The following is a 113,877-nucleotide window of genomic DNA, read 5'->3' as shown; positions in this document are numbered from 1 at the left end:
CCCGGTGACATCGGCCGCCCCCGCGAACGGCGCGCGCGGAGGGCGCCGACCGCGTCGGGCGGTACGTCCCGCGCCGCACGCACCGCATCGCGACGACGTGCCGGACGCGCCCGCGCCGCCGTGGCGGTGGGCGCGCGGCCCGACCGCGGACACCGTGCGGGACTCGACGGTCCGGGCGACCCGATTCCGGTGCGGGTCGCCCGGATCCGACTCAGCTGAACGTGTCGCTGACCGCGTTGACGCCGGCCGTCACGAAGTGGTCGACCAGCTCGGAGAGCGAGGACGCGACCTGCGTACCCGACAACATCACACCGGCCACGAACGCCAGGATCAGGCCCAGGAGTTTGTAGCCCTTGTGCGTGACCATGTAGAAGAGGATGAAGATGATCAGGATCGGGACCCCGACGGTCACCCCACGACCGACACTGCTCGTCTCGGTCGTCACCGCCTGGAAGTTGGCGATGTGTTCGGGCGCGGCAGCGGCCACGGCGCTCAGCGACATGTGCATGATTCCCCTCCGGTCCTGCGGTCGTCCGCCGGTCCCTGTTTGCCTTGGCGTACCCGTGATATGACGGTTCGTAAGCTACTCACGTCGCACGCACCGTCACCCGCCACCGATGGGGATGGTCGCCCCGGCCATCAGGCCGGCCAACACCCAGGCCCAGCGCATGAGTCGCACCAGGGGCCATTTGGCGCTGATGATCACGATCCAGAAGCCGGCCATCAGCCACAGGCAGAAGGCCGCCATGAAACCCGCCTCATGGGAGCAGTTCACCAGGAGACCGGCGCCGTAGTAGGCGGCCAGGCCGGTGGGAACCAGCATGACCAGGTCGGTACCGCTGAACGGCCGGGAGGGTCCGATCATGCCGCCGGGGCCGCCCGTGAACGGCGGCGGCACTCCGGGCTTGTCCGAAGTCCCGCCCTGTGTGCCGGAATCGGCCGATCCACCGGCTTCGTCCCCGGCCGCCGAGCCGCGGCGGACGAAGCGGGCCAGGCCGGACGCCGGACCACTCGCGGCGGCGGGTGCCGCGTCGCCGGCGCCGAGCGCCCCGGCCGCGCCCGCCGCGCCCGTTGCGGTCGCTTTGGCGGTGCGGCGCCACGGCGGCTTGCGTGTGGGTGGAGCCGAAGTCGCGGGTGCCGCAGGAGCGTTGTTCCGCCCCGGGTCGCGGGGTTTCATCACATGCCGCACCGTGGGGCGCGGGGAAGGGCCGGCGGGGTCGGTGCCACGCTCGGCCGGATACGCCCGCGTGCTCTCCGAGTACCGGGCCGAGTCGGGGCGTTCGCCGGAACCGTCCCGCCCGGGGCGCGCGCCGGGAGCGCTCTTGCGCTCCGTCGTACGCCGGGACTCGGGCGCGGCCGCCGCGTCCCGCTCGCGCTTCCGACGCTCCCGCAAGTCGCGCCGCCAGGAGGGCTCTTCGTCCTCGTGTCGAGCGCTGCGCGACGCGCGAGCGGATCCGCGCGCGGGTTCGTCCCGGGGCGCGGGGAAAGCCGGTTCCTCGTCCTCGGGATCCGAAAGGTGGCGCCATCGCCGCAGGTCGCCGAGCCGAAGTCCGCGTGCTTCGGGGGGCGGTGGCGGTTCGTAGCCGCTCATCGCCTATCCACCTCCCGACTGACGTGGGCACGGCTTGCAGGACCGGCTGTGCCGGTATGCCGCCAGTATCCACGGCACCGCGATCGCGATGGCGAAGAACTCGCCGTCTCGTGCCCGGCCGCGGATATGCAGAACGACCGCGAACACCGCGGCGGTGCCCAGGATGAGCATGGTCAGCGCGTTGGAGTGCACGATGCGCAGTGCCAGCCAGTTCGCGGACGAGGCCCGGGTCTTGACCGTGCGTTCCTTGAACTTCTTGCGCCAGTCGTCGGCCATCAGGGCCTCCGGGACCCGGCGCCGGCGGTCCAGGAAAGAGTCGCGAAAGCGCCGGTGGGCGAGCCGAGCGGGAACGGACCGGTTCCGATCGGTCGATCGACGAAATACGAGGCGTGGGGCGGCCGTCGGTCACCGTCGCCGATGCCGTGTGCCACCCGGGAGGGCCGGGACATACGCGGACTCCTCTCGTCCGGTGTCACATCGCGCCCGTCGACCGGAGCCTCGGCGACCCGGCGGCGGAGCTCACGGTGGTGAGGTGACGGCTCCACTCCTGTTTCCGCAGGCCGCGCCCACGGCGCGGCAAACCGTTACGTTCCATTTGACCTTGTTCAGTGTGGCCAGTGGGCGGGACAGCGTCAAGGGGCGACCGGTCGGCTGCATTGCGTAGCCCACGCGCCCGCCCCTTTGAGGCATTCCCTTGCACTCTAAGGGCTCTGACGATGTGTCAGATCCCCCGCCGATGATCTTCGGCCACTGTTGAGACGTCGTCAGATCCGGTCCGCCGGGATCCGGCCCATGCGACCGGCCTTGAAGTCGTCGAACGCCTGCGCCAGTTCCGCGTGAGTGTTCATCACGAACGGGCCATACCAGGCCACTTCCTCCCCGATCGGCTGCCCGCCGAGAACGATCACCTCGAGGTTGGGCTTGTTCGAATCCTGGCGGGTGTCCGCCTGGAGGTCGATCGTGTCGCCGGCGCCCAGGACCGCGAGCCGGCCGGTTTCGATCGGTCGCCGATCGGTTCCGACGCTCCCGGAACCGGAAAGGACGTACACCAGCGCGTTGTAGTCCTTGCGCCACGGCAGCGAAAGTCGCGCGCCCGGGTTGACCGAGGCGTGCAGCAGGGTGATCGGGGTGTGCGTGATACCCGGACCGTCGAAGCCGCCGACGGAGCCGGCGATCAGCCGGACCAGGGCGCCGCCGTCGTCCGAGGCGAGCAGCTTGACGTCGCCCGCGCGGATGTCCTGGTAGCGCGGGTCGCTCATCTTCTGCACGGACGGCAGGTTGACCCACAGCTGGATGCCGTGGAAGAGCCCGCCACTGGTCACCAGCGCCTCCGGCGGCGCCTCGATGTGCAGCAGACCGGAGCCCGCGGTCATCCACTGGGTGTCGCCGTCGGTGATCACGCCACCGCCGCCGGCCGAGTCCTGGTGGACGAACTCGCCGTCGAGGAGATAGGTGACCGTCTCGAAGCCCCGGTGCGGGTGCCACGGGGTGCCCTTGGGCTCGCCCGGCGCGTACTCCACCTCGCCCATCTGATCCATCATGATGAACGGGTCGAGGTAGGTCTGGTTGACGCCCGCGAAGGCGCGCCGCACGGGGAAGCCCTCACCCTCGACGCCGCTCGGGGCGGTGGTGACGGCGAGTACGGGGCGCGGGCGGGCGTCGAGTGCGGGCTCCGGCAGACGCGGCAGAGCCAGCGGGTTGGCAACGGTGACGGCGGGCATGGCCTGCTCCTCGGGACGAGTACGGTCCGGCTTTCCCGGTCCTTGCACGCCTCAACAGTAGTTGCTCGCTCAACATTCCCCGCGCGGAGGGTTCGGTTTGGCGGGTGGTTCCGGGCGGGGCGAGGGGGTCGCGCTGTCGTGGCGACGAGCGGGGGCGCATTGGGGTACACGTCCGCTCCGCGGCGGGGATCGGTCGCCGCGCTGCGCCGTGGTGCGCGTCCGCTCCGCGGTCGAGGAGCGCGTCGAGGTCGCCGCGAGCGGGGCGGTGCGCGTCCGCTACGCGGCCGAGGAGCGGGTCTGGGTCGCCGCGAGCGGGGCGGTACGCCGGAGTGTGGCGGCCCGCAGGACGTGGCACAGCCACCGCGCCGAGCTACGGTTCACCACCGCTGCGCGGCCGGGCGGGACCAGGCGGTCCGGCTCGGGTTCAGGCCGGGAGGGCTCGGTTCACGCTGGGGAGGGCTCGGCCGCCGGCGAGGCGGGCGAGGGTGGTGTCCACCGAGTCCGGGGACAGGATCTGGTCCAGGGCCATGAACGCGCAGCCCGTCAGGCCCGCGGCCTCGCCCAGCACGCTCGGCACGATGCGCAGTTCGCGCGTGGCCACCGCCGTGGACCGCCGATAGACCACCTCGCGTACGCCGGCCAGCAGCGGATCACCCGCGTCGGCGAGGTCTCCGCCCAACACGACCACCGCCGGATTCAGCACGTTGACCACGCTCGCCAGCACCTCGCCGAGCATCCGCCCCGACTCGCGCACCAACCGCACCGCCTCGGGCTGACCGGCCGCCGCGAGCGCCACCACGTCGCGCACGCTGGAGACCTCGCGGCCGTCCGGGAAGCGTGCCCCGTGGGCGGCCAGCGTCTCGATCAAGTGCCGCCCGCTGGCCAGGACTTCGAGGCAGTCCACGTTGCCGCACCAGCAGCGCACCCCGGTACCGCCGGCGACCGGGATGTGGCCGATCTCGCCCGCCGCGCCGAGCGCGCCCCGGTAGACCTTGCCGTCGGCGACTATCCCCGCGCCGATGCCCGTGGACGCCTTGACGAAGACCAGGTCGCCCGCGTCGGCCCGGGCCCGATACTCGCCCAGCGCCATCACGTTCACGTCGTTGTCCACGTACACCGGTACCGGCAACCGGCGTTGCAGGGTCGGCGCTATCGCCACCCCGTCCCACCCCGGCAGCGTCGGCGCACCCGCGGCGCGCCCGGTGTCCAGCTCGACCGGCCCGGGCACGGCGACCCCGACCCCGCGTACGCGCGCCGGGTCGAAGCCCTCCTCGGCGAGCATCGTGTCGATCCAGTCCGGCAGTCCGGTGAGCACCGCGTCGGGGCCGCCCTGCGCGGCCATCCGGGTCTCCCGGCTGGCCAGCACCCGGCCGGTCAGATCGCAGACCGCGAGTTGGCCTCGGCTGCTGCCGAGCGAGGCGGCCAGTACCAGGCCGCCCTCGGGGTTGAGTTCGAGGCGGATCGGGGGCCGGCCGCCGGTGGACACCCCGTCGGCGCGTTCGGCGAGCAGTCCGGCGTCCACCAGTTCGTCGATCCGGGCCGCCACGGCGGATCGGGACAGCCCGGTGAGCCGGGCGACGTCCGCCCGGGTCTCGGCATCACCTTCACGCACCAGGCGAAGTACCTCGCCTGCACTGCTGTGCGGGATGGGATTCGCGCGTCGGGCCATGTCGTCCAGTGAACCAGGGCGGCTTTCCCTCGGTCAAAGCCCTAAGTTCACTACTTCGACACCCGAGCGTCACTCTTTTGCTTGCCAAGAAGCAAAAGTACCCCTAGTTTGGTACCCGAACCGGCAGAGCCAGCCGAAGACAGCAGGGGCACGAAGATCGTGAGCGAGCAGAGGATCCACCCGACGGTGGCCGCAGTGACGGAGCGCATCGCGCGCCGCAGTGCCGCCACGCGTTCCGCGTACCTGGAGCGGATCCGAGCGGCGGCCTCCGAGAAGCCCGCGCGCGGTCAGCTCGGCTGCGCCAACTTCGCCCACGGCTTCGCCGCGTGCTCGCCGAGCGAGAAGCTGGGCCTGCGCGGCACCGGCCCGCAGGGCCCGGTCAAGCCGAACGTCGCGATCGTCTCCTCCTACAACGACATGCTCTCCGCGCACCAGCCGCTGCGGACCTACCCCGAGCAGCTCAAGGCCGCGGTCGCCGCGGCCGGCGGCGTGGCCCAGTTCGCCGGCGGCGTACCCGCCATGTGCGACGGGATCACCCAGGGCCGCGCGGGCATGGAGCTGTCCCTGTTCAGCCGCGACGTGGTCGCGATGGCCGCCGCGGTGGCGCTCGCGCACGACATGTTCGACGGTGCGCTGATGCTCGGCGTGTGCGACAAGATCGTCCCCGGCCTGGTGATCGGGGCGCTGTCGTTCGGACATCTGCCGACCATCTTCGTGCCCGCCGGTCCGATGTCCTCGGGCCTGCCGAACAAGGAGAAGGCCCGGGTCCGGCAGCGCTTCGCCGAGGGCAAGGTCTCCCGCGAGGAACTGCTCGACGCCGAGGCCGGCGCCTACCACGGCATCGGCACCTGCACCTTCTACGGCACCGCGAACACGAACCAGCTGGTGATGGAGGTGCTCGGGCTGCACCTGCCGGGCGCCAGCTTCGTGCACCCCGACCAGCCGCTGCGCAAGGCGCTGACCGACGAGGCGGGCCGCCGGGTCGCGGCCACCACCTCGCTCGGCGACCCGACCTCGCTGGTCCGCGACTACACGCCGATCGGCGAGGTGCTGGACGAGAAGGCCTGGGTCAACGCGGTCGTCGCGCTGCTCGCCACCGGCGGCTCCACCAACCACACGCTGCACCTGGTCGCGATGGCCGCCGCCGCCGGGATCACGCTCACCTGGGACGACTTCGCCGAGTTGTCCACGGCGGTGCCGCTGCTGACCCGGATGTACCCGAACGGTCCGGCGGACATCAACCACTTCCACGCCGCGGGCGGCACCGCGTTCCTGATCGGCACGCTGCTCGACGGCGGGCTGCTCAACGAGGACGTGCGCACCGTGGCCGGCGACGGGCTCGCTCGCTACCGCCGCGAGCCGCAGCTCACCGAGGACGGCTCGATCGTGTGGGTGGACGGCCCGACGGAGAGCCTGGACCTGGACGTACTGCGGCCCTACGACAAGCCGTTCGCGCCCGATGGCGGACTGCGGATGTTGCACGGCGACCTCGGTCGCGCGGTGATCAAGGTGTCCGCGGTCGACCCGTCGCACCACGTGGTGAGCGCGCCCGCGCGGGTGTTCGACGGACAGGCCGACTTCCTGGCCGCGTTCGAGCGCGACGAGTTGAACCACGACCTGATCGCGGTGCTGCGCTACCAGGGTCCGCGCGCCAACGGCATGCCGGAGCTGCACAAGCTGATCCCCGCGCTCGGCGTGCTCCAGGACCGGGGCCACCACGTGGCGCTGGTCACCGACGGCCGGCTCTCCGGCGCTTCCGGCAAGATCCCGGCGGCGATCCACTGCACGCCCGAGGCGGCGGTCGGCGGCCCGATAGCGCTGATCCGCAACGGCGACATCGTGACCGTGGACGCGGTCGCGGGGACGCTGACCACCGAGGCCGACCTGAGCGGGCGGCAGCCCGAGGGCGCGGCCCCGAGCGACGCGGAATGGGTCGGCACCGGGCGCGAGTTGTTCACCGCGCTGCGCGCCGGGGTGGGCCCCGCCGACCTGGGCGCGGGTGTGTTCGGCGCGGTCGCGACCGCGGCTTTCGACGGAGCGAGCGCGTGAACCCGACCGTGGCCCCACCGACCCCCGACCGCCCGTGGCTGGTCGCCGACATCGGCGGCACCAACGCCCGCTTCGCCGTGCTCACCGAGCCCGGCGGCCGACCCGAGCACGTGCTCGGGCTGCGCAGCGAGGACCACGTGGACCTGGCCGCGGCGATCGAGGACTACCTGGACCGCTCCGGCGCGGCCCGGCCGAGCGCGATCTGCGCGGCGGTCGCGGGCCCGGTGCACGGCGACCGGTTCCGGCTGACCAACGGCGCGTGGGTGTTGTCCATCGCGGAGACCCGGGTCAAGCTCGGCGTGCCGGACCTGTACCTGATCAACGATTTCGAGGCGCTGGCCCTGTCGCTGCCGCACCTGGCGGGCGAGGACCTGATCGTGGTCGGCGACCGACTCCCCGACCCGACGCTGCCGATGGCCGTACTCGGCCCCGGCACCGGACTCGGCGTGGCCGGCCTGGTGCCGATCCCGGGCGGCGGCTGGGTGCCGCTGCCGGGCGAGGGCGGGCACGTGCTGCTGCGCCCGGCACACGGCCCCGACGCCGCGGCCCTGGAGGTGCTGCGCGACGAGCGCGGCGGCCTGGGCACGGTGACCGCCGAACACGTGCTGTCCGGCCCGGGACTGTGCCGACTGCACCGCTGCACGGCGGCGGTACACGGAGTCGTGGCCGAGGCGCTGAGCCCGGCCGACATCTCGGCCCGCGCGCTCGACGGCTCCGACAAGGTGTGCGTCGCAACGGTCGAGACCTTCTGCCGACTGCTCGGCACGTTCGCCGGTGGGGTGGCCCTGACGATGGGCGCTCGCGGCGGTGTCTTCCTGGCCGGGGGCATCCTGCCCCGGATCACCGAGATGCTGCTGGAGAGCGAGTTCCGGATGGGCTTCGAGACCAATCCGACGATGGCGCCGTACCTGCACCGCATCTCCACCGCGCTCGTGGTGGCCCCACATCCGGCTCTGCGCGGCGCGTCCGCGTGGCTGGAAGCGCGCAGCACTCGACCCGTGGAGGTGGCGGCGTGAGCACGTCCGCTCTTGACCTGGCACCGGTGATCCCGGTGGTGATCGTGGACGACGTGGAGTCGGCCGTACCCCTGGCGCGCGCGCTGGTGGCGGGCGGGCTGCCGGCAGTCGAGGTCACCCTGCGCACGCCGGCCGCACTCGGCGCGATCGAGCGGATCGCGGCGGAGGTCGAGGGCGCGTTCGTGGGCGCCGGTACGGTCCTGACGCCGGACCAGGCGAAGGCGGCGGCCGACGCCGGCGCACGCTTCCTGGTGACGCCGGGCTGCACCGAGACCCTGTACGGGGCCCTGGTCGACACCGGCCTTGCCTTCCTGCCCGGCACGTCGACCGTGTCCGAGGTGCTGGCGCTGCGCGAACGCGGGGTCCGGGAGATGAAGTTCTTCCCGGCCGAGGCCGCGGGCGGCGCGCCGTTCCTGAAGTCGCTGGCCTCGCCGGTGCCGGACGTGCGCTTTTGCCCGACGGGCGGGATCACCCCGGCCTCGGCCCCGACCTACCTGGCGCTGCCCAACGTGGCCTGCGTCGGCGGGTCCTGGATGCTTCCCGCGGACGCGGTCGCCTCGCGCGACTGGTCCCGGGTGGAACAGCTCGCCCGCGAAGCCTCGGGGCTGCGCGGGTAGCAAAAACGTCCCCTGGCGCGCTCTGCCCTGAGGTGCGCCAGGGGCACGGACCGCGGATGGTGGGTCGTATGAGGGTTCGACCCACGAACGAGCAGGTCGTATGAGGGTTCGACCTGCGGAGACCGCGAATAGGGACCCGCTCTTCGGCGAGGAGAGCGGGTCTCTTCTTTTGTCCGGATTTCCCGAGGTCGGGAGGCGCACTCCTGACCTCGGGAAACCTGGTTTGACCTGCGATTTCACTCGATCTGAAGACTCACCGCCGGAGATACCCCGAAAGCCTGGCTTGTCTCACTCTGTCTCACCCTGATTCGCGTCCTGACCAGCGATTGTGGGCCATGCGTGGGCCACGTCAGGATTTCGGCGTCTTCCACGCCTGCAAGGTCGCCGAGATGCGGTCGTTGTCCTGCTTCACCGTGCCGTCGATGCACTTGGCATAGACCTTCAGCAGCACGTCGACACTCTGTCCGGCCCGCCGGGCAACCTCGGTCGGCGCGACACCCGAGTTGAGCCAGAGGGACACACACGCGTGCCGCAGGTCGTAAGGCCGCTTCGCGAGCGGTGAGGCCACCTGTGCGGGCGTCAACACCTGCTCCCGGGCTTTGGCCCACTCCAGGCGGTACGCCTTGTCCTGGACAAGGCCACCGACGGCGCTGCGGAACAGCCGGCCATCGGGCGCCGTCCGGTAGCGGTAGACGTGCCACCGGAGCATGGCGACGAGTTCCGGCGGGATCGGGATCGAGCGCGACGCCGACCGGGCGCGGGACTTCAGCCCGCGGTCGTCGTGTGCGTCGCCGCTGTCGGTCCACGCGGTGCCGACGCGCGGACCGGACTTGGAGGGACGCAGTTCGCCCCATCCGCGCTTCGGGAGCGTGCATTGGTCGGTGCGGAGCTTGACGACCTCAGCGCATCGCATGCCCGCGAAGTAGATACAGCCGAAGAACGCGGCCAAGTGCCGTCCGCGCTTGCCCTGTGCGTAGACCCGCGCCAAGAGGGCGTGCGCCTGGGTGGGATTGACCACACAGGCCGGTTCAACCTGGTTGTCGTCGTCGTCCCGTTCCCACGAGACCTTGTCGAGCGGATTGCGGTCCAGGCGCTCTTTCTCGATCGCGTAGCCGACCGCCGTGCGGAAGACCGCCCGCTTGTTGATGAACGTGGACGCGGCGGCGCGCTTGCCGTCCAGCCGCACCGACATCGCGCCGAGCACCGCGCGCACGGAGTCGGCCTTTTCGAGGCTGCGGACCGGCAGCGAGTTGGCCTCGATCCACGCGAGCATTTCGCGGGCCTCTGCGGGCGGCTCCTCCTTCCACCGGTGCACGTTGAACCCCCACAGGTAGAGCACCTGGTAGAGCTGCTTCGGGTCGGGCGCACGAGCATCCTTGGCGGTCAAGGCAGCGGTTGCCGTCGACAGGCCGACAACGAGCCCCATGCGCCTCTTGGCAGAGCTGCGCGGCCACTTCATCTCGATGAACTCGCGAGCGTGGGCGTACCAGGTCACCTCGGTGCGTGCGGCTTCGATGGCACGAACCTCGGACATGGGCAGCCCGGATTCGGCATCGAACGGCTCACCGCGGTTGAGGGCCGCGATGAGGTTCGCGCGACGTCCATCGGCCATGGTCTTGTTGGCGTGCGTCGATTCGAACCTTTCGACGCCGACCCGCCACCGGACCTCGGCAGTCTTGCGCCCGTTGCGATTGCGGACCGCCCAAATTCGAACGTCGAACGAGGGGGTGGGCATGGTGTGTTCTCCCCGAGATTGGCGCCGGGGACGCGGCGAGTATCCGCGCCCCCGGCGGGGCTATGCGGTGGTGGTGTCGAGAGTGGCGAGCCAGGCGTCTACGTCGCACTGGCGGAAGCGCAGGTGACCGTTGGGCAGCCTCTTGGCCTTGGGGCCCTGCCCCTTGGCGCACATGCGGTAGAACGCGGCGCGGGACATGTCGAGTTCGGCGAGGACTTCGGGCAGCCGAAGCAGCTTGGCGCGGGCCACGGCGGGCCTCCTTGTCACGGTGTGGTCCGGTGGGCGGTGTGGCAGGCGTCGCAGAGCTTCGTGTCGGGCTGGTCGGGGTGAGTGAAGAGCAAGGTGACTTCGGCGTCGCAGCGCGAGCACGGGCCGAACGCGACGGGAACGCCAAGGGCCTTGTTTTCTGTCAGACCCCGGATTTCTTCGTCCGCGTCGTCCGCGTCGTCCGCGCGGGGGTATCCGTGCTGGTCACAGGGCAAATGGCTGCGGACGGCGGAGGGCGCGGCACCGTCCACGCGTTCGTCCGCGTCGTCCGCACGGTTCGCCCCTGCGGACGATGCGGACAACGAGCGGACCGACGGCTCGCCCGCGTTGTCCGCACGTTCCCGCAGGTCAGAGGCGGTTGCGGACGACGCGGACGACGCGGACGAAGAAAATGGCCCACTGACGAAATCGGTGTCGGTCAGGACGACCAGCCGGGTCCGGTTGCGGTCGGTCGCCCGTTGGTCGAGGTCGACCTCGATCCCGTACGAGCGCAGGGCGGGCAGGTCGCGCTTGACCTGTTCGCGCATGCGCCGCAGCACGGGCCATCCCTTGGGCGGGCGCGGGTCGCCGTTGGAGTCCTTCGGGGTGAGGGCGCCCCACAGGTCGGCCGGGGTGCCCTGCCACCGCCCGCAGTAGGCCCGCTGGGCGAAGTCCCGCAGGGCCTCCCCGAACGCCGACAGCGACTCGGCTTCGGTCTGGGAGGACAGGCGAAGGTAGCGGTCGAGGCTCTTCCAGCCGGTGATGTGGTCGAGGGCGACGAGCACGCGGGCGAAGTCGGCCATGCGGGCGTTGCCCGGTTCCGGGAGGGTGTGACGGAGGGCCTGGACGCGGGCCGTCAGGTCGAGGAGTGCGCCGAGTGCGGTCGGGTGGGCGCGGTGGTAGTCGGCCCACAGGTCGTGTTCGCTGCGGTGGTGGGTGATCGGCAGCAACTCCAGCGGGAGCATGCGGTTGGCCAGGTCGCCCTGTCCGCCCGCGAATTCGATCCCGTTGAGGATGATCGGGCGCCGGAAGCTGATGATCGACACGTCGGAGTCGGTGTACAGGGCCCGATCGACCATGCCCTCACCGGTCGAGGCCCGGCACAGCCAGTCCGAGAACTCGTCCGACACCAACGAGACATTGTCGATCCCGGAGATCCACCCGGCGTAGGCGCCGATGATCCAGGACTTGACGTCGCGCGGCGTGGATCGGGTCGGGACCGGCGACGGGCTGACCATCCGCGTGACCATGCGCGTGGTGTTCGACTTCGCCGTTCCCCGCAGACCGCGCAGCCCCAGGATCGGGTAGGGCAGATCGGGCAGCAGCGCGCCGATCATCCAACCCACGATCAACGGCCAGTCGACGTCGGAGACGTTCACCAGGGCGCGCAGCCCGGACAGGTCCCCGCCCCGGACCGGGTCGGGCAGGGGCCCGATCAGCTTGGTCCGGCGGAACAGCACGGGCGATGTGGCCTCGATCGACCACGCGCCGCCGTCCAGCACCACGCATCGGCCGTCCGCCGTGCCGAGGTCAAGCACGACTGCCGTTCCGTGCCCGGCGACGCGCAGGTGGATGGGCTCCGGGTCGCAGGTCAGGGCGTGCCCGGCGAACGCGTTCAGCGCGTCCGTCAGGGCCGCCCCGCCGGGAACACTGCCGTCGTGCTCCTCCGCGAACGCTCGGGCCAGCACCTGACGCAGGCCGCCGCCGCCGTTGAGCGGCAGGGCGATGCTGGGCCCGTCGTGGCGGACGGCGTACGGGTTCCCGTCGTCACCCGTCAGGGGCCGGTAGCGGTCCCGGATCATGGCGAGCAGCACGCTCGCCTGGGTCGGCTTCTTCGACTCGCTCACGCGGACTCCTCGCGGATGTCGGTGTGGATGGGCGGTCCGCCGGGCGCCGCAGCCGGAAGCAAGAGTCCACCCCGCCCCGGGGCCGGGTGGACTCTTGCCGTCAACCGCCCGAGACCGCAGGGGACTTCACGGCGGGCGGGAACGGGCTCCGGCGTAACGAAACGCGTGACGAAACCCGGGTCGAGGCCGGGCCGGAACCGGCCCTGCAACAACGGGCGCAGGTACGCCAGGACTTCGACGGCCGGAGCCTGGAAGAGCCACGTACGGACCGGCGGCGGGCAAGGGTGGCCGAGGGCCCGGACGAGCTTGGACGGCACCGTGCGGCCCTTGGCACGGTTGCAGGGCAGGCAGGCCAAGACGAGTGCGTTCGGGGAGTCGGTCGGGCGGATCGCCCGGGGCCACAGGTGGTCCAGCGTGGCGGGGCGGTCGCCACCGAGTTCGGTCGCGCAGTAGAAGCAGGCCCGGCCGTCGCGTTCGACAACGCGGGCGCGAAGGTACGGCTTCGAGGTGCGCCACGTGTTTCCGGGACGCGTTCTCGGCGTCGGGAGCAGTGCGGCCGACAGGCCACACAGGCGGATGGGAGGAGTGACGTTCACGTGGGTGTCTCCTGTTGAGGGAGCAGTGCGCGGAAGCGGTCTGGAAGCGCGTCCGGAACGCGTTCACGGGCGCGTTCACGGCGTTCACGACCCGCCCGCCGGGCGTGGTCGGCGATCCGTGCCGGACGCGGGGGTGAAGCGCTTACGGGCGCAATCCGGGGAACGCCCCGAGGACCGTGTTCACGGGTGCGTTCGGGCTGTTCAGGGCCGCGTTCACGGTGTTCACGACCTGCCCGCCGGGAAGCACTCGGCGGGCGGCGCGGAACACTCGGGAACAGGCGCGGAAGCGTTCCCGGTGCGCGCGTTCAGGCGTGTTCAGGAACGGGGCGCGTCGGCGTACGCAGCGCCGATCGCGGCGGTCCAGGCGGCGCGGTTGTCGGTCACCGGGAAACGCTCCTCGGCAGGCCCGTGCTGCCTGCGCCACAGTGCTTCCGGGGCGCGAAAGGTCGCGGATGCACCGTGCATCCCGACGTACGTCGCCACCAGTTCACGAACCTTGTCGGCGGACAGCGTGGCCGGGTCGTCGTGAACGCCGTTGAGCACCATGAACGCGGCGAGTTCGGTCACCGCGATCAAGGGCGCAACCGCAACCGTAATGGTCGCCGGACCGCCGACGGCCACGCTCGGCGTGAACGTCGAGGCCGGCGGTTCGGGCGCCGGGCGGGTCGGCAACGAGGCGCTGAGCGGCCCGGCGGTCGGCGTGAACGCGGCGGCCCGGTTGCGGGTCTTCGGCGCGGTGATCGAGTCGGCGTGGGCGGTCAGGCAGGCGCCGCAGCGGTCGTTGTCGTTGTAGCGGCTGAGCGCGGTACCGCACGCGCAGCTGCGCGCGGCCCGGGTGAGCGTGGCCGTGGCGGTCATCGGGCCACCGCCAACGCGAACGAGGCGGAGGAACCGGCGGACCGCTCGGCAACGGCCCCGTCGCCGAAGACGTCCAGGACGCGGGCCCGGCACAGGTCCACCCACTCGGCGCCGCCGTTGTCCGCGTCGAAGTCGGCCGGGGCCTGCTTCTCCATCCGGCCGACCATGAGCTGAATCGGGGTGTAGCCGTTCAGCGTGAGGGAGGACGCGATCTCGAACCGGACCTGCTCCTCCGTGGCGATGTCCTCCGGCGTGATGAACTCCGACACCAACAGGGCCGCGACCATCTCCGCAATGGACAGGTGGATGCTCACCCGGCAGACCGGAAGCCTCGGAAAGGCGTGCCGTTCGGCGGGGAAAAGCGCCGCGGTGAGGTCGGGCAGGCGGTCGAGCGTCGGGAGCGTGCTGCGAGACATACTGGTCACGTCCTTCGGTCAACTTGCTGACTGAGGTTCGAACCCGGCGGGACGTCGACACTTGGCGGTAGAGGCGTCCCGTCGGAGCTGTGCGCAGGCCAAAGAAGGCCCTTCTTGCACCGTCCTGGACTTCACTGGACCGGCATGAACAACATAGACAACCTGCCTAGGCAGGTCAACAGTGTCTCCCACTTACCTACCTTGACCATGTCACCTAGCATGGCTGTCATGAGTCTTGACCCGGACGACCCTCGCGCGCCGTACCAGCAGGTGAGCAGCGCGCTGCGTGCTCAGATCCTCACGAAGAAGTTCCAGCCGGGGGAGCAACTGCCATCAGGCCCGGAGCTTGCGAAGCACTATGGCGTTGCCCGAATGACGGTCAGCAAGGCCCTGAAGATCCTTCAGGATGAAGGGCTGATCGTCACCAGGCAGGGAAGCGGGTCGTTCGTGCGCGAGCGCACCGAGCGGCCGGTGGGCCTCCGCCCGCACTTGGAACAGGCGTTCACTGAACAGCAGGTGACGATCGACTTTGCGGGCTTCTCCAGCGAAACGCTGCACAACGCCATGCAAGAACCGTTGGACAAGGTCCGCTCCGGCCGACTCACACCCGAGTCGATTTCTGTCCGGCTGCTGCTTCCGGATACTTCGGCGTCCATGGCTGTCCCGGTCCTCGTGGACGAGTTGGAGGACGATCCGGCCTTGCGCAACCGAGCGCGGGACATCGCCCTGACCAACGCCGGAGGCATCCTTCACTCCGTCGAGGTGCTTGCCGAGCTGGGTCTCATTCAGACGGCTAGTGTCCAGGTCAAAGTGCACCGTGCGTCTTCACTGTTCAAGCTCTACATCCTGAACAGGACGGAAGCCTTCTTCGGCTTCTATCCACTGCGGGAGAAGTCCGTCCCGATCGACGGTGAGTCGAAAACGTTCTACGACGTCACAGGGAAAGACACGACGCTGTTTCGTCACACTGCCGGCCCGGATGACGCCTCAATGGGTTCCCAGTACGTCCAACAAGCGCAGATGTGGTTCGACAGCGTGTGGCAGACGATCGCCTACGAGCGTGCGAAGTGACTCGGGAGTCACAGCCTCTCGCGGAAGTACTGCGGTCAGTCACCCATGTGCTTCTGGACTTCGACGGCCCCGTTTGCTCAATCTTCGCGGGCCTGCCCGCGACCGAGGTTGCTGCGCGCATGGTGACCGACCTTCAGACCGCTGGCGAAGTGACGCCCGACGAATGGTCCGGGGAACGCGATCCGTTGGCCCTGCTCCGCCGCATCGCCGACGCACGCGCAGACCTTGTTCCACGAGCCGATGGGCTACTCGAACGAGCCGAAAACGAGGCTGCGAAGACGGCTTTGCCAACGGCGGGAGCCAGCGAAATGCTGCGGGCGTGTGCAGACGGGGGACGATCAGTCTGGGTGGTTAGCAACAACGCCGGGAGCGCGATTCGCACCTACCTGCATGACCACAACCTGACACCCTTCGTCGCCGGCGTCTTTGGCAGAATCCCCGGCGACCCTTCGTCCCTGAAGCCAAACCCGCGTTTGCTCAACGACGCAATCGCGATGGCCATGGCCAAGCCGTCAGAGTGCGTGTTCATCGGCGATGCCGCGCGCGATGTGGAAGCAGGCACCGCCGCGGGCATCGCCACGATCGGCTACGCGAACAAGCCCGGGAAAGCCGAATCGCTCGCCAACGCTGGCGCGGTCTCCGTGATCGAGTCGATGTCGAGTATCGCCGACGCCTTGTTGTGAGAGAGGACGCAGACCCCCGACTGCGGCAGGTGGATCCGCATGCGAAGCGTGATGACCGAGCATCCACCGTGCGCACGGTGCGAGGTGTGCGCACGGCCGAGAGTGGGCCCTACGCGCGCGCGTGCGCGCGAGGCGCACGCGGTGTGCGCACGGTCCGCACGCGTGCGCACACCTGGACGCACGGTTACCCGGTGTTACTGGGTAGTGGGTACTGGGGCGCCCCCAGCAACCGCCGAGGAGCCCGCGCACCCTGTGGTCGGCGGGTTGCCACCTGCGATGCCCCAGTACCCCAGTAGCCGGCACCCCAGTACCCACTACCCAGTAGCGACCGCCCGCCGTGACGGCGCGTGCTCGCGCGTGTGGGCCCACACGGTTCACGTCCCAGACCTCCGCGAGAGGCCCGCAACCCCTCTTGAGGGGGAGTTCCAGGGGTGGGCCGTGTGGGCCCACACGGCCCACACAAGCAGGTCAGGGGCCCACACGGGGGCCCACACAGAGCGTGTGGGCCCACACAGGCGTGTGGGCCCCCTTGTGTGGGCCCACACAAGGTTCGGTGAAGCGCCAAGACCTTCGCGTAACCGGCGGGAGAAGGGCAGAGCGGAGCGGCCGTTGGCCGCCGGTTGTTGGCGTTCGCTGCGCTCACGCGTCGGCTCGCGCGCTCCCAGCGCTGGCCGGTTCCGTGACGTTGCGTGTGTTCCCGTAGGGGCCTCTACATCTGCCGGTTCGGCGCGGTGCAGAGCGTGCGGGGCGCACACCCCCTCTTAAGAGGGGGTTGGGGGGAGCGCCGCCCGTAGTGGCTCCTACGGGCATACAGGCAGGTCAGAAGCCATACAAGGGCCTCTACGCGCCCGTAGAGGCCCATACGGTCGTGCCGGAGGACCCGTAGGGGCCTCTACAGGACTCGTTGCCACGTCCGACACCTGCGGATGGCTTCTGCAAGGATCTCGGCACAAGAGCCGACGCGTGAGCGCAGCGAACGCCAACAACCGGCGGCTAACGGCCTCTCCGCTTTCTTCTCCCCCAGTCAGCTCGGCCCGGGGAAAGGGCAAGAGTCCACGCGCCGCGCCGGGGTGGACTCTTCTCCATGATCATGGGCCATGCGTGGGCCGCTGGGCTGCCCGTCGCGCCGTCGATCCCGTTGCCGCAGGTCAGAACCGCTTTCGGGGCGTCCTAGCCTCTGTTCGGCGAGGAGAGCGGGTCTCTTCTTTTTTGGGCGCTCTGCACCGGATCACGCGGGTTACGCCGACTGGTGGGTCGGCTCCAGGGCGCGGGCCGGCTTGACCACCTTCAGCAGCGGGCCGGTCAGGGTCACCGCCAGCATCGCCGCGTCGTCCTCCAGCTTGCCGCCCACGTGGGCGATCAGGGCCTGCTCGACCGCGTCCAGCATCCCGGCGGCGTCGTTGTGCGCGTAGGTCGCCAGATGTCGGCCCAGCGGGTAGAACACACCGGACGTGTCCCGGGCCTCCGTCACCCCGTCCGTATGCATCAGCAGCACGTCGCCCGGCCGGAACGGGACCGCCTCCACCACGCGCGCCGTGGCCGCCGGCAACAGGCCCATGCCCAGCGGCAGACCCGCCTCGCCGATCACCTCGCCCACCGTGCCGCCGCGCACCAGCAGCGGCGACGGATGGCCACACGCCAGCACCTGCATCGTGCCCTCGCCGGGACACAGCTCGACCATCACGGCGGTCACGAAGTCCTCGGTGCCCAGTTGCCGGTTCAGGCTGCGATCCACCCGGGCACCGACCTCCGCCAGGGTCGGCGCGTCGTAGGCCGCCTCGCGGAACGCGCCGAGCGTACGGGCCGCCATGTCGACCGCCTCGAGCCCCTTGCCGCGCACGTCGCCGAGCAGCACCCGCACCCCGTACGGGGTTTCCAGCACCTCGTACAGATCGCCGCCGATCGATGCCTCCTCGGCCGCCGCCCGATAGCGCACCGCGAAGCCGAACCGGCCGATCGTCCGGGGCACCGGCCGCAGCAGCGCCCGCTGGGCCACCTCCGCCACCGACTGCACACGATGCAGCCGGGCGTCCTGGCGCCGCCGCTCCCAGCCGACCCAGCACCCGAACAGCGTCACGATCAGGATGGCGGCCGAGACGCCGGTGGTGGACTTGTCCCCGCCGCCGTACGCGTGCGGGTTCAGCAGGAGCCGGGTCGCCAGCGCCACCGCCCCGGCCGTCGCGGTCAACCACGGGCGGTAGGCCATCGCCACCACCGCCGGAACCGCGATCAGCACCGCGTGCATGTCCAGGTAGTCCGGGGCGAACGCCCGACTCACCAGGACCGCCACGTAGAGGCCCACTGCCACCGGAACTGCTCGACGAGCGGGAAGCGCCAGGGCAGGCATGTATCGGGACCTTTCGTTGTCGCACAGGAGGGGACGGGCCGACGACCAACGCGATCCATGGTCACCCGTACCGAGGTACGCGGACAGGGGCGAAGGTCCCATTAGGTTCAAAACGTATCGAAACCTGGCCAAACAGGCACTTGACAGTGCCGCCATTCGGGTCGGGGGCCAGGCCCCGACCAGGCCCTATGCTGCGCCCATGCCCCGTGACTCCGGCCCCACCAGGCGCCGCATCGTCGAGGCCGCCGAGATCCTGTTCGCGCGGCACGGTCTCGACGTGCCGTTGCAGGACATCACCCGCGCGGCGGGGCAGCGCAACGCCGGCGCGATCCACTACCACTTCGGCGGACGCGAGGGTTTGTTGCGGGCGATCGTCGAGCAGCACGTGCCGGTCGTGTACGCCCGCCGCCAGGCGCTGCTTGCCGCGGCCCGCGAGCGGCCGGAGCGACTGTCCGGGTTCGCCCGCGCGATCGTGCTGCCGATCACCGAGCTGCTGAACGGCTCACCGGCCGACCGGGCCTACCTCCAGATCTCGGTGGAACTGCTGCGCGACGCGACCTCGCCGGTGACCCCGCTGCTCGGCGGCGAGGACGTGCAGGACGTGGTGGACGCGGTGGCCGCGGCCCGCCCCGATCTGCCCGCGACCGCGCTCCAGGCCCGCGCCTTCCTGGTCACCCAGATGGTCGGCATGTTGTGCGCGGCGCGCGCCGCCCGGCACAACAGCCCGCCGCGCCCGGACGGCATCGCGCCGACCGGCCTGCTCGGCCCGGAGGCGTTGGACGTCCACCTCACGGCGATCGTCGCCGGCGCCCTCGCCGGCGACTGAGCCGACCCCGGCCCGGAATGCCTTGACTCCTTGCCCCTCTCGTATTAAACACTGCCTTTAATTAACGAGAGAGGGACGCCATGGCGAACCACGACCTGGTCATCAAGGGCGGCATCGTCGTCGACGGTTCCGGCAACCCGCGGGTTCGCGCGGACGTCGCGATCACCGACGGCGTGATCACCGCGATCGGGCGCGTCCCCGCCGAGGACGCGGATCGGGTGATCGACGCGACCGGACTGATCGTCGCGCCCGGCTTCATCGACCTGCACACGCACTACGACGGCCAGGTCTTCTGGGACCCGTACCTGACCACGTCCGGCCCGCACGGGGTGACCTCCGTGGTCACCGGCAACTGCGGCTTCGGCTTCGCCCCGGTACGCGAGGACATGCGCGATCGCGCGATGTTGTCGATGACCGCCGTCGAGGACATCCCCACCGAGACCCTGCGCGAGGGCATGCCCTGGGACTGGGTCACCTTCCCCGAATACCTGGACAGCGTCGAGCGCACCCCCAAGGCGGTCAACGTATTGCCCTACGTTCCGGTGAACCCGCTGCTGATCTGGGTACTCGGCCTGGAGCGGGCGAAGGCGGGTGCGCTGCCCACCGACGCCGAACACGCGGAACTGGCACGCCTGTTGACCGAGGCGATGGACGCCGGCGCGGGCGGCTGGTCGGCGCAGTGCCTGGGCGAGCCGGGCAACCCGAACGGCCGGCTGATGCAGGGCGACTTCGACGGTACGCCGATGCCCACCGACATCATGTGGCCGCAGACCCGGCTGGCCCTGGCCGAGGCGCTGGCCGGACAGGGCCGCGGCTTCATGCAGGTGTCCGGCACGCAGATCACCGAGGAGGAGTACGAACACCTCGTCGAGGTCGGCGGCCGGCCGCTGATCTGGAACGCGGTGATCGCCAACTCGCGCAGCGGCGGCCTGTACCGGCGCAAGATCGAGTGGCTGCGCAGCTGCCAGGAGCGCGGCATCCCGATCTACGGCCAGGCGATGACCACCGACGTCCCGGTGCCGTTCAGCTTCCTGTACGGCGGCGTGTCCACCCGCCCGCCGGTGGCCACGATCTTCGAGGCCGAGACCGTGGAGGCCAAGATCGCGCTGCTGAACGACCCGGCGATCCGCGCCGAACTGCGGGAATTCGACCCGCTGTTCTACCACCTGTACCCGGACATGAAGCTGCACCGCACCTTCACCGAGGAGTACAAGCAGTACGAGGGCCTGTCGTTCAAGGAGATCGGCGCGCGGCTCGACCGGCACCCGGTGGACGTGCTGTGCGACGTCACCATCGCCGACGGGCTGACCACCGAGGTGCACACCGGCCAGTTCAACGCCACGCTGGAGGGCCTGAAGGAACTCGTGGACTACGAATACCTGTTGCCCGGCCTGTCCGACGGCGGCGCGCACCTCAAGACGCTCAGCGCGGGCATGTACGGCACCGAGTACATCGTCGAGTACGTCCGCAAGCACGCCTGGACCTCACTGGAGCAGGCCCACTGGCGGTTGTCCGGACTGCCCGCCCGGTGTGCGGGCTTCACCGACCGCGGCGTGCTGAGCGTCGGCGCCGCGGCCGACATCATCGTCTACGACTACGACGAACTGGCCTACGGCGACCCGAAGTTCGTCCACGACCTGCCCGGCGGCCAACTGCGCACGGTGATCGACGCGAAGGGCTACCGGCACATCCTGGTCAACGGGCGGGTGACGGTCGAGAACGACGAGCCCACCGGCGTACACAGCGGCGAACTGCTGCGCCACGGAAGGGCGAACCCCCGCTGACCCGAACGCCCCCGCCGACTCGTACGCATGGATCCGGTCCGCACCCGGGTAGGCATGCGACACCGCGAACACGGACGAGCAAGGGGGCGCGATGTCGAAGAAGACCCGCAAGCGCAAGTCCCGTCGCAAGCACCGGGCCAACCACGGACACCGCCCGGCCTGATCGCACCACCGACCCGGATGCGCCGGCCGTCATCGTCGATGACCGCCGGCGCGTCCGGCCGTTGCGGGGCCGCCGTCAGCCGTACATCCGCCGCATCGCGAAGGCGATCATCTGCTCTATGGCCTTGGCGTCGAACATCACCCGGTGCTCGCCGTCGAGGTCGAGCACGAAGCCGTAGCCGTTGGGGAGCAGGTCGAGCACCTCGGCGCCGGTGACGGTGAAGTGTCTGGACTCCTCGCCGGCGTACTTCTTGAGTTCGGCGAGGGAGCTGAACATCGGGATCACCGGCTCGGGGGTGTTGTGCAGGGCCAAAAAGCCCGGGCGATCCCCCCTCGGGCAGAAGACCTTCGACGCGATGAAGATGGACTGGAAGTCCTCGCCGTTCATGACGCCCGTGGCGAACGCGCGCACGGCGTCGGTGAGCGCCGGCGCCTCCGCCCGGGCCTGGGGTTCCTCGGTTGCGTAGCCGTACACACCACGAGGCTAGCGGGTCCGCGGCCGGGGTTTGAGCCCTCGGCCGAGACGGTCATGAGTACCTGGTGGTAACCCGATGGGAACCTCTCGGGGATTGAAAAAGTTACCCATGGGTACGATCATTATGTTACCGACCAGTACACTGGTTTTCGGATCGCTTCGGTCGCTCGCTCGATTCTTCGGGTCGAGCCGTCGAGTGTCGAGCAGTTTCAGTCAGCGCAGTACACCGGACGCAACCACGGGCGGAGCCTGTCATGGGTCACTACAAGTCGAATCTCCGCGACCTGGAGTTCAACCTGTTCGAGGTCTTCGGGCGCGAGCAGGTCTATGGCACGGGTCCGTTCGCGGACATGGACGTCGAGACGGCCAGGTCGATCCTGTCCGAGGTCGAGCGCCTCGCCGTGAACGACCTCGCCGATTCCTTCGCGGAGGGCGACCGCAACCCACCCGTGTTCGATCCGGCGACGCACTCGGCCACGCTGCCCGAGGCGTTCAAGAAGTCGTACAAGGCCTACATGGACTCCGAGTGGTGGCGCCTCGCGCTCCCGGAGAGCATGGGCGGCACCAACTGCCCGCGCTCGCTGCGCTGGTCGGTGGCCGAACTGGTGCTCGGCGCCAACCCGGCGCTGTGGATGTACGCGGCGGGCCCCGACTTCGCCCAGGTGCTGCACACGCTCGGCACCGAGGAGCAGCGCAAGGTCGCCGGCTTCATGGTCGACCGCCAGTGGGGCTCCACGATGGTGCTGACCGAGCCCGATGCCGGTTCCGACGTCGGCGCGGGTCGGACCAAGGCGGTGCGGCAGGAGGACGGCACCTGGCACATCCAGGGCGTCAAGCGCTTCATCACCTCCGGTGACCAGGACATGACCGAGAACATCATCCACCTGGTGCTCGCGCGCCCGGAGGGTGCGGGCCCCGGTACCAAGGGCCTGTCGCTGTTCGTGGTGCCGAAGTTCCACTTCGACCCGGAGACCGGCGAGCTCGGCGAGCGCAACGGCGCCTTCGTCACCAACGTCGAGCACAAGATGGGCCTCAAGGTCTCCACGACCTGCGAGCTCACCTTCGGCGAGCACGGCGTCCCGGCCGTCGGCACCCTGGTCGGCGAGGTGCACAGCGGCATCGCGCAGATGTTCAAGATCATCGAGTACGCCCGGATGATGGTCGGCACGAAGGCCATCGCCACGCTGTCCACCGGCTACCTCAACGCGCTCGAGTACGCCAAGGAGCGCTTCCAGGGCGCCGACCTCGCGCAGATGACGAACAAGGCTGCGCCGCGCGTGTCCATCACGCACCACCCGGACATGCGCCGCTCGCTGCTCACCCAGAAGGCGTACGTCGAGGGCATGCGCGCGCTGGTGATGTACACGTCCTCGTGGCAGGACCGGATCGAGGGCGCCGCGCTGGCCGGCGGCACGGACGAGACCGCGGATCGGGTCAACGACCTGCTGCTGCCGATCGTCAAGGGCTATGGCTCGGAGAAGTCCTACGAGCAGCTCGCCCAGTCGCTGCAGACCTTCGGCGGGTCGGGCTTCCTGCAGGAATACCCGATCGAGCAGTACATCCGCGACGCCAAGATCGACACCCTCTACGAGGGCACCACCGCGATCCAGGGTCAGGACTTCTTCTTCCGGAAGATCGTCCGCGACCAGGGCAAGGCGCTGACCGTGGTGGCCGGCGAGATCCAGGAGTTCATCGCCGCGCACGCCGAGGGCGAGCTGGCCGCCGAGGTCAAGCTGCTCGCGACCGCCGCCGAGGACGTCCAGGGCATGGTCGCCGCGATGATCAACCAGCTGATGGCGTCCGAGCAGGAGATCGACTCGATCTACAAGGTCGGCCAGAACACCACCCGCCTGCTGCTCGCCGCCGGCGACCTGGTGGTCTCGTGGCTGCTGCTGCGCCAGGCCTCGGTGGCGCTGGCCAAGCTGGCCGGCACGCCCGGTCGCGACGAGGCGTTCTACCAGGGCAAGGTCGCCGCCGCGAAGCACTTCGCGCGGGAGATCCTGCCGCTGCTCACCCCGCAGCGGCTGATGGTCGAGCAGATCGACAACGCCCTGATGGACCTCCCGGAGGCGGCCTTCTAGTTCGGGCCGCTCGCACTCCACGAGGCGCCGCCTCCCGCTCCCGGGCGAGAGGCGGCGCCTCGCCGTGTCGGGGCCTCGTCAGCTCCCCCGAGGGGGTTGCCACCGGTCCCGACGATTGCCTCGGGCCTCTACCGTGAGGCCATGACTTCGCTGAGCCACGACCGCCACTGCGCCGAGATCGTCGCGCAGACCGATCTGCTTCGGGCCACGATCGAGGGGGCCGACCCGACCGTGCCCGTGCCGTCCTGTCCCGGGTGGAACGTCGGACAGTTGGTGCGGCATCTGGGCGGCGGGCAGCGCTGGGCGGCGAAGACGGTCCGGAGCCGGGCCGCCGAGCCGGTCGCCGATCAGGATTTCCGCGACCTGGCCGCGTACACCCACGAGGATCCCGCCGTGCTCGGGCCGTGGCTGGCCGAGGGGGCCGCGGCGTTGGCGGAGGCGTTGCGCGAGGCCGGGCCCGACGCGGCGCTGTGGACGCCGGTCACCGGCGGCACCGCCGCGTTCTACGCCCGGCGCTTCACCCACGAGACCGCGCTGCACCGGGCCGACGCGACGCTCGCGCTCGGCGCGGACTACGTCCTGGACCACGAGGTCGCGGCGGACGCGCTCGACGAATGGATGGAACTCGGCGCGCTGCCCATGCACTTCGAGGTCCACCCCCGGATGCGCGAACTGCTCGGCCCGGGCCGCACCGTGCACCTGCACGCCACCGACGTCGCGGACGCGGAGTGGGTGCTCGACCTCACCGGCGACGCGATCACCTGGCGGCGGGCGCACGAGAAGTCCGCGGTGGCGCTGCGCGGGCCGCTGGTCGAGTTGTTGCTGGTCGCCTACAAGCGGCGCACCCCCGCCGAGGCGGACGTCGAGATCCTCGGCGACGCCGACCTGCTCGCGTTCTGGCTCGACCGGGTGAGCTTCGGCTGAACCACGCCCACCGGGTCGCCGCTCCGGGCCGCGCCGGGGGCGGGGCGTAGGCTCGTCGGCGGACAACCGCCACGATCCTCGCGGCCGAGCGGGCCGCGCACCTTGGAGTATGCATGCCCTCGCCGCGCTTCGACCGGAGTCACACCGATGATCTGATCGCGTTCATCGGCGCCAGCCCGTCCCCCTACCACGCGGCCGCGAACGTGGCCGCGCGGCTGGAGGAGGCGGGCTTTCGGCGGCTCGAGGAGACGGCCGCGTGGGACGGCGAGGCGGGCGGGCGCTACGTGCTGCGCGGCGGCGCGATCGTGGCCTGGTACGTGCCGGAGGGCGCGGAGAGCACCCGCGGCTTCCGGATCGTCGGCGCGCACACCGACTCGCCGACGCTGCGGGTCAAGCCGCTGCCCGACACGGGCGCGGCCGGCTGGCGGCAGATCGCCGTCGAGGTGTACGGCGGCCCGCTGCTGAACTCCTGGCTGGACCGCGACCTCGGCCTGTCCGGTCGGATCGTGCTGCGCGACGGCCGCGAGCGCCTGGTCTTCGTCGACCGACCGCTGCTGCGGGTGCCGCAGTTGGCGATCCACCTGGACCGCGCGGTCAACGAGGCCGGGCTGCAACTGGACAAGCAGCAGCACATGACCCCGATCTGGGGGCTCGGCCCGGTCGACGAGGGCGCGCTGATTCGATTCGTGGCCCAGGAGGCAGGGGTGCCCGCCGGCGACGTCACCGGGTGGGACCTGATGGTCCACGACGTCCAGAAGCCGAGCTACCTCGGCCGCGATCGCGAACTGCTCGCCGCGCCGCGCCTGGACAACCTGCTGTCGGTGCACGCGGGGCTGGCCGCGCTGCTCGCCGCCGCGCACGACGGGGCGGCGCACATCCCGGTGCTCGGCGCGTTCGACCACGAGGAGACCGGCAGCGACTCCACCACCGGCGCGGGCGGCCCGCTCCTGGAGACGGTGCTGACCCGGATCGTCAGCGGGCGCGGCGGCTCGCTCGACGACCGCGCGCGGGCGTTCGCCGACTCGTTCCACCTCTCCAGCGACGTTGGGCACGCGGTACACCCGAACTACGTCGGTCGGCACGAGCCGGGCCATCACCCCGTACCCAACGGCGGCCCGATCCTCAAGGTCAACGCCAATCAGCGCTACGCCACCGACGCGCGCGGTCGGGCCGTGTGGACCGCCGCGTGCGAGCGTGCAGGGGTGCCCGCGCAGGTCTTCGTGGGGATCAACTCCCTTCCCTGCGGCACCACGATCGGCCCGATCACCGCGACCCGCCTCGGCATCGAGACCGTGGACGTCGGCGCGGCGTGCCTGTCGATGCACTCCTCGCGCGAACTCTGCGGTGCCGACGACCCGTTCCTGCTCGCCTCGGCCGCCGCGGCTTTCCTGGAGGGCTGAGCACGAGCGTCCGGGGGGCGACCGCGATGCGCGGCCGCTCCCCCGGGCCCGGGGCTACGTGTGCGGGAGGCGGAATTTGCGGACCCGGTGGGCCGAGGACTCGACCACGGTCAGGTACAGGTCCTCGTCCAGGTCGGCCACCACCGCCACCGCGGCCGGCTCCTCCAGACCGGTGAGCAGGGTCGACACGAACCCGTCCGAGGGGTCGTAGCGCCGCACCGCGCCGTTGTAGGTGTCCGCGACCACCACCGAGCCGTCCGGCAACGTGTCCACACCCAGCGGGTGTTGGAACAGCGCGTGCTCGGCCGGGCCGTCGCGCAGGCCGAAGTCGAACAGGCCGCGCCCGACCACCGTCTCGATGCCGCCGTCCACGAGCCGGCGCAGCGCCGAGCTCTCCGCATCCACCAGCCACAACGTGTGGCCGTCGGGGGAGACCGCCAGGCCCGAGGGCTGGGCGAGGCAGGCGGTGTCCACCGGGCCGTCCTCCATGCCCTCGTCGGTGGTGCCGGCCAGCACCCCGACCCCCTCGCCCACCGGGTCGAACTCCCAGAGCTGGTGGACCCCGGCCATCGCCACGATGATCCGGCCGCCGAACCACGCCACGTCCCACGGGCTGGAGAGATCGATCGTGCGGGCCGCGCCGTGGTCCTCCGCGCCGCGGCGGCGCTGCCGGCCGGTGCCCGCGACGGTCCGGATCGACCCGGTGGCCAGCGAGACGCCGCGCAGCGCGTGGTTGGCGGTGTCGGCGACCACCACGTCGTAGCGCACGTGTGCGGCCACCTCGGGCGGCAGCAGCGCCATGCCGTGCGGCTCGGCCAGCATCGCGTGCCGGGGCCCGCCGTCGAGCAGTCCGCGCCGCCCGGTCCCGATCCGGCGCAGCACCGTGCGCCCGTCGTCGGAGAGTTCGGCGAGCGAGTGGTGGCCGGTGTCGGCGACCAGGAGCGCCCCCGACGGCAACCGGAGCACCTGGCCCGGGAAGCGCAGGTCGGTGCGCGGGGTCTCGGGCCGGTCGACCTCCTCGGCGGACCGGCGCAGCGTGCCCTTGCCGTCGTGCTCGGCGACCAGGTCGGCGATCAGCGACTCGATCTCGCCCACGTGGCCCTCGCCGGACAGTTGCGCGACCACGTAGCCCTCGGGATCGACGACCACCAGGGTCGGCCACGCGTGCACCGCGTACTGCTTCCAGGTGCTCAGCTCCGGGTCGTCCAGGACCGGGTGGCACACCTCGTGCCGCTGTACCGCGCACACCACCGTGCCGTGTTCCGCCTCGTGTTCGAACTTGGGCGAGTGCACGCCGATCACGGTCAGCACGTCGCGGTGACGCTCCTCCAGGCCGCGCAACTCGGCCAGCACGTGGTGGCAGTTCACGCAGGCGGAGGTCCAAAAGTCCAGCAGCACGATCCGCCCGCGCAACCCGGCCAGCGTCGGTCCCGGTCCGGCGGTGTTGATCCAGCCTCCGGAACCGGACCACTCGGGGGCCCGGACCCTGGTTCGACGCGCGGTGCTGCTCATGATGCGAAGTGAACCATCCGCCTCGGCCGCGAGCCGTCGGCCCGCGCGGGTACGGGCCGCACCCCACCCAACCGGGTGTATCCGTACCGCCGCACGCCGGCGTGCCGAAGACGACTGAACGCCGCCATATCGGGCAGTCTGCCGACAAGGCGAGGCGACCGTGGAGGCACCAGTGTTCGGGGACGAGTACGACGGCGGCACCCAGCTCTACCCGGGGATTCCGCCCGGCCGCTATCTCGTGCGGGAGAAGATGTTCGCGATCGGCGACGACTTCTGGGTCACCACCGAGGACGGCGAGAAGGTCTATCTGGTCGACGGCAAGGCACTGACCCTGCACGACCGGCTGGAGCTCAAGGATTCCGCCGGCACCGTGTTGGCGACCGTGAAGAAGAAGATCGTCAGCATCCATCATGCGATGAAGGTGCAGGACGCGACCGGCGAGACGGTCGCCACGGTGCGCAAGAAGATGTTCACCCCGCTGCACGAGGCGTTCACGGTGGAACTCGCGGTCGGGACCGAACTCACGGTGCGCGGCGACATGTTCCACCACGAGTACGGGATCTCCGGACCGAACGGGCCGGTCGCCCAGATCACCCGCAAGTGGCTGCGGGTGCGGGACACCTACGGCATCGACATCGCGCCCGGCTGGGATCATGCGCTGATCATCGCGACCGCGGTGTGCGTGGACCGGTTGAGCGACGACGAGGACTGAGCCCGCGCCGAGCCCGCCGAACCGTCGACGGTTCGGCGGGTTCGGCATAGAACCGTCCACCCCCACACGTCTGTTCGGGTGAAAGGGGGCACGGTTGAGATCCCAACGGGAAGAGGACGAGTTCCGCGTCTTCGTCGAGGCCCGGCGGACGGCTCTGGTGCGCACCGCGTACCTGCTGTGCGGCGATCGCGACGAAGCCGAGGACCTGGCTCAGGCCACGCTGACCAAGGCGTATACCTCCTGGGCCCGCGTGTTCGCGGCGCAGAGCCCCGACGCCTACGTGCGGCGGATCATGGTGAACACCCATCTGTCCCGGGTCCGGGTCCGCCGGGTGACGCACTTCCTCACCGACCGGCTGCCGGATCGGGCCGGGCCCGACTCGACCGGCGCGGTGGCCGAACGCAGCGTGCTGATGGCCGCGTTGGGCCGGTTGCCGGCCGGTCGACGGGCGGCGGTCGTGCTGCGCTACTGGGAGGACCGTCCGGAGTCCGAGGTCGCGCAGATCCTCGGGTGTGCGGTCGGTACGGTGCGAAGCCAGACGTTCAAGGGACTCGCCCAACTTCGCAAGGATCCTCAACTCGCCGATCTGATCCCATATCAGACGGAAACCCCCTCGACTTCGGATACGGAGGTGCGGCCATGGCCGACGACGGCACCGCACTGAGGGAGGCGTTCATGGCAGAGATCGAGGCGGCGCGGTTGACCCCGCCGACGGCCGACGCGGCGATCCGCGGCTCGCGCAGGCGCCGGTGGCGCGGGTTCACGTTCGGTGCGGCGACGGTGACCGCGCTGGTGCTGGGCGGTGGCGGCGCGGTGATCGCGGGGGGTGTGCTGGACGCGGAGGGCAGGTCCAACGACATCGTCTCGGTCGACCAGGGCACCCGGCCGCCCGGCGCCACTCCCGACATCGTGGGCACGGGTGTGGTGGCCGGGAAGACGTGGACGTACCGCGCCTGGGCGGAGGGTCCCGAGCGCACCTGCTTCGAGGAGGTCCGGAAGCAGTTCGACAGCGGGTTCGGGAAGGCGTGCGACGTGCGCCCGGGACGAACCGCGCGGGACAAGGCCAACGACCGCAACCGGTTCGGCGGCGGCGGCTCCTTCGGCCGACTCGACGGCGAGAAGAATCTGTACGTGGCGGCGATCCAGGCCGAGGTCTCCCCCGATGTGGCCTACCTGGAGGTCACCTGGCAGGGACACAAGGACCCCGTGGTGATCCACCCCGTGCGGGTCGACCCCGAGACGCGGGTCTACGTCCTGGTGGTGACCGCGCGCAAGGCGGCCCCCGCGTACAAGCTCAAGGCGTACGACGCGGCGGGCAAAGAGGTGAAGAACATCCACCTGTGAGCCGGTCCCGCGGCACGGCGCCGCGGGGCCGGCCCCGACGAGACACGCGGCTCAGAACACCCGGTTCTGCAGGACCGGGAAGTCCTCGCGGGTCTTGGCGACCAGCGCGGGGTCGATCTCGGCGGTCAGCACGGTCTGTTCGGTCCCCGCCTCGGCGACGATCTCGCCCCACGGGTCGATCACCATGCTGTGCCCGCCCATCGCCTGGCCACCCTGCTCGCCGGTGACGTTGCAGGCGAGCACGAACATCTGGTTTTCGATCGCGCGGGCGCGGGACAACACGCGCCAGTGCTCGACCCGCCGCGCCGGCCACGCGGCGGGCAGCACCAGCACCTCCGCGCCCGCGTCCAGGATGCGCCGGAACAGCTCCGGGAAGCGCAGGTCGTAGCACGTCGCCAGGCCCACCTCGGCCCACGGCATGCGAACCTGCGCGGTCTCGGTGCCGCGCGAGATCAGCGCGGCCTCGCCGCCGGTGAAGCCGAAGCGGTGGATCTTGCGGTAGGTGCCGCGCAGCGCGCCGTCGGGGTCGAAGACCAGCGACGTGTTGTAGAGGTTGTCGTCCGGGCCGCGTTCGATGATGCTGCCGGCATGCAGCCAGACGCCGGCGTCGCGAGCCGCGCGGCCCATGGCCTGGGCCGCCGGACCGCGTACCCCCTCGGCGTCCGTCTCCCAGTCGTCGTAGACCCAACCCGTGTGCAGCCACAGCTCGGGCAGCACCACGAGGTGGTCGCCGCGTCGGGCGCGGACCAGGGCGGTCACCTCGGCCAGGCGCTCGCGGGCGGGCACCGCCGGGTCGACGTCGAGTTGTACGAGCGAAACGCGCACTTTCCCCTCACCTACACCGCTTGCTTCCCGCGAACGGGCTGACCGCAGGATCTTTGGCAGCGTAACGTGCCTGCCAGGATCCCGGACCACGTCAAAGCAACGGTCGCTCCCCTCCATTCGACCGGTGACGCAGCGACGAGAGGTAGTACGTGACCATCGACCTGAAAACGCACGTCGACGCCTGGGAGCACTCGGTGCGCTCCCTCAAAGATCTGGTCTCCACCCTGACCGAGGGCCGGTGGAGCAGCCCGACCGAGTGCCCGGGCTGGTCGGTCCGGGACGTGGTGTCCCACGTGATCGGCATCGAGCTGGAACTGCTCGGCGATCCGCGGCCGATCCACACGCTGCCGCGCGATCTACGGCATGTGCACGACGAGTTCAGCCGCTACACCGAGATACCGGTGGACGTGCGGCGCTGCCACACCTCGCCGGAGATGACCGGCGAATTGGAATACGTGATCCTGCGCCGGCGCCGGATGCTCGACGAGTGCGAGCGGGCTCCGGACGACGAGGTGCGCGGCATCATGGGCCGCAGCGTCCCGTACCGCTTCCTGCTCACCCAGCGGGTGTTCGACGTGTGGGTGCACGAGCAGGACGTGCGGCGCGCGATCGGGGAGCCCGGCAACCTGGACTCGCCCGCCGCGCTGATCACCCGCGACTTCCTGCTCGCCGGGCTGGCCCGGGTGGTGGCCAAGGACGCCAAGGCGCCGGCGGGCGCGTCCGTGGTGTTCGACGTGACCGGGCCGGTGGAGTTCATGCGCACGGTCACGGTGGACGAGAACGGCCGGGGCCGGCTCGACGGCCGGGTCCCGCTGGGGCCGCTGGTGTCGATCGGCACCGACTGGGAGACGTTCGTGCGGTTGATGTGCGGTCGGGTCGCGCCGAACCGGGCCGAGGTGCGGATCGAAGGCGACCCCGACCTCGCGCAGCGCATCCTGGGCAGCATGGCCGTCACACCCTGAACCGTCGCCCGCGCGCCGAGGGTGCCCGGAGTGCGGTGGGGCGATCGGGCGCGGCCTCAGCCCGCGTCGGACACACTCTCGCGCTCGGGTATACGCCGGGCCACCACGCACACCGGTTCGGGCCGCCGTTCGCGGCCCGCGGCCTTGCGGGCGTAGCGCAACACCTGTACGACGCCCAGGAGCAGCGGCACGGCCTGCACCGCCATCGCCACGCGGTACGCGTTCAGGCCGTGCTCGCCGCCGCCGGGCTCGACCAGGTCCAGGACTAGGCCGATGGCGAACAGGCACAGGGTGGCGGCGGCGAATCCGCCGACGTTGACGATGCCGGACACGGTGCCCAGGCGCTGCGGCGGATTGCCCGCCCGGGCGAACTCCATGCCGACCAGGGACAACGCGCCGCCGGGCCCGATCACCAGGGCCAGCAGGACCAGGAGCCACAGCGGCGAGGGCTCGCTCGGGATCAGTACCGCCGCCCAGGCCGCGACGGCGAGCACGGGCTGTCCCACGCACAACACGAGCCGGCTGCCCGGCCGGCGGGTCACCAGCGGGCCGACCACCAGGCACGCGAGCATGTTGATCACGATCGCGACGGTGAGCAGCGCGCTCGCGGCGCCCTTGGACAGGCCCTGGCCCTCGACCAGGAACGGGAAGCCCCACAGCATCAGGAATACCTGCGGCAGGCAGCCGCACGCCCAGTGCGCCCACAGGCCGAGCCGGGTGCCGGGCTCCGCCCACGCGGCGCGGACCTGGGACCACATGCCGGGACCGCCCGCCGGCCGGGTGCGCGCCGGGGCACCGGGGTTGTCGCGCAGTACGAGCAGGAGCACCACCAGGACCAGGACGCCGACCCCGGCCGAGACGGCGAAGGTGCGACTCCAGCCGAACGCGTGCAGCGCCCCGGCGAGCGGGGTGGCGCCGGCCAGGTTGCCGGCCATCCCGAGCAGTGCGGTCAACTGGGTCAGCACCGCCACCCGGTTCGGCGGGAACCACACCGCCACCACGCGCAACACGCTCACGAAGGTCATCGCGTCGCCCATGCCGACCAGGACCCGGGCGAGCACCGCCCCCGGGAAACCGTGCGCGAAGGCGAAGGTGAACTGTCCCGCCGTCATCAGCACCAGACCGCACCCGAGCACCCGCTTGGCGCCGAACCGGTCGGTGAGCGCGCCGACGGGTATCTGCAGGCCCGCGTAGACGAGCAGCTGCAACATCGGGAAGAGGGAGAGCTGCGACGCGGAGACGTGGAAGCGCTCCTGGGCCTCGATCCCGGCGACCCCGAGGCTGCTGCGATGGAACACCGCGACGACGTACACCGAGGCCGCCACCGCCCACATGATCCAGGCGATTCGGCCGCCGAGCCGGGTGGGCACTGGGTCCGCAGTTGGCTTCACAGTACACATACATTATCGGACGCCGTCGGACATACGTCCGGCCGGGCCCCGAACAGGGCCCGGCCGGACGAAGTCCGCAACCCGGGGATCAGCCGCGCACGAACAGCAACTTCGGCCGCTCCAGCATCTGCGCCACGTCGGCCAGCACGCGCGAGCCCAACTCGCCGTCCACCATGCGGTGGTCGAACGACAACGACAGCGTGGTCACCTGCCGGGGCTTGACCTTGCCCTTGTGCACCCACGGCTGCTCCCGGATCGCGCCCACCGCCAGGATCGCGGCCTCGCCCGGGTTGAGGATCGGTGTGCCGCCGTCCACCCCGAACACGCCCACGTTGGTGATGGTGACCGTGCCGCGGGCCAGGTCGGCGGGCGAGGTGCGGCCCTCCCGCGCGGTGGCCACCAGCTCGGTGAGCGCGCCGGCGAGCGCGGTCAGGCTCTTGCCGCCCGCGTCCTTGATGTTCGGCACGATCAGGCCGCGCGGGGTGGCCGCGGCAATGCCCAGGTTGATCCGGTCCCGGACGACGATCTCCTGGTTCGCCTCGTCCCAGGAGGCGTTGATCTCCGGGTGCCGGGCGATCGCCACCAGCAGCGCCCGGGCGACCAGGAGCAGCGGGCTCACCTTGGCGCCCGCGAAGTCGGGCAGCTCGCGCAGCTTGCGCACGAGTTTGACGGAGCGGGTCACGTCCACCGTCACCCACTCGGTGACGTGCGGCGCGGAGAACGCGCTGGCCACCATCGCCTGCGCGGTCGCCTTGCGCACTCCCTTGACCGGGATGCGCCGCTCGCCGGCGATCGTCTCGCCCGGTCCGGTCGCCTGGAACGGCTGCGCCGCAGGCGCCGGCGCCGGCGCCGGGCGGGCGGCGGCGTGCACGTCCTCGCGGGTGACGGTGCCGCCGGGGCCGGAGGGCTGTACCGACGCGAGGTCCACGCCCAGGTCCCGGGCCAGCTTGCGAACCGGCGGCTTGGCGAGGGCGAGGGAGCCGCCGGCCGGGGCGGGGCGGGCCGCTCCGTTCGTCGGCGCCGTGGCGTCGGCCCTGCGGGGTCGCCGTTTGCCGCTGCTGGTGCGTACGCCGTAGCCGACGAGTACCGCCGTGCGGGTCTCCTTGCCCTTCTCCTTGCCCGCCTCCTCGGTCGGGGCCGGCGCGGCGCTCGGGGCCGGCGCCTCGGCGACCGGCGCGGCGACCGGCTCCGGGACGAGGTCGGCCGCGAGGGCCTGCTCCCGCTCCGGCTCGGCCGCGGCCACGGCGGTGCCCGCGGGCGCGACCGCGATGATCGGCGCGCCGACCGCGACCGTGTCGCCCTCGGCGGCCAGCAGTTCGGTCACCACCCCGTCGTACGGACACGGCAGTTCGACCAGCGCCTTGGCCGTCTCCACCTCGACCATGATCTGGCCGTCGTGCACCTCGTCGCCGGCCTTGACGTGCCAGACGACGATGTCGGCCTCCTCCAGGCCCTCGCCGACGTCGGGCATCAGGAACTTCTTCACCTCGGACACGGGGTTCCTCACCAGGCCAGGGAGCGGTCGACGGCATCGAGCACACGGTCGAGGTCGGGGAGGTACTCCTCCTCGACCCGGGACGGCGGGTACGGCGTGTGATAGCCGCCGACCCGCAACACCGGTGCCTGAAGGTGGTAGAAGCAGCGCTCGGTGATGGTCGCGGCCACCTCCGCGCCGATGCCCAGGAACGACGGGGCCTCGTGGACGACCACCAGGTGTCCGGTGCGCTTGACCGACTCCTCGATCGCGTCGAAGTCCAGCGGGGACACCGAGCGCAGGTCGATCACCTCCAGCTCGCGCCCCTCCTCGGCGGCCGCGGCGGCGGCCTCCAGGCACGTGGCCACCATCGGGCCGTAGGCGACCACGGTGCACGCGTCGCCGGAGCGCACCACGCGCGAGTCGTACAGCGATCCCGGGGTCGCGGCGGTGTCCACCTCGGCCTTGGTCCAGTAGCGCCGCTTGGGCTCCAGGAAGATCACCGGGTCGTCGGAGGCGATCGCCTGCTGGATCATCCAGTAGGCGTCGACGGGGTTCGAGCACGCCACCACGCGCAGGCCCGCGGTGTGCGCGAAGTACGCCTCGGGCGACTCGCTGTGGTGCTCGACCGCGCCGATGCCGCCGCCGAAGGGGATGCGGATGACGATCGGCAGCCGCACGTAGCCCAGGGAGCGGGCGTGCATCTTGGCGAGCTGGGTGACGATCTGGTCGTAGGCGGGGAAGACGAAACCGTCGAACTGGATCTCCACGACCGGCCGGTAGCCCGCGAGGGCGAGGCCGATCGCGGTGCCCACGATGCCGGACTCGGCCAGCGGGGTGTCCACCACCCGGTCCTCGCCGAAGTCCTTCTGCAGCCCGTCGGTGACCCGGAAGACACCGCCGAGCTTGCCGATGTCCTCGCCCATGATCAAAACCTTGGGGTCGCTCTCCAGGGACCTGCGCAGTCCCGTGTTGAGCGCCTGCACCATCGACATCTGACGGGTCGTGCCCGTCGACTGTGCGGGAGCCATCAGTGCCCGTCCTCCCCGGCGTCGACGAAGGACGCGTGATAAGCCTCGAACTCGGCCCGTTCCCGTTCCACGAGCGGGTGCGGCTCGGCGTAGACATTCGCGAACATGATGGAGGCCGGATCCGGGTCCGGCATGGTGCGTACGCCATTGCGCACGCGCTTGCCCAATTCCTCGCTCTCCGCCTCCAGATCGGCGAAGAAGGCGGCATCGCCGATGCCCTGCTTGTGCAGGAACGCCTTGAGGCGTTCGATCGGGTCCTTGAGCTTCCACTCCTCGAGCTCCGCGCTCAACCGATATCGGGTCGGGTCGTCGGAGGTGGTGTGCGCGCCCATGCGGTAGGTGAACGCCTCGATCAGCATCGGGCCCTCGCCGCGCCGGGCCCGGTCCAGGGCCGCCCTGGTCACCGCAAGGCACGCGAGCACGTCGTTACCGTCGACCCGAACTCCGGGAAATCCGAATCCGGCGGCGCGCCGATACAGCGGCACCTTCATCTGGCGTTCGGTGGGTTCGGAGATCGCCCACTGATTGTTCTGGCAGAAGAACACCACGGGGGCGTTGAACACGGCCGCGAAGGTGAATGCCTCGTTGACGTCGCCCTGGCTGGAGGCGCCGTCGCCGAAATAGGTGACGACCGCGCCATCGGTTCCGTCACGCTGCACACCCATCGCGTATCCGACGCCGTGCAGACTCTGTGCGCCGATGACGATCGTGTAGAGATGGAAATTGTTCTCGCGTGGATCCCAACCGCCGTTGTTGACGCCGCGGAACATCCCGAGCAGATTCAGCGGATCGACACCGCGACACCATGCGACGCCGTGTTCACGGTACGTGGGAAACACATAGTCGTTCGAACGCAGCGCGCGCCCCGAACCGATCTGCGCGGCCTCCTGGCCGAGCAGGGAGGCCCACAGGCCCAACTCGCCCTGCCGCTGGAGGGCGGTGGCCTCGGCGTCGAAGCGGCGCACCAGCACCAGGTCGCGGTACAGCGCCAGGTATTCGTCGTCCGAGAGGTCGACCGCGTAATCCGGATGCTCGACCCGCTCGCCCTCCGGGGTGAGCAACTGGATCAGCTCGGGACCGGCTCCGGAATCGGGCGGAAACAAAGTCCCGTCCGTACTGTCCACTGCCACGTTCTCTCCTCCGTCTGTCCGGTCCGCGGGGTCGCCGTGGACCGGGTCCGGATCGCCGGGCCCGGTTCCGCGCGGGGTGTGCGCGGCTACCTTGATGTGCAGACACGGCGATTGGTGGCTGTACTTCCTAGGATTTCCTAGGAATTCCCGAGTGAATCCGGGAGGCGCCTGCGCACAGGCATGCGGTTCGGAAACCGCACACCGCAACGTTACCCACCAGTCCGGCCGGGACGTAGTGGCGACCGGCCCGAACGTGGCGGCCCCCTTTGTGGTTCTCCGACAAATGGCCGGCGTGTCGGACCCGAACCGCCCATGCGGCGGCATCACAGAGCGACCACCGAGAGCGCGTGGGAACCTGTACAAGTGACTGATCAGGGAAGCATTCGGGTATTTCTCCTCGATGATCACGAAGTGGTACGCCGGGGCGTCCACGAGTTGTTGTCGATCGAGGCGGACATCGACGTGGTCGGCGAGGCGGGCACCGCCGCCGAGGCGCTGGTACGCATCCCGGCGACCCGGCCGCAGGTCGCGGTGCTCGACGTCCGGCTGCCGGACGGCAGCGGGGTCGAGGTGTGCCGCGAGATCCGCTCGCAACTGCCCGACGTGCGCTGTCTGATGCTCACCTCGTTCTCCGACGACGAGGCGCTGTTCGACGCGATCATGGCGGGCGCGTCCGGCTACGTGCTCAAGGACATCCGCGGCTCGGACCTGGTCGGCGCGGTCCGCGACGTGGCCGCGGGCAGGTCCCTGCTCGACCCGGCGGCCACCACCCGCGTGCTGGAACGGCTGCGCGGCGGCGATCGCGGCGACGAACGCCTGGCCGCGCTCAGCGACCAGGAGCGCCGGATCCTGGACCTGATCGGCGAGGGCATGACCAACCGCCAGATCGGCGCCGAGATGCACCTGGCCGAGAAGACGGTCAAGAACTACGTCTCCGCCCTCCTGGCCAAACTCGGCATGGAACGCCGCACCCAGGCCGCCGCGTACGTGGCCCGCCAAAAGGCCGAGAAGCGCAGGTAGTCGGCGGCGCCCCGGGTCGGGCCCGGAACACGGGTGGGGGCCGACGGCCGGGCCCCGATCGTGGGGTCCGGCCGTGTGGGCGTGCGGGTCAGGTTTCCGAGGACTTGGTGAGCGGTTCGGGGGTGGGGGGCTCGTCGATTTCGACCTCGATGCGGACCGAGTCGGTCGGGAGCGGGTCGGGCTTGGGGGCGGTGCCGTTGGTGCCGTTCGTGTTGGACAGGAGTTGGCGGGCTATGCCGAGGCCGGTGCCGCCCATGGTGAGGGCCTTGGCGAAGAGGTCGCCGAGCCCGTCGCCGCCGTTGAGCAGGACCATGTGGTCGACGTTGCCGAATGCCTCGGCGCCGGCGCGAACGATCTCCGGCCAGTTCTCGGCGAGTTGTTGGGCGACCACGGCCTCCTGGTTCTCCGCGAGCGCCGCCGCGCGGGCCGCGATGGCCGCCGCCTCGGCGAGGCCCTTGGCCTTGGCCGCCTCGGCCTGCGCCTTGCCGGTGGCCAGCGTGGCCTCGGCGGCGGCCAGACCGCGTACCTTGGTCGCCTCCGCGTCGGCGATCGCGGCCAGTTCGGTCTCACGGGCGTTCGCCTCGGCCGCCGAGATCCGCGCGTCGCGCTCGGCCTGGGCCCGGGTGCGGATCTCGTACGCCTTCGCGTCGGCCGGCTTGCGTACGTCCGCCTGGAGCTGTTGCTCGCGCCGCATGGCCTCCAGCTCGGCGACCCGGGTCTCCTGGACCACCACCTCCTGCTTGGCGGCGGCGTCGGCCAGTGGGCCCGCCTGCGCCGCGCGCGCGCCGGCCTCGTCCCGCTCGGCCTGGTAGCCGGCCTGCTGGATCTCGCTGTCCCGGGTGGCCTGGGCCATCCGCGCCTTGGCCTCCTGCTCGGCTTCGGTGGCCTTGCGGGTGGCCAGCGCCTCGGCGATCCGCGCGTCGCGGACCACCGCCGCGGTGTGCGGCGCGGCCATGTTCTTGATGTAGCCCGTCGGGTCCTCGATCTCCTGGATCTGCAGGCTGTCCACGATCAGCCCGAGCTTTTCCATGTCCGACCCCGACGCCGCGCGCACATGCGCGGTGAGCTTCTCCCGGTCCCGGATCATGTCCTCGACGGTCAGCCCGCCGACGATCGAGCGCAGATGGCCGGCCAGCACCTTGCGGACCCGGGACTCCATTTGCTTCTGCTGGTCCAAAAAGCGCCTGGCCGCGTTGGCGATCGAGACGTAGTCGTCGCCGATCTTGAAGATGACCACGCTCTGCACCCGCAGCGGGATGCCCTGCGTGGTCACACATTCGACGCTGAGCTCGGCCTCGTTCAGGTCGAGCGAGAGCTTGCGTACGGCCTGCACGAACGGCAGGACGAGCGTGCCGCGCCCGGTGACGATGCGAAACCCCATGCCCTCGCCGAGTCCCTCGGTGTGATGCCGGGAACCGGAGATGACCAGCGCCTCGTTGGGCTCGGCGACGCGCCACATGAGCTTGAAGACAACGACCAGGACGATGAGCAGACCGAGCACGATGAGCACGGTGTAGAGCACGGAGCATTCCCCCTTCGGCCTGACTCGGAGTGTCCTCGCCGGGCACAAAGCCGCCAAGAGGGAGCTCCCCAGGGGCAGTTGCCGCCCGTCGCGAAGCCGGGCCGGGCCGATCCGCGGGTCAGCCGAAGGCCGACGCCACGTACACCGTGCGCGGCGGCAGATACTCCACGATCACCACCAGCTCCCCCACGGCGTGCTCCTCCCCGGGCAGCGCGGAGTACGCGAGGAACGCCTCCACCCCACCGCGTACCTCGATCATGACCTCGCCCACCAGACCGGGGCCGATTCCCCCGGTGACCTTGCCGCGTTTGCCGACCATGTCGCCCATTGTGTGGCCCGGTCGCCCGACTCGGTGCCGCCGGCGCGATCCGACCCGCCCACCCGGGGCGGGTGGGCGGGCGGATCGGTGCCGGCGGGGTCAGCCCAGGAGCGTGGTGCCCTCGTCCGAGGCCTCGCGCAGGCGCGAGCGCATGAACGGCAGAATGCCGCGGTGCAGGATCGCCCGGCGCCATTCCTCGCGCGCCAGGTACACCTCGACCTCCCCGGTCGGCCGCGCCCGGTTGCGCGCGGCCACCGCGAGCATGGCGAGTCCCCCGATCGCCGCCGCCCCGAGCGAGATGCCGATCGCCGCGATCGAGGCGAGTTGCATCGTGTGCTGCATGCCCGGGTCGTCCATCGTGAGCGGCAACAGCACGTAGCCCACGATCAGGAAGACGACCGCCGAGATGCCGGCCACGATCACCGCCATCGCCGTGGCGAGGGCGAACCAGCCGAAGCTCTCGCCCGCCTCGATCATCGAGGCGCCGAAGTCCGGTCGGATGCCCGACTCGAAGCGCTGCTCCGTACGTTCGTACCGGTCGTATTCGTCGCGCGCCGTCTCGGCGATCGACGGGGTCGCGTCCAACGTGGCCGTCCGCAGTTGCTCGACGTTCAGGTTGGGTACCGCCGCGAGACCGGAGAGGGTTTCCTCCAGGTGCAGTGCGTCGTCGACGAACTGCTCGTACTGGCGGCGGTGCTCGTCACTTCCAAACCAGTGTTGCATCGGATCCCCCGAATGAGGCCGCGCGGGCGTTTCCCGCGTCCGCCGGGCCCGTCAGGGGACCCGTGCAAGCTGTCGGTGGATCAACGACCCGCAAAAGCACCTGACGGTGTCGAGGCGGATACCTATTGATGATAGGGTGCACCTCCGCCTTTTGGGCAGGGAGTTCCCTACGACGGTCACTCGTCCCCGGGGTCGGCGGCCAGATCGCCCAGGTCGTACACCCGACCCTGCGTCTCCTCCAACGCGCTGGGCAGCACGCCCGGTTCGGGGGCGGTCAGCGGCAACCGCGCGACCAGGCACGGGCCGCCGAGGTAGATGCCGCCGTCCAGGTTGACCACCTGACCGTCCGCGTACACGCGCGGTCCGGCGATCGTCGAGGGGTCCTCGCCCGTCTGGTACGGGATCGGGGTGTGGCCGTGCACGATCCGCCGCCCGCCCAGTTCGCTGAGCAGATCGGCCGCCGCGTACGGGCCGACCTCGCCCATGAACGCGCCGCGCCGGGTCAGGTTGCGGAACAGGTCCCACCACGAGAGCGGGTCCGGCTCGCGCAGTATGTCCGCGACGGCGCCGTCCACCTCCTCGATGGTGTCGCCGTATTCGAGGTAGGCGTTGCTGTCGGAGTGGATCAGCAGGTGCCCGTCGACCACCGCGGCCACCGGCTGCCCGGCCAGCCAGTCGGCCTGTTCGTCGGTGAAGCGCTCCAGGTCGGACTGCATGCCGCCGTTGCGCAGCCAGATCTCGCGGAAGGTGGTCGAGCCGCCCGCGACCGGCACCGGGTGATCGCCGAAGCGGAACACGCCCAGGAGCAGGATCTCGTGGTTGCCGAGCAACATCCGGGTGCTGCCGCCGGCCTCGGCCGACTCGCGGGCCAGCGACATGGCCAGTTCGACCACGCCGATGCCGTCGGGGCCGCGGTCGGTGAAGTCGCCGAGGAACCACAGGCGCGAGCGTCCGCCGCTCCAGTGCGCGTCCTCGTCGATCAGGTCCCGGGCGCGCAGGGCGGCCTTGAGCTCCTCCAGATGACCGTGGACGTCGCCGACCACGTACAGCGGGGCGTCCTGCTCCGCCGCGGCGCCCGTGGGGGCCGGTGTAGCCGAGACGTTGCTCACCAGAAGGGTCCTTTCTTCAGATCGGCACCACCGTACGGCGGCGGTTCCGACACCCGTTGTGAACCAAGACGCACAACAGCCGGGTTCGGCTGCGGCTCACCCGGTCCGATTCGGATGATTCCTGGACCGTATCTCTCGTGCGGGCACGGTGGAACGGACCACGCTCAATTGTGCGTGGACCCGCGACCGTGTACCCCGGCGCCCCCACCCCCGGGTGTGGCCGGGCACCGGGCGGCGGATCGGGGCGAACACACCGGTCAGCGGCGCGTGGAGGAATCCCGGACGGAGAGCCGGGTGGGCACGGTGCGCTGGGCGGGCAGCAGCGGCCCGGCCCCGGCATCCTCGATCACCCCGACGAGCAGTTCCACCGCCCAGGCGCCGGCCAGGGCCGGTTGCAGGCTCAGCGAGGTCACCGACGGGTCGGCCCCCTCGCCGCAGCAGGCCAGGAGCAGGTCGTCGGGCACCCGCAGGGCACGCTCGCGGGCCGCGTCCAACAGCTCGGCCGCGCAGCCCTCGTGCAGACCGAACACCGCGTCGGGCCCCCGGTCGAGCAGGCGGGCGGCGGCGGCCCGGCCCGCGCCGGGGGTGCGGGCCTCGTACTCCTCGGTGATCGCCGGCACACCCCGGTCCGCGCACCACGCCCGATAGCCCGCGACCCCCTTGTCGGCGCCGGGTCCGTCGGCGGCGGCGAGCAGGCCGATCCGCTCGGCGCCCGCGTCGGCGAGGTGGTCGAGCACCGAACGCACGGCAGCCACGTGGTCGTTGTCCACCCAGCCGTAGACCGGGGTGGAGCCGGGGTGGCCGCCGCTGACCACGGGCACGCCCCGACGCAGCAGCTCGTGCACGAGCGGATCGTCGTCGGCGGGGTCGACGACGATGGTGCCGTCGAGCGCGACGTTGCCCCAGACGTCGTGCGGGGAGGACGCGGGCAGCACGACGAGCGCGTAGCCCAGGTCGAGCGCGGTCGCGGTGGCCGAGCGCACCAGCTCGGCGAACCAGGCGAACTCGGTGAGCGCGAACGGCTCCGTCGAGCGCATGGTCGTGGTCAGCCCGAGCAACCCCGACCGGCCGGTGCGCAGGGTGCGCGCGGCGGCCGACGGGCGGTAGCCCAGCCGGTCGGCGACCTCGCGCACGTGCACACGGGTCGTGTCGGGCAGTCGGCCCTTGCCGTTGAGCGCGTCGGAGACGGTCGTGATCGACACCCCGGCAGCCGCTGCGACGTCCCGGATGCCCACCCGGATCCGCCGCCCCACACGCGGTACATCTGGCGCTGTCATCGTCACGACACTAGGGCGAATGGGCCGCCCTGGCCGGGTTCATGTCATTGCTTTACGAAGAAACGTATCGCCCCATACCTGCCCCTGAACGTTCGGCGAAGGGCGCCCTCCGTCCGGGAACCCCCTCCGGGGCCGGCGGATCATAGAGTGAGACGACCGGGACGTGCGCCCAGGCACCCCGACCAGTATGCGAGGAGGACGGGCGTGACCGAGCACAACGCCCCAGGCAGCGACGACGGCACCACCCCGCGGTTCCGGGCCGCCCTGGCGGCGGTGCCCGCCTACAAGGCGGGTCGACCGCCCGCACCGGCCGAGGGTCTACCGGCGTACAAGCTCTCGTCCAACGAGAACCCGTACCCGCCGCTGCCCAGCGTGCACAAGGTGGTGGCGGACGCCGTCGGCGAGATAAATCGCTACCCGGACCCCGCGAACGCGGAGCTGGCCGAGACGCTGGCCGAGCGGTTCGGGGTGCCCGCGTCGCACATCGTGGTGGGCAACGGTTCGGTGACCGTGGCCCAGCAGTTGGTCAACGCGACGACCGGCGAGGGCGACGAGGTCGTCTTCGCGTGGCGCTCGTTCGAGGCGTACCCGATGCTCGTGCTGCTCGCCGGGGCGACGCCGGTGATGGTCCCGCTGCTCGCCGACGAGAGCCACGACCTGGACGCGATGGCCGCCGCGATCACCGACCGGACCCGGCTGGTCTTCGTGTGCAACCCGAACAACCCGACCGGCACGGTGATCCACCGCGCCGAGCTGGAGCGGTTCCTGGACCGGGTACCGCGCCACGTGGTGGTCGTGCTGGACGAGGCGTACCGCGAGTTCATCCGGGACGAGCGGGTGCCGGACGGGGTCGAGCTGTACCGCGAGCGGCCGAACGTGGTGGTGCTGCGCACGTTCTCCAAGGCGTACGGGCTGGCCGGCCTGCGGGTGGGCTTCGCCATCGCGCACGAGGCGGCGGCCGACGAGCTGCGCAAGACCGGGATGCCGTTCGCGGTGAACCGGCTCGCCCAGGTGGCGGCGATCGCCTCGGTCGGCGCCGAGGCCGAACTCCTGGAGCGGGTCGAGGCGTTGGTCCAGGAGCGGACCCGGGTGCTGGAGACGCTGATCGGCCAGGGCTGGACGGTGTTCGACTCGCAGGCCAACTTCGTCTGGCTGCGGCTCGGCGAGCGCACCGGCGAATTCGCCGCGATGTGCGAGGCGGCCGGGGTGTCGGTGCGCCCGTTCGAGGGCGAGGGCTGCCGGATCACGATCGGTGAGACCGAGGCCAACACGATCTTCCTGGAGCAGGCGGCACGATTCATGGAGAAGTAGCGCCAGAGCGCCGAAATGAGCCCCTTCGGGCACCCCCCTCCAGGGTGCCCGGAGGGGCTCGCTAGTGTTTGTGAACGGATGCACAAGCTCGACTTTGTGAACCCATTCACAAAGTCGTGCCCGTTGAACCCGCGCATCCATCCCGGTTCATCCGGGTTCGTCCGGCGGAGTGTCGGGCGAGGAGCGCGGGGCGGCGTGTGCATCGTGAACCAAACGTGCCTCGCGCGCTCGCGGGCGGGACACGACCGGCGATCAGGAGGAATGAGGGGCCCATGGACCTCGCCGTCGAAACACTCGACGTAGCCCGGTGGCAGTTCGGCATCACGACCGTCTACCACTTCCTCTTCGTGCCACTGACGATGGGTTTGTCCATCCTCGTCGCCTGCCTGCAGACCGCGTGGGTGCGTACCGGCAAGGAGCACTACCTCCGGGCCACCAAGTTCTGGGGCAAGCTCTTCCTGATCAACTTCGCGCTCGGCCTGGTGACCGGCATCGTGCAGGAGTTCCAGTTCGGGATGAACTGGTCCGACTACTCGCGCTTCGTCGGCGACATCTTCGGCGCCCCACTGGCAATCGAGGCGCTGGTCGCGTTCTTCCTGGAGTCGACCTTCCTGGGGTTGTGGATCTTCGGCTGGGACCGCCTGCCGAAGAAGATCCACCTGGCCACCATCTGGGCCGCCGCGATCGGCACGATCCTGTCGGCCTACTTCATCCTGGCCGCCAACTCGTGGATGCAGCACCCGGTCGGGTACAAGATCAACCCGGAGACCGGCCGCGCCGAGCTGACCGACTTCGTGGCGGTGCTCACCAACAACACCGCGATCGCCGCGTTCCTGCACATCCTCCCGGCCGCGTTCCTGGTCGCCGGCGGCTTCCTGATCGGGATCAGCTGCTGGCACCTGCGCAAGCGCAACGAGGTCGCGGTCTTTCGTCCCTCGCTCCGGCTGGGCCTGTGGGTGTCGGTACTCGCCGGCGTCGGCCTCGCGCTCACCGGTGACATGCAGGGCAAGCTGATGTACGACCAGCAGCCGATGAAGATGGCCTCGGCCGAGGCGCTGTGGGAGACCTCCAAGCCCGCGCCGTTCTCGATCTTTTCCTACGGCGACGTGCAAAAGGGTCACAACAAGGTCGCCATAGAGGTCCCCGGCGCGTTGTCCTTCCTGGCCAAGAACGACTTCGACGCCGAGTTGCCGGGGATCAACGACCTCCAGGAGCAGTCGGTGGTCAAGTACGGCCCCGGCGACTACCGGCCCAACATCTTCGTCACCTACTGGTCGTTCCGACTGATGATCGGCGTGGGCATGGTCACCGCGGGCATCGGCCTGGTCGGGCTGTGGTTGACCCGGCGCAAGCGGGAGTTGCCGAGCAATCCGTGGGTGTACCGGGTCGGCCTGTGGACCATCGCGTTCCCGTTCGCGGCCAACTCGTTCGGCTGGATCTTCACCGAGATGGGTCGCCAGCCGTGGCTGGTGTTCGGGGTGCTCAAGACCGAGGCCGGAGTGTCGCCGAGCGTGTCCACGGGTGAGGTGCTCACCTCGCTGATCGTGTTCACCCTGCTCTACGGCGCGCTCGCGGTGGTCGAACTCGGCCTGATCCGGCGCTATGTCAAGGCCGGCCCCGAGCCGATCAAGCCGGCCGCGGACAAGCACCCCGACGATCCGTCGGGCGGGGGCGAGGACGCCGACCGGCCGCTCGCCTTCGCGTACTAGGGGAGAGGGAGAGGGTCATGGGACTCAACGAATTCTGGTTCCTGCTGATCGCCGTGCTCTGGATCGGCTACTTCTTCCTCGAGGGCTTCGACTTCGGCGTCGGCATCCTGACGAAGGTGCTGGCCCGGAACGAGACCGAGCGCCGGGTGCTGATCAACACCATCGGTCCGGTCTGGGACGGCAACGAGGTGTGGCTGATCACCGCGGGCGGGGCGACCTTCGCGGCGTTCCCCGAGTGGTACGCGACCCTGTTCAGCGGCTTCTACCTGCCGCTGCTGCTGATCCTGGTGGCGCTGATCCTGCGTGGGGTGGCGTTCGAGTACCGGGCCAAGCGCGACGAGGACCGCTGGAAGCGCGGCTGGGAGCAGGCGATCTTCTGGGGTTCCCTGGTGCCGGCGTTCCTGTGGGGCGTGGCGTTCGCGAACATCACGCGCGGGGTGAAAATCGACGGGAACAAGGAGTACGTCGGCGACCTGTTCGACCTGCTCAACCCGTACGCCCTGCTCGGCGGCGTGGTCACCACGGTGCTGTTCACCTTCCACGGCGCGGTGTTCGTCGCGCTCAAGACCGACGGCGACATCCGGGGACGGGCGCGCGCGCTGGCCGCACGCCTCGGCCTGGGCACCGCGGTGCTCGCGGCGGCGTTCCTGATCTGGACCCAGGCCGCGCACGGCAACGGCCGTACCCTGGTCGCGCTGATCGTCGCGGTCGCGGCCCTGGTCGGCGCGCTGGCGATGAACCGGATCGGGCGCGAGGGCTGGGCGTTCGCGATGTCGGGCCTGACGGTGATCGCGGCGGTGGCGATGTTGTTCCTGTCGCTGTTCCCGAGCGTGATGCCCTCCAGCCTGGACTCGGCGTGGGATCTGACCATCCACAACGCGTCCTCGACGCCCTACACGCTGAAGATCATGACCTGGGTCGCCGCCTTCATGACCCCGATCGTGCTCTGCTACCAGGCGTGGACGTACTGGGTGTTCCGCAAGCGGATCAGCACGAAGAGCATCCCGCCCAAGCCGGCGTTCGGGGCGGCGGCGGCCGATCTGGTGGGGAAGTAGGGGTTCGGCGGTGGGGCCGGTGGGCCGCCGGCCCCGACGCGGCGACCCGAAGACGCAACGACGTACCGAAGAGAGCGGATCGTGAAGCCTGTTGACCCGCGCCTGCTGACCCACGCCCGAGCCACCCGGGGCTTTTTGGCCCTGACGGTGGTGCTGGGCACGGCGGGCGCGGGTCTCGTGCTCGTCCAGGCGGCACTGCTCGCCCGGGTGATCGTGGCGGCCTTCGAGGAGGGCGCCGGGGTCGGCGACCTGTGGCCGGAGCTGGGCCTGCTGGCCGGTGTGATCGCGGCCCGCTCGGCGATCTCCTGGCTCACCGAGGTGGTCGCGCACCGCACCTCGGCGGCGGTGAAGTCGCAGTTGCGCTCGCGGCTGCTCGCGCACGTGGTTCGGCTCGGTCCGGCCTGGCTGAACCGGGAGCGGTCGGGTGAGCTGACCACGCTCGCCACCCGGGGTGTGGACGCGCTGGACGGCTACTTCGCGCGTTATCTGCCGCAGTTGGTGCTGTCCGTCACGGTGCCGGTGGCGGTGCTCGCGCGCGTGGTGTTCGGCGACTGGATCTCGGCCGCCACGATCGTGGTCACCCTCCCGCTGATCCCGCTGTTCATGGCGTTGATCGGGATGGCCACGCAGAAGTACATGGACCGGCAATGGAGCGTGCTGAACCGGCTGGCCGGGCACTTCCTGGACGTGGTCGCCGGGCTGCCGACGCTGAAGGTGTTCGGGCGGGCCAAGGCCCAGGCCGCGTCGATCCGGGCGATCACCGACGACTACCGCCGGGCCACCCTCAAGACCCTGCGAATCGCATTCCTGTCCTCGTTCGCCCTGGAACTGCTCGCCACCATCTCGGTCGCGCTCGTCGCGGTCGGCGTGGGCCTGCGCCTCGTCGACGGGGACCTGGGTCTGGAGACCGCGCTCGTGGTGCTGATCCTGGCGCCCGAGGCATATCTGCCGCTGCGACAGGTCGGCGCCGAGTATCACGCGAGCGTCGAGGGAGTCAGCGCCGCGGAACGGGTGTTCGAGGTGCTGGAGACCGCGCCGGACGCTCCGGCCGGGACCGCGCCGGTGCCGGATCCGCGCTCGGCCGACGTGGCGCTGCACGGGGTGACGGTGCGGTACGAGGGACGCGCGGACGCCGCGCCGGCGGACGTGGACCTGACGGTGCGGCCCGGCGAGACGGTGGCGCTGACCGGTCCGAGCGGGTGCGGGAAGTCGACCCTGCTCGCGGTGCTGCTCGGCTTCGTGCGGCCGACGTCGGGGCGGGTCACGGTGGGCGGGGTGGACCTGGCCGATCTCGATCCGCGGGCGTGGCGGGCGCACATCGCGTGGGTGCCGCAGCGGCCCTACCTGTTCGCGGGCACGATCGGGGCGAATGTACGGCTGGCCCGGCCGGACGCGAGCGACGCCGAGGTGGACCGGGCGCTGGCCGACGCGGGGGCGGCCGACTTCGTGGCGCGCGCGGGGGGCCTCGACGCGCCGCTGGGCGAGGACGGGGCGGGCCTGTCCGCCGGGCAGCGGCAACGCCTCGCGCTGGCCCGCGCGTTCCTGGCCGACCGGCCGATCCTGCTGCTCGACGAGCCGACCTCGAACCTGGACGGGGACAGCGAGGCGGCCATCGTCGAGGCGGTCGGCCGGTTGGCGGTGGAGCGCACGGTGATCCTGGTGGCGCACCGGCCCGCGCTGTTGCCGTTGGCGGATCGGGTGGTGGGGGTGGGGGGCTCGTCGGCGGGTGCCGCGGGTGCCTCCGGTGCCGCGGGTGCCTCCGGTTCCTTGGATGCCTCGGTCGCCGAGGGCGCGTCGGCGGGGGACTCGGGCGTCGGGGAGTCGCCGGTCGGGGCGCACGCGGCGGTCGCGGCTCGGGCTCGGGTGGACACGATGCGCACGGCGGAGGCGGCGGGTGACGTCGCGGCGGTGTCGGCGGAGGTGGCTGCGGAGGCGGTGGGCGCGGCCGGCTCGGTGACTTCGTCGGGGGCCTCGGGCTCGGGCGGTTCGTCCGCCGTACCGTCCGACGCGCCTCCCGCGCCGGCCGGTCCCGGGCGGCGGCTGCTCGCGCTGGCCCGGCCGTTGCGGGGCCGGCTGGCGCTGGCGGTGTTGTGCGGGGCGCTCGCGCTCGGTAGTTCGGTCGGGCTCATGGCCACCTCGGCGTGGTTGATCTCGCGGGCGTCCGAACATCCGCCGGTGCTGACGCTGATGGTCGCGGTGACCGGGGTTCGGGCCTTCGGCGTCTCGCGTGCGGTGTTCCGGTATGCCGAGCGGCTGATCGGGCACGACGCGGCGTTTCGGATCCTGGCCCGGCTGCGGGTTCGGGTGTACGAGCGGCTGGAGCGGTTGGCGCCGACGGGGCTGCCCGCCTTCCGGCGTGGGGATCTGCTGTCCCGGCTGGTCACCGACGTGGACGCGGTGCAGGACTTCTTCCTGCGGGCGCTGTTGCCCGCATGTGTGGCGGCGGTGGTCGGCGCGGGCGCGGTAGTGACCGTGGCCCTGGTGCTCCCGGAGGCCGGCGCGGTGCTGCTGGTGGGCCTGCTCGCCGCCGGCGTGCTGGTGCCGTGGTCGGCCGCCCGGGTCGCCCGGCGGGCCGAGCGCCGGGTCGCGGCCGTCCGGGGCGAGCTCTCCGCCGCCGTGGTCGACCTGCTGCGCGGCACCCCCGAATTGATCGCCGCCGGCCGCGCCCCCGCCCGACTCGCCGAGGTGGCCGAGGTGGACGCCCGGCTGCGGGCGACCGAGGCGGGCCAGGCCCGGGGCGCCGGCGTCGGCGCGGGCCTGGCCGCGCTGGTGGCCGGCGCGACGGTCTGGGCGTCGGCCCTGGTCGGCGTCGCCGCGGTGCACGCCGACCGGCTGGACGGCGTGCTGCTCGCGCTGGTGGTACTCACCCCGTTGGCCGCGTTCGAGGCCACCGTCGTGCTGCCCGCCGCGGGCCGGCACCTGGAGGCGTCGCGGCGGGCCGCGGCACGGGTGTTCGAGGTGCTGGACACCCCGGAGCCGGTGCGCGAACCGGCCGCGCCCGTCGCGCTGCCCGCCGCGCCGCGGCCGTTGCGGGTGCGCGACCTGTCCGCCCGCTGGACCCCCGACGGGCCGCCGGCCCTGGCCGGGGTCGACCTCGACCTGACGCCCGGCAAGCGGCTCGCGGTGGTCGGGCCGAGCGGGTCGGGCAAAACCACGTTGGCCAATGTGCTGCTGCGCTTCCTGGAGCCGGCGGCGGGCACGGTGACGTTGGGCGGTGTACCGCTCGGCGAGGCGGCCGGGGACGACGTGCGCCGGGTGATCGGGCTGTGCGCCCAGGACGCGCACGTCTTCGACAGCTCGCTGCGGGAGAACCTGCGGCTGGCCCGGCCGGACTGCGACGAGGGGGCGATGCGGGCAGCGCTGGCCCGGGCCCGGCTCCTCGACTGGGTCGACGGCCTGCCCGAGGGGTTGGACACGATGGTCGGCGAACACGGCGCCCGGCTCTCCGGCGGCCAGCGGCAACGGCTCGCGCTCGCCCGCGCGCTGCTCGCCGACTTCGAGATCCTGCTCCTGGACGAGCCTGCCGAACACCTCGACCTGCCCACGGCCGACGCGCTGACCGCCGACCTGCTCGACGCCACCCGGGGCCGGACCACCCTCCTGGTGACCCACCGGCTCACCGGTCTGGACGCGGTGGACGAGATCGTGGTCCTGGCCGAGGGGCGCGTCCGCCAGCGCGGCACGTGGGCGGAACTGAGCATCGCGCCCGGGGAGTTCCGCACGCTCCTGGAACGCGAGCACGTGGCGGCACCGGTCGCGGCGGGCGCCTGAGCGGGACATCCCACCCCGACGTCCCGGGCCGGCGCGGGACGGTCGGCCGCGGATCCGTACGCGTGTCCGTGCGGTTTGATACCTTTCCGACCGATTCACACCCGTACGCTTTACCCATGGCGAACGGCGGCGACAGCCCGGAGGAACCCGAGCAGACCCAGCGCTCCGACCACCGACCCCCCACGTCGACCCCGCTCGCCCTGGACGACATCGTCGCCGAGGTGGTCGAGCGGCTCGGTGCGGCCACGGCCACCGGGGACCGGCTCCAGGGCCTGCTCGAAGCGGTGATCGCGGTCGGCGCCGACCTGGACCTGCACACCACGCTGCGCCGGATCGTCGAGGCCGCGGCCGACCTGGCCGACGCCCGCTACGCCGCGCTCGGCGTGATCGGCGGCGACAACAACCTGTCCGACTTCATCACCGTCGGCATCGACCCGGCCGACCGCGAGCGAATCGGCGAACTCCCGCACGGCCGGGGCATCCTGGGCCTGCTGATCGACCGTCCCGAACCGCTGCTCCTCGACGATCTGACCCGGCATCCGGCCTCCTACGGCTTCCCGCCGAACCATCCGGCGATGCACTCGTTCCTGGGCGTGCCGATCCGGGTGCGCAACGAGGTGTTCGGCAATCTGTACCTGACCGAGAAGCGAGGTCGACCCGACTTCGGCATCGAGGACCAGCAGGTGGTTCGGGCACTCGCGGCGGCGGCCGGCGTCGCGATCGAGAACGCGCGCCTGTTCGAGAGCGCGGCCCGCCGGGAGAAGTGGATCATGGGCTCGGCGGACGTCACCACGGCGCTGCTGACCGCGCAGGACCCGGACGAGGCGCTGGCCGTGGTGGCGGAGCGGGCGCGCAGCCTGGCCGAGGCGGACTTCGCCGCGATGTACCTGCCCCAGCCCGACGGCTCCTACCTGGTCGAGGTCACCTCCGGCCAGGACGTGGCGGGCCTCGGCGGCACGGTGATCGAGAAGGGCACCCCGCTCGCGGAGGCGATCAACGCCGGGCGCAGCATCTTCATCGAGGACATGAGCACCGACCCCAACGTGATGGTGGCCAAGTCGCGCTGCTTCGGTCCGGGCCTGTTCGTCCCGCTGATCGCCAGCGATCGCATCCTCGGCGCGCTGGAGTTGGACAAGCGCGTCGGCGCGGTGCCGTTCAACGCGACCGAGCGCTCGATGGCGCAGGCGTTCGGCGGCCAGGCCGCGATCGCGCTGATGCTGGCGGGCGCGCAGCGCGATCGGGAACGGCTGGCGGTGTTCGAGGATCGCGACCGGATCGCCCGGGACCTGCACGACCTGGTCATCCAGCGGCTGTTCGCGACGGGGATGATGCTCCAGGGCGCGGCCCGGCTGGCCAAGGTGCCGGGAGTGATCACCCGGGTCAATCAGGCGGTGGACGAACTCGACGCGACGATTCGCGAGGTGCGCAGCACGATCTTCGCGCTGCAGAATCCGCCGCGCGACGGGGCGACCGGGGTCCGGGGGCGGGTGTTGCGCGAGGCGAGCGCGGCGGCGCCCGCGCTCGGCTTCGATCCGACGGTCACCTTCGTCGGGCCGGTCGACTCGACCGTGCCGGACGAGGTCGCCGAGCAGCTTCTCGCCGCGCTGCGCGAGATCCTGTCCAACGCCTCCCGCCACGCGCACGCGTCGCGCGTCGAGGTGAGCCTGGTGGTGGCCGGCGGCTCCGTCGCCTTGGCGGTCACCGACGACGGGGTCGGCATCGCGCCGGGCGGTCGGCGCAGCGGACTGGCCAATCTGGCGGGCCGGGCCGAGGAGTTGGGCGGGCGGGCGGAGTTCGGCTCGGGGCCGGAGGGGCTCGGGACGACGGTGACCTGGTCGGCGCCGATCTAGCCGACGTGTTTCACGGGAAACCTTGACGGACTACAGGCATGCACTTAAGTTAGAGGCTATAACGAAGGTGATTGAGAGTCACTATCCCCGGGAGATGCCATGACCATCAGTGCGATCGAGACCACGTCCCAGGCCCGGGCCCAGGGCCGGCCCCCCGCCGAGACCACGACCGAGATCGTGCTCCCGGGCGTCGTCGACCCCTCGGGTCTGCAGGTGCGCGAGCGCCCGGTGGCCGAGCCGGGCCCCGGGGAGGTGCTGCTCGCGGTCGAGGCGTCGGGCGTGTCCTTCGCCGAGCAGCAGATGCGCCGGGGCAAGTACTACGACCAGCCGCCCTTTCCGTTCGTGCCCGGCTACGACCTCGTCGGCACGGTGTTGCGGGCGGGCCCCCGGGTGAACGCCTCGCTCGTCGGCCGCCGCTTCGCCGCGCTGACCAAGGTCGGCGGCTGGTCGAGCCGGATCGTGCTCCCGGTCGCCGACCTGGTCGAGGTGCCCGAGGAGGTCGACCCGGCCGAGGCGGAGACGGTGGTGGTCAACGGGATCACCGCGTGGCAGATGTTGCACCGCGTGGCGAAGGTGCGCCGGGGACAGACGATCCTGGTACACGGCGCCAACGGCGGTGTGGGCTCGACCCTGGTCCAGCTGGCCACGCACGCGGGCATCCGGGTGATCGGCACCGCGTCCCCGCGCCACCACGACGCGGTACGCGCGCTCGGCGCCGTCCCGCTCGACTACCGCGCGCCCGATCTGCCGTCCCTGGTGCGCGAGTCGGCCCCCGACGGCGTCGACGCGGTGTTCGACCACGTGGGCGGGGACGGCATCGTCGACTCGTTCCGACTGCTCGCCCGGGGCGGCACGCTGGTCTCCTACGGAACGGCGGCCACGAAGGACCGGCCCGGTTCGTCCCGGCTCCCGGTCCTGGGGCTGATCGCCCGCCTGCTGTGGTGGAACCTGCTGCCCAACGGTCGGCGCACCCACTTCTACAACATCTGGGCCGGCAAGCGCCGCCCGGCCGCGTTCCGGGCCCGCCTGCGCGCCGACCTGACCGAGGTCCTGGCCCTGCTCGCCGAGGGCACCATCACCCCCCAGGTGGCCGCCCGCATCCCGCTGACCCGGGCCGCGGAGGCGATGACGCTGGCCGAGTCGGGCACGATCACCGGCAAGGTCGTCCTGATCCCGGACCCGCGCTGACCGCGACGCCCCACCCCGACACTCCTCCGCAAGTGGCAGGTCGGGAGAGGCGCTGTTCCTGGTCGGCCGCGGCCTGTCCAACAGCGAGATCGCCGCCCGGCTCGTGGTCACCGAGGCGACCGTGAAGAGCCACATGGGCAGCATGTTCGCCAAGCTGGGCCTGCGCGACCGGGCGCAGGCGGTGGTCTTCGCCTACGAGCACGGCGTCGTCGTCGCCGGCGAGGCGAACCCGCCCGGGCCGGCCTGACGACGGCCCGGATCCCGGGCCGTCGCCGTCCCGCCTCATGCCGGATACGGAGTCGACTCCCGCGCCGACCGGAGCGCGTGCGCCCACCAGGACAACTGGTCGAGCAGGACCTTGGCGTAGCCCGGGGCCTCGGGGTCGGTCGGGCGGTCGTCCCGCCACGTGAGGAAGTAGTTCGGGAAGGCCAGGCCGTCGCGAATGGTCACCGCGTGCAGCTCCGTCAGCACGTTCTCCAGGTGCAGCACCGCGTGCCGGCCACCCGCCGCGCCGCCGTAGCTGACGAAGGCCACGGGCTTGGCCGTCCACTGGGTGAAGTGCCAGTCGATGGCGGCCTTCAACGACGCGGGATAGCTGTGGTTGTACTCCGGCGTGACCAGCACGATCGCGTCGGCACTCGCGAGGGCCGACGTCAACGGCGCCATCCCGGCCGGACGGGGATACTCGTCGGCGGGGGCCTTGGGCGATGTCGCGGGCAGCGCCAACGGGATGTCGATCTCGGCCAGATCGACGACATCCACCTCGAATCCGCCGTGGGCACTCACCTGTTCGGTGAACCACGAGGTCACGACCGGGCCGAATCGGCCTTCGCGAACACTTCCGACAATGATCAGCAGCTTGGGCTTGTTCTCCATGCCCACCACGATCCGGCCGCGCCGTGGGGGCAACCAGACCGCGCTCAGGCCGGCCCCCGGGGAGCCACGCTGAGCCCTCCACCGGCGGCGATCGGCGGCCTATGCTCGCGGCATGAGTACGCCGTTGGGGGATTTCATCCGCGCCAAACGCGACAGCGTGCAACCGGAATCACTGGGCCTGCCCGACCGCGGCCGACGCAGGTCGCCGGGACTGCGGCGCCTGGATCTCGCCGCGCGGGCCGGCATCAGCGTCGAATACCTGACCCGCATCGAACAGGGCCGGGACCGCAACCCCTCGGTGTCGATCGTGAACGCGCTCGCCGACGCGCTCAGCCTCGACCCCGCGGAACGGGTACACCTGCGCTACCTCGCGAAGATCAGCGGCGGCGAATGCTCCGCCCATCCCCGGCCCACGCCCACGCCGCAGGCCCGGGAGGTGCGCCCGACCATTCGGGAGACCCTTCGCCTGCTCGAACCGGGCATCGCCGCGGTGAGCAACCGACTGGGCTACGTGCTCGCCCACACCGCCGGCTACGCGTCGGTCATGGGCGCGAGCGGATTGCTCGACGCCGACGCCCCGAACCTCACCCGCTACGTGTTCACCGACCCCGCCGCGCGGACCTTCTTCGTCGACTGGGACGTCGTCGCCGACGAGCAGGCCTTCGACCTCTGGCTCGCCCCCTCGGCGGAGGGCTCCCAGTGGATCACCAGCGAACTCGGGCCCCTCGCCGGACCCGAGTTCACCACCCGCCTGAACCGACACGTGGTGCCCGCACGCGGCGTACTCCGCCTCGACCACCCCTCGGGCCACCGACTCGAACTCAACCGGGAGACGCTCGAACTCGCCTGCGACGACCAGCAGCTGGTCGTCTTCCTGCCGGCGGACGAGGCGACGGCGACAAGCCTGGAGCAACTGCGCCGATCGGGCCCCGGCCGACTCCGAGCGATCTCCTAGCGCCTGTCCGGCCACGGCCCGCGGATACCGGGATCCGCGGGCTCTCGCCGCGACTCAGTCGGCCAGCGGCAGATACACCCGGTTGCCCGAGGCGGCGAACTCCGCCGACTTGGCGCGCATGCCCGCCTCGGCCTCGGCGTCGACCGCCACGACCGCCACGCCGTCGCCGTGTTCCGCGCGGATGTCGTGGGAGATCCGCATGCTGCAGAACTTCGGCCCGCACATCGAGCAGAAGTGGGCGGTCTTCGCCGGCTCGGCCGGCAGCGTCGCGTCGTGATACGCCCGCGCCGTGTCCGGGTCCATCGCCAGGTCGAACTGGTCCTGCCAGCGGAACTCGAACCGGGCATCGGAGAGCGCGTCGTCCCACGCCTGCGCGCCCGGGTGGCCCTTGGCCAGGTCGGCCGCGTGCGCGGCGATCCGGTACGCGATCACGCCCGCCTTGACGTCGTCGCGGTCCGGCAGGCCCAGGTGCTCCTTCGGCGTCACGTAGCAGAGCATCGCGGTACCCCACATGCCGATCATCGCCGCGCCGATCGCCGAGGTGATGTGGTCGTAGCCGGGCGCCACGTCGGTGGTCAGCGGGCCCAGGGTGTAGAACGGCGCCTCGTCGCAGATGCGCTGCTGGAGGTCGACGTTCTCCTTGATCTTGTGCATCGGCACGTGGCCGGGGCCCTCGATCATCACCTGGACGTCCATCGACCGGGAGATCCGGCCCAGTTCGCCCAGCGTCTCCAACTCGGCGAACTGCGCCGCGTCGTTGGCGTCGGCGATCGAGCCCGGACGCAGGCCGTCGCCGAGCGAGTAGGTCACGTCGTACGCGCGCAGGATCTCGGTCAGCTCGGCGAAGTGCGTGTACAGGAAGTTCTCCCGGTGGTGCGCCAGACACCACGCGGCCATGATCGAGCCGCCGCGCGAGACGATCCCGGTCTTGCGCCGCGCGGTCAGCGGCACATAGCGCAGCAGCACGCCGGCGTGCACCGTCATGTAGTCGACGCCCTGCTCGCACTGCTCGATCACGGTGTCCCGGTACAGCTCCCAGGTCAGCTCCTCGGGCTTGCCGTTCACCTTCTCCAGCGCCTGGTACAGCGGCACCGTGCCGATCGGGACCGGCGAGTTGCGCACGATCCACTCGCGCGTGGTGTGGATGTCCTTGCCGGTGGACAGGTCCATCACGGTGTCCGCGCCCCAGCGGATCGCCCACACCAGCTTGTCGGTCTCCTCCTCGATCGAGGAGGTCACCGCCGAGTTGCCGATGTTCGCGTTCACCTTGACCAGGAAGTTCTTCCCGATCGCCATCGGCTCGATCTCGGGGTGGTTGATGTTCGCGGGCAACACCGCCCGCCCGGCGGCGATCTCGTCCCGCACCACCTCGGGGGTCAGGCCCTCGCGGACGGCCACGAACTCCATCTCCGGGGTGATCAGCCCGCGCCGGGCGTAGCCGAGTTGGGTCACCGCCTCGGATCCGGCGGCCCGCCGGGGACGCACCCCCGCGCCCGGCACCGCGAGCCCGGCCGGGGTGAGATCGGCGATCCGGCCGTCGTAGCGCTCGGTGTCGCCGCGCTCGTCGATCCACGCCTCGCGCACCGCGGGCAGACCGCGCCGCACGTCCACCTCGAAGGCGGGATCGGTGTACGGGCCGGACGTGTCGTACAGGCGAACCGTCTCGCCGTTGGTCAGGTGCACCGTACGCACCGGGACGCGCAGGTCCTCGCGCGATCCGGCGACATAGCCGCGGTGGTGGGCGGGGGAAATCGGACCGCTGGTGACCGTCTGCGCGGCGGCGGTGCCGGCGGCGGACAGCGAAGTGTCGTGCGAGGTCATGGAAAGGCTCCCTACGCCGGCATTACCCGGTCAGGTTCTGCGGTCGGCGCGGCCTCAGCGCCCTCTCAGCCCGGTGCCCCGAGCTCCCGTGTATCTCCGTGTGGTGCGCCCCCACCCTGGCACACCGCCGACCGCACGACCAGCGCCGGGTTCACTCCAGTGGATCGCGCGGTCCCCGACCGGCCACCGCCGTACGCGCGAGCACGACCATGCCGATCACCACGAACAACCCCACGACACCCTTGACGAGGACCATCAGAAAGGCCGAGAACAGCCAGATCAGCAACCAGCACAGCAGCACCAGCGCCACCACCGGAACGCCGATGCGCGCCCACCGCGGCCATGTCTCCATCGTCCAACCCCCAAGTCACGCGAACCCACGCGAGACGTGCACACCAGGGGAGCACATTCCCCGGGAGGACACGCCCTACCCGGGAAGCCCGGTTCCGCTCCGCGCGACGGCGGCCCGACGTGCGCCGGGCCGCGCTCCGCCGTACCCCGTGCTCAGACCGGCCAGCGCTCGCCTCGCCACGCGGCGTCCCAGAACATCCACTCGTAGCGCGCGGTGGTCGCGAAGTGTTCCAGCATCCGGGCCCGTTCGCCCGCCGACAGGTCCTCGCCGATCCGGTCCACCAGATCCAGGACCGCGCGCACCGTCTCCTGGAACTCCTCGGCGCCGTACGTGGCTATCCACCGCCCGTACAACTCGTCGGGCGAACCCTTGGCGAGCAGCGCGTCACCCACCCGGGCGTAGATCCAGTAGCAGGGCAGTACCGCGGCCACACCCTCGGCAAACGAGCCGTTGTGCACGGTGGCCATCAGGTAGCTGACGTAGGCGCGGGTGCTGGGCAACACCGGCTCGGTCGCCGTCGCGTCGGCCACCGAGCTGCCGAAGTCGACCATGAAGCCCTCGTGCAGCGACCGCTCCGCCGCGATCGCCCCGGCCGCGTCCTGCGCGAACTGTACGGTCGTCGCCTCGTCCGGCGCCTTGGCCGCGCACACCGCGAGCGCCCTGGCGTAGTCGCGCAGGTAGTGCGAGTCCTGCACGACGTAGTGCCGGAACGCCTCGCGCGGCAGCGTGCCGTCGGTGAGTCCGTGGATGAAGGGGTGGTCGAGGATCGCCGCGTAGACGTCCTCGATCGACGCCCAGAGTTCGTCGCGCAGTGCCATCGGATGTACTTCCCGTCGTCGGATCCCGAGATGCGATTGTCGTACACCGCTCGGTCGGTGGGCGGAGCCGCCGCCTGCGGGAGGGGCCGGGACGTCCGGTCGCGCGCTCACGCCTCCGGCGGGGAGAAGAACACCAGCACGCGCAGCGGTTCGGTGATCCGGTGGAAGTGGTGCGGCACCTTCGCCGGCACGTACACCACGCTGCCGCGGGCGACCGCGGTCGACTCGTCGCCCACGGTCAGCGTGGCCCGACCGCTGATCACCACGTACGCCTCGTCCTGCCCGTGCGGCTTCTGGGTGTCGGTCTCGCCCGGCTCCAGGGCGTACAGGCCCATCGAGAAGTTGCGCTCGCGCAGGAAGCTCAGATACGCGCCCTGTTCGAAGGCGCGTTCCGCGTCCAGGTCGTCGAGGCGGAAGACCTTCATGTGACCAACTCCTTACCGACACGAGCAGACTTATCGTCCAGGCACGAGCGGGAGAGGCCCGCCGAGTGCCAGCATCAAGATATGAAAAGCCTGCTCATCAAACTTGTCGCCAACGCACTGGCCATCTGGTTCGCCGGCTGGTTCGTGTCCGGAATCGATCTCGCCGACGGTGCCTCGGCCGGCACCAGGGCCAAGACGATAATTTTCGTCGCGCTCATCTTCGGGATCGTCAACGCGATTATCAAACCGATCGTGAAGCTGCTCTCCCTGCCGCTGTTCGTACTCACCCTGGGCCTGATCACGTTCGTGATCAACGCGCTGATGTTGTGGCTGACCGAGGCGATATCCAACAAGCTCGATCTCGACTTCCACATCGACGGCTTCGGGGCGGCCCTGCTCGGCGCCCTGGTGATCGGCCTGGTCAGCTGGTTCCTGAGCATGATCCTGGACCGCGACTGACGGCCGTCCGCCACGATGGCTCGGCACGAGGTTTCACGTGAAACAGGCAGCGAGGGAGTCGTGATGGCCGACGAATGGAGTGACGGGACCCGCGCGGTCCGGGTGGGCAGCCCCGGCCACGCCCCGGGCGACCCCTTCCTGCCCGGGCCGGTGTTCGCCGGCACCTACCATCTGCCCGGCGAGCCGGCCGGGCCCTACCAGTATGGGCGCTACGCCAACCCCACCTGGACCGGCCTGGAGACCGCGATCGGCGCGTTGGAGGGCGCCGCCGACACGGTGACGTTCGCGTCCGGGATGGCCGCGGTCTCGGCCGTCCTGCTCGGCCTCACCGGGCCGGGGGACGTGGTCGTGCTGCCCTCCGACGGCTACCCCGCCACCCGCACGGTCGGCGCGCACCTGGCCGCGCGCGGGGTCGAGGTGCGCACCGTGCCAACCGCCGGGGACGAACTGGAACGGGCCCTGCCCGGCGCCCGACTGGTGTGGCTGGAGACCCCGAGCAACCCGGGTCTGGACGTGTGCGACATCCGCCGCGTCGCGGAACTCGCGCACGTCCGGGGCGCGCTGGTGGCGGTGGACAACACGCTGGCCACTCCGCTGGGCCAACTCCCGCTCGCGCTGGGTGCGGACATCTCGGCGGCGAGCGGCACCAAGGCGCTGACCGGGCACAGCGACGTGCTGCTCGGCTACGTCGCCTGCGCGAGCGCCGACCTGGCCGAGCGGGTCCGGTCCTGGCGCTCGCTCACCGGTGCGGTGCCCGGGCCGATGGAGGCATGGTTGGCGCATCGTTCGTTGTCCACCCTCCAGTTGCGGGTGGATCGGCAGGGCGCCAACGCCCTGGCCGTGGCCGAGGCGCTGCTCGCTCGCCCCGAGGTCACCGACGTCCGCCACCCCGCGCTGAAGGGCGATCCGTCCTACGATGTCGCCACCCGTGTGATGCGGCGGTTCGGCTGCGTGGTGGGCTTCACGCTCGCCGACGCGGACACCGCTCGTCGCTTCCTGGGCGCCCTCGAACTGGTCGCCGACGCCACCAGTTTCGGCGGCGTGCACAGCATGGCCGAGCGACGTGCGCGCTGGGCCGGGAACGATGTCGCGGAGGGGTTCGTCAGATTCTCGGCGGGCTGCGAGGACACCGCGGATCTCGTCGCCGACGTGCTGCGCGCCCTGGACGCCGCCTCCCCGGGCTGACCTGCGACTTCGGGCAAGATCACGTGATGTCCCCGGCTCTCGGGAGTGGTCGGGGGACACGAGACGGGGGACCCGTGGACCTGACGCTGTTGCGCACTTTCCTGGCCGTGCACCGCGCGGGCTCCTTCACCCGGGCCTCCGCGTCGCTCGGACTGTCGCAACCGGCGATAACCGCGCAGATCCGCACCCTGGAAAAGCAGGTGGGCAAGCAGCTGTTCGAACGGCTGCCGCGCGGAGTGGCGCCCACCGGCCCCGCCGACGAACTGGCCCGCCGACTCGCCCCGCACCTGGACGCGATCGAGGAGATCGCCGCCCGCGAGCTGCGCGGCACCGACCCGATGCGGCGCACGGTGCACCTGGGCGGCCCCACCGAACTGACCGCGCTGCGCGTGTTGCCGTCGCTGGCCGACCTGGTCCGGCGCGGCCTGCGGTTACGGGTGACCCTGGGTCCCGGCGACACGCTGTTGGCCGGGCTCGCCGCGGCCCGGCACGACCTGGTCATCTCCGACGTGCGCCCGCGTGCCCGGGGGATCGTCGGCACACCGCTCACCGACGAGGAGTACGTCCTGGTCGGCGCGCCGAACTGGGCCTCGCGGCTGCCGCAGAGTCGGATCCGGGCGCAGGGCCCGGCCGCCCTGGACGGGGTGCCGCTGGTCGGCGAGGCCGAGGAGCAGCCGCTGATCCGGCGCTACTGGTCCACCGTGTTCGACGCCAAGCCCACCGCGCCCGCCGCGGTGACGGTCCCCGACCTGCGCGCCGTCCTGGAGTGTGTGCGCGCCGGGCACGGCATCGCGGTGCTGCCGCGCTACCTGTGCGCCGAGGCGCTGGACCGGCGCGCGGTGGTGGCCCTCCTGGAGCCCGAACTGCCGCCGTTGCACACGGTGTTCCTAGCGGTGCGCGAGGGCACGCTGAGCCAACCGCACATCGCGCATCTGCACGGTGAGCTGATCGCGCGCGCCGCGCGCTGGGCATGATCCCTTCGCGTGGGGTGAGACAGGCATAAACCGGCCGCTCCGTCGGAAAGCAAGTCTCAGACGGGGGCAACGCCTGGCGAGAAAGCAGAGGCACGACGATGCGTTCAGTGGTGAAGCGGACGGCACGCGCGATCCTCCTCGACGAGGAGGACCGGATGGTGCTGATCAAACGCACGAAGCCGGGCAGTTCCCCGTACTGGATCACCCCCGGCGGCGGCGTCGAACCCGAGGACACCACGGTCACCGAGGCGCTGCGGCGCGAGGTGTTCGAGGAGTTGGGCGGCAAGATCGGCCGACCGGTGCCCGCGTTCGTGGACACCGTGCCCGAGCCCGGCGGGGTCAAGGTCCAGCACTTCTTCGCCTGCCGGCTCGAATCGATGGACCCCGCGCTGCGGCACGGGCCCGAGGTGGACGAGCCGAACGGCGAGTACGACATCGTGCGCGTGCCGTTCACCCCGGCCGGACTGGCCTCGGTCGGGCTGGTACCGGCCAGCCTCGCGGCCTATCTGCGGGCCAACGTCGAGGGCATCCACACCCTGCTCGCGGGCGATCTGGGCTGACGTGCACCGGGACGCGGGAAGTCAGCCGCGTCCCGGTCGAACCATCCCCGACTCGTAGGCGATCACCACGAGTTGCGCCCGATCGCGCGCGCCGAGCTTGACCATCGCCCGGCTGACGTGGGTCTTGGCGGTCAGCGGTGACACGAACAGGTGCTCGGCGATCTCGTCGTTGCTCATCCCGGCCGCGACCAGCGACAACACCTCGCGCTCACGGTCGGTCAGCGCCTCCAACCGGTCCGGGGCGGCCACCTTGGGCTCGGGCTGGGACAGGAAGCGGGCCACCAGGGCCCGGGTGGCGCCCGGCGAGAGCAGCGCATCTCCCGACGCGACGGTCTTGATCGCCTTGAGCAGGTCCTCGGGATCGGTGTCCTTGACCAGGAACCCGCTGGCCCCGGCCCGCAGCGCCTCGAACACGTACTCGTCGACCTCGAACGTGGTCAGCACCAGCACCCGCACCCCCGCGAGATCGTCGTCGCGCACGATCCGCCGGGTCGCCTCCAGGCCGTCCATGCCGGGCATCCGAATGTCCATCAGCACCACGTCCGGGGTGGTCTCCCGGGCCAGCGCCAGCGCCTCGGTGCCGTTCGCCGCCTCGCCGACCACCACCAGCTCCGGGTCGCTGCCGACCAGCACCTTGAAGCCCGAGCGCACCAGCAGTTGGTCGTCCGCGATCAGCACGCGCACCGTCATGAGGACTCTCCTTCGCGGCGCGCCGCCGGCGCGCCCTTGTGGTGCGGCAGCACCGCGTGTACCGAAAACCCGCCGTTGGGGCCGGGACCCACCGCGAGCGAGCCGCCCACGGCGACCGCCCGTTCCCGCATGCCGAGCAGGCCGTGGCCGGTGCCGTCGGCGCCGCCCGTGCGCCCCGGCTCGGGGGTGCCGCGACCGTCGTCGAGCACGTCGACCTCGACCGCGTGCTCCCCGTAGACCACCCGCACGATCGCGGTGGCCCCGTCGCCGGCGTGCTTCATCGCGTTGGTCAGCGACTCCTGGACGATCCGGTACAGGGCCAGGCCCACCGGCGCGGACGGGGTCCGGTCCTGGCCGGACTCCTCGAGCAGCACCGGCAACCCCGCGTTGCGGTAGGACGCCACCAGCGACTCCACGTCGTCCACCCCGGGCGTCGGCTCGGTGGGCAGGTCGTTGTCGCCGTCCTGGCGCAGCACGCCCAGCGTGGTGCGCAGTTCGGCCAGCGCGTCGCGGCTGGCCACCTTGATGTGTACCAGCGCCTCCTTGGCCTGCGGCACGTCGCGATCGATGACGTGCGCGGCCACGCCCGCCTGAATGTTGATCATCGCGATGCTGTGTGCGACCACGTCGTGCAGCTCGCGGGCGATGCGCATACGTTCGGCGGTGACCCGGCGCCGGGCCTCGTCCTCGCGCTCCTGCTCGGCGCGGGCGAGGCGGGCCTGTACCTCCGCCCAGTAGGCCCGCTTCGCGCGGACCGCCTCGCCGATCGCGACCGGCAGATACATCCAGATCCCGGACAGGTACTTCTCCGGGGACAGGAATCCGTCGGGGGTCAGGCCTATCCGCATCGCGGTGTGCAGCAGGGCCACGCCCGAGGCGATCAGCACCGAGCGGCGCAGTTGGCCGCGGGCGGCCACGGTGTACAGCGCCACCATGGTCGGCATCAGGATCGGCCCGTCGAGGCCGTCGGCGGCCAGGTAGAAGATCTGGCCCGCCTCGGTGAGCACCAGCACGGTCAGCGGCCAGCGCAGCCGGCCCAGCAGCACCAGGCAGGTGAGTGCGCCGATGGCCAGGTTGAACGCGTCCGGGCTGCCGGTGGTGTCCTGCCGCCTGGTCGAACCGATCGCGCCGCCGATCACACACAGCAGCACCAGCGCGACCAGCAGCACCTCGCCCAGCCACGGCCGACAGCTCAGGCGCCGGGAGAACGACTTGGGCAGCGGCAACAACCAGGGCTCCACCGACTCGACTGCCCGGGTGCCCGTGCCGGCGCCGGTTCCGGCCCCGGACGCGGGAAGACCCCGCACGGCAACTCGCGCGGGGCCTTCCGCAGCCATCTGCTCTCCTCGGTCCTACCGGGTCACCGGTCCCCGGCGAACACCGGCTTCCTGTCCTCCTCGCCCCGGCCGACCCGCCCCGTCGCCCGGTCGCCGTGTCCCGGCCACCACGCGGCGTGCCCGATCAGGGCGGTCACCGAGGGCACCAGGAACATCGACATCACGAACGCCGAGATGCAGATCCCGACCGAGACCGCGAAGCCCATCTGGGTCATCATGTCGATGCCCGCCATCATGAGCGACGCGAACGTCCCTGCCAGGATGACACCCGCGGCGGCGATCGAGGGACCCGCGTGCTCGACGGCCAGCGCCGCGGCCTGCCTCGGCTCGTGTCCCTCCTTGGCCTCCTCGCGCAGGCGGGCGACCATCAAGATGTTGTAGTCGGTGCCGATGGCGACCACGAACATGTAGATCATCACCGGCAGCATGAACATCACGCCGGAGTTGCCGGCCAGCGTCTGGAAGACGAGAACCGTCGCGCCGATCGTCGAGATGAAGCCCAGGACCACCGCCAGCATCAGGTACCACGGGGCCACCACGCTGCGCAGCAGCAGGCCGAGCACCAGCGCGATCAGCAGCCCGGCGACCGGGAAGATCACCGACAGGTCGCGGTTGGTGGCCTCGCGGATGTCGGTGAAGGCCGCGGTCTGGCCGCCCACCATCGCCTTGGTGCCCTCCGGCTGGTGGGCGTGCGCGAAGTCGCGCAGCGGGTCGATGCTGTCCAGCGCCTTGTTCGCGAACGGGCTCTCCTTGAGCACGATGGCGATCTCGGCGGACATCCCGTCGCCGCTGACCTTGACGTGCGAACCCTGGGCATCCTCGCCGGCCTCGTTCAGGTCGCCGACGCCCTCGACGCCCTTGAACGACAGGGCGAAGCGCTCCGCCGCGCCCTTGTCGATCGGCTTGCCGTCGGTGCTCTCGAGGTAGATCTGCGTCGGGTTGAGCGTGCCCGCCGCGAAGTCGAGCTGCATGTCCTTCATCGACTTGGCCGACTCGGTGTCCCCGGGCAGCTGACCGAGCTGGTCGTAGTCGGCCTTGAAGTTCAGCGCGCCGGCGGCGAAGGCCACCATGACCACGCCGGCGACCAGGGCCACCGCGACCGGCTTGCGCCCGACCAGGCCGCCGATCCGGTGGAAGGCGGTGCCCTTGGGCTGGTGCTGCCAGGTCTTGGACGGCCAGAACACCTTCGGGCCGATCAGCGACACCACGGCGGGCACCAGGGTCAGCGCGGCGATCGCCATCACGATCACCGCGATGGCCAGACCCGGGCCCATCGACTTGAACGAGCCGAACGTGGCGAGCAACATCGCGCCGAAGGCGATCACCACGGCGCCGGCGGCCGAGGCGATGGCCTCGCCCACCCGCTCGACGGAGACGATCATCGCCTCCTTCTTGTCGTCGCCCGCGCGCAGTCGTTCGCGGTAGCGGAAGAGCAGGAAGAGGATGTAGTCGGTGCCGATGCCGAACAACACCACGATCAGGATCGTGTTCAGCGACTGGTCCACCTGCAGGCCGGTGGCCTTGCCGACGATGGCGATCACGGGCGAGGCGACCATCGACACCAGCGCGACCATGATCACCGGCAGCAGGGCCGCAATCGGACTGCGGTAGATCGCCAGGAGCAGCACGATGATCAGCACGATCGTGACGATGCCGACGATCGCCTCGGCCTTCTTGAAGGCGTCCTCGTTGTCGACGTTGATCGCCACGCTGCCGGTGAAGCCGAGCTTGAGGTCGGTCTTTTCGACCATCGGCTTCGCCTTGTCGCGGAGCTTCTTCAGCGCCTCGTTGACGAACTTGTCCTGCTGTTCGCCCTTGATGTAGGCGGTGCCCAGGGCGATCCGGTCCTTGGCGGCGCCCGCCTCGACCTTGGAGACGTGCTCGACGCCGGCCGCGCCCAGCCTGCCGGTGATCTCCTTGACCGTGCTCTTGTCGGCCTCGGTCAGGTTCTTGCCGTCGGCACGCTTGAAGACCAGCAGCGCGGTCTGCTCGGTGGACTGCGGGAAGGCCTTCTCGGCGAGGTCTTGGGCCTGTACGGACTCGTACTTGCCGGGCAGGAAGCTCGACTGGTCCTGGTTGGTCAGGTCGCTCAGCTTCGGCGCGAACATGACAAGGGCGATCGCGGCTATCAGCCAGGCCGCGATCACCTTCCAGGGGTTGTGGACGACGAGCCTGCCGAGTCGTCCGAACATTGATCTCTCCTCGGTCGCGTGGGCGATCCCACGGTGTGACCGGCCCCCGAGGACGCCTTGTGATCCGATTCACAAGGCGTGCCGATCGCCGCACGAACCGAGAGAACGCTGGTGGTGTCAGCTTCGACGGTAGGCAGGCGGCGCCGACCACTTCAAACGAAATCGGGCCTCGGAACACAAGTTCCGCCCCCGGGACTACAGCCGTGCACCGCCCTCGCAGACGCCTCCGCGACCTCCTACTCCAGCGGGAGTAGACACATCTCGTGCCCGGGGATGAACGTCTCCGCACTCGGGTTCGCGCGAAGACCGGGCACGAACACCCGGCACGAGGACCAAGCACGAACCCACCGCACACCAAGCGCGACCGGACACGATCACATCCATGCGGCGGGCCCCGAACAGACCCCGTGCCCCGGGACCCGCCGTAGGGGAAGCGAGCGGTCCGCGGCCTTCCGGGGGAGGGAGCCCGTGGACCGCCGCCGCCTCCCCGGTACACCCGCCGCCCGTCGGAGATCCCGGCCACGCACGCCGCCGCACGCCGGGGCGGAGGGCGTCCCGACGGGCGGCGGCTGTCGGAGGGGCGGGGTGCGCGAGCGCGAGGCTACGCGGCGGCGGGGTACGCGACCGGCATCACGCCGTGCTCCTTCGCGGACACCGGGAAGCAGTGCGCCGAACCCCCGACCCGAGGTGGGCCAAGCCTCACCCCGGCCTGCTCACCCCCGGCGCCGGACCGATCACCCCCTCGACCACCCCCACTCACCCCCGATCCGCACCGAGGCTGGAGGGGAGCCCGACCAGAGCCACCACCCGAGGAGTCCGGATGTTCGTCACCCGCCCCACCGCACTCACCGCCGGCACCACGGCCGACACCGCCACGATCATCCGCGAACTGCGCGACCGGGCCGAGATCGTGGACGCACTGCTGCGCTTCGGCCTCGGCTTCGACCTGAAGGACCGGGACCTGTTCCGGAGCGCCTTCACCCCGGACGCCGAGTTCGACTTCCGCCCGGTCGCCGCCGAACTCGGCCTGGAGGTACCGGTGATGGTCGGCATCGAGGCGATCGAGGCGGTGCACTTCAACCCGGACGTCCGGCTCGACACCACCCACACGGTGGACAACACGCGCATCGAGATCACCGACGACCGGGCCCGCCTGACCGCCCTGGTCGAGGCCCAGCACCTGCCGACCGGCGACCACACGCGACACCTGCTCCTGAAAAACCGATACGCCGTCGACCTGGTCCGCACCGGCGACGCCTGGGCAATGCGTCACCTGTACGTGGAGAACATCTGGCGCACCGGCGACCCGAAGGTCCTGATCGGTGCCTGACCCCGACCGGCCGGGGCGGCCTCAGCCCGCCGCCGGCGACGCGAGCGGGGTGGCCTCCCCGGGAGCGGTCGCCGGCTTCGGGCCGGGCCGCATCAAGATCGTGACGAGCACCGCGGCCACCACGCCGACCAGGCCCGCCACGAGGTAGGTCGCCTGGACACCGGCCACCGCCGCCGAGTGCGCCGCGCCGTCCACCAACATTCGGCGCTCCGGCGGGGCGGCGTGCACGAGGGCTGTTTCCGGCGAAGGCGACGGGGCGGGGGCAGGCCCGGGGCGGCTCCCCGGCACCCAGTCTGGGCAGCGCCCTGCCAGAAATCCAACAGATTGGAATTCTGAAAGCTAGAATCCACAGTCATGGAACTGAGGCAGCTCGAATACTTCGTCGCGGTCGCCGAGGAGCGCAACTTCACCCGGGCGGCCGAGCGGGTGCACATCAGCCAGTCGGGGGTCAGCGCGCAGATCCGACAGCTGGAACGCGAGCTGGGCGCCGAGCTGTTCGAGCGCTCGGCGCGCGGCGTCACGCTCAGCGTGGCGGGCAAGGCCGCGCTCGAATACGCCCGCGCCGCACTGGCCGCCGCCGGATCGGTCGGTCAGGCGGTCGGCGAGGTGACCGACCTGATCCGGGGCCGGGTCACCGTCGGCATGGTCATCGGCTGCACCATCACCCCGCTGTTCGACGCCCTCGCCGCCTTCCACCGGGCGCATCCCGGGGTGGAGATCGCGCTCCAGGAGGACAACTCCGAATCCCTCACCCACGACGTCCGCACCGGCGCCACCGACCTGGCCCTGATCGGAGTCGCCGCCACCACGCCCGAGGACCTGGAGGCGATGACGATCATCAACGAACGTCTCGTCGCGATCTTCCCGCCCGACCACCCGCTGGCGGCCCGCTCCCGGATCACCCTGTCCGACCTGACCGCCCACCCGATCACCTGCATGCCGCCGGGCACCGGCCTGCGCACCGTCCTCGACCGAGCCTGCGCGGCCCGCGACCTGCACCCCAAAATCGCGCTGGAGGCGAGCGCCGCCGACGCGATCGCCGACCTCGCCGCCCGCGGCCTGGCGGTCGGCGTCCTCAGCCAATCCATGGCCGCCCACTACGCCGACCGCCTGCTCGCCCGCACGATCACCGACGTACAAACCCCGGCCCTGCTGGCCCTGGTCTGGAAACACACCCACAACCCGGCCGTCCGCGAACTCCTCACCCACACCCGCAGGGCCTTCACCCCACTCCCGTGACCGACCCGGGTCTCAGCTCTGGGCCATGTCCACGAAGCGCGAGTAGTGACCCTGGAACGCCACGGTGATCGTCGCCGTCGGGCCGTTGCGGTGCTTGGCCACGATCAGGTCCGCCTCCCCGGCCCGAGGCGACTCCTTCTCGTACGCATCCTCGCGATGCAACAGGATGACCATGTCGGCGTCCTGTTCGATCGAACCACTTTCACGAAGGTCGGAGACCATCGGCTTTTTGTCGGTGCGCTGCTCGGGGCCGCGGTTGAGCTGGGACATCGCGACCACCGGGACCTCCAGCTCCTTGGCCAGGAGCTTGAGGTTTCGCGACATCTCGGAGACCTCCTGCTGGCGGTTCTCGGCCCGGCGCGAGCCGCCCGACTGCATCAGCTGGAGGTAGTCGATGATCACCAGGCGCAGGTCGTGCTTCTGCTTGAGCCGGCGGCACTTGGCCCGGATCTCCATCATCGACAGGTTCGGCGAGTCGTCGATGTACATCGGCGCCGCGGTGACCTCGCCCATCTTGCGTGACAGCCGGGTCCAGTCGTCGTCGGTCATGCTCCCCGACCGCATGTGATGCAACGCGACCCGCGCCTCCGCCGACAGCAGACGCATCATGATCTCGTTGCGCCCCATCTCCAGCGAGAAGATCACACTGGAAAGCCCATTCCTGATCGAACATGCCCGCGCAATGTCCAGTCCCAGTGTTGATTTGCCCATGGCGGGGCGGGCGGCGATGACGATCATTTGGCCGGCGTGGAGGCCGTTGGTGAGGGAGTCCAGGTCGGTGAAGCCGGTGGGGATGCCGGACATCTGGCCGCCGCGGGAGCCGATCGCCTCGATCTCGTCGAGGGCGCCCTCCATGATGTCGGCCAGCGGGGCGTAGTCCTCGGTGGTGCGCTGCTCGGTGACCTTGTAGACCTCGGCCTGGGCGTTGTTGACGATGTCGTCGACCTCGCCGTCGGCCGCGTAGCCCATCTGCACGATCCGGGTGCCCGCCTCGACCAGGCGGCGCAGCACCGCCTGTTCGCGCACGATCCGCGCGTAGTACTCGGCGTTGGCCGCGGTCGGCACGGACGAGATCAGGGTGTGCAGGTACGGGGCGCCGCCCACCCGGCCGATCTCGGTGCGCTTGGTCAACTCGGCGGCGACGGTGACCGCGTCGGCCGGTTCGCCCCGGGCGTACAGGTCCAGGATCGCGTTGTAGACGAGCTCGTGGGCGGGCCGGTAGAAGTCGACCGGCTTGAGGTTCTCCACGACGTCGGCGATCGCGTCCTTGGACAACATCATGCCGCCGAGGACCGACTGTTCGGCCGCGATGTCCTGCGGCGGGGTCCGCTCGAATCCTTCGCGGGCCGGTTCGGGCCGGGCCTCTTCGAACTCGGAGACGCTCATGCCCGGGGTCTCCTTTCGACAAGGCGCGCGCGAGATCGCACCGCAATCACCGTGTCCTTCATACGCCACACGGCCGACAGAATCGCCGCACGACGCGGCATGCGGCCCTTCACCGTACGGGTGGACCCCCGACCGGCCAAGGCGGTCATACACAGGGCCTGTGGATAACTGTGGACAACCTGTGGAGAGGGACGGGTCCAGCTGTGTACAAGCTGTGCGCAGTCGGCCGTCAACGCTTCGCAATCATGTCCACAAACTGGCTCTGACCTGCGAGTTCTCTATCCACCGGCTGTGTATGTGAAAAACTGTTGGGCGAATCATGCGGCTATCGCCCCACGTGTGCACCCGCGTACGCCCCGCGCTCGCCGGTAATGACCAGAACGGCATTGTGCCCCTTACCTGTGGATGACTACCGTGGACGGGTGCCGTCCACCCCCTCCTCGCCGACAAACCCTCCGGCGACCGATCCACAGTCACTCGATCCACAGCCGCTCGATCCACGACCCGACACCGCGCCCACCCCCGCCCTCCGGCCCCGGACGCACGACCGCGACATCCTGCGCCTGGCCGTCCCCGCGTTCTTCGCCCTCGTCGCCGAGCCGCTGTTCGTGCTCGTCGACTCGGCGATCGTCGGCCGCCTGGGCACCCCGCAGCTGGCCGGGCTCGGCGTCGCGGGCGCGATGCTGACCACCCTGGTCAACCTGTGCGTGTTCCTCGCCTACGCGACCACCGCCGCCGTCGCCCGGCTGCTCGGCGCCGGCGACCCGCGCGCCGCGATCCGCCAGGGCCTGGACGGCGTCTGGCTCGCCGCGCTGCTCGGCCTCGCGCTGACGGTGGTCGGCCTGGTCACCGCCCCGTGGATCGTCGCCGCCTTCGGCGCCTCCGACAGCGCGACCCCGCACGCGGTGACCTACCTGCGGATCGGCTCGCTCGGCGTGCCGGCGATGCTGATCGTGCTGGCCGCCACCGGCGTGCTGCGCGGCCTCCAGGACACCCGCACCCCGCTTCTGGTGGCGGTCCTCGGCTTCACCGCCAACCTGCTGCTCAACCTCGGCTTCGTGTATGGCCTGCACTGGGGAATCGCCGGATCCGCGTGGGGCACGGTGATCGCCCAGACCGGCATGGCCGCGGTCTACCTCGTCACGGTCGTACGCGGCGCCCGTCGGCACGGCGCCTCGCTGCGCCCCGACCTCGCCGGCATCCGTGCGTCGGCCGGCGCCGGCGCACCGCTGTTCGTGCGCACCGTCAGCCTGCGCGCGATCCTGATCGGCGCCACCGTGGCGGCGACCCGGATGGGCGACACCTCGATCGCCACCCACCAGGTCGCCTGGCAGGTGTGGACCTTCCTCGCCTTCGCCCTCGACGCCCTCGCGATCGCCGCCCAGGCGATCGTCGGCCGGGCCCTGGGCGCGGGCGACGCGACCGGCGCCCGCGCCGCCACGCGCCGGATGCTGGTGTGGGGGGTGTGGACGGGGGCGCTGTTCGCGATCGTGGTGGTCGCGGCGCGTCCGCTGTACATCCCGCTGTTCACGGCCGACCCGGCGGTGCGTCACCTGTTGGCCGGCGCGCTGCTCGCGGTCGCCGCGCTCCAGCCGGTGGCCGCCGCGGTGTTCGTCCTGGACGGGGTGCTGATCGGCGCGGGCGACGGGCGCTACCTCGCACTCACCATGCCCCTCGTGCTGGCCGCGTTCTGTGCGGCCCTGGGCACGGTGCTGGCCCTCGGCGGCGGCCTGATCGCGATGTGGTGGTGGGCGATCGGCACCTTCATGCTCGCCCGGGTGATCCTGCTCGGCCATCGGGTCCGCGCCGACGCGTGGCTGGTGACCGGCCGCCGCTGAGCGCGCCCGCGCCGATCCCCGAAGGCGAACCCGCCGTCCCGCCGGCGCGACCGACGGGACGGCCTCGCCTCACGCGCCGACGACCTCGTAGCCCGCCTCGACGACCGCCGCGCGCACCGCGTCGGGGTCCACCGGCTGCGCCGACGTCACGGTGACCAGACCCGAGGCCAGTTCGACCACGACATCGGTCACGCCCGCCACCTCCGAGACCTCCTCGGTGACGGAGGACACGCAGTGACCGCAGGTCATCCCACTGACGGTGAAGGTGGCGGTGCTCATGACGGTGATCCTTTCCTCGACGCGGAGACCATCGTCGGCTCCACGACCACGAAGCTATACCCCATGGGGGTATCAAGCAAGCCGACCCGACCACTCTTTCGAGCGCTTTCACCACCCGCCCCGACCCTTGCCCGAACCCGTCCGTCCCACCCCCTCAATCCGTCAACCGCGCCGACCGCACCGGCTCGCCCACCGGCCGCCCCACCCGGAACACCGCCAGCGGCACCGCCCCCACCAGGCCCGCCACCTCCTCGGCCGTCCGCGCGCAGTCGATCAGCTGGCTGAGCGGATGCGTCGCGTAGCCGTGCCGGGCCAACGTCAACCAACACCGGAACAACCCCCGCCCCGGCTCCAGCAGCTCGGCCGGATCCCCGGGCGCGACCGGCGCGGTCACCACCAGCACACTCCCGTCGTAGCGCAACACCCCCCGCGAGGACGCCGCCAGCGCCCGCGCCAACCCCACCGGCCGCAACACCCGATACGCCCCCGGGCGCAACACCGCGTGCAGCGCCCGCGCCTCCATCCCGGACAACGCCAACGCCGGCCCGGTCAACCCGTCCCGCGCCGACTCCCGCCCCGCCCGCAGCCGCAACCACCGGCGCAACTCGCCGACCAGCGCCGGATCCCCGAACATCCACCGATCCGCCTCGTCGAGCAGCGGCGCCAACGCCCGGGTCCCACCCCGCCACAAACCCGCCGACCCGGCGAACGCGCCCACCGCCTCCGCGAACACCGCGTCCGGCAGCACCCCCGGCTCGTACGCCCCCCGCGCACTGCGCCGCCCGGTCAGCTCCGCCGCCGTGAACGGCGTGCGATAACACTCGTCCGCCCGGACGAACCGGGCCACCACCCCCCGCTCCCGCTCCGGCACCCCCGCGTACTCCACCCGCAACGGCACACCCAGCGCCGCCGAGGCGATCGAGAACGCCTCCACGAACGCCCCCAGCCCCAGGAACAGGTCCCGCTGCCCGGGATCACCGACCGGCAACGCCCGCGCCGGATCCCAGGACAACGCGTAGCCCAGGGCGCCGCTCGGCGCCACCGTCCACGGCTGGGTGTTGTGCGCGCTCGGCGCCCGCCCGGCCAGCCGGAGCAGATCCGCGAGTTCGGTGCTCATCGGGCGCTCCCGACCGGCTTCGCGTAGAAGGTGTGTCCGTGCAACTCCCGCCCGCCGATCCGGCGGTACTGCGCCGCCGACGCCTTGTTGTCGTCCTCGACCCACGTGCTGCGCAACGTGTCGTAGCCGCCCGCCCGCAGCGCCCGATACTGCTCCCGCGCGAGCAGGGTGAGATAGCCGCGCCCCTGGGCCTCGGGCACCGTGCCCTTGATGATCAACACCGCCTCCCGGCGATACCGCCCCCGGGTCGCCAGCAGCCGCAGCTGGTTGCCCAGGTGCAGATCGCCGCGGGTTCGGATCAGGAACTCCGAGATGTCCGGCACCGCGAGGGTGAACGCGACCGGCTCTCCGGCCCGCTCCAGCCAGAGCAGCAGCGACTCGTCCAGCAGATACGCCAACCCCTCGGTCTGCGCCCGAAGTTCGTCCAGGGCGATCGGCGTGTAGTAGCCCAGCTGCGCAAAACTCGCGTTCAACATCGTGTGCAGGATCGGCAGTTGCTCGGCCAACCGTCGCCGCGACCCGCGCCGGATCACCAGTTGCTCGGCGGCGATCCGTGCGTCGTCGAACACATACGTCGCCGCCGGATCGTCCACCCGCTCGGCCAACCCCGGACAGATCCACGTCGACGCCGAGAACCGCCGGGCGAATCCGGCCCGTTCGTAGGTCTCCGGATACCGCGCCGGATTCCACGCCGAGTCCACGAAGCCCCGCTCGGTGAACCCCGACGTGATCACCCCGCCGGTCTGGTTCGGCAACAGCGCCACGGGCCCGAACAGGGTCTGCGCCCCCGCCCGCACGGCCCGCTCCTCGATCAGCTCCACCAGCCGGGCGAACACCGCCGGGTCCTCGGCGAACTCGGTGAGCCCGAACAGCTGATACCGCCCGCCCAACTTGGCGTCGAACCGCGCCTCGGTGTGCGTACAGGTGCGCCCCACCACCCGCCCGGCCCGATCGCGCACCAGATACAGCTCGATCCCGGCCCGCGCCCACCGCCGCACCTGATCGCGCGGCACCGGCACGTAGCGGTCCCTCGGGTGCAACCGCATCGGCAACGCGCAGAAGTCGCGCAACGCGCGCCGGGACCCCACCCGCTCCACGGTGAGCGTCACGACCTCTTCGCCTTCCGGTGCACCGGCGGACCGCTCTCCTCGCGGCCGATCGGGGTGAACTCCTCGATGTGCGCCATCTCGCGCCCCTCGGCCCGCCACTCACCGTTGCTGTACCCGCCGGGCTGCGCGTCGAAGAGGCGGATGAACCCCGCCGTGCCGTTGCGATCGCCCCGATCGGTCATCCAGCACATCAGATCGCGGTGCGCGGTCGTACGGGCGAACCGCAGCAGCGCCTCACGGTCGGCGAACACCGCGATGGTGCCCAGCGTGAACGGCCCCTGCAGATAGACCTTGTGCCAGCGGTAGCCGTCCATGCGCTTCATCGTGCGCACCATCCGCAACCATGGCCGGGCCAGCGAGAGCAGCGAACGCAGACCGCTGTAGTGCGTGGCCCCGATGAACATCGCCTCACCGCGCGCCTGCGGCGGCGCCGCCGAGAAATCGGTGGTCCTCATCGCTGCTCCCCTTCCACGGGCTTGACGAGATAGACGTTCTTGATCCGGGTGGTGCCGCGCAGGAACGGCCCGGTCCGGAAGTCGTGGACCAGCACCCGTACATCGGCCGCGGTCGGATCCTCCGCGAGCGACTGCGCGAAGTCCCGGCTGACCCGGGCCAGATGCCGCACCACGCCCTCCCGGCACACCAGGGCGAGCTTTTCCCGATCCGCCTCGTCCAGCGAAGTACCGTCGCGCAGTTGCAGGTTGACCACCGGCCGGCTCTCCAGGTCGGCGTACTCGTCGACGGTCAGGCAGAACCCCTCCAGGTGCGCCGCCATCGGGTTGTCCCGGTAGAGCCCGTACTCGACGTCCTGCGGATAGATGTTCGCGCCCATGTAGGAGATCGTGCTGTCCTTGCGGCCGAACAGCAGCAGCAGTGGCAGCCGCATGCCCTCCACCCGCGCCGCGCGCTCCCAGTCGGCCCACGCCTCGCGGTCCGGCCGGATCATCTCCTCGACCTCCGGGAAGGTCAGCAACCGGCCCTCGTCGCCGATGTTGTAGCGCACCTTCGGACTCATCACCGCGGTCGAGTTGATCGTGCAGATCACCTCGTCCTCGGCGTTGGTCTCCAGGTAGGTCTCCAGCGGGTTGTACTGGAACACCATCGGCACCCGGCCCTCGTCCGGCCCCAGCATCCGGGTGCGCAGCCGCTCGTCGGTCAGCAGCCGCTTGCGCAGCCACACCGTCGCGTCGCTCTCGCCGGCCATCCCTATGGTCAGGTCGGAGGCGCCGTAGCCGGAGCGCACCTTGACGAAGCGCTCCTCCAGGTAGTCGCGCAGCGCCTCGGTCATGCCCTCGCCGCCGACGAAGCCGTACATCCGGTGCCGGGTCCAGTCGAAGCCGTCCGCGTCCAGCCGGTCGCGCAGGTGCTTGAGGAACGGCGGGTACGCGGTGACCAGGTAGGTGAAGCGCGGCCCGAAGTGGCGCAGCGTGTCCACGATCTTGTCGATGTCGGGGCCGGTGTTCTTCACCATCGCCACCCGCGCCATCGCGATTCCGGTGTTGGTGCCGGTCGCCCACGCGCCCATCGAGTAGGCGTTGATCACGAACAACTTGCGCCGGGGGAAGACCATCGACGTGTAGCCGGCCACGTTGCGGTGCACCGACTTGAGTTCGCGGCGCGAGCGCAGCCAGTTGTGCGGCGTCCCCGAGGAGCCCGACGACTCGTCCACCACCGTCCCGGCCACCTCCAGGGCGCCCAGCCAACAGCGGCTGTCCTCGGGATACGCCTTGACGTAGTTCTCCTTGGACGTCTCCGGATACGACGCGAGGTCGAACCAACGGAAGCGCCACCGGTGCCGGCGCAGGAAGTCGCGGTAGGCGGGCACGTCGAGCGCGGCGAACTGGCAGGTCATCCACGCGTGTCGACGGGCGAACCGCTGCATCCACGGCCGATAGTGGGTGGCGGTCCAGCGCCACACCACGGGATGGACCCGGTAGAGCTGATACAGCCCGGTCAGCGCGAAGCTGACCACGCGCAGCAACCACTGTCGGATGAATCTGGCCATGACCGCCCGCCCCTTTGCCTCGCCGGCCCACCCGGCGTGTACGTCCAGACTGGGCCTCGGGGGGCGGGCGCGACATGAGTACCACTACTCATTCGGTACTCGGAAAACGCCGAACGGCCCGATCCCGCAAGGGGATCGGGCCGTTCGGGTGGTTCGGGTCAGGCGGGCACGACGTCGAGGTCGAGCGCGGCCGACACCTCCTGGTGGAGGCGAACCGTGATGCGGTGCGACCCGACGGTCTTGATCGGAGTACCGATCTCGACGCGCCGCTTGTCGATGTCCGGACCGCCGGCGGCCTTGATGGCCGCGACGACGTCCGCGACGGTGACCGAGCCGAACAGGCGGCCCGTGTCGCCGGCGCGCGTCTGGAGCGTCACCTTGAGACCCGCGAGCCGACCCTTGACCTCGGTGGCCTGGTCGAGCGTGCGGATCTCGCGAACCTTGCGGGCGCGACGGATGGCCGCCACGTCCTTCTCCCCGCCGCGGCTCCAGCGGATCGCGTAGCCGCGCGGGATGAGGTAGTTGCGGCCGTAGCCGTCCTTGACCTCGATGATGTCGCCGGGCTCACCGAGACCGGTCACCTCGTGGGTGAGGATGAGCTTCATGACAAGATCACCCTTTCTCAGCGAGCAGTGCTGGTGTACGGCAGCAGCGCCATCTCGCGGCTGTTCTTGACGGCCACGGCGACGTCACGCTGGTGCTGCGTGCAGTTACCGGTCACGCGACGAGCGCGGATCTTGCCACGGTCGGAAATGAACTTCCGCAGCAGGTTGGTGTCCTTGTAGTCCACATAGGAGATCTTCTCCTTGCAGAACACGCAGACCTTCTTCTTAGGCTTGCGCGCAGGCGCCTTCGCCATTGTGCTCTCCAGATCGTTTCAGAAGTCTTCAGCTCGGGTCGCGACCCGCCCCTTGTGCCGTCTCCGGCCTAGAAGGGGGGTTCGTCCGAGTAGCCGCCCGGCGGGGGACCCCAGCCCCCCGCGCCGCCGCCGCCCTGCTGCTGGCCGCCCCCTGCGGGAGTGGCCCACGGGTCGTCGGCGGGTGCGCCACCGCCCTGCTGGGGACGACCGCCGTAGCCGCCGCCTCCCTGCTGACCGCCGCCCTGCTGACCGCCGTAGCCGCCACCCTGCTGACCGCCGCCGTAGCCACCCTGGCCGCCGCCTCCGCGGCTCGCCTTGGTGACCTTGGCGGTCGCCCACTTCAGGGTCGGGCCGATCTCGTCGACCTCGAGCTCCACGACGGTGCGCTTCTCGCCCTCTTTGGTCTCGTAGGACCGCTGCTTCAGCCGGCCCTGGACGATGACGCCCGTGCCGCGCTGGAGGGATTCCGCCACGTTCTCGGCCAGCTGCTTCCAGGCCGAACAGCGGAGGAACAGCGCTTCGCCGTCCTTCCACTCGTTCGTCTGACGGTCGAACGTGCGCGGCGTGGACGCCACGGTGAAGTTCGCGACGGCGGCACCGCTGGGCGTGAAGCGCAGTTCCGGGTCGGCAGTCAGGTTCCCGACAACAGTGATGATGGTCTCGCCTGCCATGCTGACCCCTTCGCTGATTTCAGCGCAGTGCTGCGTTTCGTCGTGCGGTGCGGTTGGTGGTGCGCGAGCTCGGACTAGCGCTGGTCGGGACGCAGGACCTTGGTCCGCAGCACCGACTCGTTGAGGTTCATCTGACGGTCGAGTTCCTTGACGGTCGCGGGCTCCGCGGCCAGGTCCACGACGGCGTAGATGCCCTCGGACTTCTTCTTGATCTCGTACGAGAGCCGACGACGGCCCCACGTGTCGATCTTCTCGACCTTGCCACCGTCGTTGCGGATGACATTGAGGAACTGCTCGAGCAGCGGCGTGACCGCGCGCTCTTCGAGGTCCGCGTCGAGGATGACCATGAGTTCGTAGCTACGCATGTGAACACCCACCTCCTGTGGACTGAGTCGGCCACGGGATCTCCGTGGCAGGAGGGCTTGCGTAATCGCCGCCACGCCAAGGCGGCCCCTTGGGCGAAACGCTCAGGGGGTGCCGAGAGTGCAGCGGACGGTACAGCGTACCCGGACCGGCAGACAGTCTCGAAATCCGAGCATGACGGCGCTCACGCCAGGGGATGGATATATGGACAAATTGGTCCGTCCCGCAGTCACTCACCGGAGGTGTGCGATGGCACATACGATCCGCCGCACAGCGTCCGCCGCGCCCGCGGCGCCCGCCGGGGCGCACCGGCCCCGGCTGACCCTCAACTCCGACGGCCGTGCCCATCCGCGCGAGAACGCGCTGGTCGCCGCCGTCGTGCTGTTCGCGCTGGTGGCCGGCATCTGCGCGTTCTTCAAGGGCATGCACGTCCTGGGCGCGTGGACCGCGCTGGCCGGTGTGGTGACCGGCCTGATCAGCCAGATGTTCTCGGCGACCACGGAGGAGCGCGTGGTCACCGTGCTCGCGCTCGGCGTCTCGGCCGTCGCACTGTTCATGAACATGTTCCACGGCGGCCTGTACTGACCCGCCGCACCGCCCGCACGAAGCGGCCCGCCGGACCGGGATCCGGCGGGCCGCTCGCGGATTCCGACCCCGTCGCGCGCGGCGGATCCGGGCGCCCGCTTCGCCGGTGAAGGTCCGCATCGCCCCCGTACCGTCCCGCCTGCGACGCCCGACACGATCCATGGCGCCCGCAGGCGCAGTAACCTCTGTCACGGCCGAACCGATATCGAGGAGCTCTTACATGTCTTTGCGCCTGAGGACGCTCACCGCCGAGGAGCACCTGGCCTTCATCAAGGGCAGGCCCTCGGTGAGCTTTCTTCAGTGCCCCTCCTGGGGTGCGGTGAAGAGTGAGTGGCGATCCGAGAGCATCGGTTGGATCGACGAGTCGGGCGCCGTCGTGGGCGCGGCACTCGTGTTGTACCGGCAGTTGCCGAAGATAAAGCGTTACCTCGCCTACATGCCCGAGGGCCCGGTCATCGACTGGTTCGACGGCGACCTGCGGCGATGGCTCGACCCGATGCTCGCGCACCTGAAGAGCCGGGGCTCGTTCTCGGTCAAGATGGGCCCGCCCGTGGTGATCGCCCGCTGGGAGGCGGAGACGATCAAGAAGGCGATCGCGGCCAAGTCGGCGAACCGGCTGCGCGACCTGACCCCCGACTGGACCGACGAGCGCGGCTCCGAGCTGGAGCGGCAACTGCGCGGCCTGGGCTGGCAGCAGGACGCCTCGGGCGGGGCCGGCTTCGGCGACGTGCAGCCGCGCTACGTCTTCCAGGTGCCGCTGGTCCGGCGCAGCCTCGACGACGTGCACGCGGGCTTCAACCAGCTGTGGCGGCGCAACATCAAGAAGGCCACGAAGGCCGGCGTCGACGTGGTCCAGGGCGGCTACGACGACCTGCCGGTGTTCCACGAGGTCTACAAGGTCACCGCCGTGCGCGACCACTTCACCCCGCGCCCGCTGGCCTACTTCCAGGGCATGTGGAAGGCGCTCAACGCCGAGGACCCCGAGCGCATGCGGCTGTACCTGGCCAAGCACGAGGGGGAGGTGCTGGCCTCCACCACGATGGTCACCGTGGGCGACCACGTCTGGTACTCGTACGGCGCGTCCGCCAACCACAAGCGCGAGGTCCGGCCCTCGAACGCGATCCAGTGGCGGATGTTGCGGGACGCGTACGCGCTGGGCGCCTCGGCCTACGACCTGCGCGGCATCAGTGACACCCTGGACGAGAACGACCACCTCTTCGGGCTGATCCAGTTCAAGCTCGGCACCGGCGGCCAGGCCGTCGAATACCTCGGCGAGTGGGACTTCCCGCTCAACAAGATGCTGCACAAGGCACTCGACATGTACATGTCGCGCCGCTGACGCTCGGCCGGCGACACCCCGAGTCGCCGGCCGCCCGTGATCACCGCGACGCGGCCCACGTCGCGTGCTCCGCCTTCGCCCCGCGTCCCCAAGGCACGCCCCACACCCGGAAGGCCCCGAAACGCCCATGTCGCTCACGCTCTACGTCGATGCCGCCCGGTGGCGCAAGCACCAGGACGAGGTCCGCGACACGTTCCCCGGCCTGGTGCCGGTGATGAAGGGCAACGGGTACGGGTTCACCAATCCGAGGCTGGCCGAGGAGGCCACCCGGATGTGCGTGGACACCGTGGCCGTGGGGACCACCTACGAGGCCGCGTTGGTCAAGGACTACTTCGACGGCAAGGTCCTGGTGCTCACGCCGTATCTGCGCGGCGAGGAGGCGGTGCCGCTGCCGGATCGCACCATCCGCACGGTCTCCTCCGTGCAGGCCGCGCGGGACCTGGTGGGCTGCCGGATCGTGGTCGCGTGCATGACGACGATGAAGCGCGACGGGGTCACCGAGGAGGAGTTGGTCAAGCTCCGCACCGGGATGGACGACGTCCGCCTGGAGGGCTTCTCGCTGCACCTGCCGCTGGACCACCCGGACGGCTACGACCCGGTCGCCGAGGTGGTGGGCTGGGTGGAGCGGCTGCGCGCGGCGCGCCTGCCGGTGCGGACGATGTACGTCAGCCACCTGACCGCGGCCGAGTTGGGGGTGCTGCGCGAGCGGTACCCGGACACCGAGTTCCGGCCGCGGATCGGCACCGACCTGTGGCTGGGCGACCACGACGCGCTGGCCAGTCGGGGCACGGTGCTCGACGTGGTGCGGATCGCCCGCGGCGAGCGGTTCGGCTACCGCCAGCGCAAGGCGCCGAGCGACGGGCACCTGGTCGTGGTCAGCGGCGGCACCGCGCAGGGGGTCGGCCTGGAGGCGCCCAAGACGGTGCGCGGGGTGATGCCGAGGGCCAAGGGCGTCGCGCGCGCCGGGCTGGCCACCGTCAACCGCTCGTTGTCCCCGTTCACCTGGGCGGGCAAGCAGCGCTGGTTCGCCGAGCCGCCGCACATGCAGGTCAGCCTGCTGTTCCTGGCCAACGACGTGGCCCCGCCCAAGCCCGGCGACGAGCTGGAGGCGGCGCTGCGGCACACCACGACGCACTTCGACCGGATCGCGATCCGCTGACCCGGCGGGACTCGAAGGACTCGAAGGACCCGACAAAGCCGAACGGCCTCGGGGCGGCGGTGGGATCGCCGCCCCCGAGGCCGTTCGTCGTCTCGTCGGCTCCCCGTCGCGCCGTCGCTCAGTGGCTCGCCCGCGCCGGGATCGCGCCGGGCACGAACACGTCGGGCGCCCGGTCCAGCACACCCCCCGAGGGGTCGTCGCTGCCGTCCGCACGCACCGGGTCCCGCTCCGGGCGCAGGATGTCGCGCGCCACCACCAGGCAGATGTACGCGGTGCCGAGCAGGTGCAGCAGGATCACCACGTGGTACGCGTTCTGCGACAGGCCCTTGCCGGAGAACGAGGCGATGTACATCCACACCCCCAGGAAGTACGTCACCTCGCAGGCCTGCCAGATCAGGAAGTCGCGCCAGCGCGGTCGGGCCAGCACCACCAGCGGGATCAGCCACAACACGTACTGCGGCGAGTAGACCTTGTTGGTCAGGATGAACGCGGCCACGATCAGGAACGCCACCTGCGCGAAGCGCGGCCGGCGCGGCGCGAACATCACCAGCGCGGCGATCGCGAGGCAGCACAGCACCAGGCTCAGCGTGACGTAGGTGTTCAGACCCTCCAGGGTCTTGCCGTCGCGCTGCTGGATGATCAGCCAGATCGATCCGTAGTCGGCGGGTCGGTCCTGGCTGAACGTGTAGAACAACTTCCAGCCCTCGCGGATGTGCAACCCGCCGTCGAAGTCGAGCATCACCGGCAGGTTGACCACCAGCCAGGACACCAGCGCCGCGGCGGCCGTCTTGGCGAACGCGACCAGTCGTCCCGAGCGCAGACACAGCAGGAACAGCGGCGCGAGCAGCAGCACGGGATACAGCTTCGCCGCGGTCGCCAGGCCGATCAGCACACCGGCGACCACCACGTTGCGCCGCGCCCACGACCACATGGCCACCGCGGTCAGCGCGACCGCGACCAGGTCCCAGTTGATCAACCCGTTGAGCGCCAGCGCCGGCGCGCACGCCACCATCGCGGCGTCCCAGGGCCGGCGTCCCGACGTGCCCTTGACCGCGATCACTGTGACCACCGCGCAGGCCATCATGATCAACGCGTTGATCATCACGAACCACAGCTGTTCGTCCCGTAGATCGCCGTCGGTGAGGTCCCCGGCGGCCCGGGCCAGGGTGCCGGCGAAGGCCATCACCCCGCCGGTGATCACCGGATACTCCAGGAACTTCATGTCCTTGTCGCCGGTCTCCTGGAAGTACGGGAGCTTCCCGTCCGCGAGACCACGGTTGACGTACAGGTGCGGCATGTCGCTGTAGCAGGCGTGCGAGTACTGCGTGCTGCCGGCGAACCAACCGCCGTCGTAGCAGGGCTTCTTCTGCACGATCCCGAGCGCGAAGCAGGCCACCGCGAGCAGGACGAGCACCCGCACGGGGCTCCACCAGCGGTTGCCCACGAATCGGATCCGGCGCCCGGCCGGGCCGCCGACGACCTCGCTGCCCGCCCGGACCACCGGGTCGTCGAGGCTCGGCAGAACGGGTTCGGTCGATGTCGGCGTCATGACGCCCATCCTCTCGCGCTCCACGAGGAGGCTGCCCTCGCCGGCCGGATAACGACAACGCGTGCCCCACCGCCGGTGCGATGGGGCACGCGTAAGGCTAGGCCCTGGCCGGAAGCGTCGCCGAGTTCTCGGCGTCCGGCACGGCGGCGCCCGGGTCGGTCAGCCGCTGCCCCGGCCGCCGATGATGAAGCCGTTGGCCCCACCCCGGGGACCGCCCGGACCGCCGCCGGGGCCGCCGGACTCGGTGTTCGTCGGTTTGCCGGTGTTCGTCGGTTTGCCGGTGTTCCCGCCCCCTCCGGGATCACCACTGCTGCCGTGCGAGCCGCCTCCGGGCGCGGTCGTCGTCGCCGGCGGCGTGGTCGGCGGTGCGCTGGTCGTCGGCGGCGGGGAGCTGGGCGCCTTGGTGGTCGGCGGCGCGGTCGTGGGCGGGATGGTCACCCGGTCCCGGTCCTCGAACTTCTCGCCCGGCACCGCGAAGTCGGCGTTGGGCATCCCCTGCATCGCGCCCTTCATGTACGCGGTCCACACCAGCGTGGGGATGTCACCGCCGTGCACGGAGTCGCGACCGCCCAATCCCTTGAGGGACAGGCGGGCGTGCGTGTTCGGGTCCTCCCGGAACAGCGCCACCGAGGTGGCCAGGTTCGGCGTGTATCCCACGAACCACGCGGAGTTGTTGCCGTCGGTAGTACCGGTCTTGCCGGCCACGGGCCGACCCAGCGCCTTGGCCGCGCGGCCGGTGCCGTCGTTGAGCGGCGGGTTGTCCACGACCCGCTGCATGACCTGGTTGACCGTGTCCGCGACATTCTTGTCGAACAGCTGCTTCGGCTCGTGCTTGGGCAGTTCCACCTTCGAGCCGTCGTGGGTGACGTCCTTGACGAAGTACGGATCGGCGTGCAGACCGCGTGCCGCGAACGTGGCGTAGGCCTCGGCCATGTCCAGCGCACTCGGCGGCGCGACACCGAGCGCCATCGTCGGCGTCGGCTCGAACGAGCCGAGATCCGGCGGCAGTCCGGCATCGATGGCGGCCTTCTTCACGTTCTCCGGCCCGACGTCGGCGGCGAGTTGGAGGAAGACGGTGTTCACCGACTTTTCCATGGCTCTGGTGATCGGGATGGGCCCGTAGTCCACGTCCCCCTCGTTCGGGGCCAGATACTCCTTGTTGGTCTTGTCGTCCTTGAAGACCTGCCCGTTGCGCAGCTTGATCGGAATCTTGCTGTCACCGTTGTACGTGCTGTCCGGACCGATGGGTTTCCCATCGGCTCCGCCGTTGCGCAGTGCCGCCGCGAGCACGAACAGCTTGAACGTCGAACCCGCCTGGATGTCGCGCCGAACCGCGTCGTTGTACTCCTGCTGGACGAAGTCCGGACCGCCGTACAGCGCGACCACCGCTCCGTCGCCGGGGACCACCGAGGCCAGGCCGGTGCGGATGTAGCGGTCCGCCTCGTTCTTGTCCGGTTTGAGCTCGGAGGTCAGCTGTTCCTTCACGGCCGCGACCGCCGCGTCCTGCTTGGGCTTTTCGAACGTGGTGACGATCTTGTAGCCGCCCCGGGCCAGATTCGCCTCGGGAATCACGTTGTTGGCCTTGAGGTACTGGTCGGTCACCTTCATCAGGTAACCGGCCTGACCGGCCTTGTTCGCGGCGGGCTTGGGCTTGATCGGCATCGGGAACTGGAGCGTGTCGCGCTCCGCCTTGGTCAGCCAGCCCTCCTTGACCATGCCGTCCAACGCGTACGCCCAGCGGCCCTTGACCTTGTCCAGCTGGCCCGGGAACTCGATCACGTCGTAGATGCCCGGCGCGTTGAGCAGGGTGGCCAGGTAGGCGCCCTCGGCCACGTTCAGGTCGCCGACGTTCTTGCCGTAGTAGGCCTGCGCGGCGGCCTGGATGCCGTACGCGTTGCGGCCGTAGAAGGCGGTGTTGAGGTAGCCGACGAGGATGTCGTCCTTGCGCATCTGCCGGTCGACCTTCAGCGCGATGAAGATCTCGCTGAACTTGCGCTTGAAGGTGCGCTCCTGGGTCAGGTAGGTGTTCTTGACGTACTGCTGGGTGATCGTCGAACCACCCTGCGTGTCACCGCCCTTGACCATGGTGACCCCGGCGCGGAGCAGACCCTTGGGGGAGACGCCGGAGTCGCTGTAGAACGACCGGTTCTCCGCCGCGATCACGGCTTTCTGCACGTGCTTGGGGATCTGGTCCACCGTCACGTTCTGCCGGTTGACCTGCCCGGTGCGCCCGATCTCGGTGACGCCGTCGGCGTAGTAGTAGATGTTCGACTGGTATGTCGTGTTCGCGTTCGGGTCGGGCACCTTGACCATCGCGTACGCCAGGGCCGCGAGCCCCATCAGCGACGCGAGGAAGAACAGGATCATCGCCAGGATCTGCTTGATGGACGGCAACCAGCGACGAATGCCGGTCTTGCCGAACCTCGGGTAGTCGATGAACCGCTTCTTCCGGGGCGGACCGGCCTCGGATCGGGATCGGCCGCCGGCCGCCCCGCCGTTGGCGGCCCGCCGGCCCCCGCCGCGGGCGGCCGCTCGGGCCTCCACGCGCGAAAGCGGGCGTTCCTCGTCGCCCTCTCCGGGCCCGTCGGGCAACGACGAGCCGCCGGGTGGCGTTCCGCCGCCCCCGGACCCTCCCGCGCCCCCCGAATGCGAGCCACCGCGCCCCTCGGGACGCGGCTGCGGTGATCTACGGCGATGTTCACTCATGCGTTCGCTACTCCTCGGCCGTACGACGCGGAGGTCGGACGCACGGGTCGTGGCTCTCCGCTCCCCAGGACGCAAGCGCATGGGAAGCGGTTCCGCAGGAAGCGGGGCTTGAGGTACCACACGGCGGAACAGACTACGCGGATCCGCTTTCGCGACCTCACTGTGACCTGCCTGTGACCCGAGTCACCGGCGGCCGCCTTGCCACCACACGGCAAGGAGACCTATCGTCTCGATGTATCGGTTCGATACATCGGGCCGGTACATCGAGCCGGGGGCGCAGGAGCCCCGGCCGGACGAAGGTCGGCTGTGACCGTATCCCACGGTCGTGTCCGTGCCCATGTCCGGCCCGGTCCGCAGTGGATGGAGGAAGGCGATGAGCAGGCGCGGTGGCGTCCTCGAATTCGCGATCCTCGGCCTGCTGCACGACTCCCCCATGCACGGCTACGAGTTGCGCAAGCGACTCAACACCGTGCTCGGTTCGTTCCGTGCCATCGCCTACGGCACCCTCTATCCGTGCCTGAAGTCCCTGCTGGAGCGGGGTCTGCTCGCGGAGGAGATTCCGGAGGTGACGGCACTCGCCGGCAGCAAGCGGTCCCGGATCGTCTACCAGCTGACGGCACAGGGCAAGGAGCACTTCCAAGAACTGCTGTCCGAGTCCGGGCCCTCGGCCTGGGAGGACGAGAACTTCGGCGTGCACTTCGCCTTCTTCGGTCGAACCGACCACGAGGTGCGCATGCGTATCCTCGAGGGTCGGCGCAGCCGGCTCGAGGAGCGCCTCGACCGGGTGCGCGGGTCGCTGACCCGGACACGGGAGAAGCTCGACGGCTACACCCTCGAGTTGCAGCGACACGGCTTGGAGTCGGTCGAGCGCGAAGTGCGCTGGCTGAACGAGCTCATCACCGCCGAGCGGCACGCCGGAGCGACTCCGGACGCCCCCGGCCCCGAAACCCCGGTCGACCCGTCGAAGGACGCCGACCGGCTTCGGACCCCCACCCAGGACGTGGCCTCGGACCCGTCCGCATCCAACAACTGAGGTCGCCGGTTCGTGGCGACTTCGTCGAGATCACAGGGAGCAACCGGAATGGGTTCGGTTCGCGTAGCCATCGTCGGCGTGGGCAACTGCGCCGCTTCGCTGGTGCAGGGCGTCGAGTACTACAAGGACGCCGACCCGAACAGCCGCGTCCCCGGCCTGATGCACGTGCAGTTCGGCGAGTATCACGTGCGTGACGTCGAGTTCGTGGCCGCTTTCGATGTGGACGCCAAGAAGGTCGGCTTCGACCTCTCCGACGCCATCGGTGCCAGCGAGAACAACACGATCAAGATCTGCGACGTGCCGCCGTCGGGCGTCACCGTGCAGCGTGGGCACACCCTGGACGGTCTCGGCAAGTACTACCGCGAGACCATCGAGGAGTCGACCGACGCCCCCGTCGACGTGGTCAAGGTCCTCAAGGACCAGGCCGTCGACGTCCTCGTCTGCTACCTCCCGGTGGGCTCCGAGGACGCGGCGAAGTTCTACGCCCAGTGCGCCATCGACGCCAAGGTCGCGTTCGTCAACGCCCTCCCGGTCTTCATCGCCGGCACCAAGGAGTGGGCGGACAAGTTCACCGAGGCGGGCGTGCCGATCGTCGGCGACGACATCAAGTCGCAGGTGGGCGCCACGATCACGCACCGCGTGATGGCGAAGCTCTTCGAGGACCGCGGTGTCCTGCTCGAGCGCACCATGCAGCTGAACGTCGGCGGCAACATGGACTTCAAGAACATGTTGGAGCGCGAGCGCCTGGAGTCGAAGAAGATCTCCAAGACGCAGTCGGTCACCTCGCAGGTGGACCGCGACCTCGGCTCGGACAACGTGCACATCGGCCCGTCCGACTTCGTCGCGTGGCTCGACGACCGCAAGTGGGCGTACGTGCGCCTGGAGGGTCGCGCCTTCGGCGACGTGCCGCTGAACCTGGAGTACAAGCTCGAGGTCTGGGACTCGCCGAACTCGGCCGGTGTCATCATCGACGCCGTGCGCGCCGCGAAGATCGCCAAGGACCGCGGCATCGGTGGCCCGATCCTGTCGGCGTCCTCCTACTTCATGAAGTCGCCGCCGGTGCAGTACTTCGACGACGAGGCCCGCAACGCCGTCGAGTCCTTCATCAAGGGCGACATCGAGCGCTGACCCGCTCCGCTCGGCCCGCGCCCCCGCGGTGCGTTCGAGCGACCCAAGGCCCGGCTCCCCTCCAGGGGCCGGGCCTTCGGCGTACCCGGGCGCGGCGGTGCCCGTTTCGGGTGCGGCGCCCGCCGCCGGCTACGGTGGGCGCCGTGGCCCTCATCCGTGATCTGCGCTCGTTGTTGAAGCTGCGCGACTTCCGTCGGCTCTTCGCCACCCGGCTGACCTCGCAGCTGTCCGACGGCGCCTTCCAGGTCGCGATCGCGGGGCAGGCGTTCTTCTCGCCGGAGAAGCAGACCTCGGCCGCGGCGATCGCGACCGCGTTCGCCGTGCTGCTGCTGCCATATTCGCTGGTGGGGCCGTTCACCGGGGTGCTGCTCGACCGGTGGCGGCGGCGGCAGGTCCTGGTGTGGTGCAATCTGCTGCGCGCGGTGCTGGTGGCGGTGACGGCCGCGCTGGTGCTGATCGGGGTGCCCGATCCGGTCTTCTACGCGGCGGCCCTGGTGGTGCTGTCGGTGAACCGGTTCGTGCTCGCCGGGTTGTCCGCGTCACTGCCGCGTGTGGTGCCGGCCGAGCGGCTGGTGACGGCGAACTCGGTGTCGCCCACGGCCGGCACCGTGGCGGCGGCGGTCGGCGGCGGGGCCGCGGTGCTCGTACACGCGCTCCTGGCCGAGGGGTCGGGGGCCACCGCGCTGGTGATCGTGGTGTCGGGCCTGCTGTACCTGGGCTCGGCGGCGGTCGCCGCGACGATGCCGAGCGATCTGCTCGGGCCCGATCCCGACCGGGTGTTGCCGGATGTGCGCGAGGCGCTGCGCTCGGTGGCCCGGGGGCTGCGCGAGGGGGCGGTGCACGTGTGGCGGCGTCGGGCGCCGGCGCACGCGTTGGCCGCGATCACCGCGATGCGGTTCTGCTACGGCGTGCTGACCGTGATGACGGTGCTGCTGTGCCGCAACACGTTCAACGATCCGAGCGACACCGACGGCGGGCTCGCGACCTTCGGGATCACGGTGAGCGTGTCCGCGCTCGGCTTCTTCGTGGCGGCCGTGATCACGCCGGGGGTCACCGCGCGGATCGGTGTCCCGGCCTGGATCGGCGCGTGCGCGCTGGCCGGGGCGGTGTGCCAGGCGGCGCTCGGGCTGCCGTTCCTGTTCGCGCCGATGGTGGTGGGCGCCTTCCTGCTCGGGGTGACCTCGCAGGGCGCCAAGATCGGGGTGGACACGATCGTGCAGAGCACCGTCGACGACGCGTACCGGGGTCGGGTGTTCTCCGTCTACGACGTGCTCTTCAACGTCGCGTTCGTCGGCGCCGCCGCGGTCGCCGCGCTCGGGCTGCCCGACGACGGTCGGTCCCCGGCGGTGCTGCTCGGGGTCGCCGGGGTGTACGCGCTGACCGGAGTCCTGTACGGCCTGGCGTCGCGCCGCCACCCTCCGGTGATCATCGAGGGCTCGCCGGCGGGCAACGACCGGCCGTGATGTCCCTTTCATAACCGGGCAAGGCATTTGATCCGCCGCACATCTCCAAGAAATTACCCGTGGGTAGTGCAATGACGAGGCCGAGGTTCTAATCTGCACATCCAGCGATTTTCGGCACCTCTGGAGATACTCCATGTCCAACGACGCCGGTCCGGGTGAAAACAATCCTTTGCCGTACAGACCGGCATGGACCGAGAACACTCCGCCGCACGGGCACGAGTTCGCCGCCCGCGAGCCGGCCGTCCCACACGTCCCGGTGGTCCGCCGGCCGCAGGTCGACGGGCGCGCGAGTCGGCGGGCGGCCGAACGCCCGCGACGCGGCCGTTCGGCGCTGATCGCGACCCTGGCGGTGCTACTGATCGGCGGCGGGACGGCCGCCGGGGGCTGGTGGTACGTGCACAAGAACGACGCCGACGGGATCCGCATCCACGAGGGCGACTGCCTGCGGGACAGGACGAGCATCGACGCGGACCCGGTCCCGTGCGAGGACCCGCAGGCCCGCTTCATCGTGGTCGAACGGGTCCAGGGCACGACGGACACCGACGTCTGCGATTCGCTGCCGGGCGATCCGATCGCGCTGGTCTCGGATTCCGTGCAGGACCGCTTCGTACTGTGTCTCGGGGCACGAAAGTAATCCGCGTCACCTGTGAATAGCGCTTTATGCCCGTTATTCCGCTCACATTCGACCGGTGTAAGGGGAATCCCCGCTGCGCGTGTCCGGCCGGACCCCTAGTGTTCCGGACTGTCTCACCAGTCCCCTGCAACGGAGATCGCCCCCATGTCCAATCCCTTCCCGCCCGGCCCCAACGGCCCGCAGCAGCCGAACCAGGGCTGGAACCAGCAGCCCGGTCAGCAGCCGCCGCCGCAGGGCGGGTGGCAGCAGCAGCCGGGCCAGCCGCAGCAGGGTTGGGGGCAGCAGCCCGGTCAGCCGGGCGGATACCCGCCCGCCGGTCAGCCCGGCTTCTACGGCGGCCCGCCGCCGCCCCCGCCGCGCAAGAGCAAGCTGAAGAAGATCCTGATCCCGATCGCGGTCCTGGTCGTCCTGGCCATCGTCGGCCTGGTCGCGAAGAACTACAACAAGGACGACGCCACCACCGCGAAGGCCGGCGACTGCCTGGGCCACATCGAGGGTGGCATCGGCAAGTCCAAGATGCCGAAGATCGCCAAGTGCGACTCGCCGGACGCCAAGTGGAAGATCCTCAAGAAGGTCGACGGCAGCTCGGACAAGAGCAAGTGCGACGGTCTCCCGGACAACTCGGGTTACTTCGCGATGTTCTACTGGACCGGTTCCAAAAAGGGCGTGGTCTGCATGGCCTTCACCTCGAAGACGACGCTGGCCGACGTCAAGGCGCTGGACCCCATCTCGACGATGAGCGCCACCGAGGAAGACTTCCAGGCGACCAAGAAGCAACTCGAGGAAAAGGGCGCCAAGTTCGAGTAGGCGCCCCGCACTCGTACGACACCGAAGCCCGCCGGTTGTCCCACCGGCGGGCTTCGTGCGTGCTCAGGCTCGGGCGTTCGCCGTCCACCACTCGCGCAGCGCGGCGACGGCCGTCTCGTGGTCCATCGGGCCGTGTTCGAGGCGCAGCTCCAGCATGTGCCGGTAGGCCTTGCCGACCAGTGGGCCCGGCGGCACCTCCAGGAGCTTCATGATCTCGTTGCCGTCCAGGTCCGGCCGGATCGAGTCCAGCTCCTCCTGCTCGGCGAGCTGCGCGATCCGCTCCTCCAGCGAGTCGTAGGCCCGGGCCAGCGTGGCCGCCTTGCGCTTGTTGCGGGTGGTGCAGTCCGAGCGGGTCAGCTTGTGCAGCCGATCGAGCAGCGGACCCGCGTCGCGCACGTAGCGGCGCACCGCCGAGTCGGTCCACTCGCCCGTGCCGTAGCCGTGGAAGCGCAGGTGCAGCTCGACCAGGCGGGTGATGTCGTCGGTGACGTCCTTCGGATACTTCAAGGCCTTGAGCCGCTTGCGGGACATGTGCGCGCCGACCATCTCGTGATGGTGGAACGAGACCCGGCCGTCCGCCTCGAAGCGCCGGGTACGCGGCTTGCCGATGTCGTGCAGCAGCGCGGCCAGGCGCAGCACCAGGTCCGGCTCGCCCGGCGGCTCCAGCGCCATCGCCTGTTCGAGCACGATCAGCGTGTGCTCGTACACGTCCTTGTGCCGGTGGTGCTCGTCCACCTCCAGGCGCAACGTCGGCAGCTCGGGCAGCACGTGCTCGGCCAGGCCGGTGGTGACCAGCAGTTCCAGGCCCTTGCGCGGGTGATCGGACACGATCAGCTTGTTCAGCTCGTCGCGGACCCGCTCGGCGGAGACGATCTCGATCCGCTCGGCCATGTCCGTCATCGCCGCGACCACCTCGGGCGCGACCTCGAAGTCGAGCTGCGCGGCGAAGCGCGCGGCCCGCATCATCCGCAGCGGATCGTCGCCGAAGGATGCCTCCGGGGTGCCCGGGGTGCGCAAGACGCGCGCGGCCAGGTCGGCCAGCCCGCCGTGCGGGTCCACGAACGTGATCCCCGGCAGTGCCACCGCCATCGCGTTGACCGTGAAGTCGCGCCGGACCAGGTCGTCCTCGATCGAGTCGCCGTAGGAGACCTCCGGCTTGCGCGAGGTGCGGTCGTACGCCTCGGAGCGGTAGGTGGTGATCTCGATCTGGTAGTCGGGCGAACCGGCGAGCCTCTTGCGGCAGCCGACCGTGCCGAACGCGATGCCCACGTCCCACACCGCGTCCGCCCAGGGGCGCACGATCGCCAGCACCTGTTCGGGGCGCGCGTCGGTGGTGAAGTCGAGGTCATTGCCCAACCGGCCGAGCAGGGCGTCCCGCACCGAACCGCCGACCAGCGCGAGCGTGTGCCCGGCCGCTTCGAAGCGGCGGGCGAGGTCGTCGGCGACGGGGGCGACGCGCAACAGTTCGGTGACGGCGCGGCGCTGGACGGCGCTCAGCTCGCCGCCGGCCGGCGGGTCGTCCGGGAGGGGTGTGTTCTTGGCGTTCGGCACGGGAGACAAGGTTACGGGTCGAGGCCGCGGCTCTCGCGCGCATTATGCCGGGGCCGCCCTCGCGCGCGGTCGGCGTGCCGGCGTGATCATGGCGTGATGGCGTGGCGCATGTCGCACTAAGCTTGGCGGATGCCTTCCGAGACCACGCCGCCGCGCCGTCGGCTGCAGGTGGTCGAGGAGACCTCGGCGGGTGGTCTGGTGATCGATCGGCTCACGTTGCGCGCGGCGTTGATCGCTCGCCGGGATCGACGCGGCCGGCTGTTGTGGTCGCTGCCCAAGGGGCACATCGAGGACGGCGAGAGCGTGGTGGACGCCGCGCTGCGCGAGGTCGAGGAGGAGACCGGCATCGTGGGTCGGGTGCTGGCTCCGCTCGGCGTGATCGACTATTGGTTCACCGCGCCGGACCGGCGGGTGCACAAGACCGTCCACCACTACCTCATGGAGGCGGCGGGCGGGGATCTGTCGGACGACGACATCGAGGTCGAAGCGGTGGCTTGGGTTCCGCTCGGCGCGCTCTCCGCGCGCCTCGCCTACCCCGACGAACGACGGTTGGCGACACTCGCCCCGGAGCTGTTGGCGGACAGCGCGTGAGCGATCGCCGGATCCGCTCCGAGGCCGGGATACCGCCGCGACGCGGTCGAGTGGCCGGTGTGCTGCTTTTGGCCCTGCTGCTCGCCGTCACGCTGCTCGGCGCGCTGCCACCGACGGTCGTGCGCGCCGCCGACGGCGACGGCGTCCGAATCCTGATCACCAAGATGACCCCGATCGCCAGGCCCGGCGGCACCATCACCGTCGAGGGCCAGGTGTTGAACAGCGGCTCCAAGCCGCTCGACACGGTGGAGCTGGCGGTGCGGATGCGCACCTCGGAACCGCTCTTCCGCAGCGGCATCTCCTCGCCCGAGGAGGGTCAGTCGAACGGCTCCCTGTTGCGTGACGTCAAGCCGGTGACCGTACAGGTGCCGGCCTCGGGTCCGGGCCGGCCGTGGTCGTTCAACATTCGCGCCGACGCGCTCAATCTGGGCGAGGCCGGCGCGTACCCGCTCGCGATCGAGGCGCGGGTCGGCGGCCGGGTCGTCGGCTCCACCCGCACCTTCCTGCCGTGGGTCGGCAAGAACGGCCTGAAGAACGTGCCGAAACTGCGGGTCGGCATGGTCTGGCCGCTGGTCGATCGACCGCACCGCGACGGCACCACGCTCGGCGACGAGGGCCAGACGACGGTGTTCCGCGACGACGACCTGGCCGCGCTGTTCGCCCCGGGCGGGCGGTTGTACGAACTGGCGGCGATCGGCGGCGGGATGAAGGTCGACTGGGCGATCGACCCCGAACTGCTCGACTCCGCAGCCGAGATGGCCGGCGGCTATCGGGTAGCGCCGCCGGGCAGCCTGGAGCCGGGCAAGCCGAAGAAGACCAAGGACGGCAAGCCACCGGCCGAGGAGGACACGGCCAAGGCGACGCCGAACCAGATCTCGAACACGCTGGCGGGCGGCGGCGGTCAGACCGCCGCCGGATGGCTGGACCGGCTCAAGGGCGCCATCGGTCCCCAGCCCGTGATCGGCCTCCCGTACGGCGACACCGACATCGCCGCCGTGGCGCACGCGCTCGACGCCGAGAAGACGGACCTGCGCCCGCTGTTGACCGAGGCCCAGATCCGATCCGCCGAGGTCTTCCAGCGCATCCTGGGCAGGCCCGCGCGCGCCGATGTCGCCTGGCCCGCCTCCGGCGCGCTGGACCCCTCGATCGTCTCCCTGGCCGGCAACAGCGGCGCCGGCACGGTGATCACCGCCGGCGCGAGCCTGCCGCCGACCAAGGACCTCAACGTCACACCGCTGGCCACCGCGTCCCTGCCGGGCGCCGACAAGGGCACCGCGCTGGTCACCGACCCGGACATCGACACGCTGCTGGCCGCGGACACCAGGGCGCCGGGCCAGGCGGTGCTGACCACCCAGCAGTTGCTCGCCGAGTTCCTGACCATCGTGTTGCAGGAGCCCACGCTCAAGCCCACCCGCAGCGTGCTGGTCGCCCCGCCGCGGCTGATGGACACCGCGCTGGCGGGCGTGCTGCGCGACGTGATGGCCGCGTCGGCCGAGTGGACGCAACCCACCGGCCTGGCCGAGTTGGCCGCCGAGCCCGGTCCGCTGCCCGCCCGCAAGTGGGCCGCCTACCCCAAGGGCGTGCGCGCCTCCGAGCCGAGCGCGCAATACCTGGCGGAGACCGACAACCTGGCCGGGTCGATGCAGACCTTCGCCTCGATCCTGACCCGGCCCGAGCGGGTGACCGGCCCGTTCGACCCCGCGCTGCTGCGCATGTTGTCCACCTCGTGGCGCGGCGACACGCAGGGGGCGGATCGTTACCGGTTGGGCGTGACCCGGGGACTGCGCGAGCTGGAATCGCTCGTCTACATCATCCGCAGAACCGGGGTGACGCTGTCCGGGGACGAGGGCAACATCCCGGTGACCGTGGTGAACAACCTCCAGCAGCCGATCAACGTGCGGGTGGCGGTCACCTCGCACCAGCCCAACCGGCTCAAGCTGGGCGACCCGGCCACCGTGACGGTGCCCGACGGCCGCCGGCTCGAGGTGCCGATCTCGGCGAAATCGGCCGCGAACGGCAAGGTCATGGTGGACGTGGCGCTGCTCACCCCGGACGGGCGGGCGGTGAATCCGGCGCAGTCGTTCTTCGTGAACACCACCACGATCGACGCGCTGACCCGCTGGATCATCGGCGGCCTCGCGTTCCTGCTCGCGGTGTTCTCGCTCCGCGCGTTCCTGCGCAAGCGCCGGGAGGCGGCCCTTGCCGGGGACACGCACGGCGAGGATGGTGAGGACGACGTCGATCCGCCGGCGGAATCCGATCCCCCGGACGACGCCGACGGGGACCGGATCCGGCCGATATCGGGGTGGTCGCCACCCCGTCCGACGCCCCCGCACGCCGGCGGGAACAGACCGCCCGATCCGGCCGACCCGCACGGACACACACCGTTGGGATCCACGACCGACCGCCCCGAATGAGAAAGTGGGCACCGGACACTCAACCTGACCGAGAAGACGAGGGCCCGCCCGCATGAGCGACCGGAGCGACGAACGTCAGCCGTACACCGGCGGCTCCGCCGAGCCGGACGACGGCGCGCACGACGATCCCTACCGGGGTCGGCCGCCCGCCGACCCCTACCTGCAGCAGTACGTCGATCCGTACGGGCAGCCGGCCGATCCCTACGCCGCGCAACCGCCGGATCCGTACGCGCACCCCGGGGAGCAGGGCTATACCGACCCCAACGCGCACCCGGGCTACGGCGAGCCCGAGTACCCGCAGCAGGGCTATCAGAGCCAGGGCGGCTACGGCGCGGGCCCCGAACCGGCCTACGGGGATCCCTACGGCGCCCAGTCGGGCGGCGGCTACGACCCCTACGGGCAGCAGCAACAACAGCAGCAGCCCGCCCAGGACGGCGGGGCGTGGTTCCGCGACGAGTTGAGCGACCCGCCCGGCAACGACCCGTACGTGGGCGTGGACGAGATCTTCACCCCCGAGGCAGCGCCGTACGACCCTTCTCGGCAGTACGACCCCGCGCAGCACTACGACCCCTCCGGCGCGCCGCAGCAGTACGGCGACCACGGCGGCTACGGCTCCGGCGACCCGTACGGGCAGCAGCCACAGGCGCCGCAGGCGCAGAACTACGCGCAACAACCGCAGCAGCAGCACCAACCGCAGGCGTACCAGCAGCAGTCGTACGTCCCGCAGCAGCCGAGCCCGCAGCAGGGCCAGGGCGGCTGGGGCGACTACGACCGCCCCGGCGGCTGGCTGATGGACCAGACGCTGACCGGCATCAACCTCGGACTCGCCGGCGACATCGCGGGCATGCCCTCGTACACCGAGGCGTATCAGCGCTACGAGACCCAGCACCGGGCCGAGGCGGCCGCCGCGTCGATGTCGGCGAGCGCCGTCCTCGACGCCCCGCCGGTCCCGGTGAACCCGTCCACCTCGCCCGTCTATCGGATGCCCGGCTCGGGCGCCGAGGAGCGCATGGCCGGCATCCCGGTCGGCGGCGGCGGCCGGAAGGGCAGCAAGCTCGGCGGGATAATGCGGTCCTCCGCCGTGATGGCCGCGGGCACGATCGTGTCCCGGATGACCGGCTTCGTCCGCAACCTGGTCGCCGCGGCGGCGCTGGGCACCGCGATCCTGGCGAACACCTACAACGTCGCCAACACGATGCCGACGCTGTTGTACATCCTGGTCGGCGGCGGCGCGCTGAACGCGGTGTTCGTACCGCAGCTGGTGCGGGCCATGCGCCAGGACGACGACGGCGGCGAGGCGTACGCGAACCGCCTGCTCACGCTGGTGATGACGGTGCTGGCGGGGTTGGTGATGCTGGCCTGGTTCGGCGCGCCGCTGCTGATCCGGGCGTTCGCGAACTCGCTGGCCAAACATCATCAGGACTACGAGCTCGCGATCACCTTCGCGCGCTATTGCCTGCCGATCATCTTCTTCATGGGCCTGCACGTGCTGTTCGGGCAGATCCTCAACGCGCGCGAGCGCTACGGCCCGATGATGTGGACCCCGGTCCTGAACAACATCGTCATCATCGCGACGTTCGGCCTGTACATCTGGGTGGCCGGCACCCAGAAGAACACCGGGCAGAACTCGGACACCATCACCCCGGACGAGATCCGGCTGCTGGGTCTGGGCACGCTGCTCGGCATGGTCGTGCAGTCGATGGCGATGATCCCGTACCTCAAGTCGGCCCGGTTCCGCTTCCGGCCGCGCTTCGACTGGCGCGGCTCGGGGATGGGCAAGGCGCTCGGGCTGGCCAAGTGGACGTTCCTGTTCGTGCTGGCCAACCAGGCCGGCTATCTGGTGGTGACCCAGCTCGCCACCGCGATCGACGTCGACGCGCGGGACCAGAACATCCAGTTCGGCGTCGGCTTCACCGCCTACAGCAGCGCGCTGCTGATCTGGCAGCTGCCCCAGGCGGTGATCACCGTGTCGGTGATGACCGCGATGTTGCCCCGGATGAGTCGCGCCGCCGCCGACGGCGACGAGGCCAGCGTGCGCGGCGACATCTCCTCCGGCCTGCGCCTGTCGGCGGTGGCGATGATCCCCTGCGCGGTGATCTTCGTGGCCCTCGGCCGCGACATCGGCGGCTTCATCTTCGCGCCCACCGGCGAACAGAGCGCGCACTGGATCGGCTACATGCTGATGGCACTCGGCCTGGGCCTGATCCCGTACTCGGCGCAGTACGTGCTGCTGCGCGGCTTCTACGTGTACGAGGACACCCGGACACCGTTCCTGAACACCGTGTGGATCGCGGGCGCCCAGGCGGCCTTCGCGGGCCTGGCCTATGTCGCGCTGCCCACCAAGTGGGCCGGTGTCGGCATCGCGGGCGGCTACAGCCTGGCCTACCTCGTCGGCGTGCTGCTGGCCGCGCAACGGCTGAAGAAGCGGCTCGGCGACCTGGACGGCCGCCGAGTGACCCGGACCTACACCCGGCTGCTGATCGCCGCCGGGATCGGCGGCGCCGCGGCGTTCTTCGTGGCCCGGGTGTGTACCGGCCACTTCGGCTCGGCCATGGGCGGCTCGGCGATCGCGGTCGGCGCCGGGATCGTGACCATGTTCGTGGTGTTCTTCATCGCGGCGAACCGCATGCGCGTCGAGGAGATGAGCGCGATGACCGGGATGATCAAGGGCCGACTCGGGCGCTGACCGGGTCACGCGCGCGGCCGTACCGCCCCCGCCCGCCGGATTCCCACCGGGAATTCGGCGGGCGGAACGGTGTGGGATGCACCACCATGGGGCGAGTGAGGGTGTGGCTCTCGGCGAAACGGGGGTAATGCTCCCGATACGCCGGTCTCGGTTTCCTTTCGGATCTTGCGAGGAGGCAACCCGAAGAGGGGTCCGGGAGTCTCAAGGTATGTAGAGGTCGTCCCTGACCAACGGCCCGAGAAGCCTCACCTCTACGATGAGTGTGCCGACGAGGAGGATGAGGCCGAGGTGACGGACCGAACCGCAGGATCCGTCGACCTAGCGACGGGTGAGGCAAACCCCGTACCGACAAAGGCTTCTGACGCATCGTTGGACAAACGTGTCGGTTCGGACGAGAAGACCTCCGGAACCACCACCACGGTTTTGCCCATCGGTTCCGAGCCCGAACCCGACGCCGGCTCCGAATCCGGGTCGCCTGCCGGTCCCGACTCCGACGAAGCGGCGGCGGCTGAGACCGCCGAGCCGACCGCGACCGCGAAGAACACCGAAGCGGCGGTCGAGGCAGCGGCCGAACCGGTCGTGCGGAAGCCGACGGACGACGGCGATGCCGACGGTGACCACGGCGACAGCGACGCAAACTCCGGCGGCGCGCCGGCCGCGCCCGCGCCCGCCCCGGAGCCCCCCGCCCCCCGGGTCAACCGAGGCACCCGACTCGCCGAGCGCTACCGACTCGAACACCGCCTGTCCCAGAACGGCCGCAGCGAGACCTGGCGCGCGGTGGACGAGAAGTTGCGGCGCGCGGTGGGCGTACACATCGTCCCCGCCGGCGGTGAACACGGTCGGGCGGTGATCGCCGCCGCCCGCGCCGCCGCGCTGATGGGCGACCCCCGCTTCGTCCAGGTCCTCGACTGCGCCGAACAGGACGGCCTGATCTATGTGGTGAAGGAGTGGCTGCCCGACGCGGACAACCTCACCAAGGTCTTCGAAAGCGCCCCGTTGCCGCCGCACGAGGTCTACGAACTCACCCGCGCGCTCGCCCAGGCGATGTCCGTCGCACACCGCGCCGGCCTGTCGCACCTGCGGCTCACGCCGGAAAACGTACTGCGCATGCACACCGGCCAGTACAAGATCGTCGGCCTGGCGGTCGAGGCCGCGCTGTACGGACACGACACCACCGACGCGGCCCGCGACGACACGCACGCGGTCGGCCGGCTGATGTACGCCGCGCTGACCCGACGCTGGGTCGAGGGCACCGAATACGGCCTGCAGGCTGCGCCGTTCACCGGCGGCAGGCTGTGCGCGCCCGGCCAGATCCGGGCCGGCGTGGACGACACGCTCGCCGCCCTGGCGATGCGCGCGCTCGGCCACGAGGTCAAGCACGAACCGGCGTTCGAGACACCGGGAGAGCTGTCCGCGGCGATCACCGCCATCCCGGAGATGCACCCGCCGGAGCAGAACACCATCGTCGGCGGCCCGGAGCCGGACGAGTACCCGATCTACACCCCGACGCCGAACCGGACGGTCTACGCCTCGGCGGGCTACTCCGGCGGCGGCCGCGGCCCGGTCGGCCCGGCCCGACCGCCGGTCACCCCGCCACCGCCGCTGGGCGGCCGGTTCGGCGCCGCGGTCAAGGGCGCGGTCGCGGTCCTGGTGGTGCTCGCCATCGTGCTGGTGACGTGGCAGGTGGCCAGCCACGTGGGCGACGGCGAGAAGAAGAAACCGCCCTTGGAGAAGCAGAGCGGCAGCCAGTCGAGCACGCCGACCCAGGCACCGGTGGCTCCGGCACCCACGCGGGTGACCACCCCCACGCGCGGCACGGAGATCTCGATCGGCGGCGCGCCCGCCGATCAGGAGGACGTGGTGAAGACCTACGACAAAAACCGCGACACGTACTGGCAGACCAACATGATGAAGGACGGACCGACGGTCGACTACAACGGCCGCAAGGGGTACGGCATCATCTACGACCTCGGCGAACCGATGGACGTCCGCGGCCTCGACCTTGCGCTGGGCACGGGCGGAGCCACCACCACCATCACGCTGAAAGCCGCACCGGGTGCCGCGTCGATGCCGTCGAGCCAGGACGCCTTCACCACCACCGTGGGCAGCAAGTCGACCGATGCGGCCGAGGTGAGCATCCGTTCCGACCAGGCGACCAAGACCCAGTACGTACTGGTCCTGATGACCGCGATGCCCAAGGTTCTCCAGGACGTCAACGGCTACCACATCTACACGCCGGGGCATCAGAACGCCTGGCGCGAGATCACCTTCACGGTCAACAGCTGACCTTGTCCGAACGATCGAGCCGGACCTGCCTCCGGCGCCGCCGCATCGCATGCCAGGATGACCCCGGGCCCAGGGGAGGTAGGCGGTGAGTACCGAGCGCAGCGGATCGGCGTACGCGGACGTCACCGACGCCGATCTGCTCACCCGGCACACCCACGGCGACCCCGACGCGTTCGGCGAACTCGTGCGCCGGCACCGCGATCGGCTGTGGGCGGTGGCCCTGCGCACCCTGGGGGACCGCGAGGAAGCCGCTGACGCCCTCCAGGACGCCCTGGTTTCCGCCTACCGGGCCGCAGGACGGTTCGAGGGCCGCGCGGCCGTCACGACGTGGCTGCACCGGATCGTGGTCAACGCCTGCCTGGACCGGGCCCGCCGCCGCGCCGCCCGCCCGGCGGTACCGCTGCCCGAGGATCTGGACCAGCGGCTGCCCGCGCCCGCGCAGGAGGATCCGGCGGTCCGGGGCGAGACCCGCGAGGCGCTGCTCGCCGCGCTGGCCACCCTCCCCGCCGAGCAGCGCGCCGCGCTCGTCCTGGTGGACATGGAGGGTTATCCCGTCGACGAGGCGGCCAGGATCCTCGACGTCGCGTCCGGCACCATCAAGAGTCGTTGCGCCCGCGGTCGGGCCAAGCTCCTGCCCCTGGTGCGGCACCTGCGCGAGAGCGGGCCACCGGGCCCGGCCGGGTCCCCGGGGAACCCCGCGGCCGGACAATCCGTCCCATCGACGGACGACCGCCCACGAGCCGGCGGTCCGGCCCCCGATACGGGCGGCACGAGCATGGAGGGAGGTGGCACACGATGAGCGAGCACATCGACGTCGAAGTGCTGTCCGACCTCGTCGAGGGACTGCTCACCACGGCTGAGGCGGCCGCGCTCGACGCGCATCTCGCCGAGTGCGCCGAGTGCCGCGACACCCGCGACGCGCTCGCGGAGGTGCGCGAACTGCTCGGCGGACAACCGGCCGAGCCGATGCCCGCCGACGTGATCGCCCGAATCGACGACGCGCTGGCCCTGGCCGCGCTGCCGCCCCCGCGCCCCGCCGAGCCGCCGAAGCCGCTGCCGGTGTCGGTCGTGACACCGCCGCGCGCGCCGAGCACCCCGCCGACCGTGCACGGCGCGCCGCCCGCCGAGCACGTCGTCGTCCCGCTGGACCGGGCCCGCCGTCGGCGGCGCGGGCCACTGCTCCTGATCGCCGCCGCCGCGGCCGCGGTGGCCCTGGGCGTCACGATCGTGGTCGGCACCGGCGACGACGGCGACTCGGACCACCGGTCGAGCGCCGTCAAGAGCAACACCGACGCGTCCGCGCCCAAGGCCGCCGCCCCGCCCGGCACGTCGGGCGAGCGCCCCGGGGCGAACGCGGAGGAGCGCACGCCGCAGACCCCGCTGACGGCGTCCACCGCCGCGCCGACGGTGTACACCGCCGCCGGACTGGCCGACCAGGTCTCGCTGCTGCTGCACCGCGCCGACCGCGCGCCGCGCGGGCTGCCCGCGTGCGTGGCCGCCGCGGTGGGTCCCGACGCACCGCGGGCATTGGCCGCCGACCCCGGCAGCTATACCGGCAAACCCGCGTGGGTGGTGGTCCTGCCCGGCCCGAACACCGACCGGGTCCGGGTGTACATCGTGGACGCGTCGTGCGTCCCGCGCTCCACCGCCGACACCTCGGCGAGCCCGCCGGCCGCCGTACCCCCCTCGACCGCCTTCGCCGGCGCGCTCCTGTTGAGCACCGAGGTACCGAGAAGGTGATCCCCGGCACGCGGCACCCGCGGCGTTGTGACCCGGGAATGGTGCGCGCCTAGGATCCGTTGTCGAACGAGACACCGCATCTCTCGGGGCGCGGGTTTCGCAGACCCGCACAGCCGACGCCGACCACCGGCACGAGGCTCGACAAGGAACCAGGGAAGGCTCAGCGTGAGCGACGTCCGCAACGTGATCATCATCGGATCCGGTCCGACCGGGTACACGGCCGCCGTCTACGCAGCGCGCGCGGACCTGAAGCCGTTGGTCTTCGAAGGCGCCGTCACCGCGGGCGGGGCGCTGATGAACACCACCGAGGTCGAGAACTTCCCCGGCTGGCCGGACGGCATCATGGGTCCGGACCTGATGGACAACATGCGCAAGCAGGCCGAGCGTTTCGGCGCCGAGCTGGTGCCGGACGACATCGTCGCCGTCGACCTCGCGGGCGACGTCAAGACGGTCACCGACAGCGCGGGCACCGTACACAAGGCGCGCGCGGTGATCCTGGCGACCGGGTCCGCCTACCGCAAGCTCTCCCTCCCCAACGAGGACGCGCTGTCCGGCCGCGGTGTGTCCTGGTGCGCCACCTGCGACGGCTTCTTCTTCCGCGACCAGGACATCGCGGTGGTCGGCGGCGGCGACTCGGCGATCGAGGAGGCCACGTTCCTGTCCCGCTTCGCCCGCTCGGTGACGGTGATCCACCGCCGCGACGAACTGCGCGCGAGCAAGGCGATGCAGCATCGGGCGTTCGCGAACGAGAAGATCTCGTTCGCCTGGAACAGCGAGGTCGCCGAGATCCGGGGCGACGGCAAGCTCAGCGGCGTGCAGCTGCGCGACACCGTCACCGGCGAGCTGCGCGACCTGGCGGTCACCGGCCTGTTCATCGCGGTCGGCCACGACCCGCGCACCGAGCTGGTGCGCGGCCAGATCGACCTCGACGACGAGGGCTACATCAAGGTCGACGCGCCGACCACGCGGACCAACCTCACCGGCGTCTTCGCGGCGGGCGACGTCGTGGACCACACCTACCGCCAGGCGATCACCGCGGCCGGCACCGGCTGCGCGGCCGCCCTGGACGCCGAGCACTACCTCGCCTCGCTCGCCGACGGCGCGAGCGCCTGACCCGCGCCCGCACCCCGTCGTCCGTCCTTCATCCGTCCCACCCCAGCACACCGAGGAGCAACCCATGGCAGGGGCCACCACCACAGTCACCGACAAGACCTTCGACACAGACGTCCTGATGAGCGACAAGCCCGTGCTCGTCGACTTCTGGGCCGAGTGGTGCGGCCCCTGCCGCCAGATCGCCCCGGCGCTCGAGCAGATCGCGGCGGAGAACGGCGACAAGCTCTCCGTGGCGAAGCTGAACATCGACGAGAACCCGGAGATCACCACCCGCTACGGCGTGCTGTCGATCCCGACCCTGCACGTGTTCCAGGGCGGCGAGATCGTCAAGACGATCGTCGGCGCCAAGCCGAAGGCGGCGCTTCTGCGGGAGCTCGACGGGCTCATCTGAGTCGATCGCATCGGCCGTGCGCAAAGGGCGCTTCCCGGAACCGGGGAGCGCCCTTCGCGCGTGTCAGGGCGTACCGGCCGGCGACGACGACCGGGCCACGCGCCGCGCACCGCCGGACCGCGCGCCCGACCCGCCCCGGCGCGAGGTGTGGAATCGAGGCCCCCGGACCCCCGCTCCGGTACGGGAAGGACCGGATGCGCGCGTACGATCGAGTGTTGCGTCAAAACTCGGGAGGACTTCTTTCCATGACCATGCAGCGGCGGTACCGACGCGGTGACACCGGCCCCGCAGTGGCCGAGATCAGGTCCAAACTGGTGCTGCTCGGCCTCCTGCCCGCCGGTGCCCCAAGGCCGACCGACACCGGCGGTCCGGACGGCCTCGGCGGCTACGCGGACGCGGTGTTCGACGACTCCGTGGACCTCGCCGTTCGGCACTTCCAGCAGCAGCGCGCGATGACCGTGGACGGCGTCGTCGGCCCGGAGACCTACCGTCACCTCGACGAGGCACGGTGGCGCCTCGGCGACCGCATGTTGTCCTACTCGGCCGGCCACCCCACCGTCGGGGACGATGTGGCCACCCTCCAGCAGCGGTTGCTCGACATGGGCTTCGACTGCGGCCGGGTGGACGGCATTCTGGGCCCGGCCACCGAGCGCGCCCTGCGCGAATTCCAACGCAACTACGGACTCGGCGCGGACGGTACATGCGGACCGGCCACGTTCCGAGCCCTCGACCGGCTCGCGCGCACGGTCGTCGGCGGCCAACCGCACGCGATGCGCGAGTCCGAACTGCTGCACCGCTCCGGCCCGTCGCTGGCCGGCAAGACCGTGGTGATCGACCCGGGCCACGGCGGCGCGGACGCCGGCGTGGTCGCACACGGGCTGACCGAGGCCGAGGTGATGTGGGACCTGGCCCGGCGCCTGGAGGGCCGCCTGTCCGCCCTGGGCGTGCGCGCCTACCTCACCCGCGGGCCGGCCGAGGACGGCATCGGCGAGGAGGAGCGGGCGGCCTTCGCCAACGCCACCGACGCCGATCTCGTGATATCCCTGCACGCGGATCGCAACGACAGCCCGCGTGCCGCCGGGGTGGCGTGCTACTACTACGGCAGTGGCAGCGACCGGTACGGGCGACGCTCGCCCACCGGGGAGCACTTCGCGAGCCTGGTCCAGCGCGAACTCGTGGCGCGTACCGGCATGGTGGACGGCCGCACCCACGGCAAGGCGTGGACACTGCTGCGGCGCACCCGGATGCCCGCCGTGCGCATCGAGATGGGCTACCTCACCAACGTGGACGACGCGGCCCGGCTGGCCTCCTCGGAATTCCGCGACCACGCCGCCGAATCGGTCGTCGTGGCCCTCCAACGGCTCTACCTGCCGCCGGACGAGGACGTGCCCACGGGGATGTTGCGGCTGCCCGTCTTCACCTGACCGTCCGCGCCGAAGCGGGCGGCGGACGATCACCACACACCGGATCGATCCCTTTCCCGACCTGCTTCCGCGCCCCCACCGATCGCGGCTACCCGCCCGGCCGTGCCCGGGCGGTCCGATCCGCCGGGCCGTTTCGATCCACCGGCCACCGTGAGCCCTGCGGCAGCGCATGGACCGGGATCGCGGGACCCGCGGGCGTCCACGGCGACGGACCGGGCACCCGAGACCGCGGCGAGCCACCGAGCAGGCCGCCGACGAACCCGCCGACGGCGCCCACGCCCAGACCCGCCAGGATCCAGCGCTTCGACCTCATCGTCCCTCCAGGGGTGCGGACAGGTTTCACGTGAAACATCGGCACGCCGCGATCTCCGGCGGCGGCGCGTTTCACGTGAAACACAAGCAAGGAAGGGGCCCGCGGTCAACGACCGCGGGCCCCTTCCCACCCTCCTTTGCCGAGCCGCTACGGGCCCATGGCGATGCCGCTACGGGACGAGCACCGAAGTCTCCGCGTCGTCCGTGTCGTTCGCGGCGGCCGACGTCGCCTCGGCTCCCGCCTCCTGCGCCGACGCCGTGACACCGGCCGCCGCCGCGCCGCGAGCCCGCCCGGCCTGGCTCGGCACCTCCCGCTCGGCGAGCTGCTTGGCGAACTGGTCACCCTCGCCGGGCGCCATCGAGGCGAGAATGCGCTCCAGGTCCTCGACCGAGGCGAACTCGACGACGATCTTGCCCTTCTTCGGACCGAGCACCACCTTCACCTCGGTCTCGAACCGGTCCTTGAGCCGATCCGCGAGATGGTTCAGCGCGGGCGCCACGATCGCGCCCGGACGCGGCTTCTGCGGCTTCGGTTTCGCCGCCGGTTCCTGGTTGTTGATCGTGCGCGCGATCTCCTCGACCGTACGCACCGTCATGCCCTCGGCGATGATCCGCTTCGACAGCTTGATCAGCTCGTCGGGCCGATCCAGCAGGGCCAGCAACGCACGCGCGTGCCCGGCGAGCAACGTGCCCGCCGCCACCTTGGTGCGCACCTCCATCGGCAGCCGCAGCAGCCGCATCGTGTTGCTCAGATGCGAACGCGAACGACCGATACGATCCGCCAGCTCCTCCTGCTTGCACCGGAACTCCTCCAGCAACTGCTGGTAGGCCAGTGCCTCTTCGAGCGGGTTCAGCTCGGCGCGGTGCAGGTTCTCCAAGAGCGCGTCGAGCAGCATCTTGTCGTCGTTGGTCACCCGCACGATCGCCGGGATGCGGGTCAGCCCGGCGATCCGGGAGGCCCGCAACCGGCGCTCGCCCATCACCAGTTCGTAGCTGCCCTCGTTGGTCGAGCGCACCACGACCGGCTGGAGGACACCCACCTCCCGGATCGACTGCACCAGTTCGGCCAGCGCGTCCTCGTCGAACACCTCACGCGGCTGCCGCGGGTTCGGCTCGATCAGATCGACGAGCAGTTCGGCGTACAGCGCGGCCGGCGGAGCCGGTTCGGTCTTCGGCGCATCCTGCAACGGCACCGAGGTCGGCGACAGGGCCGACTCGTCCGTCGCTATCTCCGCCATCTTCCGCAAGGTCGCCGCGGCGGAGGAGGACGGCTTCAACGGCCGGGCCGGGATGAGCGATTCGAGCCCCTTGCCCAATCCCCTGCGTTGTCCGCTCATACTTCCTCCTTCGCCTTCGCCACACCGCGCAGCGCCATCTCCCGAGCCGCTTCAAGATACGACAACGCTCCGGTGGACCCCGGGTCGTAGGTCATCACGGTCTGCCCGTAGCTGGGCGCCTCGGAGATGCGGACCGAACGCGGGATCGCGGTGGGCAACACCTCGTCCGGGAAGTGGTCGCGCACCTCCTGGGCCACCTGCGAGGCCAACCGGGTCCGGGCGTCGTACATCGTCAGCAGAATCGTCGAGACGCCGAGGTTCGGGTTCAGGTGTGCGCGGACCAGTTCCACGTTGCGCAACAACTGGCCCAGCCCCTCCAGCGCGTAGTACTCGCACTGGATCGGGATGACCACCTCGGCGCCCGCCACGAGCGCGTTCACCGTCAGCAGCCCGAGCGAGGGCGGGCAGTCGATCAGGATGTAGTCCAGCGGCTGCTCGTAGGCGGCGATCGCACGTTGCAACCGGCTCTCCCGAGCGACCAACGAGACGAGTTCGATCTCGGCCCCGGCGAGGTCGATCGTGGCCGGGGCACAAAACAGTCCCTCGACGTCGCGCACGGGCTGCACGACCTCGGCCAGATCGCGACCCTCGACCAGCACCTCGTAGATCGACGGCGTGCCGGCGTGATGGTCCACCCCGAGCGCGGTGGAGGCGTTGCCCTGGGGGTCGAGGTCTATCACCAGCACGCGCGCGCCGTGCATCGCCAGCGCGGCCGCGAGGTTCACGGTCGACGTGGTCTTGCCGACGCCGCCCTTTTGGTTCGCGACCACCATGACGCGGGTGCGCTCGGGGCGGGGCAACCCCTCCGAGGCGCGCCCCATCGTCTCCACGGCCTGTCTGGCCGCGCGGGCGATCGGGGTGTCTTCGATACCGGGCGCCTCTGTTTCACGTGAAACGTCGACGGCGGCACCCACACGGGGCGCCGGCATCGAGGCTGTCGGATACTCGGACGGCAACGGTCCACTCTCCTCTCCTGCCGCGGCGACATGGGAACTCGGGCCGACGGAATGACCACGCACTGCGGCGGCACCCTCAGAGGGTGTCACGTTCCGGCGCGCCTCAGGTGAGTAGAAGCGTTTCCACGGAAGGCGTTTCACGTGAAACACGATCCCGGGTGCGGTCGGGGGACGGCGTTCACGACACACCCCGAGCGGGCAGGAACGGCGTTTCAGCCGTCCGGCCCAACCCGTGGGCGAGTTCGCCTACTTGGCGGGGCGCCGCCGGGCCGGCTTGGCGGTTCGGCGCGCCTTGGCCGCCTTCGACTCCTTGGGCGCGACGGTGCCGATCCGTACCCGCACGACGGTGGTCAGCGGATCCACGATCCCGGCACCCGCGTGCGCGACCGCCCACGACACTGCGCCGAGTTTGCGCAGATCCGCCTCCGACTCCAGCAGTTCGTCGGCGGCCGAGTCGCCCTTGAGCGCCAACATCTCGCCGCCGGAGGCGAGCAGGGGCAGCCCCCATCCGGCGAGCTTGGCCAGCGGCGCCACCGCGCGCGCGGTGACCACGTCGGCCCAGGTACGCCCGCGCACCTCCTCGGCACGGCCGCGCAGCACCCGTACGTTGTCCAGGCCCAGTTCGTCGACCACCTCGTCGAGGAACGTGGTGCGCCGCAGCAGCGGCTCGACGAGGGTGATCCGCAGGTCCGGACGGACCAGGGCGAGCGGAATGCCGGGCAGGCCCCCGCCCGAGCCGACGTCGTGCACGATCGCGTTCTCCGCGATCAATTCGGCGACCACCCCGCAGTTGAGCAGGTGCCGCTCCCAGAGCCGGCCGACCTCACGCGGACCGACCATGCCGCGGCGCACGCCAGGGCCGGCCAGCATGTCGGCATAGCGGATCGCGCGGTCGAGGTTGGCCCCGAAGAGCCGCCCTGCCGCTTCCGGAGCCTCGGGCGCGCGTTCGTCCGCCGGCGGGTCGGGGGTCGTGTCGTCCTGACGTTTCACGTGGAACATCATCCCAAGAACGGCGCCGGCCCCACCTGTGGTGCAGGTGGGGCCGGCGCGACGGTTGGCGGAAACGGATCCGGGGATCCGATCAGGCGGGCAGGACGACGACGCAGCGATTGGGCTCCTCGCCCTCCGACTCGCTGCGCAGTCCGGCCTCCGCGACGGTGTCGTGCACGACCTTGCGCTCGAACGGAGTCATCGGCTCGAGCTTGAGCGAGGTACCCGCGGCCTTGACCCGTTCCACCGCTTCACCGGCGATCCGCGCCAGGTTCGCCCGCTTGGCGGCACGGAACCCGTCCACGTCCAGCATCAGCCGGCTGCGCTCGCCCGTCTCCCGGTGCACCGCGAGTCGGGTCAGCTCCTGAAGGGCCTCCAGGACCTCACCGTCACGACCGACGAGGCGCTTGAGGTCGGCGCCGGAGGATTCGCTCTCCTCGCCCGCGATCACCGAGACCGACGCGCGCCCGCCCTCGACGTCCATGTCGATGTCGCCGTCGAGGTCGGCGATGTCGAGCAGGGCCTCCAGGTAGTCCGCGGCGATCTCACCCTCCTGTTCCAGACGGCTGATCTCCTCCGCGGTGAGCGTGATCCGACGCGACGCGGCGGGTGAGTCGACGGCGGGGGTCGTGCCTTCCGTCACAGGGGAACTCCTTTGTGGACGAGTGAGCGAGTCGTGGGGGTGGGCGGCGGCCGGCCCGTCGAGGGCGGTCACTTCTTCCTCGGGTGCTTCCGGCCCTGGGTCGGCCGGCGCTGACCGGCGTTGCGCGCACCGGAGTGCGGCGTCCGCGCGGTCGAGCCCTTGACCGCGCCGTTCGACCTGGCGGGTGTACCCGAGCCGTTGCGCGTCGCGGTGTCGGCGTCGGCGGTCTCCTCGGCGTCGGCACCGGCCGCCTCCGCCTCGTCCCGGGCCCGAGCCTTGCGCTGCGACTTGGTCAGTCGGGTGGGCTGCTGGCGCCGGGCGGCCTGGGCCTTGATCTCGGCCTGCTGGGCGTCGTACTCGGCCTGGTCCATCAGCTTGCCGTCGGGCAGCAGCACCTTGCCCTGCTTGCGCGCCTTCTCCGCCAGCTTCTCCTGCCGCACCTTGAACGCCGGGCTGCCGGGGGTGGGGTTGCGGTTGATCACGAACAGCTGCTGACCCATCGTCCACACGTTCGTGGTGAGCCAGTAGACGAGCACACCGACGGGGAAGTTGATGCCGAAGACCGCGAACATGATCGGGAACGCGTACATCATCAGCTTCTGCTGCTTCGCGAACGGGTTGCCCACGAGCGAAGCGGGGTCGGTGTTCTTCGTCATCAGCTGACGCTGGGTGAAGAACTGCGACCCGGACATCAGGATGATCATCACGACCGTGACGATGCGCACCGTGGTGAGGTCGGCCCCGAGGCTGGCGATCTTGGCCGCCGAGTCGGTGAACTTGGCGGCGATCGGCGCGCCGAAGATGTGCGCCTGCTGGGCGCTGTTCACCAGGTCGCGGTCGATGACGCCGACCGTCTTGTTCTGCGACACCCGCTGGAGCACGTGGAACAGGGCGAAGAAGAACGGCGACTGCACCAGGATCGGAAGGCAGCTCGAGAGCGGGTTGGTGCCCGTCTCCTTGTAGAGCTTCATCATTTCCTGGGACTGCCGCTCGCGGTCGTCCTTGTACCGCTTCTGGACTTCCTTGATGCGCGGCTGCAGCGCCTGGAGTCCACGGGTCGCCTTGATCTGCTTCACGAAGAGCGGGATCAGGCAGATCCGGATGACGACCACGAGGCAGACGATGGACAGCCCCCACGACCAGCCGCTGTTCTCGCCGAAGATCGGGCTGAACAACGAGTGGAATTGGACGATGATCCACGAGACGGCGGTATATAGGGGGTTAAGAATCCCCACGGTCAAGCTCCTCGGGCGGTGGTGTTCGCACCGGGCGCGGGCTCGGTACGGCCGGTGCTGGACGTCTGCTGCCGCTCCTGCGGCTCCGACTCCGAGCGCGACTTCCGCTCGGGAAGTCGCCACGGTCGGCGTGTGCGCGGCGGCACAGGATCGACACCGCCAGAGTTCCAGGGGTTGCAGCGCAGGATGCGCCACACGGTGAGGTAGGTGCCCTTGACGGCACCGTGCACGGACATCGCCTCATACCCATAATGCGAGCACGACGGGTAGAAGCGACACACCGGCCCCAGCATCGGGCTGATCGTCCACTGATAGACCCGAATGAACCCCATGAACAGGTACTTCACGCCGTCGCTCCCGGCTTGGCCGCGGGCCCATCCGCTCGAACCGCGACGGGGCGCCCGGCCCGGCCCAGGAGCCGGTCGAACGCTGCGTCCAGATCCCGTGCCAGGTCGGAATGGTCCGCCTGGGCTGCGGGTGGCAATGCCCGTACCACGACCAGGCTACCTGCCGGGAGCAGGGCCATCCGATCGCGTATGAGGTGGCGTAGCCGACGCTTGACGACGTTACGGACAACAGCGGGGCCGACGGCCTTGCTCACGACGAAACCCGCACGCGGTGGTGGAGCGTGCTCCACTTCCGCGTGCGGGTCCTCTGCCACAGATTGGCGCAGGGTGTCCGGCTCGGACGGCTGCGCGGTCGCCGGGGTGTGCGTGGGCGCGCCGAGCCCGCTCGTCTCCTGGCGATGCAGGTGGACGACCAGGCTCGGACGGCCGGCTCGACGCCCGCGGCGAACCGCGATCGCGAAGTCCTCGCGCCGCCTCAGCCGGTTATCGGCAGGCAGCACGGAGAGATCCGCGAACTCAGGCGGAAAGCTCCGCGCGGCCCTTGCGGCGACGGGCAGCAAGGATGGCGCGACCGGCACGGGTGCGCATGCGCAGCCGGAACCCGTGGGTCTTCGCCCGGCGACGGTTGTTCGGCTGGAAGGTGCGCTTGCTCACTCGGGGGCTCCAGGATTTGAATCGTGGGCCGGCAGAAAAGACCGCCGGCCACCACCGTACGTCCGCATCGACATGATCTCGGACATGCGGCAGCGGTCGTCAGACAACTAGACCGGCCCACGGTACGTACCAACAGGGGACGGGGTCAAATGGGGGATCCGGGGCACGTCGCCCACCTGCGGAAACGCCCCGTCGGGCAGGCTGTGCACAGGCTGTGGACAACGGCTTGAGCGGGTGGATGGCCGCCACTACCGTGAACTGGTGGAGTCGGACCGGAGCGCTCGCTCCCGGGGTCCGGGACACTGGGAGCCCTCCCGAGACCTGCGTCGATGCAATGAAAGAGCGTGCACTGTGGCTGACATCACCAGCGACCTCGCCGCAGTCTGGGCACGGTTCCTGGAACGACTGGCCACCGACGACTCGGTCACGGCCAAGGACAAGGGATGGCTCCAGCGCACCCAGCCGCTGACCCTCTTCTCCGACACCGCACTGCTCGCGGTGCCGAACGAGTTCGCCAAGGAAGTGCTGGAGACCCGGCTCCGCCAGGTGGTGACGGACGCGCTGAGCCACGGTTTCGGGCGGCCGATCCGCTTCGCGGTCAGCGTCGAGCCGGGCGCGGGCGAGCCGGAGCAGGTGCCCGAGCGGCACGAGCGCTCGCCCCGGCACGACGACTACAACCCCGGCCCGTACGGGCGTCCCGCCTACGGCGACCGCTACGGCCGCGACGGCTACCCCCAGGAGCCCTACCCGCAGGAGCCGTACGGCCAGCAGTCGTATCGCCAGGACCGCGACCCGTACGCCGAGCCGCAGTACCAGCAGGACTACCCGCACGAGCGCTACGCGCCCGGACCGTATCGGGACCAGCGTGATCCCCGCGAGCCGCGTGATCCCCGGGAGGCGCGCGAGGGCCGGGACGGTCGGGATCCGCGTGATCGCGACCACCGGGACGCCCGCGATCCGCGCGATTCCCGTGATCAATACGGATATGGCGGCGGGCCGGGCGGCTCGTCCGACCATCCGGGAATCCCGCCGTCCGACGGAACGCTCTTCGCCGATCGCGAAGACCTGTTCGGGGCACCCGGCTTTTCCACACCCTCCGTCCACAGCTTTGTGGATAATTCGACACATCAATCCGGCGACAGAGAGCCGGTTTCGGGCGCCCCGCAGCCGCCGCAGCAGTCGCCGCCCCACCAGCCGCCCTCGGTCCCGCCGGCCGACGTGCCCGGGAATCGGCCGCTGCGGCTGGCCCGGCCGGGCACCGGTCGCGAGCACGGGGTGGTCGAGCACGAGCCCGCCGCGCGGCTGAACCCCAAGTACCTGTTCGAGACGTTCGTCATCGGCTCCAGCAACCGCTTCGCGCACGCGGCGGCGGTGGCCGTGGCCGAGGCGCCCGCGAAGGCGTACAACCCGCTGTTCATCTACGGCGAGTCGGGGCTGGGCAAGACCCACCTGCTGCACGCGATCGGGCACTACGCGAAAAGCCTGTATCCGGGCACCCGGGTGCGCTACGTGAGCTCGGAGGAATTCACCAACGAGTTCATCAACTCGATCCGCGACGGCAAGGCCGACGGCTTCCGCCGACGTTATCGAGATGTCGACGTTCTGCTGGTGGACGACATCCAATTCCTGGAGACCAAGGAGCAGACCCAGGAGGAGTTCTTCCACACCTTCAATACGCTCCACAACGCGAACAAGCAGATCGTCATCTCGTCGGACCGGCCGCCCAAACAGCTGGTAACCCTGGAGGATCGACTGCGCAATCGTTTCGAGTGGGGGCTGTTGACCGACGTCCAGCCGCCCGAATTGGAGACTCGGATCGCGATCCTGCGCAAGAAGGCGATCCAGGAGGGGTTGAACGCGCCGCCGGACGTGCTGGAGTACATCGCCAGCAAGATCTCCCGGAACATCCGCGAGCTGGAGGGCGCACTGATCCGGGTGACCGCGTTCGCGAGCCTGAACCGGCAGCCGGTGGACCTGCAGCTGACCGAGATCGTGCTCAAGGACCTGATTCCGGACAGCGCGGGGCCCGAGATCACGGCGACCACGATCATGGCGCACACCGCGGCCTACTTCGGGTTGTCCGTCGAGGACCTGTGCGGCACCTCGCGCAGCCGGGTGCTGGTAACCGCGCGCCAGATCGCCATGTATCTGTGCCGCGAGCTGACCGATCTGTCGTTGCCGAAGATCGGCGCCCAGTTCGGCGGGCGCGACCACACCACCGTGATGCACGCCGACCGCAAGATCCGCTCGCTGATGGCCGAGCGGCGGTCGATCTACAACCAGGTGACCGAGTTGACGAACCGGATCAAGAGCTGATTCGAGCCCCGATCACCCGCTCGGGCCGGCCGGCGTTCCCTTTTCGGGGCGCCGGCCTTCGCGTGTGTGATGTGACCTTCATCTCATCGGCTCCGATGAGGGCGAGTTATCCACCGATCGGCACCGAGTCGGGCATCCACACCATGGGGACGACCTGTTTACCGTCGAGTTCCCCACAATGGCTGCGAGAACCTGGGGAAAACCCCGGCGAGCCGGCAGGTCAGGTTCCTGTGGTGATGTGGAGCGGAGTCCTCCACAGACTGTGGATAACTTTCCCGTGCCACACCGTCCATCGT

At 70.7% G+C, this 113,877-nt stretch carries 102 protein-coding genes, 1 pseudogene and 1 riboswitch (1 of these 104 cut by a window edge); of the genes and pseudogenes, 49 read left to right on the top strand and 54 right to left on the bottom strand.

Annotated elements, in window-relative coordinates; all coding sequences use genetic code 11:
• On the top strand, window positions 1-8 hold the end of the coding sequence (locus ACFXKZ_RS26055; RefSeq protein ID WP_380003389.1) for a hypothetical protein. The gene continues 535 nt to the left of window position 1, outside the view; the window shows 8 of its 543 coding nt (coding positions 536-543); the start codon falls outside the window, past its left edge; the stop codon is at window positions 6-8.
• Between the two features lie 203 nt (window positions 9-211).
• Here ACFXKZ_RS26055 and ACFXKZ_RS26050 read toward each other — a convergent pair whose 3' ends face one another.
• The 5 genes from ACFXKZ_RS26050 to ACFXKZ_RS26030 all read right to left on the bottom strand — a co-directional run bounded on the left by ACFXKZ_RS26050 (window position 212) and on the right by ACFXKZ_RS26030 (window position 4,924).
• Window positions 212-508, bottom strand: a complete 297-nt coding sequence (locus ACFXKZ_RS26050) for a hypothetical protein (RefSeq protein ID WP_380003388.1) — start codon at window positions 506-508, stop codon at window positions 212-214.
• A 96-nt stretch (window positions 509-604) separates the two neighbouring features.
• The gene (locus tag ACFXKZ_RS26045; RefSeq protein ID WP_380003387.1) at window positions 605-1,591 is read right to left on the bottom strand and encodes a hypothetical protein; all 987 of its coding nucleotides are present in this window, start codon (window positions 1,589-1,591) and stop codon (window positions 605-607) included.
• A 3-nt stretch (window positions 1,592-1,594) separates the two neighbouring features.
• Window positions 1,595-1,867 (bottom strand): hypothetical protein, encoded by a 273-nt coding sequence (locus ACFXKZ_RS26040; RefSeq protein ID WP_380003386.1) that lies wholly within the window; start codon window positions 1,865-1,867, stop codon window positions 1,595-1,597.
• Between the two features lie 488 nt (window positions 1,868-2,355).
• A complete protein-coding gene (locus ACFXKZ_RS26035; protein WP_380003385.1) occupies window positions 2,356-3,312 on the bottom strand; it encodes a pirin family protein in 957 nt (318 codons plus the stop codon).
• Window positions 3,313-3,736: 424 nt separating this feature from the next.
• A complete protein-coding gene (locus ACFXKZ_RS26030; protein ID WP_380003384.1) occupies window positions 3,737-4,924 on the bottom strand; it encodes an ROK family protein in 1,188 nt (395 codons plus the stop codon).
• A gap of 231 nt (window positions 4,925-5,155) precedes the next feature.
• Here ACFXKZ_RS26030 and edd point away from each other — a divergent pair, with 231 nt between their 5' ends.
• The 3 genes from edd to eda are packed head-to-tail and all read left to right on the top strand — an operon-like array spanning window position 5,156 to window position 8,663.
• On the top strand, window positions 5,156-7,030 hold the full coding sequence (gene edd / locus ACFXKZ_RS26025) for a phosphogluconate dehydratase (RefSeq protein ID WP_380003538.1): 1,875 nt from the start codon (window positions 5,156-5,158) through the stop codon (window positions 7,028-7,030).
• On the top strand, window positions 7,027-8,046 hold the full coding sequence (glk, locus tag ACFXKZ_RS26020) for a glucokinase (RefSeq protein ID WP_380003383.1): 1,020 nt from the start codon (window positions 7,027-7,029) through the stop codon (window positions 8,044-8,046). The genes edd and glk overlap by 4 nt, the downstream gene beginning before the upstream one ends.
• Window positions 8,043-8,663, top strand: a complete 621-nt coding sequence (eda, locus tag ACFXKZ_RS26015; RefSeq protein ID WP_380003382.1) for a bifunctional 4-hydroxy-2-oxoglutarate aldolase/2-dehydro-3-deoxy-phosphogluconate aldolase — start codon at window positions 8,043-8,045, stop codon at window positions 8,661-8,663. The genes glk and eda overlap by 4 nt, the downstream gene beginning before the upstream one ends.
• Before the next feature lie 349 nt (window positions 8,664-9,012).
• Here the strand turns inward: eda and ACFXKZ_RS26010 are convergent, their stop codons facing one another.
• The 6 genes from ACFXKZ_RS26010 to ACFXKZ_RS25985 form a co-directional block, all read right to left on the bottom strand.
• On the bottom strand, window positions 9,013-10,398 hold the full coding sequence (locus ACFXKZ_RS26010) for a tyrosine-type recombinase/integrase (protein WP_380003381.1): 1,386 nt from the start codon (window positions 10,396-10,398) through the stop codon (window positions 9,013-9,015).
• A 60-nt stretch (window positions 10,399-10,458) separates the two neighbouring features.
• Entirely contained in the window at window positions 10,459-10,647 is a 189-nt protein-coding gene (locus ACFXKZ_RS26005) for a helix-turn-helix transcriptional regulator (protein ID WP_380003380.1), read from the bottom strand.
• Window positions 10,648-10,661: 14 nt separating this feature from the next.
• Window positions 10,662-12,491 carry an ATP-binding protein gene (locus ACFXKZ_RS26000; RefSeq protein ID WP_380003379.1) on the bottom strand — a complete coding sequence of 610 codons (1,830 nt, stop codon included), beginning with the start codon at window positions 12,489-12,491 and terminating at the stop codon, window positions 10,662-10,664.
• Window positions 12,488-13,087: an HNH endonuclease gene (locus tag ACFXKZ_RS25995; RefSeq protein WP_380003378.1), complete on the bottom strand. Its 600-nt coding sequence runs from the start codon at window positions 13,085-13,087 to the stop codon at window positions 12,488-12,490. Before ACFXKZ_RS25995 ends, ACFXKZ_RS26000 begins: the two co-directional genes overlap by 4 nt.
• Window positions 13,088-13,402: 315 nt before the next feature.
• Complete coding sequence (locus tag ACFXKZ_RS25990) at window positions 13,403-13,945, bottom strand: hypothetical protein (protein WP_380003377.1); 543 nt, start codon at window positions 13,943-13,945, stop codon at window positions 13,403-13,405.
• On the bottom strand, window positions 13,942-14,361 hold the full coding sequence (locus ACFXKZ_RS25985; protein ID WP_380003376.1) for a hypothetical protein: 420 nt from the start codon (window positions 14,359-14,361) through the stop codon (window positions 13,942-13,944). Before ACFXKZ_RS25985 ends, ACFXKZ_RS25990 begins: the two co-directional genes overlap by 4 nt.
• A gap of 228 nt (window positions 14,362-14,589) precedes the next feature.
• Between ACFXKZ_RS25985 and ACFXKZ_RS25980 the strand changes: the two genes are divergently transcribed.
• Both ACFXKZ_RS25980 and ACFXKZ_RS25975 read left to right on the top strand, forming a co-directional pair.
• Window positions 14,590-15,432, top strand: coding sequence for a GntR family transcriptional regulator (locus ACFXKZ_RS25980; protein WP_380003374.1), 843 nt, complete (start codon window positions 14,590-14,592; stop codon window positions 15,430-15,432).
• Between the two features lie 47 nt (window positions 15,433-15,479).
• Complete coding sequence (locus ACFXKZ_RS25975) at window positions 15,480-16,115, top strand: HAD family hydrolase (RefSeq protein WP_380003373.1); 636 nt, start codon at window positions 15,480-15,482, stop codon at window positions 16,113-16,115.
• A gap of 1,237 nt (window positions 16,116-17,352) precedes the next feature.
• On the opposite strand, the gene ACFXKZ_RS25970 is transcribed toward ACFXKZ_RS25975, so the two are convergent.
• A complete protein-coding gene (locus ACFXKZ_RS25970) occupies window positions 17,353-18,423 on the bottom strand; it encodes a PP2C family protein-serine/threonine phosphatase (protein ID WP_380003372.1) in 1,071 nt (356 codons plus the stop codon).
• Window positions 18,424-18,661: 238 nt separating this feature from the next.
• Here ACFXKZ_RS25970 and ACFXKZ_RS25965 point away from each other — a divergent pair, with 238 nt between their 5' ends.
• Complete coding sequence (locus ACFXKZ_RS25965) at window positions 18,662-19,288, top strand: TetR/AcrR family transcriptional regulator (RefSeq protein WP_380003371.1); 627 nt, start codon at window positions 18,662-18,664, stop codon at window positions 19,286-19,288.
• Between the two features lie 80 nt (window positions 19,289-19,368).
• Window positions 19,369-21,072 (top strand): amidohydrolase family protein, encoded by a 1,704-nt coding sequence (locus ACFXKZ_RS25960; protein WP_380003370.1) that lies wholly within the window; start codon window positions 19,369-19,371, stop codon window positions 21,070-21,072.
• Window positions 21,073-21,310: 238 nt separating this feature from the next.
• Here ACFXKZ_RS25960 and ACFXKZ_RS25955 read toward each other — a convergent pair whose 3' ends face one another.
• Window positions 21,311-21,709 carry an SseB family protein gene (locus tag ACFXKZ_RS25955; protein ID WP_078976240.1) on the bottom strand — a complete coding sequence of 133 codons (399 nt, stop codon included), beginning with the start codon at window positions 21,707-21,709 and terminating at the stop codon, window positions 21,311-21,313.
• Between the two features lie 254 nt (window positions 21,710-21,963).
• Between ACFXKZ_RS25955 and ACFXKZ_RS25950 the strand changes: the two genes are divergently transcribed.
• From ACFXKZ_RS25950 to ACFXKZ_RS25940, 3 genes are all read left to right on the top strand, one after another.
• On the top strand, window positions 21,964-23,790 hold the full coding sequence (locus ACFXKZ_RS25950) for an acyl-CoA dehydrogenase (protein ID WP_380003369.1): 1,827 nt from the start codon (window positions 21,964-21,966) through the stop codon (window positions 23,788-23,790).
• A gap of 141 nt (window positions 23,791-23,931) precedes the next feature.
• On the top strand, window positions 23,932-24,714 hold the full coding sequence (locus tag ACFXKZ_RS25945; protein WP_380003368.1) for a maleylpyruvate isomerase family mycothiol-dependent enzyme: 783 nt from the start codon (window positions 23,932-23,934) through the stop codon (window positions 24,712-24,714).
• Window positions 24,715-24,827: 113 nt separating this feature from the next.
• On the top strand, window positions 24,828-26,114 hold the full coding sequence (locus ACFXKZ_RS25940; protein ID WP_380003367.1) for a M18 family aminopeptidase: 1,287 nt from the start codon (window positions 24,828-24,830) through the stop codon (window positions 26,112-26,114).
• A 63-nt stretch (window positions 26,115-26,177) separates the two neighbouring features.
• Here the strand turns inward: ACFXKZ_RS25940 and ACFXKZ_RS25935 are convergent.
• Window positions 26,178-27,626: pseudogene (locus ACFXKZ_RS25935) on the bottom strand (thioredoxin-like domain-containing protein); the annotation flags it as partial.
• Window positions 27,627-27,786: 160 nt separating this feature from the next.
• Here ACFXKZ_RS25935 and ACFXKZ_RS25930 point away from each other — a divergent pair.
• The 3 genes from ACFXKZ_RS25930 (at window position 27,787) to ACFXKZ_RS25920 (ending at window position 29,682) form a co-directional block, all read left to right on the top strand.
• Entirely contained in the window at window positions 27,787-28,338 is a 552-nt protein-coding gene (locus ACFXKZ_RS25930) for an LURP-one-related/scramblase family protein (RefSeq protein WP_380003366.1), read from the top strand.
• A gap of 94 nt (window positions 28,339-28,432) precedes the next feature.
• A complete protein-coding gene (locus ACFXKZ_RS25925) occupies window positions 28,433-29,002 on the top strand; it encodes a SigE family RNA polymerase sigma factor (protein ID WP_380003365.1) in 570 nt (189 codons plus the stop codon).
• Window positions 28,978-29,682 carry a hypothetical protein gene (locus tag ACFXKZ_RS25920; RefSeq protein WP_380003364.1) on the top strand — a complete coding sequence of 235 codons (705 nt, stop codon included), beginning with the start codon at window positions 28,978-28,980 and terminating at the stop codon, window positions 29,680-29,682. Before ACFXKZ_RS25925 ends, ACFXKZ_RS25920 begins: the two co-directional genes overlap by 25 nt.
• Before the next feature lie 51 nt (window positions 29,683-29,733).
• On the opposite strand, the gene ACFXKZ_RS25915 is transcribed toward ACFXKZ_RS25920, so the two are convergent.
• Window positions 29,734-30,507: a carbon-nitrogen family hydrolase gene (locus ACFXKZ_RS25915; protein WP_380003363.1), complete on the bottom strand. Its 774-nt coding sequence runs from the start codon at window positions 30,505-30,507 to the stop codon at window positions 29,734-29,736.
• Between the two features lie 149 nt (window positions 30,508-30,656).
• Between ACFXKZ_RS25915 and ACFXKZ_RS25910 the strand changes: the two genes are divergently transcribed.
• The gene (locus ACFXKZ_RS25910; RefSeq protein WP_380003362.1) at window positions 30,657-31,469 is read left to right on the top strand and encodes a maleylpyruvate isomerase family mycothiol-dependent enzyme; all 813 of its coding nucleotides are present in this window, start codon (window positions 30,657-30,659) and stop codon (window positions 31,467-31,469) included.
• Between the two features lie 56 nt (window positions 31,470-31,525).
• Here the strand turns inward: ACFXKZ_RS25910 and ACFXKZ_RS25905 are convergent, their stop codons facing one another.
• The 4 genes from ACFXKZ_RS25905 to pdhA form a co-directional block, all read right to left on the bottom strand.
• A complete protein-coding gene (locus ACFXKZ_RS25905) occupies window positions 31,526-32,803 on the bottom strand; it encodes a nitrate/nitrite transporter (protein WP_380003537.1) in 1,278 nt (425 codons plus the stop codon).
• A 145-nt stretch (window positions 32,804-32,948) separates the two neighbouring features.
• Window positions 32,949-34,331 carry a dihydrolipoamide acetyltransferase family protein gene (locus ACFXKZ_RS25900; RefSeq protein ID WP_380003536.1) on the bottom strand — a complete coding sequence of 461 codons (1,383 nt, stop codon included), beginning with the start codon at window positions 34,329-34,331 and terminating at the stop codon, window positions 32,949-32,951.
• Window positions 34,332-34,363: 32 nt separating this feature from the next.
• Window positions 34,364-35,329 (bottom strand): alpha-ketoacid dehydrogenase subunit beta, encoded by a 966-nt coding sequence (locus tag ACFXKZ_RS25895; protein WP_380003535.1) that lies wholly within the window; start codon window positions 35,327-35,329, stop codon window positions 34,364-34,366.
• A 35-nt stretch (window positions 35,330-35,364) separates the two neighbouring features.
• Complete coding sequence (pdhA, locus tag ACFXKZ_RS25890; protein ID WP_380003361.1) at window positions 35,365-36,495, bottom strand: pyruvate dehydrogenase (acetyl-transferring) E1 component subunit alpha; 1,131 nt, start codon at window positions 36,493-36,495, stop codon at window positions 35,365-35,367.
• Between the two features lie 363 nt (window positions 36,496-36,858).
• On the opposite strand from pdhA, the gene ACFXKZ_RS25885 reads away from it, so the two are divergent.
• Entirely contained in the window at window positions 36,859-37,515 is a 657-nt protein-coding gene (locus tag ACFXKZ_RS25885; RefSeq protein WP_380003360.1) for a response regulator, read from the top strand.
• An 88-nt stretch (window positions 37,516-37,603) separates the two neighbouring features.
• Here the strand turns inward: ACFXKZ_RS25885 and ACFXKZ_RS25880 are convergent, their stop codons facing one another.
• From ACFXKZ_RS25880 to ACFXKZ_RS25860, 5 genes are all read right to left on the bottom strand, one after another.
• The gene (locus ACFXKZ_RS25880; RefSeq protein ID WP_380003534.1) at window positions 37,604-38,974 is read right to left on the bottom strand and encodes a flotillin family protein; all 1,371 of its coding nucleotides are present in this window, start codon (window positions 38,972-38,974) and stop codon (window positions 37,604-37,606) included.
• A gap of 181 nt (window positions 38,975-39,155) precedes the next feature.
• A complete protein-coding gene (locus tag ACFXKZ_RS25875; RefSeq protein ID WP_126640305.1) occupies window positions 39,156-39,365 on the bottom strand; it encodes a hypothetical protein in 210 nt (69 codons plus the stop codon).
• Window positions 39,366-39,455: 90 nt separating this feature from the next.
• The gene (locus ACFXKZ_RS25870; RefSeq protein WP_078976257.1) at window positions 39,456-40,079 is read right to left on the bottom strand and encodes a hypothetical protein; all 624 of its coding nucleotides are present in this window, start codon (window positions 40,077-40,079) and stop codon (window positions 39,456-39,458) included.
• 176 nt (window positions 40,080-40,255) lie between these two features.
• Window positions 40,256-41,188, bottom strand: a complete 933-nt coding sequence (locus tag ACFXKZ_RS25865) for a metallophosphoesterase family protein (RefSeq protein ID WP_380003359.1) — start codon at window positions 41,186-41,188, stop codon at window positions 40,256-40,258.
• 257 nt (window positions 41,189-41,445) lie between these two features.
• Window positions 41,446-42,465 (bottom strand): LacI family DNA-binding transcriptional regulator, encoded by a 1,020-nt coding sequence (locus ACFXKZ_RS25860; RefSeq protein WP_380003358.1) that lies wholly within the window; start codon window positions 42,463-42,465, stop codon window positions 41,446-41,448.
• 204 nt (window positions 42,466-42,669) lie between these two features.
• Between ACFXKZ_RS25860 and hisC the strand changes: the two genes are divergently transcribed.
• The 7 genes from hisC (at window position 42,670) to ACFXKZ_RS25825 (ending at window position 53,596) form a co-directional block, all read left to right on the top strand.
• Window positions 42,670-43,776, top strand: coding sequence for a histidinol-phosphate transaminase (hisC, locus tag ACFXKZ_RS25855; protein WP_380003357.1), 1,107 nt, complete (start codon window positions 42,670-42,672; stop codon window positions 43,774-43,776).
• A 272-nt stretch (window positions 43,777-44,048) separates the two neighbouring features.
• Complete coding sequence (locus tag ACFXKZ_RS25850) at window positions 44,049-45,485, top strand: cytochrome ubiquinol oxidase subunit I (RefSeq protein WP_380003356.1); 1,437 nt, start codon at window positions 44,049-44,051, stop codon at window positions 45,483-45,485.
• A gap of 17 nt (window positions 45,486-45,502) precedes the next feature.
• Window positions 45,503-46,540: a cytochrome d ubiquinol oxidase subunit II gene (gene cydB, locus ACFXKZ_RS25845; protein WP_380003355.1), complete on the top strand. Its 1,038-nt coding sequence runs from the start codon at window positions 45,503-45,505 to the stop codon at window positions 46,538-46,540.
• An 81-nt stretch (window positions 46,541-46,621) separates the two neighbouring features.
• Window positions 46,622-50,311 (top strand): thiol reductant ABC exporter subunit CydD, encoded by a 3,690-nt coding sequence (gene cydD, locus ACFXKZ_RS25840; RefSeq protein WP_380003354.1) that lies wholly within the window; start codon window positions 46,622-46,624, stop codon window positions 50,309-50,311.
• A 116-nt stretch (window positions 50,312-50,427) separates the two neighbouring features.
• Window positions 50,428-52,161 (top strand): GAF domain-containing protein, encoded by a 1,734-nt coding sequence (locus ACFXKZ_RS25835; RefSeq protein ID WP_380003353.1) that lies wholly within the window; start codon window positions 50,428-50,430, stop codon window positions 52,159-52,161.
• A gap of 99 nt (window positions 52,162-52,260) precedes the next feature.
• Entirely contained in the window at window positions 52,261-53,349 is a 1,089-nt protein-coding gene (locus ACFXKZ_RS25830) for a medium chain dehydrogenase/reductase family protein (protein ID WP_380003352.1), read from the top strand.
• 52 nt (window positions 53,350-53,401) lie between these two features.
• Window positions 53,402-53,596, top strand: a complete 195-nt coding sequence (locus ACFXKZ_RS25825) for a response regulator transcription factor (RefSeq protein ID WP_380003532.1) — start codon at window positions 53,402-53,404, stop codon at window positions 53,594-53,596.
• Between the two features lie 35 nt (window positions 53,597-53,631).
• Here ACFXKZ_RS25825 and ACFXKZ_RS25820 read toward each other — a convergent pair whose 3' ends face one another.
• Window positions 53,632-54,225, bottom strand: a complete 594-nt coding sequence (locus ACFXKZ_RS25820) for an NADPH-dependent FMN reductase (protein WP_380003351.1) — start codon at window positions 54,223-54,225, stop codon at window positions 53,632-53,634.
• Window positions 54,226-54,337: 112 nt separating this feature from the next.
• On the opposite strand from ACFXKZ_RS25820, the gene ACFXKZ_RS25815 reads away from it, so the two are divergent.
• Window positions 54,338-55,180, top strand: a complete 843-nt coding sequence (locus tag ACFXKZ_RS25815; protein WP_380003350.1) for a helix-turn-helix domain-containing protein — start codon at window positions 54,338-54,340, stop codon at window positions 55,178-55,180.
• Window positions 55,181-55,234: 54 nt separating this feature from the next.
• Here the strand turns inward: ACFXKZ_RS25815 and thiC are convergent, their stop codons facing one another.
• From thiC to ACFXKZ_RS25795, 4 genes are all read right to left on the bottom strand, one after another.
• Complete coding sequence (gene thiC, locus ACFXKZ_RS25810; RefSeq protein WP_380003349.1) at window positions 55,235-57,001, bottom strand: phosphomethylpyrimidine synthase ThiC; 1,767 nt, start codon at window positions 56,999-57,001, stop codon at window positions 55,235-55,237.
• A riboswitch (TPP riboswitch) is annotated at window positions 56,993-57,101 on the bottom strand. Its footprint overlaps the gene before it by 9 nt.
• Window positions 57,102-57,152: 51 nt before the next feature.
• The gene (locus ACFXKZ_RS25805) at window positions 57,153-57,353 is read right to left on the bottom strand and encodes a hypothetical protein (RefSeq protein WP_380003348.1); all 201 of its coding nucleotides are present in this window, start codon (window positions 57,351-57,353) and stop codon (window positions 57,153-57,155) included.
• Between the two features lie 152 nt (window positions 57,354-57,505).
• Window positions 57,506-58,171 (bottom strand): thiaminase II, encoded by a 666-nt coding sequence (tenA, locus tag ACFXKZ_RS25800; RefSeq protein WP_078976268.1) that lies wholly within the window; start codon window positions 58,169-58,171, stop codon window positions 57,506-57,508.
• Between the two features lie 107 nt (window positions 58,172-58,278).
• Window positions 58,279-58,596 (bottom strand): cupin domain-containing protein, encoded by a 318-nt coding sequence (locus ACFXKZ_RS25795; RefSeq protein WP_078976269.1) that lies wholly within the window; start codon window positions 58,594-58,596, stop codon window positions 58,279-58,281.
• An 81-nt stretch (window positions 58,597-58,677) separates the two neighbouring features.
• Here ACFXKZ_RS25795 and ACFXKZ_RS25790 point away from each other — a divergent pair, with 81 nt between their 5' ends.
• The 4 genes from ACFXKZ_RS25790 to ACFXKZ_RS25775 all read left to right on the top strand — a co-directional run bounded on the left by ACFXKZ_RS25790 (window position 58,678) and on the right by ACFXKZ_RS25775 (window position 61,774).
• Window positions 58,678-59,055 (top strand): phage holin family protein, encoded by a 378-nt coding sequence (locus tag ACFXKZ_RS25790; RefSeq protein ID WP_126640292.1) that lies wholly within the window; start codon window positions 58,678-58,680, stop codon window positions 59,053-59,055.
• A 63-nt stretch (window positions 59,056-59,118) separates the two neighbouring features.
• Entirely contained in the window at window positions 59,119-60,240 is a 1,122-nt protein-coding gene (locus ACFXKZ_RS25785) for a cystathionine gamma-lyase (protein ID WP_380003347.1), read from the top strand.
• 74 nt (window positions 60,241-60,314) lie between these two features.
• Entirely contained in the window at window positions 60,315-61,214 is a 900-nt protein-coding gene (locus ACFXKZ_RS25780; RefSeq protein WP_380003346.1) for a LysR family transcriptional regulator, read from the top strand.
• Between the two features lie 98 nt (window positions 61,215-61,312).
• Window positions 61,313-61,774 (top strand): NUDIX domain-containing protein, encoded by a 462-nt coding sequence (locus ACFXKZ_RS25775; RefSeq protein WP_380003345.1) that lies wholly within the window; start codon window positions 61,313-61,315, stop codon window positions 61,772-61,774.
• Between the two features lie 21 nt (window positions 61,775-61,795).
• Here ACFXKZ_RS25775 and ACFXKZ_RS25770 read toward each other — a convergent pair whose 3' ends face one another.
• From ACFXKZ_RS25770 to ACFXKZ_RS25760, 3 genes are read right to left on the bottom strand one after another with little or no spacing between them, the layout of a single operon-like run.
• Window positions 61,796-62,464, bottom strand: coding sequence for a response regulator transcription factor (locus ACFXKZ_RS25770; protein ID WP_078976274.1), 669 nt, complete (start codon window positions 62,462-62,464; stop codon window positions 61,796-61,798).
• Window positions 62,461-63,801 (bottom strand): sensor histidine kinase, encoded by a 1,341-nt coding sequence (locus ACFXKZ_RS25765; protein ID WP_380003344.1) that lies wholly within the window; start codon window positions 63,799-63,801, stop codon window positions 62,461-62,463. The genes ACFXKZ_RS25770 and ACFXKZ_RS25765 overlap by 4 nt, the downstream gene beginning before the upstream one ends.
• A gap of 23 nt (window positions 63,802-63,824) precedes the next feature.
• Complete coding sequence (locus ACFXKZ_RS25760) at window positions 63,825-65,993, bottom strand: MMPL family transporter (RefSeq protein WP_380003343.1); 2,169 nt, start codon at window positions 65,991-65,993, stop codon at window positions 63,825-63,827.
• 820 nt (window positions 65,994-66,813) lie between these two features.
• On the opposite strand from ACFXKZ_RS25760, the gene ACFXKZ_RS25755 reads away from it, so the two are divergent.
• The gene (locus ACFXKZ_RS25755) at window positions 66,814-67,323 is read left to right on the top strand and encodes a nuclear transport factor 2 family protein (RefSeq protein ID WP_380003342.1); all 510 of its coding nucleotides are present in this window, start codon (window positions 66,814-66,816) and stop codon (window positions 67,321-67,323) included.
• 21 nt (window positions 67,324-67,344) lie between these two features.
• On the opposite strand, the gene ACFXKZ_RS25750 is transcribed toward ACFXKZ_RS25755, so the two are convergent.
• Window positions 67,345-67,524 (bottom strand): hypothetical protein, encoded by a 180-nt coding sequence (locus tag ACFXKZ_RS25750; protein ID WP_380003341.1) that lies wholly within the window; start codon window positions 67,522-67,524, stop codon window positions 67,345-67,347.
• Window positions 67,525-67,677: 153 nt separating this feature from the next.
• On the opposite strand from ACFXKZ_RS25750, the gene ACFXKZ_RS25745 reads away from it, so the two are divergent.
• Window positions 67,678-68,562 (top strand): LysR family transcriptional regulator, encoded by an 885-nt coding sequence (locus ACFXKZ_RS25745; RefSeq protein WP_380003340.1) that lies wholly within the window; start codon window positions 67,678-67,680, stop codon window positions 68,560-68,562.
• Window positions 68,563-68,574: 12 nt separating this feature from the next.
• Here ACFXKZ_RS25745 and dnaB read toward each other — a convergent pair whose 3' ends face one another.
• Window positions 68,575-69,948, bottom strand: coding sequence for a replicative DNA helicase (gene dnaB, locus ACFXKZ_RS25740; protein WP_126640284.1), 1,374 nt, complete (start codon window positions 69,946-69,948; stop codon window positions 68,575-68,577).
• A gap of 422 nt (window positions 69,949-70,370) precedes the next feature.
• On the opposite strand from dnaB, the gene ACFXKZ_RS25735 reads away from it, so the two are divergent.
• Window positions 70,371-71,786: an MATE family efflux transporter gene (locus ACFXKZ_RS25735; protein WP_380003339.1), complete on the top strand. Its 1,416-nt coding sequence runs from the start codon at window positions 70,371-70,373 to the stop codon at window positions 71,784-71,786.
• Between the two features lie 69 nt (window positions 71,787-71,855).
• On the opposite strand, the gene ACFXKZ_RS25730 is transcribed toward ACFXKZ_RS25735, so the two are convergent.
• From ACFXKZ_RS25730 to rpsF, 9 genes are all read right to left on the bottom strand, one after another.
• Complete coding sequence (locus ACFXKZ_RS25730) at window positions 71,856-72,065, bottom strand: heavy-metal-associated domain-containing protein (RefSeq protein WP_380003338.1); 210 nt, start codon at window positions 72,063-72,065, stop codon at window positions 71,856-71,858.
• Between the two features lie 154 nt (window positions 72,066-72,219).
• Window positions 72,220-73,182 (bottom strand): hypothetical protein, encoded by a 963-nt coding sequence (locus ACFXKZ_RS25725; RefSeq protein WP_380003337.1) that lies wholly within the window; start codon window positions 73,180-73,182, stop codon window positions 72,220-72,222.
• Window positions 73,179-74,291, bottom strand: coding sequence for a hypothetical protein (locus ACFXKZ_RS25720; protein WP_380003336.1), 1,113 nt, complete (start codon window positions 74,289-74,291; stop codon window positions 73,179-73,181). The genes ACFXKZ_RS25725 and ACFXKZ_RS25720 overlap by 4 nt, the downstream gene beginning before the upstream one ends.
• Complete coding sequence (locus tag ACFXKZ_RS25715) at window positions 74,288-74,746, bottom strand: DUF4188 domain-containing protein (protein WP_380003335.1); 459 nt, start codon at window positions 74,744-74,746, stop codon at window positions 74,288-74,290. Before ACFXKZ_RS25715 ends, ACFXKZ_RS25720 begins: the two co-directional genes overlap by 4 nt.
• The gene (locus tag ACFXKZ_RS25710; protein ID WP_380003334.1) at window positions 74,743-76,296 is read right to left on the bottom strand and encodes a phenylacetate--CoA ligase family protein; all 1,554 of its coding nucleotides are present in this window, start codon (window positions 76,294-76,296) and stop codon (window positions 74,743-74,745) included. Before ACFXKZ_RS25710 ends, ACFXKZ_RS25715 begins: the two co-directional genes overlap by 4 nt.
• Before the next feature lie 158 nt (window positions 76,297-76,454).
• A complete protein-coding gene (gene rplI / locus ACFXKZ_RS25705; protein WP_078976286.1) occupies window positions 76,455-76,901 on the bottom strand; it encodes a 50S ribosomal protein L9 in 447 nt (148 codons plus the stop codon).
• A gap of 17 nt (window positions 76,902-76,918) precedes the next feature.
• Window positions 76,919-77,155: a 30S ribosomal protein S18 gene (rpsR, locus tag ACFXKZ_RS25700; protein WP_020557174.1), complete on the bottom strand. Its 237-nt coding sequence runs from the start codon at window positions 77,153-77,155 to the stop codon at window positions 76,919-76,921.
• A gap of 68 nt (window positions 77,156-77,223) precedes the next feature.
• Window positions 77,224-77,826, bottom strand: a complete 603-nt coding sequence (locus ACFXKZ_RS25695) for a single-stranded DNA-binding protein (protein ID WP_078976287.1) — start codon at window positions 77,824-77,826, stop codon at window positions 77,224-77,226.
• 74 nt (window positions 77,827-77,900) lie between these two features.
• Complete coding sequence (gene rpsF / locus ACFXKZ_RS25690; RefSeq protein ID WP_020557172.1) at window positions 77,901-78,191, bottom strand: 30S ribosomal protein S6; 291 nt, start codon at window positions 78,189-78,191, stop codon at window positions 77,901-77,903.
• A 247-nt stretch (window positions 78,192-78,438) separates the two neighbouring features.
• On the opposite strand from rpsF, the gene ACFXKZ_RS25685 reads away from it, so the two are divergent.
• The 3 genes from ACFXKZ_RS25685 to ACFXKZ_RS25675 all read left to right on the top strand — a co-directional run bounded on the left by ACFXKZ_RS25685 (window position 78,439) and on the right by ACFXKZ_RS25675 (window position 81,272).
• The gene (locus tag ACFXKZ_RS25685) at window positions 78,439-78,774 is read left to right on the top strand and encodes a hypothetical protein (RefSeq protein ID WP_380003332.1); all 336 of its coding nucleotides are present in this window, start codon (window positions 78,439-78,441) and stop codon (window positions 78,772-78,774) included.
• A 220-nt stretch (window positions 78,775-78,994) separates the two neighbouring features.
• The gene (locus tag ACFXKZ_RS25680) at window positions 78,995-80,113 is read left to right on the top strand and encodes a peptidoglycan bridge formation glycyltransferase FemA/FemB family protein (protein ID WP_078976289.1); all 1,119 of its coding nucleotides are present in this window, start codon (window positions 78,995-78,997) and stop codon (window positions 80,111-80,113) included.
• 127 nt (window positions 80,114-80,240) lie between these two features.
• On the top strand, window positions 80,241-81,272 hold the full coding sequence (locus ACFXKZ_RS25675) for an alanine racemase (protein ID WP_380003331.1): 1,032 nt from the start codon (window positions 80,241-80,243) through the stop codon (window positions 81,270-81,272).
• Window positions 81,273-81,390: 118 nt separating this feature from the next.
• On the opposite strand, the gene ACFXKZ_RS25670 is transcribed toward ACFXKZ_RS25675, so the two are convergent.
• Both ACFXKZ_RS25670 and ACFXKZ_RS25665 read right to left on the bottom strand, forming a co-directional pair.
• Entirely contained in the window at window positions 81,391-82,830 is a 1,440-nt protein-coding gene (locus ACFXKZ_RS25670) for a glycosyltransferase family 87 protein (protein ID WP_380003330.1), read from the bottom strand.
• A 150-nt stretch (window positions 82,831-82,980) separates the two neighbouring features.
• Window positions 82,981-85,365, bottom strand: a complete 2,385-nt coding sequence (locus ACFXKZ_RS25665; protein WP_380003329.1) for a transglycosylase domain-containing protein — start codon at window positions 85,363-85,365, stop codon at window positions 82,981-82,983.
• Between the two features lie 535 nt (window positions 85,366-85,900).
• On the opposite strand from ACFXKZ_RS25665, the gene ACFXKZ_RS25660 reads away from it, so the two are divergent.
• From ACFXKZ_RS25660 to ACFXKZ_RS25640, 5 genes are all read left to right on the top strand, one after another.
• Window positions 85,901-86,560 (top strand): PadR family transcriptional regulator, encoded by a 660-nt coding sequence (locus ACFXKZ_RS25660; protein WP_380003328.1) that lies wholly within the window; start codon window positions 85,901-85,903, stop codon window positions 86,558-86,560.
• 48 nt (window positions 86,561-86,608) lie between these two features.
• Window positions 86,609-87,688 carry an inositol-3-phosphate synthase gene (locus ACFXKZ_RS25655; protein WP_380003326.1) on the top strand — a complete coding sequence of 360 codons (1,080 nt, stop codon included), beginning with the start codon at window positions 86,609-86,611 and terminating at the stop codon, window positions 87,686-87,688.
• 143 nt (window positions 87,689-87,831) lie between these two features.
• On the top strand, window positions 87,832-89,151 hold the full coding sequence (locus tag ACFXKZ_RS25650) for an MFS transporter (protein WP_380003325.1): 1,320 nt from the start codon (window positions 87,832-87,834) through the stop codon (window positions 89,149-89,151).
• Window positions 89,152-89,284: 133 nt separating this feature from the next.
• Window positions 89,285-89,785 carry a hypothetical protein gene (locus ACFXKZ_RS25645; RefSeq protein WP_380003324.1) on the top strand — a complete coding sequence of 167 codons (501 nt, stop codon included), beginning with the start codon at window positions 89,285-89,287 and terminating at the stop codon, window positions 89,783-89,785.
• Between the two features lie 144 nt (window positions 89,786-89,929).
• Window positions 89,930-90,592: a hypothetical protein gene (locus ACFXKZ_RS25640; RefSeq protein ID WP_380003323.1), complete on the top strand. Its 663-nt coding sequence runs from the start codon at window positions 89,930-89,932 to the stop codon at window positions 90,590-90,592.
• Between the two features lie 63 nt (window positions 90,593-90,655).
• Here ACFXKZ_RS25640 and ACFXKZ_RS25635 read toward each other — a convergent pair whose 3' ends face one another.
• Window positions 90,656-92,143, bottom strand: coding sequence for a CCA tRNA nucleotidyltransferase (locus tag ACFXKZ_RS25635; protein ID WP_380003322.1), 1,488 nt, complete (start codon window positions 92,141-92,143; stop codon window positions 90,656-90,658).
• 129 nt (window positions 92,144-92,272) lie between these two features.
• Here ACFXKZ_RS25635 and ACFXKZ_RS25630 point away from each other — a divergent pair, with 129 nt between their 5' ends.
• The 9 genes from ACFXKZ_RS25630 (at window position 92,273) to ACFXKZ_RS25590 (ending at window position 104,791) form a co-directional block, all read left to right on the top strand.
• On the top strand, window positions 92,273-92,734 hold the full coding sequence (locus ACFXKZ_RS25630) for an NUDIX hydrolase (RefSeq protein WP_078976297.1): 462 nt from the start codon (window positions 92,273-92,275) through the stop codon (window positions 92,732-92,734).
• On the top strand, window positions 92,731-95,151 hold the full coding sequence (locus ACFXKZ_RS25625; RefSeq protein WP_380003321.1) for a DUF6049 family protein: 2,421 nt from the start codon (window positions 92,731-92,733) through the stop codon (window positions 95,149-95,151). The genes ACFXKZ_RS25630 and ACFXKZ_RS25625 overlap by 4 nt, the downstream gene beginning before the upstream one ends.
• Before the next feature lie 52 nt (window positions 95,152-95,203).
• Complete coding sequence (gene murJ, locus ACFXKZ_RS25620) at window positions 95,204-97,837, top strand: murein biosynthesis integral membrane protein MurJ (RefSeq protein WP_380003320.1); 2,634 nt, start codon at window positions 95,204-95,206, stop codon at window positions 97,835-97,837.
• 369 nt (window positions 97,838-98,206) lie between these two features.
• Window positions 98,207-100,123 carry a protein kinase family protein gene (locus tag ACFXKZ_RS25615; RefSeq protein WP_380003319.1) on the top strand — a complete coding sequence of 639 codons (1,917 nt, stop codon included), beginning with the start codon at window positions 98,207-98,209 and terminating at the stop codon, window positions 100,121-100,123.
• Window positions 100,124-100,208: 85 nt separating this feature from the next.
• The gene (sigM, locus tag ACFXKZ_RS25610; RefSeq protein WP_380003318.1) at window positions 100,209-100,922 is read left to right on the top strand and encodes an RNA polymerase sigma factor SigM; all 714 of its coding nucleotides are present in this window, start codon (window positions 100,209-100,211) and stop codon (window positions 100,920-100,922) included.
• Window positions 100,919-101,863 (top strand): anti-sigma factor family protein, encoded by a 945-nt coding sequence (locus ACFXKZ_RS25605; protein WP_380003317.1) that lies wholly within the window; start codon window positions 100,919-100,921, stop codon window positions 101,861-101,863. Before sigM ends, ACFXKZ_RS25605 begins: the two co-directional genes overlap by 4 nt.
• A gap of 165 nt (window positions 101,864-102,028) precedes the next feature.
• Window positions 102,029-102,976, top strand: a complete 948-nt coding sequence (trxB, locus tag ACFXKZ_RS25600; protein ID WP_380003316.1) for a thioredoxin-disulfide reductase — start codon at window positions 102,029-102,031, stop codon at window positions 102,974-102,976.
• A gap of 64 nt (window positions 102,977-103,040) precedes the next feature.
• Window positions 103,041-103,367 carry a thioredoxin gene (gene trxA, locus ACFXKZ_RS25595; RefSeq protein ID WP_380003315.1) on the top strand — a complete coding sequence of 109 codons (327 nt, stop codon included), beginning with the start codon at window positions 103,041-103,043 and terminating at the stop codon, window positions 103,365-103,367.
• 245 nt (window positions 103,368-103,612) lie between these two features.
• Window positions 103,613-104,791 (top strand): N-acetylmuramoyl-L-alanine amidase, encoded by a 1,179-nt coding sequence (locus ACFXKZ_RS25590; protein ID WP_380003314.1) that lies wholly within the window; start codon window positions 103,613-103,615, stop codon window positions 104,789-104,791.
• A gap of 482 nt (window positions 104,792-105,273) precedes the next feature.
• Here the strand turns inward: ACFXKZ_RS25590 and ACFXKZ_RS25585 are convergent, their stop codons facing one another.
• From ACFXKZ_RS25585 to rpmH, 8 genes are all read right to left on the bottom strand, one after another.
• Entirely contained in the window at window positions 105,274-106,440 is a 1,167-nt protein-coding gene (locus tag ACFXKZ_RS25585) for a ParB/RepB/Spo0J family partition protein (RefSeq protein ID WP_380003313.1), read from the bottom strand.
• Window positions 106,437-107,369 (bottom strand): ParA family protein, encoded by a 933-nt coding sequence (locus tag ACFXKZ_RS25580; RefSeq protein ID WP_246126980.1) that lies wholly within the window; start codon window positions 107,367-107,369, stop codon window positions 106,437-106,439. Before ACFXKZ_RS25580 ends, ACFXKZ_RS25585 begins: the two co-directional genes overlap by 4 nt.
• Window positions 107,370-107,642: 273 nt before the next feature.
• Window positions 107,643-108,395, bottom strand: a complete 753-nt coding sequence (gene rsmG, locus ACFXKZ_RS25575) for a 16S rRNA (guanine(527)-N(7))-methyltransferase RsmG (RefSeq protein ID WP_380003531.1) — start codon at window positions 108,393-108,395, stop codon at window positions 107,643-107,645.
• Between the two features lie 82 nt (window positions 108,396-108,477).
• Window positions 108,478-109,029: a protein jag gene (locus ACFXKZ_RS25570; protein ID WP_371863052.1), complete on the bottom strand. Its 552-nt coding sequence runs from the start codon at window positions 109,027-109,029 to the stop codon at window positions 108,478-108,480.
• A 68-nt stretch (window positions 109,030-109,097) separates the two neighbouring features.
• Window positions 109,098-110,264, bottom strand: coding sequence for a membrane protein insertase YidC (yidC, locus tag ACFXKZ_RS25565; RefSeq protein WP_380003312.1), 1,167 nt, complete (start codon window positions 110,262-110,264; stop codon window positions 109,098-109,100).
• A 2-nt stretch (window positions 110,265-110,266) separates the two neighbouring features.
• Window positions 110,267-110,611 carry a membrane protein insertion efficiency factor YidD gene (gene yidD, locus ACFXKZ_RS25560; protein WP_380003311.1) on the bottom strand — a complete coding sequence of 115 codons (345 nt, stop codon included), beginning with the start codon at window positions 110,609-110,611 and terminating at the stop codon, window positions 110,267-110,269.
• A complete protein-coding gene (rnpA, locus tag ACFXKZ_RS25555; protein ID WP_126640258.1) occupies window positions 110,608-111,111 on the bottom strand; it encodes a ribonuclease P protein component in 504 nt (167 codons plus the stop codon). Before rnpA ends, yidD begins: the two co-directional genes overlap by 4 nt.
• Before the next feature lie 16 nt (window positions 111,112-111,127).
• The gene (rpmH, locus tag ACFXKZ_RS25550) at window positions 111,128-111,265 is read right to left on the bottom strand and encodes a 50S ribosomal protein L34 (protein WP_010849920.1); all 138 of its coding nucleotides are present in this window, start codon (window positions 111,263-111,265) and stop codon (window positions 111,128-111,130) included.
• A gap of 351 nt (window positions 111,266-111,616) precedes the next feature.
• On the opposite strand from rpmH, the gene dnaA reads away from it, so the two are divergent.
• Window positions 111,617-113,581 (top strand): chromosomal replication initiator protein DnaA, encoded by a 1,965-nt coding sequence (dnaA, locus tag ACFXKZ_RS25545; RefSeq protein ID WP_380003310.1) that lies wholly within the window; start codon window positions 111,617-111,619, stop codon window positions 113,579-113,581.
• Window positions 113,582-113,877: the final 296 nt, after the last annotated feature.

Origin of the sequence: Embleya sp. NPDC059237 (assembly GCF_042754105.1) — a bacterium.
GTDB lineage: Bacteria > Actinomycetota > Actinomycetes > Streptomycetales > Streptomycetaceae > Embleya.
Note: the sequence above shows the minus strand (reverse complement) of the source record. Positions and strands in the feature narration are given on the sequence as shown.

What these genes read in the sequence shown, in the direction of transcription:
- ACFXKZ_RS25760 (WP_380003343.1), bottom strand. Translation starts at nt 65,993, where the DNA reads ATGTTCGGACGACTCGGCAGGCTCGTCGTCCACAACCCCTGGAAGGTG.
- ACFXKZ_RS25795 (WP_078976269.1), bottom strand. Translation starts at nt 58,596, where the DNA reads ATGAAGGTCTTCCGCCTCGACGACCTGGACGCGGAACGCGCCTTCGAA.
- ACFXKZ_RS26045 (WP_380003387.1), bottom strand. Translation starts at nt 1,591, where the DNA reads ATGAGCGGCTACGAACCGCCACCGCCCCCCGAAGCACGCGGACTTCGG.
- ACFXKZ_RS25590 (WP_380003314.1), top strand. Translation starts at nt 103,613, where the DNA reads ATGACCATGCAGCGGCGGTACCGACGCGGTGACACCGGCCCCGCAGTG.
- ACFXKZ_RS25685 (WP_380003332.1), top strand. Translation starts at nt 78,439, where the DNA reads ATGGCACATACGATCCGCCGCACAGCGTCCGCCGCGCCCGCGGCGCCC.
- ACFXKZ_RS25630 (WP_078976297.1), top strand. Translation starts at nt 92,273, where the DNA reads ATGCCTTCCGAGACCACGCCGCCGCGCCGTCGGCTGCAGGTGGTCGAG.
- rsmG (WP_380003531.1), bottom strand. Translation starts at nt 108,395, where the DNA reads ATGTTCCACGTGAAACGTCAGGACGACACGACCCCCGACCCGCCGGCG.
- dnaB (WP_126640284.1), bottom strand. Translation starts at nt 69,948, where the DNA reads ATGAGCGTCTCCGAGTTCGAAGAGGCCCGGCCCGAACCGGCCCGCGAA.
- rplI (WP_078976286.1), bottom strand. Translation starts at nt 76,901, where the DNA reads ATGAAGCTCATCCTCACCCACGAGGTGACCGGTCTCGGTGAGCCCGGC.
- ACFXKZ_RS25710 (WP_380003334.1), bottom strand. Translation starts at nt 76,296, where the DNA reads ATGGCCAGATTCATCCGACAGTGGTTGCTGCGCGTGGTCAGCTTCGCG.
- ACFXKZ_RS25670 (WP_380003330.1), bottom strand. Translation starts at nt 82,830, where the DNA reads ATGGGCGTCATGACGCCGACATCGACCGAACCCGTTCTGCCGAGCCTC.
- ACFXKZ_RS25905 (WP_380003537.1), bottom strand. Translation starts at nt 32,803, where the DNA reads ATGTGGGCGGTGGCGGCCTCGGTGTACGTCGTCGCGGTGTTCCATCGC.
- ACFXKZ_RS26040 (WP_380003386.1), bottom strand. Translation starts at nt 1,867, where the DNA reads ATGGCCGACGACTGGCGCAAGAAGTTCAAGGAACGCACGGTCAAGACC.
- ACFXKZ_RS25660 (WP_380003328.1), top strand. Translation starts at nt 85,901, where the DNA reads ATGAGCAGGCGCGGTGGCGTCCTCGAATTCGCGATCCTCGGCCTGCTG.
- ACFXKZ_RS25715 (WP_380003335.1), bottom strand. Translation starts at nt 74,746, where the DNA reads ATGAGGACCACCGATTTCTCGGCGGCGCCGCCGCAGGCGCGCGGTGAG.
- ACFXKZ_RS25945 (WP_380003368.1), top strand. Translation starts at nt 23,932, where the DNA reads ATGACTTCGCTGAGCCACGACCGCCACTGCGCCGAGATCGTCGCGCAG.
- ACFXKZ_RS25755 (WP_380003342.1), top strand. Translation starts at nt 66,814, where the DNA reads ATGTTCGTCACCCGCCCCACCGCACTCACCGCCGGCACCACGGCCGAC.
- ACFXKZ_RS25895 (WP_380003535.1), bottom strand. Translation starts at nt 35,329, where the DNA reads ATGTCGATGGTGCAGGCGCTCAACACGGGACTGCGCAGGTCCCTGGAG.
- ACFXKZ_RS25675 (WP_380003331.1), top strand. Translation starts at nt 80,241, where the DNA reads ATGTCGCTCACGCTCTACGTCGATGCCGCCCGGTGGCGCAAGCACCAG.
- ACFXKZ_RS25850 (WP_380003356.1), top strand. Translation starts at nt 44,049, where the DNA reads ATGGACCTCGCCGTCGAAACACTCGACGTAGCCCGGTGGCAGTTCGGC.
- ACFXKZ_RS25640 (WP_380003323.1), top strand. Translation starts at nt 89,930, where the DNA reads ATGTCCAATCCCTTCCCGCCCGGCCCCAACGGCCCGCAGCAGCCGAAC.
- ACFXKZ_RS25880 (WP_380003534.1), bottom strand. Translation starts at nt 38,974, where the DNA reads ATGTGGCGCGTCGCCGAGCCCAACGAGGCGCTGGTCATCTCCGGTTCC.
- ACFXKZ_RS25920 (WP_380003364.1), top strand. Translation starts at nt 28,978, where the DNA reads ATGGCCGACGACGGCACCGCACTGAGGGAGGCGTTCATGGCAGAGATC.
- ACFXKZ_RS25765 (WP_380003344.1), bottom strand. Translation starts at nt 63,801, where the DNA reads ATGGCTGCGGAAGGCCCCGCGCGAGTTGCCGTGCGGGGTCTTCCCGCG.
- ACFXKZ_RS25820 (WP_380003351.1), bottom strand. Translation starts at nt 54,225, where the DNA reads ATGGAGAACAAGCCCAAGCTGCTGATCATTGTCGGAAGTGTTCGCGAA.
- ACFXKZ_RS25900 (WP_380003536.1), bottom strand. Translation starts at nt 34,331, where the DNA reads ATGCCCGACGTCGGCGAGGGCCTGGAGGAGGCCGACATCGTCGTCTGG.
- ACFXKZ_RS26050 (WP_380003388.1), bottom strand. Translation starts at nt 508, where the DNA reads ATGCACATGTCGCTGAGCGCCGTGGCCGCTGCCGCGCCCGAACACATC.
- ACFXKZ_RS25980 (WP_380003374.1), top strand. Translation starts at nt 14,590, where the DNA reads ATGAGTCTTGACCCGGACGACCCTCGCGCGCCGTACCAGCAGGTGAGC.
- ACFXKZ_RS25645 (WP_380003324.1), top strand. Translation starts at nt 89,285, where the DNA reads ATGTCCAACGACGCCGGTCCGGGTGAAAACAATCCTTTGCCGTACAGA.
- ACFXKZ_RS25835 (WP_380003353.1), top strand. Translation starts at nt 50,428, where the DNA reads ATGGCGAACGGCGGCGACAGCCCGGAGGAACCCGAGCAGACCCAGCGC.
- ACFXKZ_RS25605 (WP_380003317.1), top strand. Translation starts at nt 100,919, where the DNA reads ATGAGCGAGCACATCGACGTCGAAGTGCTGTCCGACCTCGTCGAGGGA.
- ACFXKZ_RS25985 (WP_380003376.1), bottom strand. Translation starts at nt 14,361, where the DNA reads ATGTCTCGCAGCACGCTCCCGACGCTCGACCGCCTGCCCGACCTCACC.
- ACFXKZ_RS25815 (WP_380003350.1), top strand. Translation starts at nt 54,338, where the DNA reads ATGAGTACGCCGTTGGGGGATTTCATCCGCGCCAAACGCGACAGCGTG.
- ACFXKZ_RS26035 (WP_380003385.1), bottom strand. Translation starts at nt 3,312, where the DNA reads ATGCCCGCCGTCACCGTTGCCAACCCGCTGGCTCTGCCGCGTCTGCCG.
- ACFXKZ_RS25785 (WP_380003347.1), top strand. Translation starts at nt 59,119, where the DNA reads ATGGCCGACGAATGGAGTGACGGGACCCGCGCGGTCCGGGTGGGCAGC.
- ACFXKZ_RS25695 (WP_078976287.1), bottom strand. Translation starts at nt 77,826, where the DNA reads ATGGCAGGCGAGACCATCATCACTGTTGTCGGGAACCTGACTGCCGAC.
- murJ (WP_380003320.1), top strand. Translation starts at nt 95,204, where the DNA reads ATGAGCGACCGGAGCGACGAACGTCAGCCGTACACCGGCGGCTCCGCC.
- ACFXKZ_RS25750 (WP_380003341.1), bottom strand. Translation starts at nt 67,524, where the DNA reads ATGTTGGTGGACGGCGCGGCGCACTCGGCGGCGGTGGCCGGTGTCCAG.
- ACFXKZ_RS25585 (WP_380003313.1), bottom strand. Translation starts at nt 106,440, where the DNA reads ATGAGCGGACAACGCAGGGGATTGGGCAAGGGGCTCGAATCGCTCATC.
- tenA (WP_078976268.1), bottom strand. Translation starts at nt 58,171, where the DNA reads ATGGCACTGCGCGACGAACTCTGGGCGTCGATCGAGGACGTCTACGCG.
- thiC (WP_380003349.1), bottom strand. Translation starts at nt 57,001, where the DNA reads ATGACCTCGCACGACACTTCGCTGTCCGCCGCCGGCACCGCCGCCGCG.
- ACFXKZ_RS25965 (WP_380003371.1), top strand. Translation starts at nt 18,662, where the DNA reads ATGCCCCGTGACTCCGGCCCCACCAGGCGCCGCATCGTCGAGGCCGCC.
- ACFXKZ_RS25745 (WP_380003340.1), top strand. Translation starts at nt 67,678, where the DNA reads ATGGAACTGAGGCAGCTCGAATACTTCGTCGCGGTCGCCGAGGAGCGC.
- ACFXKZ_RS25790 (WP_126640292.1), top strand. Translation starts at nt 58,678, where the DNA reads ATGAAAAGCCTGCTCATCAAACTTGTCGCCAACGCACTGGCCATCTGG.
- ACFXKZ_RS25725 (WP_380003337.1), bottom strand. Translation starts at nt 73,182, where the DNA reads ATGAGCACCGAACTCGCGGATCTGCTCCGGCTGGCCGGGCGGGCGCCG.
- ACFXKZ_RS25990 (WP_380003377.1), bottom strand. Translation starts at nt 13,945, where the DNA reads ATGACCGCCACGGCCACGCTCACCCGGGCCGCGCGCAGCTGCGCGTGC.
- ACFXKZ_RS25775 (WP_380003345.1), top strand. Translation starts at nt 61,313, where the DNA reads ATGCGTTCAGTGGTGAAGCGGACGGCACGCGCGATCCTCCTCGACGAG.
- ACFXKZ_RS25680 (WP_078976289.1), top strand. Translation starts at nt 78,995, where the DNA reads ATGTCTTTGCGCCTGAGGACGCTCACCGCCGAGGAGCACCTGGCCTTC.
- ACFXKZ_RS25580 (WP_246126980.1), bottom strand. Translation starts at nt 107,369, where the DNA reads ATGCCGGCGCCCCGTGTGGGTGCCGCCGTCGACGTTTCACGTGAAACA.
- ACFXKZ_RS25870 (WP_078976257.1), bottom strand. Translation starts at nt 40,079, where the DNA reads ATGCAACACTGGTTTGGAAGTGACGAGCACCGCCGCCAGTACGAGCAG.
- rpsF (WP_020557172.1), bottom strand. Translation starts at nt 78,191, where the DNA reads ATGCGTAGCTACGAACTCATGGTCATCCTCGACGCGGACCTCGAAGAG.
- ACFXKZ_RS26010 (WP_380003381.1), bottom strand. Translation starts at nt 10,398, where the DNA reads ATGCCCACCCCCTCGTTCGACGTTCGAATTTGGGCGGTCCGCAATCGC.
- rpsR (WP_020557174.1), bottom strand. Translation starts at nt 77,155, where the DNA reads ATGGCGAAGGCGCCTGCGCGCAAGCCTAAGAAGAAGGTCTGCGTGTTC.
- ACFXKZ_RS25770 (WP_078976274.1), bottom strand. Translation starts at nt 62,464, where the DNA reads ATGACGGTGCGCGTGCTGATCGCGGACGACCAACTGCTGGTGCGCTCG.
- ACFXKZ_RS25940 (WP_380003367.1), top strand. Translation starts at nt 24,828, where the DNA reads ATGCCCTCGCCGCGCTTCGACCGGAGTCACACCGATGATCTGATCGCG.
- ACFXKZ_RS25875 (WP_126640305.1), bottom strand. Translation starts at nt 39,365, where the DNA reads ATGGGCGACATGGTCGGCAAACGCGGCAAGGTCACCGGGGGAATCGGC.
- ACFXKZ_RS25655 (WP_380003326.1), top strand. Translation starts at nt 86,609, where the DNA reads ATGGGTTCGGTTCGCGTAGCCATCGTCGGCGTGGGCAACTGCGCCGCT.
- ACFXKZ_RS25830 (WP_380003352.1), top strand. Translation starts at nt 52,261, where the DNA reads ATGACCATCAGTGCGATCGAGACCACGTCCCAGGCCCGGGCCCAGGGC.
- cydB (WP_380003355.1), top strand. Translation starts at nt 45,503, where the DNA reads ATGGGACTCAACGAATTCTGGTTCCTGCTGATCGCCGTGCTCTGGATC.
- ACFXKZ_RS25960 (WP_380003370.1), top strand. Translation starts at nt 19,369, where the DNA reads ATGGCGAACCACGACCTGGTCATCAAGGGCGGCATCGTCGTCGACGGT.
- trxA (WP_380003315.1), top strand. Translation starts at nt 103,041, where the DNA reads ATGGCAGGGGCCACCACCACAGTCACCGACAAGACCTTCGACACAGAC.
- ACFXKZ_RS25950 (WP_380003369.1), top strand. Translation starts at nt 21,964, where the DNA reads ATGGGTCACTACAAGTCGAATCTCCGCGACCTGGAGTTCAACCTGTTC.
- ACFXKZ_RS25730 (WP_380003338.1), bottom strand. Translation starts at nt 72,065, where the DNA reads ATGAGCACCGCCACCTTCACCGTCAGTGGGATGACCTGCGGTCACTGC.
- ACFXKZ_RS25805 (WP_380003348.1), bottom strand. Translation starts at nt 57,353, where the DNA reads ATGGAGACATGGCCGCGGTGGGCGCGCATCGGCGTTCCGGTGGTGGCG.
- ACFXKZ_RS25860 (WP_380003358.1), bottom strand. Translation starts at nt 42,465, where the DNA reads ATGACAGCGCCAGATGTACCGCGTGTGGGGCGGCGGATCCGGGTGGGC.